The following is a 115343-nucleotide window of genomic DNA, read 5'->3' as shown; positions in this document are numbered from 1 at the left end:
TCCAGCGCACGCATATCGGCTTGATCGCCAGACAAGCCTTTCAGACCGGATTGGGTGTAGAGCACGGACTGGATCTCGTCGTGCTCCATGCCCTGCTCCAGCATCCACAAGACCACACCGGCATCCAGACGCCCTGGACGCGTGCCCATCGGCAAGCCATCCAGCGCCGTAAAGCCCATGGTGGTGTGAACGCTGCGGCCTTCTTTCAGGGCGCAAGCCGAGGCCCCGGAACCCAGGTGGGCAACGACAACACGCCCGTCGGCTAGCGCGGGGAATTGCCCACGCAGGTGCTGAGAAATATAGTGGTAGGACAAACCGTGGAAACCGTAGCGGCGCACGCCCTGCTCAAAGAAACGCTCCGGCAAGGCAAAATGCTGTAGATACGGGACATGCCCTTGGTGGAAGGCCGTGTCCAGACACGCTACCTGAAAAATTTCCGGGTAATGTTCAAAGATTACGCGAACAGGGGCCAGATTGTTCTGCTGATGCAGTGGCGCCAGAGGCGACAGGCTGTCCAGATATTCCAGCACCTGCGGCGTCAAAGGCACACTGCTGTCATAGCGAGCGCCCCCATGCACGATGCGATGGCCCACCGCAATAGGTCGACCATCCACATGCTCCAGCAACCAGCGTGCCACCAAAGCCTGAGCCGTATGCAAGTCCTTGGCCTGTTCACCATCCAGGTCCTGCTTGACCATGGATTGACCTTGCGCATCCTTGACCTTGAACGCAGGCTGGCTGCTGCCAATACCCGAAACCTGTCCCCCAAATTCAAAATCCAGTTGGTCACCCGCCTGAACCTTGTACATATGAAACTTCAGGCTGGAGCTACCTGCATTGATGACCAGAATCTGCTCGCTCATGAGTGCCTGGCCTCCACAGCCACTTTACGCTCCAAATAACCGGCGTAAATGCTGGCAACAGCGCAGGAGGCCATGCGGGTCTGGGCGCTATCGGCACGGCTGGTCAAAATAATCGGCACGCGTGCGCCCATCACAATACCAGCGGCCTGCGCACCGGACAGGAAGGTCAGGTTTTTAGCCAGCATATTGCCCGCCTCCAGATCAGGGGCCACCAGAATCTGCGCCTTGCCCGCCACCGGCGACACAATCCCTTTAATACGCGCCGCTTCGGGGCTAATGGCATTGTCCAGCGCCAGGGGGCCATCCAGCACACCGCCCGTAATCTGACCGCGATCAGCCATCTTGCACAAGGCAGCCGCTTCCAGCGTGGTCGGAATTTTTTCTGTGACTTGCTCGACCGCAGACAAAATAGCGACCAGCGGCTTACCCAAGCCCAGACCGTGGTGCAGATCAATGGCGTTTTGCACGATATCTGCCTTGGTGCTCAGGTCGGGGAAGATATTGATGGCACCATCCGTCACAAACAAAGGCTCGGAATAACTGGGTACATCCATGATGAAAACATGGCTCAGACGACGGCCCGTACGCAAGCCTTTGCCCTGTGTGCAGAGCACGGCCTGAATCAGCTCATCCGTATGCAGGCTGCCTTTCATCAACAACTGCGCGCGTCCAGCCAGCACTTCTTCTACGGCCCGCTCTGCCGAGGCATGACTATGAGGTGTATCGATCAAGGTCACCCCTTCCAGGCTGAAACCATGCTCTGCCGCCACGGCATGCAAACGGGCCTGCGGGCCAACAAGAACGATCTCGAACAGGCCTTGGGCTCGTGCCTGCAAGGCAGCTCCCAGAGACACATCGTCGCAGGGATGAGCTACCACACAAATTCGACTGGTCTCTTTGCGCGCCTGCTCGATCAATCGGGAATAATGGCTGGAAGGCCCAGTGCGATCTATAGCAGCCGTATCCAGGCCAGCAGGGTGATTCATGATAGAGAACTCCTTGGAGATGAACGAAGCTAAGCTAACACTAAACCATTTATCAGCCTGCCCGTCTTTGATGGCGAACAGAGAAACATCAACATTTTGCCCATCATTCTTTTAAGTACGTAATGAATGAGGGATAAAGCTTCAAGATTTAAAAAAATCCGGTTTTGCAAAGCGCAAACCGGACTTTTATTTTTATGGCTGTTTATTCATCACGATAGCCCAGATCCGCCAGTATCCGGGCCGGATGTTACAAGCCTAATTCACTCAGACTGGGATGCTCGTCGGGACGTCGGCCCAAGGGCCAATGAAATTTGCGCTCGGATGGGGTAATGTCCAGATCGTTAATGCTGGCATGGCGCACCGCCATATAGCCATGCTCGTCAAATTCCCAATTTTCATTTCCGTAACTGCGCCACCACTGACCGTATTCATCTTGCCATTCATAAGCAAAGCGCACGGCAATTCTATTTTCATGCCAGGCCCAGATTTCTTTAATCAAGCGGTATTCACGCTCTTTTTGCCATTTGCGTTCTAAAAAAGATTGAACCTGATCTCGCCCCTGCGGAAACTCGCTGCGATTGCGCCAGCGCGTATCCACGGTATATGCCTGCGAAACCTTGACCGGGTCACGACTATTCCAGGCATCCTCGGCGGCACGCACTTTCTGGCGGGCACTCTCCAGATCGAAAGGTGGCAAGGGAGGACGTGTATCCATAGTGATCTCCTAGAAAACAAGAGTGGACCAGACAGTCTAGCGGCAAAACGTAAGCAGTCTCTTACTGGCCGGTATCGGCCCAGGTTGCCTGTTCAAATCCCGCGACCAGAAAATCGATAAAGGCTTGCACACGCGTCGGACGAGATCGGCTCGGTGGGGTCAGCAAATGCAAGGTCAGACTGGGCAGGTGCCACTGTGGCAACACAACTTCCAACTGACCTTGCTCGACCATATCGCCCAGCAGAAACTGCGGCAAGACGCTAAGCCCCAAGCCCTGTAGCAAGGGCGGAATCAAAGCCTGGGCGTTGTTGACCTGCAAGGCGCATGGCACGGTTTGGGAGTAATACTCCTGTCCTTGCTGAAAGCGCCAGACACTGCCGCGTCGCTCGTAGGCGTAGCGCAGGCTCATATGCTGGGCCAGGTCGCTGGGGTGGGCGGGTCTGCCGTATTTGGCCAAATAACTGGGGGCGGCAACCAGACGCAAGCGCAGATTGCACAGACGGCGCACCAGGAGGCTGGAGTCATCCATGGCCGAGATGCGCAAGGCCATGTCAAAGCCCTGTTCAACGATGTTCACCTGGGCGTCGTTAAAGTGCAGGTCCAGCAGGACGGCCGGGTGCTTTTCCATGAAAGCCGGCAGCAAGGGAGCCAGATGCTCCAGTCCAAAGGACATGGGAGCAGCAATCTTGATACGGCCTTGCAAGCTTTCTTTTTGATCCCGTGCCAAGGCTTCGGCGCTTTGCCCGGCAGCCAGAACGGCTTGGGCCTGTTCCAGACTGGCTTGCCCGGTTTCTGTCAGCGACAAGCGTCGAGAGGTTCGGTGGAACAGGGACACCTGCAGTTGTTTTTCCAGCCGTGTGATTGCCTTGGAGATAGTGGGCTGGGACAGTCCCAGGGCTTCAGCGGCCTGGGCAAAGGAGCCGGTTTCCGCCACGGTGGCAAAAATGGCCCATGCTTGCAGATCAGGAAGTGTCTTCATGTCAATTATGGAATGAATTCTATGCTATTGATTCTATTTTATTCAATCAGCAAGACGCCTAGAATTCTTTTCAGTATCCAATACTAAGGAGCGCGTCATGATTGAACATCGGCCTTTTCATAAACTGGGCGGTGCCAACCACGGTTGGCTGGACGCCAAGCACCATTTTTCTTTCGCTAATTACTACGATCCCGCTCGCATGAGCTGGGGTGCCCTGCGTGTCTGGAATGACGACACGATTGCATCCAACACCGGGTTTCCGCCTCACGATCATGCCGATATGGAGATCATCACGTATGTGCGTGAAGGGGCGATCAGCCACCAGGACAGTTTGGGTAACAAGGGGCGTACGGAAGCGGGCGATGTGCAGGTAATGAGCGCCGGCACGGGTATTCGCCATGCGGAATACAACCTGGAAAGCGATACGACACGAATTTTCCAGATCTGGATTCAGCCAGAGCGTCGTGGTTTGCCACCTGCCTGGGGAGCCAAGCCTTTCCCCAAGGATGAGCGTTCGGGGCAGTTTGTGGCCCTGGCCAGCGGTTTCGAGGGTGACGCGGAGGCTTTGCCGATTCGTGCCCAGGCTCGTGTGCTGGGAGCGACCTTGAAAAAAGGTCAAAGCACAACGTTGTCTTTGTCTGCCGAGCATCTGGCTTATCTGGTGCCTGCCACGGGGCGGGTTGTGGTGAATGGTCTGGAACTGAATGCGCGTGATGGGGCGGCGGTTCGCCATGAAACCATGCTGGAAATCCTGGCACTGGAGGATGCTGAGCTGGTGCTGGTTGAGACAGCGCAGTAAATCTTTGGCGAGTGACTTGGGAAATAGGGGGGAGCTTGGGTGGCTCTCCCCTTTTTCTTTTTTTGTTCTGCTGTTCTGTTGTTCTGTTATTCAAGAACTAAACGCGGGTAAGAGAAGATGCTTGTTTTTTAAATGTCATATGTCGGCTCAATGATTGAGCAAACTAGCTAGGTCGCGTAGAGAGCCAGGCGGATGGCTTATTCGGTACTCGGCCTTGTCAGAAAGACGCCGCTTGGCGCCCTGTCAGGGTATCCGGGCTGAGCACTTGCCGGTGCTGCGCACCGGTGCCCTTGTCAGTTCTGAAATCCGGGCGCCCTGTGAACTCGCGGGGTGGTTCGTCCCCCGGACGAACCACAAGCGCCCCGCTCAAACAGCACAGGGCTTGCATCCCGGACTCCAGAACCGACCGCGGCAAGTACTCTGAATCGCCCCAAACACCCTGACAGGGCGCCAAACGGCTGGCATCGTAAGCCAAGTAAGGGCGAAACGTAACGGTGATGCCACTTTTCGGGCTAATTAGTGATGGCTTCAGGAGGGGGGGGTTATGGTCCGGTGTCTTGCCATGAAAAATGTCGCGGGGAGTGGGCTGGCCCGGCTGTCTGTTTTTGGTCTTGGTTTGGAAAGTATTTCTGATTTTTGTTTAGCCTAGATAAACAATCCTCCCTTTTGTCTCTCCTCCCCATTCTGCACAGCCTTCCCTTAACGGGAACCGGCTCATAAAACAGATCAAAACCGCTTTTTTTCTCTGGGTAAACTGTTTGTTCTCAATTGATAAGCGCCTGCCTTGCAGCAATATCGTTACAATTGTTGTAACGCCCATCTTCCATTTTTCTTAATGCACGCGAACACACCGTGTCCTCATCCAGCCAGTACTTTGTTCTAATCGTCCCGGCCTGTGCTGCATTGCTGGGCGTCGTGATGATCTACTGCTGGACCCGTCTACGTGATCATCGTTACTTGCTCTGGATTGCCTCGGGGTATATCTTCACGGCTATCCCTATGGGGATCCACAGCTTGATGCCCAATGGACAATTGGCACGCTGGACTGTGCCCTTGTCGGCAATGTATTTGTTGGGTGTCTGGGCGTTATCCAACGGTGTCGCGTTACGATTTGGCGGGCGCGCTCCTCCCAGAATAGCTTGGGCGATCATGTTCATCACGCTGGGACTACTTTTTTATTTCTCCCAGATAGATGATGACCTCTGGCTACGGTTACAGATACTGAACTGGAGCTTGGCCCTACTGGTCGCTTTACCCGCCAGGCCGATTCTATATAGCAGGCGCACCATTCCTTTGGCAACGCTGTTGCGAGCCTCTTATCTGACGGCTCTGCTCTATGCTTTTATGCGTGTATTTGCGCTGGCCACACTTATCCCGCGCGAAATGCAGCCAGAGCTGACCCAATCCGGTTTTTGGCTCTTGATGCTGGCTGCCAATATGTTCATCAGCATCTGGGTCGCGCTGGCTATTTTGACCAGTACGGCCATGTCGATTGTGCAGACCCTGGATCATGAGCGCAGCCGGGATCCTTTGACCCGTTTGCTGAATCGTCGTGCGTTTTTTGAGCAGGTCAAAAAACGCCTGGAGCTGTATGGACATAACGGCTGGGCAGTCATGATCTGCGATCTGGACCACTTCAAGATAGTCAATGACACCTGGGGCCATGCGGCGGGGGATCGGGCTTTGAGGGAGTTCGGGGCTTTGCTGGCCCGCATGGTACGACAAGATGATTTGGCGGCCCGCTTTGGGGGAGAGGAGTTTGTCTTGCTGATACGCAGCGCCAGCTTGCATACCGCCGTACTGATTGCCGAGCGTTTACGCAGCAGTGTAATGAATCTGCATATCCCCGCCACATCACACACACTGACAGCCAGCTTCGGTGTGGTTCAGCTAAACAGCCATGGCGACATCAATCAGGCCATTGAACAAGCCGACCGACTTTTGTATGAAGCCAAGCATGCTGGCCGCAACCAGGTCATTTGGAAGGCTTCCTGAGTTATTCCGCCTGCTTGCTGGTACCCTGACAGTCTCTTTTTCAAGACAGCCCTTAGAGGCTGAATGATCGAACTATCACAGACAGGGGCTGTTCACGCCCCCCCCCCCCGGAGACTCCATGTCACTTAGCGAACTTAGCGCCAGCGAACTACTGGCAGGTCTGGACAAAAACCAGTTCAGCGCCCGTGAAATTGCCGACGAACTGCTCAAGCAATCCCACAAAATGGCCCATTTAGGCGGTCTGGCACACTTGAATTCGGAACTGTTCTACCAGCAGGCCGATCAGTCCGACGCACGCCGCGCCCGTGGCCAAGCCTTGGCACTGGACGGGGTGCCTTTGGTGATGAAAGACAATCTGAACACCACGGACATGCCCACCACCTCCAGTACCGGCGCCCAGCAAGGCCGTCTGCCGCTGCAAGATGCGGGTGTGATCACACAATTGCGCAAGGCCGGTGCCGTGCTGCCCGCCAAGGCCGTAATGCACGAGCTGGCTTTTGGTATTACGACCAATAACGCCACCACAGGCCCCAGCCGCAACCCATATGACCCTACCCGCATTCCCGGTGGTTCTTCCGGTGGCACAGCAACAGTTGTGGCAGCTCGTCAATTTCCGGCTGGTTTGGGCACGGATACCGGCGCATCAGTGCGTCTGCCTGCGGCGCTTTGCGGTCTGTATGGGTTCCGCCCTACGGTGGGTCGTTACTCGGGCCAAGGCATTGTGCCTTTGTCCCCTACCCGTGATACAGCAGGCCCCATGACTCGCAGCCTGGCGGATATCAACTTGCTGGACAAGCTGCTCTGCCAGAAAGCCCCTTCTATCATTGCCACTCCTTCTTTGAAGGAACTGCGTCTGGGTGTACCCCGTGACAGCTTCTGGAAAGAGATGGATGCTGGTGTGGCAGACGTCACCCTGGCGTTTCTGGATGATTTGCAAAAAGCGGGGGTCACGCTGGTCGATGTAGACCTGTCTCCGGTTCTGAAAATCAATGCCCGCGTCGGCATGCCGATTGTGCTGTACGAAACCTTGCAGAATCTGCCTTTATACCTGGCCGAAAATAAGTACGGTATTGGCTTGGACGAGCTGATTGCCGGTATCCGCAGCCCAGACGTGAAAGAGATCTTCGATGCCATTACGGGCGACTACACCATCAGCCAGGAAGCCTACGAAGAGGCGCTGCATGTAGACCGCCCCCTGATGCAGCAAGCCTATGCAAACTTGCTGCGCCAGTCCAATGTGAGTGGCTTGATCTTCCCGACCAGCCCGCTGACTGCCTGCCCGATTGGCGATGATGAAACCACCATGATGAACGGCAAGGCGGTACCTACGTTCAACACCTACATTTCGCGCACCGACGTGGGATCAAACCTGGGCGCACCGGGCATTTCCCTGCCTATCGGCCTGTCGGGTGGTTTGCCCGTGGGGATGCTGATTGAAGCGGGCATCGGTGCGGATGATCAGTTGCTGGCTCTGTGCCGGGCGATTGATCCTTTGCTGCCAGCGACACCTGCGCCCGATTTGAGCCCGCGTCCTGCGACGGCTTAATTCATCGCCAACGCTGCAAGCTGAATGACGGTGCCCACAAAACAGCTTCAGTTTGAAAAAACAGGCCGGCTTCCTCAGAAAGTCTAGCCTGTTTTCTTTTCGACCAATCTCCATCGCAAGGCCTCCCCTGTTCTTGTCTACACCACGGCCAAGCGGATACAAGCCAAATCACGCCCCAGGACAAATATGTAACAACCCGAGCTTGGTGCTCTTGAAATTAGAAAAGTCGTCCCTATAATTAGCACTCGAAGGGGTTGAGTGCTAAAACGCCTCGCCCCCAAAATCGGACCAACAACTAAAGTCATCTTTAAACAGGAGTTTCTCCATGGCACTGCGTCCTTTGAACGATCGTGTGATCGTCAAGCGTCTGGACAACGAACGCACCACCGCTTCCGGTATCGTTATCCCCGAGAGCGCGACTGAAAAGCCCGATCAAGGCGAAATCCTGGCCGTTGGCCCCGGCAAGAAAGCCGAGGACGGCAAGGTTCTGCCCTTGGATCTGAAAGTCGGCGACAAAGTTCTGTTTGGCAAGTACTCCGGCCAAGCCGTCAAGATCGACGGTGAAGAGCTGCTGGTGATCCGCGAAGAAGAAATCTTCGCCGTGATCGAATAAGTACCGCCAACGAAAATTCAATAGGATTCACACCATGACCGCAAAACAAGTTTACTTCGGCGACGACGCACGTACCCGCATCGTGCGCGGCGTTAATGTTCTGGCCAACGCTGTTAAGACCACCATGGGCCCTAAAGGCCGTAACGTCGTTCTGGACCGCTCTTTCGGCGCTCCTACCGTGACTAAAGACGGTGTGTCCGTTGCCAAAGAAATCGAACTGAAAGACAAGTTCGAGAACATCGGTGCTCAACTGGTTAAAGAAGTTGCTTCCAAGACTTCCGACAACGCTGGTGACGGTACCACTACCGCTACTGTGCTGGCTCAAGCCATCGTTGAAGAAGGCCTGAAGTTCGTTGCCGCCGGCATCAACCCAATGGACCTGAAGCGCGGTATCGACAAGGCCGTTGGCGTTGTGGTGGACGAGCTGCGTGAACTGTCCCGTCCTTGCACCACCAGCAAAGAGATTGCTCAGGTCGGTTCCATCTCCGCCAACAGCGATCACTCCATTGGCGAGATCATCGCCAATGCCATGGATAAAGTGGGCAAAGAAGGCGTCATTACCGTTGAAGACGGCAAATCGCTGGACAACGAGCTGGACGTGGTTGAAGGTATGCAGTTTGACCGCGGCTACCTGTCCCCTTACTTCATCAACAACTCGGACAAGCAAGTTGCTGTTCTGGACGACCCGTTTGTGCTGATTTTCGACAAGAAAATCTCCAACATCCGTGATCTGCTGCCCGTACTGGAGCAAGTTGCCAAGACCAGCCGTCCTTTGCTGATCGTTGCTGAAGACGTGGAAGGCGAAGCCCTGGCGACTCTGGTTGTGAACAACATCCGTGGCATTCTGAAGACTACCGCTGTCAAGGCCCCTGGCTTTGGCGATCGTCGCAAGGCCATGCTGGAAGACATCGCTATCCTGACTGGCGGTACCGTGATCTCCGAAGAAACCGGTATGTCCCTGGAAAAAGCGACTCTGGACGACCTGGGTCAAGCCAAGCGCATTGAAGTAGCCAAAGAAAACACCACGATCATCGACGGCGCTGGCAACGGCACCGACATCGAAGCTCGCGTGAAACAAATCCGCGTTCAGATCGACGAGTCCACTTCCGACTACGACCGTGAAAAACTGCAAGAGCGCGTGGCCAAGCTGGCTGGCGGTGTTGCCGTGATTCGCGTTGGCGCTGCCACCGAAGTCGAAATGAAAGAGAAGAAAGCCCGCGTTGAAGACGCCCTGCACGCTACTCGCGCAGCCGTCGAAGAGGGTATCGTTCCTGGCGGTGGCGTTGCACTGATCCGTGCCCGCGCAGCGGTTGCCCAACTGAAAGGCGACAACACCGACCAAGACGCCGGTATCAAACTGATTCTGCGTGCTATCGAAGCTCCTTTGCGCACCATCGTTTCCAACGCCGGCGAAGAAGCCAGCGTGGTTGTCAACCAAGTGGCCAGCGGCACCGGCACCTACGGTTACAACGCGGCTACTGGCGAGTACGGTGACCTGGTCGAGCAAGGCGTTCTGGACCCAACCAAGGTAACGCGCACCGCTCTGCAAAATGCAGCTTCGATCGCCAGCCTGTTGCTGACCACCGAAGTGGCCGTGACCGAAATCGTGGAAGACAAACCTGCTCCAGCCATGCCCGACATGGGTGGCATGGGCGGCATGGGTGGTATGGGCGGCTTCTAAGCCATACATCAGCACCCCGATCCGGGCGGAAATTGATCACTTCTGCCCGGATCGCCACGCTTTTAGTACAAAAACCGGATGGATTTTTCCATCCGGTTTTTTTTCGTCCAAGCAAACCCCTATAATCAGGACACTTCAATCTGCAGCGTCCTTCATGTCAGACTCTCCATTCAAAAGCAAAGGCGGTTTTGGTCGCCTGTTCAATGCCCTGCGCTATTCCAGCCAGGGCCTGGCCGCTGCCCTGCGCCACGAGGCGGCCTTTCGCCAGGAACTGATGCTGGCTGCCATCCTGACCCCACTGGCCTTCTGGCTGGGGCAAAGCCCGCTGGAGATTCTGGTCTTGCTGGCCACGCTCGTTTTTGTACTGGTGGTGGAGCTACTGAACTCAGCCCTGGAAGCCCTGGCTGACACCATTACCCTGGAGCACCACCCCTTGATCGGGCGGGCCAAGGATCTGGCCAGTGCTGCCGTGCTGCTGTCCCTTATTTTTGCTGGTGCCGTCTGGCTCAGCTTTTTGTATAGCCGTTTACTTTCCTGATTCCCATGACATTCATAGAAAAACTGAACCGTGCCTGGACGGACAACCAATCCATGCTGATGGTAGGGCTGGACCCAGACCCCGCCCGCCTGCCTTTGGAGCTGGCCAGCAAACCCGGCGCGATTTATGAGTTCTGCAAAGCGATTGTGGACGTCACCGCCGACTACACCTGTGGCATCAAACCGCAAATTGCCTACTTTGCCGCTCAGGGTGCCGAGGATCAGTTGCAAGACCTGTGCGACTACATCCGCAGCCGCTACCCTCACCTGCCCATCGTGCTCGATGCCAAGCGTGGCGACGTAGGCTCAACCGCCGAGCAATATGCACGCGAAGCCTTTGAACGCTACCGCGCCGATGCCGTCACGGTCAGCCCCTACATGGGCTTTGACTCGGTAGAGCCGTATCTGGAGCACAAGGACAAGGGCGTGATCGTGCTGTGCCGCACCTCCAACCCTGGTGGCTCAGACCTGCAGTTCATGGAAATGGCGGATGGCACGCCGCTGTACCTGCACGTTGCCAGCCTGGTAGCAGAGAAATGGAATACCAACGGCCAATGTGCTTTGGTGGTGGGCGCCACCTTCCCTGATGAAATTGGCAAAGTACGCGCCCGTATTGGCGATATGCCTTTGCTGGTGCCCGGTATTGGAGCGCAAGGTGGTGATGTGGTCGCAACGGTTGCCGCCGGTATGGACTCCCAAGGCAATGGCATGATGATCAACTCTTCGCGCGCCATCCTGTACGCCAGCCGTGGCGATGACTGGCGTGATGCAGCGCAGGCTGCGGCAATTGCAACGCGCAATGCGATTAATGACGCACGCAACAAGCAGCGTTGATTGATGGCCCTCCCGGCTTGTTAAACAAGTCCGGGGGTCGCGACAGCGACAGCGACAGCGACAGCGACAGCGACAGCGACAGCGACAGCGACAGCGACAGCAATTAGTGTAGATACAAAAAAGCCCCACTCACTTGGATTCAATCCAAAGTGAGTGGGGCTTTTTATTGATTAAGCGATGACCGATAGGTCCCACTCAGGCTCAGTTGAACCTTCAGCGTAAGAAGCAACCTCCCCCTACTGAGTCACGAGCCCTAGGCCAGGGTCTGAGCGGTACTTCAGGCAGCAGGAGCAGTGTCAATCCGGCACTGGCCCCGCCGCAAGCCCAAACACTAAACCAGGCCTGTGCTTCGACGCCGGCGCTGGTTCAAATTCTGGTTTGAGTTTGGCTGTGGTTTTCAATCCTAGCTCTCAAGCCTGGCTCCGGTTACGCCACTGCTGCAGCTCCGGGCAATCGACCCCCAGCACACTCTCCAGAGCCTGCTCGGTATGCTCGCCCAACTGCGGCGGAGCCATGCGGTAGGACACCGGGCTATCTGAAAAACGCATGGGACTGGCTGTCATGCTGACCTTACCAGCCTGGCTGTGAGCCAGCTCGATACGCATATTCCGGGCCTGAACCTGCGGGTGCGAGAACACCCCATGCAGATCATTGATAGGCCCGGCTGGCACACCAATCTTGTCCAAAGTTTCCAGCCAATAGGCACTAGGCTGTTTTTGCATCGCCGCACTCAGAATCTGCTCCAACTCGTCCCGGTGCCTGACCCGCTGACTGTTAATGGTAAAACGCGGATCCTCAACAACCTCCGGATGACCAATCGCCTCACAGTAAGCCGCGAACTGACGATTATTGCCAATTGCCACAATGATGTGACCATCTTCCGTCGGAAACACCTGATACGGCACCAGATTCTGATGCGCATTGCCCGCCCGCTTGGGCGCCTGACCACTGACCAGATAGTTCATGTTCTGGTTCGCCAGCATGGCAACCTGACAATCCAGCAAGGCAATGTCGAGATGCTGCCCCAAGCCACTGCGTGAGCGTTCAAACAAGGCCGCCAGAATACTGCTGGTGGCATACATGCCCGTCATCAAATCCGCCACCGCCACCCCCGCTTTCTGGGGGCCACCGCCGGGCTTGTCGTCACGCTCGCCCGTCAGACTCATCATGCCGCCCATGGCCTGGATCATGAAGTCATAACCCGGACGCTCGGCATAAGGGCCTGTCTGGCCAAAGCCGGTAATCGAGCAATAAATCAGACGAGGGTTGATCTCTTTCAGGCTGGCGTAGTCCAGGCCGTACTTGGCCAGGCCACCCACCTTGAAGTTCTCGACCAGGATGTCGCATTCCCGTGCCATGGCACGCACCACATCCGCCCCTTCCGGGCTGGCAATGTCCAGGCTGATCGACTGCTTGTTACGATTGGCCGACAGATAATAGGCCGCTTCCGCCGTATCTTCTTTTTCAGGTGTCTGCAAGAAGGGCGGGCCCCAGGCGCGGGTATCGTCGCCGGTTTCTGGCCGCTCTATCTTGTAGACATTCGCCCCCAGATCGGCCAGGTTCTGTGTGCACCATGGGCCAGCCAGAATGCGTGTCAGATCCAGAACCCGGATGCCATCCAAAGGGGCAGGACGCGTCGCCTGCGAGACGTGCTGATCGCTCACGTTACAGTGCTCCATTCAAAGACGATTAGTCCAGCGTGATATTGGCCTGCTTGATCAGGCTGCCCAACTTCTCGTCTTCTTGACGCAGGAACTCGACATACTCGGCAGGGGTAGAGGAAATGATATCCACGCCCTGACGACGGAAGGTTTCAACAAACTCGGTGTTCTCGCTGACCGTTCTCATGGACTGGCTCAGGCGTTCGACGATTTCAGGAGGCGTGCCACTGCTGACATGGAAACCAAACCAGGCCGTCACGTTATAGCCCTGATTCAGACCCAGCTCGGCAAAGGTGGGCACCTCTGGCAACAAGGAAGAACGCTCCGGGCCGGACACGGCCAAGGGGCGCACCGTATTGGCCTTGATATGTGTCATCGCCGTGCCCATGCTATCGAACATGAAAGAGATATGACCACCCAGCAAATCGGTCATGGCAGGTGCGCTGCCGCGGTAAGGGGCATGGATAACATCGATATTGGCCATCGTGGTAAAGGCCGCTGCCGACAGGTGCGAGGAAGAGCCATTACCAAAGGAGGCGTAAGTCAGCTCTTCGGGCTTGGAACGAGCGTAGCTAATCAGCTCCTCACCTGTCTTAAAGGGGCTTTGCTGGGCATTGACCACCAGCACATTCTGTCCTTCGGCCACCAGGGATACTGCCGTCAGGTCCTGCGCCGGGTCGTAAGGCAGTTTCTCGTATAGGTGATTATTCACCACGGCCTGACCGACAGCGGCCAGCAAGACGGTGTAACCATCCGGGGCGGATTTTGCGACGAAGTCCGTCGCAATAATGCCACTGGCACCGGGCTTGTTCTCCACAACAATAGTCTGGCCCAGATCTTTGGACATTTCCTTGGCAACGCCTCGGGCAATCACATCCGTCACACCACCTGGCGTAAAGGGCACGACCAGACGAATCGGTTTGTCCGGGTATGCGGCCTGCACTCCCAGAGAACAAAACAACAAACCCATGCCGGTCAGCAAAGGAGCCACTTTACGGGCTAGGACTTTATTCATGAATCACTCCAAACTTATTTTGTTCGATAATCGAACTTGATTATTTAATTGCTAAGTCTTGTTTTTTTTACAATTTATCATCGATAATTCTTGCAAATCCCATTCAGTTCGCTAATCGAACAAAACTGAATCTTGCTCCCCTGCCAAGCAATGACCATCAACAAAGAAACAGCTCCCACCGCCGACCACTACAAAGGCGACCCGGACTATATGCAATCGCTTGCCCGTGGCCTGCAAGTGATTACGGCTTTTTCAGACAGAAGGCGGCCTTTGCGGGCGGCAGAAATTGCCCTGAAAACCGGCCTGGCGCGCGCAGTGGTGCAACGCTGCCTCTACACCCTGCAAGCCCTGGGTTATGCGGAGCAGGAAGGCGCATTCTGGAAACTGCGTCCGGCAATCTTGCAACTGGGCCATGCCTATTTTTCCTCGACCTCCATCGTCAGTCTGGCGCAACCCATACTGGACGATTTAAGTGACCGCGTCGGTGAAACCTGTGCACTGGCCTTGCTGGACGGAGACGAGATTCTGTATCTGGCACGCGCACAACGGCAACGCGTTCTGACCGTGTCCTTGGGCTTGGGAAGCCGTTTGCCTGCTCACTGCACCTCGATCGGACGGATGTTGCTGTCGCAGTTGCCGCAAAACAGGCTGGACGCGTATCTGGAACTGGCTCCCTTCAAAATCATGACGCAATACACCGCTCATACCCGCGAGGCCTTGCTGCGCGAATTGAAACAGGTGCAGGAAAAGGATTATTCCTTGATCAAGGAAGAGTTGGAGCTGGGCTTGACGGCAATTGGCGTCCCCGTGCGTAGTGCCAGCGGGCGCGTGGTCGCGGGGATGAGCATCAGCATCAAAGACTGGCAGGACACGGAAGAACAGTTGATCCGGCGCTGCCTGCCCGAACTGCGTTCGAGCGCACGGCAGTTGGGTTTGATGTTACCGGCCTAAAATCAGGCCGGATTGAGCATGGTCAGCGCACTGGTCAAGGCGTACTCCACGGCCTGCTGACGAATTTGAGCACGATCACCGTCAAAGATACGGGCAGAGGCGCGGGTCACAATACCATCACCACGGCGCTGCGCAAAACCAAAGCACACCAGACCGACCGGCTTGCCTGCGGTGGCTCCGTCCGGGCCGGCAATGCCGGTCGTGGAAATAGCCAGCTCCGCATCTGCGGTAGCTTCCAGCGCACCCGCCGCCATTTCCATCGCAGTTTCTTCGCTGACTGCGCCAAAACGATCCAGGGTGTCCTGGTTTACGCCCAACTCCTGAACCTTGGCCTTGTTGCTGTAGGTGACCAGACCGCGCTCGAACCAGGCGCTGGAACCGGGCAGGTCCGTCAAGGCAGCAGCCAGTAGGCCACCGGTACATGACTCGGCGCAGGCGACCATCCAGCCGCGATCTTTAAGGGCTCGCCCCAGGGCCAGGGCGGCATTGCCGTGCTCGTAATCGCTCATGAGAACACTCCAAAACGTACCAAGACAGCCATCAGCAACAAGGTATAGCCTGCCGCCAGGAGATCGTCCCACATAACACCGAAACCATTATGCAGACGACGATCAAAATAGCGGATCGGCGGTGGTTTGAGAATATCAAAGAAACGAAATAAAACGAATGCGATGCCTTGCGCCAGCCAGGTCTGAGGAATCAGCCACAGCACCAACCAGAAAGCGACCATCTCGTCCCAGTTCATGCCGCTGTGATCGGACACGCCAAGATCATAGCCTGTGCGGTGACAAGCCCAACAGCCTATAAAAAAGGTGATCGGCAAGAAAATGGCCATTTGCGTGTCGGTCAGCACATGCAAACCCAAGACCCACAAGACCCAGGCCAGCACCGTGCCCCAGGTGCCCGGCCCCGGACGCAATACGCCGGTACCGCCACCAAAGGCAATCAAGCGCCAAGGCTTTTTCACCACCCAATCCAGGGTAGGACGTTGAATGGGATTCAAGGAAGGATCAGGAAATGTGCTCATGACACAGACTCAGCCACCAAAATGATCGAAACCGCCCTGGGCAGGGGCAGGATGCAGTCCCTGTTGATCACGCACATGCACCCCGCTACCGGCATGCATGGAGCCGATACGGCTGAGCTGCACACCTTCGCGCTGAGCCAGCGTCAAGATAGACTCGCGATGCAGGGGATCTGCGGTGAAACACAGTTGAAAAACGTCGCCTCCCACCAGAGCCGCCTCACGTTGCAAGTCGGCAGGCAAGCCTTTCAGGGAAGAGTCCAGCGGCAAGGCATCCCAATCCAGATGGGCTGCACATTGGCTGGCTTTGGCGATATGGCCCAGATCCTGGACCAGACCATCAGATACATCAATGGCAGCATGCGCCAAACCGGCCAGAGCATGGCCCAGGCGGTAAGGCGGCCAGGGCTGTTCCAGGGCTGGGCGGCTGGCAGCCAGTCGATCCGGATCCGCAGCCAGACGACCTTGCAGAAGCCGCAAGGCAATGTCTGCCGCCCCCAGGGTACCCGTCAACCAGATATCGTCACCAGGCTGGGCTGCACTGCGTTGCAAAGCCTGCCCCGCCGGCACTTCACCCAGCACCGTAATGCTGATAACCACCCCTTGTTTGCTGCGCGTGGTATCACCGCCAATCAAGGGGCATTGCGCCTGATCGGCCAGTTGGAACAAACCGTTGGAGAATGCGGCCAGCCATTCGGGCCGGACTTCGGGCATGGATAAAGCCAGAAGGCAGGCTCGTGGTTTGGCCCCCATGGCGCCCAGGTCCGACAGATTCACGGCCAGCGCCTTATGCCCCAAAAGAAACGGGTCTACGTCGGGAAAGAAATGTTGCCCTTCGATCAAAAGATCCACGCTGCTGGCCAGTTGCCAGCCGGGTGCTGGGGTAAAAAGGGCACAATCGTCACCTACTCCCAAATAACCTTCGGGAGTAGGACGATTGAAATATTGCTGGATAAGACCGAACTCGTTCAGCACGGCACGCCCCGTTTTAGCGGCGGGCCTGCTTGGCAACTTCCGGTGCGCGTACGTCGGCGGCCAGTTTGTCCAGCACGCCGTTCACGAATTTGAAACCGTCCGTACCGCCAAAGGACTTGGCCAGTTCGACGGCTTCGTTAATGGCAACGCGGTAAGGCACTTCAACGTGATGCACCAGTTCGTAGCTGCCAATCAGCAAGATGCCGTGTTCGATGGGAGAGAGCTCTTCCAAAGGGCGGTCAACATAAGGCAAAAAGCGTTCGCGCAGCACGGGGGCTTCGCGCATGACGCCAAACAGCAAGGTTTTGAACCAAGCGGCATCGGCTTCACCAAACTCCTCGTCGCCCCGAATATGAGCGTCGATGGAGGTGGCCTCCTGCAAGCCATCAGAGCCTCGCAAAAGCCAGGAGTAAATGCCCTGCAGGGCAAATTCGCGCGAGCGGCGGCGCGCGGATCGTCCGTTGGCCTTGCTGGCCGGGACTTTATTTGTCGTCGTCAAGATCTTCGTCCTCGTAATCTTCGTCCTCATCGTCGTCCAGCTCGGGTTCGAGGACAGCGATAAGATTGCCCAGCTCGACCGCTGTACGGGCGCAATCGCGACCTTTTTCAGCAGCACGAACTTCGGCTTGTTCATCTGTGTTGGTGGTCAGTACACCGTTGGCAACAGGAATGCCGGTTGCCAGCGAGACTTGAGTAATGGCCGACGCACTCTCATTGCTGACCACTTCAAAGTGGTAGGTGTCGCCGCGGATAACAGCGCCCAGAGCGATCAGGGCATCAAACTCGCCGGTTTCGGCCATCTGACCCAGAGTAATACCCAATTCCAGTGCGCCAGGTACGGACAGAACGGTCACATCGCGCTCGTCCACGCCCAACGCTTCCAGCTCTTTGAGGCAGGCTTCCAACTCGGCCAGACCGATAGACTCGTTGAAACGTGCACGCACAATACCAATGTGCAGACCTTCCCCATTCAGGTCAGGGGTAACAATGTAAGGATTCATGTTGGAAGCTCCGCTTAGGATTGAGAATCTGGTTCGCTATGGTAACCCGTCACGGTCAATGCAAACCCGGCCATGCTTGGCATTTTACGTGGTCGTGACATCAAACGGGCCTTGCCGACATTGAGGTCACGCAAAATTTGTGCACCAATTCCGTAGGTGCGCAGATCGTTGCGGCTAGGACGACCGCGTGGCGCCTGGGCTGGACTGTCTGCCCCCCAAGCCTGGATCTGCTCAAAACTCTCTTCCTCGGAGTTCTGGCAATTCATCAACAACACCACACCGCTGTCGGATTTGGCCACGGTACGCAGCGCAGTGGGCAGGGTCCAGCTGTGGCCCACATCGCCCTCAATCAAGACATCGAGCACAGTAGTCGGTTCATGCACACGGACCAGAGTTTCCACTTCGGGGCTGATTTCACCGTGCACCAGCGCCAGATGCAAACCACCGGAAGACAGGTCCCGGTAGGCGTGGCACTCAAAATCGCCATAAGGAGTCTTGACGGGTTTCTTGTGCAAACGCTCGATCATGGACTCGTGCTCGCTACGGTACTGGATCAGATCCGCAATCGTGCCAACCTTGATGCCATGTTCACGAGCAAAGACCAGCAAATCCGGCAAGCGCGCCATGGTGCCGTCAGGATTGAGCACTTCGCAAATGACAGCAGCCGGCGTCAAACCCGCCATCGCCGTCAAGTCACAGCCCGCTTCGGTATGACCGGCACGCACCAGCACGCCACCTTTGGCTGCCTTCAACGGAAAAATGTGACCGGGCTGCACCAGATCAATTGGGCGGGCATCACGGGCCACAGCCGCTTGCACGGTGCGGGCACGGTCAGCAGCGGAAATACCGGTTTCCACACCTTCCGCCGCTTCAATCGATACCGTAAAGTTGGTGCCAAAACGCGTGCCGTTGCGGGTGGCCATCAAAGGCAGATCCAGTTGGCGGCAACGCTCTTCGGTCAGGGTCAGGCAAACCAAGCCACGACCATGCGTCACCATGAAGTTGATCGCTTCGGCATTCACGAACTCGGCGGCCATGACCAGGTCACCTTCGTTTTCACGGTCCTCTTCATCAACCAGAATAACCATGCGCCCTGCGCGCAGCTCTTCCACAATCTCTGGAACGGGAGCGATTGGACTGGCGCCCAGTTGACCAGCGTCGGACTGAATTTCTTGATTCATCGTGCTCTTTGCTCAGACAGATAATAATTAAGGCCATTTTACGACACCCAGGCCACGGCGGGCAGCTTCATTAGTCGGTACACTTGAAGACCATACCAAACCGCCCCCAACCTCTATGACCGACCCCATTTTGCCTGCGCTGGACGAAAAACGTCGTCGTATCCAATCCATTGAAACAGGTTTTGGCCTGTTGAAAGTACTGGTGGACAGCGGACAGCCCATGATGTTGCGTGACCTGGCCACTCAAGCGGGAATGAGTTCGGCCAAGGCCCACCCTTATCTGGTCAGCTTTACCAATGTAGGACTGGTTCAGCAGGCGCCCACGACCGGACTGTACGAGCTGGGACCTTTTGCCTTGCAGATGGGTCTGGTCAGCCTGCAAAGCCAGAACCCGGTCAAGATCGCCCTGCCTCTGGTTCAAGCCTGGGCCTCGCGCATTGGGCATACCCTGGGTTTGGCGGTGCTGGGCTCACACGGCCCCACCATGGTTCATATCAGCGAAGCCAGCTACCCGGTCCACGTGAACATGCGCTGCGGCACGGTGATGTCCATGTTGCATACGGCCACCGGCCACGTCTTTGCCGCCTGGCTGCCCCCGGAAGTGGCCCGCCACTATATTGAACGTGAAGCGGGCGACAGCGCTGTTGTCACCAGTATCAGCCCGTTGCGTCCCAGCCCCAAAGAGCTGGCGGCCATGCTGGAAAAAATCCGTGAGCAAGGCGTGGCACAGGCACTGGGCAACCCCTTGCCCGGTATTGATGCCCTGTCCGTCCCCGTGTTTGATCACTCCGGCCAGATTGTGCTGGCCCTGACCAGCCTGGGCCCCAGCACATTGTTTGATGCCAGTATCGACAGCCCCATCCTGGCCCAATTGCGACAATGCGCCAACAGTATTTCGCATCAATTGGGCTGGCGCGAACCACTGGGCACCCCACCTTTATCAAACTTGACATGACTGCACACACTTATAGGGGTGTCGCTACTTCAAGTTTGACGGGTTTACATGCAAAATAATCGTTTTATCCGCCCACCTGTTGCAGGTGATTTCTCGAGTGCGATGCTGTGCTAGAACAAGAACTGAAATTTTTTGTACCCGAGAATGCCCGCCCCGGTTTGCTGACCGCCTTTGGCGCGGTACGCACGGGGAGCATTACGTTAAATGCCATTTACTTTGACACGCCCGAACGCGATTTGGCGCGCTCGAGTATCGCCCTAAGACTGCGCAAAGAAGGCGAACAGTGGGTTCAAACCGTCAAACTGCCCGGTCCTGACACCCTGTCCCGCATAGAAATCAATCACCCCCGCCCTGGCCCGGAACTGGACCTGAATCTGTACCAGGGCACGCCTGCCCAGGCCCCGTTGGCTCGTTACGCGGATCAGATTCAAGCCCGCTATCAAACCCGAATCCAGCGCGAACTGGCCCTGATCAAACAAGGCCAGTCAACGCTGGAACTGGCTTACGACGTAGGCCACATCGAATCCGATGGTTTGACACTACCGGTGAACGAGCTGGAAATTGAGCTGATCAGCGGCGAGAGCCTGACCATGTTTGAAGTTGGCCAACGCTGGCTGTACAAGCATGGCCTGATTCTGGAGATGCGCAGTAAATCTGAACGCGGCGACGCGCTGGCCAGTCTGGTGGATCGTCGCCGCGCGAAATCCGAAAACCTGGATCTGTCGCCAGAAAAAGTGGCAGCCGCCTTGACGCGCAAAGCCTACGATTTACCCAAACCGCATTTTGTCGACACAGAGGACTTGGAACAGTTCTACAGCCTGAGCGCCACCATGAGTCTGGAGCAGGTCATTCGTAACGCGGCTTTGCTGGCAGGCGTGGATGGCATACGTCCAGACTCTTCCCGACAGGCCGACTATCTGGCCTTGATGCGTGTAGGTCTGCGCCGCCTGCGCTCTTGCCGCAAGTTGTTCAAAATGTGGCTATCGGCCAGCGAAGGCTATGCCAATACTCGTCTAACGCATTATTTCGGCCTGTTTGGTCAGGCACGCGACCATGATCTGGTTCAACTGGAGATTACCCCCCTTTTGCTGAAAGCGGGCATGCCCGGTCCGGCCCCCGAGCCAACGCCAGCCCACCTGGAGCACGACCCGGTGCAACTGGCCAGTGCCGCTGAATTCCAGTCCTTGCTATTGAGTAACCTGCAAAGCCTGATCTGCGGCCCCACGCTGGAACTACACGGTGTGCCTCAGCCCGAGTATTTGATCGAAGCGCGTATCAGCCGCTGGTTCCAGACAATTCAACTACGCAGCCAACGCTTTGCGCAGATCAGCCAGGACAAGCAGCACCGCCTGCGCAACCGAATCAAGAGCCTGCGTTACTGCCTGGAGTTTTTGCCCAGCGCAGCCGATAAACAGGGGTTGCACAAAGTGCTGCGCGAGTGCCAGGCCTTGATTGGTGCCGTCACTGATGTAGACGTGGCACTGGATTGGTATGCCCAACATGCGGCCAACCCCGAGCAGGCGCAGTTTGCACGGGACTGGCTGACCCACGCCCGCCAAGGTCGTGCGGCTCATGCACAGCATGCCCTGAACGCCCTGGACCAGCATCAGCCGCAAACAGAACTTCTGCGACGCTAAGCGCCAAACACACTAAAAGCCCACACACACTGTGCCTTTGCTTGCCACTACGTGACGCTTTTTTCTTCGACGATCCAGAAATAAAAAAGCGGCGATATGAACGGCTCCCCCATCAGTTGGACGGTCACAGATTAGGTAGTCAAGACCTGAATTCGGTATGGCACCGGACTCAGGCCTTGTAGTTTCATTCTGATGCGTTCATGCCCAGCAAGGCCGATGCAAATTCACGAGCCACAAAGGCCTGCAGGTCCTGCATGCCCTCGCCCACACCAATCCAGTACACCGGAATAGGACGCACGCCCTGAGCACAGGCAGCAACGGCGGCCAGCGTACCGCCTTTGGCCGTACCGTCCAGCTTGGTGACAACCAGGCCAGTCAGCCCCAAGGCCGCATCAAAGGCACGAATCTGGGAAATGGCGTTCTGGCCGGTGTTGCCGTCCACAACCAAAAGAATTTCATGGGGAGCCTGACCATCGGCCTTGCCGATGACACGCTTGATCTTCTTGAGTTCTTCCATCAAGTGCAGTTGAGTGGGCAAGCGGCCTGCGGTATCGACCATGACCACCCCCATATCGCGAGCACGACCTGCATGTACAGCATCAAAAGCCACCGCGGCAGGGTCGCCACCATCTTGAGCAATAACGCTGACATTATTGCGCGAACCCCACTCAATCAACTGTTCACGAGCGGCAGCGCGAAACGTATCACCGGCAGCCAACAAGACCTTTGCCCCCTGCTCCTGGAAAGTATGGGCTAACTTACCGATAGACGTGGTTTTACCTGCACCGTTCACCCCGGCAATCATGACCACCAGCGGTTTGCTCGATTCCAGAGGAAAGGATTTCTCCAAGGGCTTCAAGTGATCGGTCAGGATGTCGCACAGAATTTGTTTGACCTGGGCCGCATCGCTGACTTTTTCCTTGCGAACCCGGGCACGCAAGGCGGTAATCAGTTTCTCGGTCGCCTCCACACCGGCATCCGCCATGAGCAAGGCGTCTTCCAGTTCCTCGAACAGTGTTTCATCGACCTTGGCACCGACGAACAGACTGCTCAGGCTTTGGCCTGTGCGAGACAAGCCTTGCTTCAGGCGAGCCATCCAGGAGGTTTTCACCACAGGCGCGGCGGCTTCTGGCTCTGGAGCCGGAGCAGGTACTGGTTCAGGCGGTGGAGCAGGAACTGGAACAATCTCTGGTTCCGGTTCGGGAGTCGGCTGTACCTCAGGTTCTGGCTGCGGCACCGGCTCGGGAATCGGCTGCACCTCGGGTTCAGGCACAGGTTCGACCTCGGGCTCCGGAGCACGACTTGGCTGCGGCACAGGCTGTACTTCCGGTTCAGGAGTACGAACGGGTTCAGGTGCAGGCTGTACTTCCGGCTCGTAGACACGTGCAGGCTCTGGTGTAGGAATACTGGCCGGGGCCGGTTGTGGCACCTCTGACCGTGTGGGCGTAGACTCCGGAGCAGCGCGATGTTCAGCCTGGCTGGCTGGCTGGCGATCCAAAGCCACCGCCGGCGGAGTCACCGGCGTTTGAACCGGTGCACTGTGCTCTTGCGATACCGCAGGGGATGCGTCTGCCGCGTCAACCTCGGACGGGGCAGGAGAAAGCGGCTCGGTCAGCTCCGTTTGAGTGACTTGTGGCTCTGGCTTGGCCTTCTTTCTTTTAAAAAAACTGAACATACGATTTACACTAGAAAATTCTGTTGAATGACCACATTATCCGATCAAAGTGCCCATGAGAAAACATGCTGTCCGTATTGTAGGTGGTGATTACCGCCGCACGCCGATTTCAGTCGTCGATGCACCTGGTCTGCGACCCACACCGGACCGTGTACGCGAGACACTGTTTAACTGGCTTAACCACTTCTGGGGCGGTCAATTCAGTGATAAAAATGTGCTGGACCTGTTTGCCGGCAGCGGGGCCTTAGGCTTTGAAGCGGCCTCACGCGGTGTCGCCTTTGTACAAATGGTGGAACGCCACGGGCCCGCTGTTAGCAATTTGCGCAGCCTGCGCACCAGGCTCAAGGCAGAACACGTCCGTATCCACGCAGGCGACGCTCTCCATATTCTGGAGCGCAGCCAGATGCGCTACGACCTGGTCTTCATAGACCCGCCCTTTGCGCACGGCTGGATGGAACGTATCTGGCCTTTGCTGCCCAATGTGCTGGCACCGGACGCACTGGTTTACATTGAATCCGAAACCCCTATACAAGCCCCGGATCAATACGGGATACTACGACAGGATAAGGCAGGGCAGGTACATTATCATTTGTTGCGATTTGCTGCGATGCAAAAAACAGTCAATAATGCCGAATTTTCCGGGACGCCTGCACCGCTCTCCCCGGACTCTGACCTGCCAACTTGAACCCCTTACGCGGATGCACCATGATCACAGCTGTTTACCCCGGCACCTTCGACCCCCTGACCCGAGGCCATGAAGACTTGGTCCGGCGAGCCGCCAACCTTTTCGATCACGTCGTGGTTGGTGTGGCCTCCAGCCAGAACAAGCGCCCTTTCTTCACTGTTGAAGAGCGTGTTGAGATCGCCTCCGAAGTGCTCAGCCACTACCCGAACGTGGAAGTGAAAAGCTTTTCCGGCCTGCTCAAGGACTTTGTACGCGAACAAAATGGTCGCGTTATCGTACGTGGCCTGCGCGCCGTGTCCGACTTTGAATACGAATTTCAAATGGCGGGCATGAACCGTCACCTGCTGCCCGAAGTCGAGACCATGTTCATGACTCCTTCGGATCAGTACCAGTTCATCTCTGGCACCATCGTGCGCGAAATTGCCATTTTGGGCGGCGACGTGGGCAAATTTGTGTTCCCGTCTGTGGAACGCTGGCTACAAACCAAAGCTCAGGAACGCAAGCAACAAGCGGTTTCTGCCGGCTAAACTCGCCCTGTACAACGGTCCGTACTACACTGTAGGGTGACCGACTGGTCAAATCCAAGGACCACGCTTATCAGGACACTGCGCTATGGCACTGCACATTACAGAAGAATGCATTAACTGCGACGTTTGTGAGCCGCAGTGCCCCAATCTGGCTATTTACATGGGTGAAGAGATCTACGAGATCAATCCTAACCTGTGCACAGAATGCGTCGGTCACTTTGACGAGCCGCAATGCGTGGTGGTGTGCCCGGTCGAATGCATCGAGGTTCACCCCCAACACCAGGAAAGCCAGGAAACGCTGCTTGCCCGCTATCACCGACTGCAATCCGAACCTACGACATAAGCAGAATAAAAAAGCCCTGCTCTAAGCAGGGCTTGTGGTAGGTAGGGTCGCAGCGCAGGAGACTTAGTCAGCCTGCGGCAAACGCTTTAGCAACCGCAAGGGCTGGCCTGTGTAACGGCTGAACCATTGTGCCGGCAAATCCCCCTCGTCCACCAATTGCACAGTCTGACCATTTTCCTGCCACAGGGAAAAAGAATCAGGATCATCTTCGATGACATCCACCTCAATATCCAGACGCAGCATGCCGGGAGCGCGCAGCACCAACTGACCAAAACGCAACTCCATGCCTAACCCAGCCAAAGCAGGCAACGCGTCAGCAGTCAGAACCTGCCCCTGATCGTTCCCCAACACCCAACGTCCCTGGCAGGCCAGCGCCTTGTCACCACTGAGGGCTGGCCCCCCTTGCAACAGGTAAACCGTCTTTAGAGGCAAATTCACCGCGCCCCCCATGCTCATGGCTTGAACCATTGCTTCATGGCCTCACCGACGGTCTGCGGGACCTTATCTTGCAGCTCTTTCTTGATGATCTGTTCCACCTCGGATTTCACATCAGCCTTGGGTTCTGCTTGAGCTTCCGAGGCCTGCTGACTCAATAAATCCAGCAAGCCGCCTTGCAGTGCATTCTTGATGGAGTTGCTGGCAATATCCTTCCACTGAATCTGGTAGGACAGCCCGGTCCATGGGCCGGAGATATGGATAGGGATCAGCACATTGCGCAGATCCTGGAAAGACTTGCGCTCTTCGGCATCTAAATTGTTACGATTCAAGCGCACCTGCAAGGTCACATCCGCTTGCTGCGACACCAGATCCAGCTTGCCACCTTTGGCCGCGGTTACGGTCAAAATTGGCGTCGTCGCACGCAAATTGCGGAAAGTGGCTTGCCCTTGCTTGATATCCAAACTGCCTTGCAAGCGGTTCAACACCGTACGACGCAAGGGGTCGGACTCGGGCAGCAACAAAGGGATCTGGCCGCTAAAAGCATTGCGTACGGCCTCGTTAATATCACGCACACTTTGGTCCAGGTCTACGCTGCGCCAACTGCCATCATGCAGATCAACAGTCAGGCCACCCTGCAGTGCATTCAGACGTTCTTGTTGCGTGGCACCTTGTGCCTTCAGATCCAGGCTCACATTGCCCTTGCCTGCCAAATAATCATTGCCGAAAGCGTCTAACAAGAGTGATCCGACCTGCATTTGCTGCAGCTTCAAACCCAGCTCAAAGTGCTTGCCTGGCTCAACCTTGGCCTTGGCCTGGAGCTGGCCTTCATAGGCCTGTGCCGTGAACTGTGACAAATTAATCAACTGGCCCTGGTTCTTGACCTGGGCCTTGACCTGATCCATCACCACGCCCAGACTGCGCAGTTTTTCGATTTCAAAGCGCAGGTCAACACTGAGCTTGTCCAGCCATGCGTAGGACAAAGTCACTTCGGGCTCTTGTTCTGCTGGTGGCTGGGCATCTGCCGGTTCGGCCTTAGGCGGCTCGGCTTGCTCACCATCCTGTGCAACAGACTCCTGCCCGGCTGCGGCTGCTGGTGCCTGCTCCTGGGGCTCCGGCTCGGTTGCGGGCACCACCTCAGGGGCCGTCGCCCAGAAAATCGAACGCAGCTCGTCCAGGTCAAGTTTGTCAGCTTTCAGCACGGCATCAAGCAACGGCCCCTTGCCTTTGTCTTGCAAGGTCACGTCAAGACTGCCTTGAGCCTGATCGGTGCTACTGCTTAACTGCGCACTGTATTCCTGCTTGCCTTTGTTCAGGTCGGCTTGACCGGTAACTGGCATTTCAAAACGACTACCTGCATCCGCTTGGTCTTCAACGCGAATATTGGCTTGAATCTCCGGCAAGCGCAGCCATTCATTAGAAGGTTGCCACTGCAAGGGGGAACTTGCTTTCAACTGGGCGACACGGCTGCCTTGTTTAATCGCACCATCCAGCTTGGCCTGCTCAAAGATCAGTTCCTGGCTGTTGCCGGACAAACCTTGCAGCGTCAAACCCAGGCCCAACACTCGGGGACCGCTGACTTTCAGGCTGGCAACCACAGGCGAGCCCTCAGCCTGGGCAGGTGATACCTGAATGCGTGGCACATCCAGGGCCAGATCCAGATCCTGCTCTTCGTTCTTGCCACGGACTCGCACAGCCAGCTTCTCAAAAGACACGAGATCGCTGACGCTATCGATTTGCATCTTGGGGGTGATCAATGATGCACTCAGATCACTGACCGGGTAAGCGCCCCGCCACTGACCTTGCAATTGTGTATCCAGATTGGTGGCGCTGAACTGACGCTGGGCGGATTTGTAAGCCACATTACCCTTAAGCGTCAGGCTTTGAGCCTGCAGCTCGTCCAGATCACCCACAAAGCTCACATTCAGTTTTTGTGCGCCATAGGATTTGGAAGCAGGGTCCAGGCTTAACTGCCCCTGCCCTTCCAGCACACCATCTGCCACCGGATAGTCACCCGACAAGCGGCTCTTGAAAGCCACATCAAAAGGTTGCCCAAAGGTCATGCGGCCCGTATTGACTTCCAGCTGTAACAGGCGACCAATCACATTGCTGCGTTTGCTGAAGTAATGGATCTCGCCACCTTTCAGGCTCAGCCCCGCAATATCAATCTGGAAATCCGTTTCGCTGCCGGAACGCTTGGCAATCAATTCAGGGACGGGCAAGGATTCAGGTGCAGGCTCAACGGGTTTTTCCTGTGGAGCCTCGGCAGCTTGAGCTGCAGGCAACAAGGACACGCCGGAGCGGGCAACAGGTAATTGCGGACCCGCCGGTGGCGCTTGCAGCAGGTCGTCAAAATTCAACTTGCCTTCTTCATCGCGCACAATCCAGGCCTTGAAACCCGTAACAGCGACATGATCCACCACCAGACGGTTATTGATCAAAGGCCAAAGGGCCACTGCAAAGCGGGCGCTTTCCAAAGAGGCGAAGGGATCGTCCGAATTACGGTCAGACAGGGACAGCCCCTGCACGGACAGGCCGATGCGGGGAAATAAAGAAAGTTCGATATCACCGTCAATCTTGAGCGTACGTTGATACTTTTGCTGGACGATATCAGCCAGCTTCTGTTTGTACGAATTGGGATTGAATGTCAGCAGGAAAATCGCCCCGCCTACCACCGTGACAATAGCTAAAACGACGAGGCTGAATAAGCCCCGCTTAAACCATACTTTCATGTAAGCCTCTAGGACCTCGGGGCAGGATGCAACACGCCATCTGCCCGGATACGAAATGCTAACCCATGTCGGGCGATTGGTAAGTAACGAAAATAAGAAATATCCACCCGTATTCTAAAAACCAGAGTCAGTTGTCTGTAATACGCCATTATTACCAAATGAAATAAAGACATATTATTAATGTCGGCGGCCTTAGATACATTTCACGACATACAGGGGTTATGCTTGCTCTATCCTATATAAGCCACTTGACCATCAATTCCAGAACCAACTATGAAACTAGAGACGCTTGCCATTCATGCTGGCTATCAGCCAGACCCGACCACAAAAGCCGTTGCTGTCCCGATTTATCAGACCACTTCCTACGCTTTCGACAATACACAACACGGCGCGGATCTGTTTGACCTGAAAGTGCCTGGCAATATTTACACCCGCATCATGAACCCCACCAATGCCGTGCTCGAAGAGCGTGTTGCGGCACTGGAAGGCGGGATTGCAGGCCTGGCCGTTGCCTCTGGCATGGCGGCCATCACGTATGCTATCCAAACGATTGCAGAGGCTGGCGACAACATTGTGTCTGTCAGTAAGCTGTACGGCGGCACCTACAACCTGTTTGCGCACTCCTTCCCGCGCCAAGGTATTACCGTCAAATTTGCCCAGCCCAATGATATCGATGCGCTGGAAGCCCTGATTGACGACCGCACCCGCGCTGTATTTTGCGAAACCATCGGCAATCCAGCGGGCAACATCATTGATATCCGTGCGCTGGCCGATGCGGCTCACCGTCATGGCGTACCCCTGATTGTGGATAATACCGTTGCCTCCCCTGCCCTGTGCCGTCCTATCGAGCACGGTGCCGACATCGTGGTGCACTCGCTGACCAAATACATGGGCGGTCACGGCACGACCATCGCGGGCATGGTGGTGGACTCTGGCAAATTCCCTTGGGCCGAGCACAAAGATCGCTTTGCCATCCTGAACACACCTGACCCGTCCTACCACGGCGTGGTGTACACCGAAGCCTTCGGTCCAGCCGCCTTCATTGGCCGCTGCCGCGTCGCCCCACTGCGCAATACCGGCGCTGCCCTGGCCCCCTTGAGCGCCTTCCAGATTCTGCAAGGCATCGAAACCCTGCCTTTGCGCATGGAGCGTCACACCGAAAACGCCCTGAAAGTGGCCGAGTACCTGAACAAGCATCCTCAAGTGTCTTGGGTCAAATACGCCGGTCTGGCTGACCACCCTGACCACGAACTGGCCAAACGCTACATGGGTGGCAAACCTGCCGCAATTTTGTCCTTTGGGATCAAAGGCGGTATTGAAGCCGGTACCCGCTTTATCGACGCACTGAACCTGGTGCTGCGTCTGGTCAATATTGGTGATGCCAAATCCCTGGCCTGTCACCCAGCCAGCACCACACACCGCCAACTGAACGCCGAAGAACTGGCCGCCGTGGGCGTGAGCGAGGACATGGTGCGTCTGTCCATTGGTCTGGAGCACATCGACGACATTCTGGCTGATCTGGAGCAAGCTCTGGCAGCAGCGGCACACGGCTAAAGCCCAAAACCCTGTACAGGCAGTACAGTGCGGTACAGGGTTTTCTGCATCAAGCTAAAAAAGCCTGGAATCGGCATCGCACCGAATCCAGGCTTTTTTGCATTTTGCACAGCCCAGCCTTCAGGCTGGCCGTATTACTGGCGCACGCCCATCAGGACTTGCGAAACAACTGTGTCAAACCGCCCAGCAGGCTGCTGGCATCGGTAATGTGGGACGGATCAAACTGGCCATTCGGGCTGGCTTGATTGATCAAGGACGGCAACATGATCTTCAGGTTCTCCAGCACGCTTTGCTGGTTCAGACCCGACAAATCTTCCAATTGCTTGATGGCTGGTTGACCCATCACACTCAGCAAGTCCTGCTGGCCGATTTCCTGATTGCTGCCCTGCGAAATCCAGGACGAGACAACCTCACCAAAACCACCCGCACGAAATCGTTCGATCAGGCCACTCAAACCACCTGGATACGTGCTGACAACCTGAATCAACGCAGGCAACAAAGCGCCCTGCTCTTTAGATTTGGCATCCGTAGCCGACAAGGCAGACACAACAGAATTAAGCAAACTCATTATTTTTCTCCCCAATGCACGGCACCGCGCCTACGCGGGTGCTGATATCGGTTCTCATTATGCCGTGACAAACCGTTAGACGGGCGACTTAATTGTCAAGGTGGGTCAATAGGTCACGGGCGCCAAAGCCCTATTGCTCTGGGCTGGGCCTACGCTACACTGAATTGATTGATAGTTCGGCACGCCACACAGATCGACTCTCTGGAGATTCTGGAATGACACACGCTTGCTATACCGTCCTGTCCCCTGAAGAGACTGCCCGCGCTCTGCCTTATCCGGAGCTGGTCGCCCAGCTAGGCAAAGCCATGGCCCAATATGCCGCTGGCACGATCGTCGCCCCCACCCGGCAAGTTCTAAGCTACCCAACGGCAGGAAAAATGTTGTCCATGCCTGCGGTCTCTCACGATATCGGTGTGCACAAACTGGTCAATGTGATGCTGGACAATCAGCAACAAGGTCTTGGAAGCATCCAGGGCCTGGTCAGCGTGTACGACGCTCAACATGGCTTGCCCTTGTTGGTTCTGGATGCCCCCACCTTGTCCAAACGTCGTACCGCCGCCGTATCCATGTTGGGTATTCAGGCGCTGTGGCCCCATGGCCCCGAACACATCACCTTGCTGGGATACGGCCAGCAAGCCCTGGCGCACTGCGATGCCATCATGACGCTCTACCCTCAGGCCCGCGTCACCCTGACAGGACGCAATATTAGCCGTGCCCAAACGGTGGCCACCTCCTTGCAAAACCAGTTTGGAGATCGAGTTCAGGCTGCTGCGGCCATTCCCGAGAAAACAGACGTCCTGATTGCCCTGACCTCCAGCCTGACACCGGTCTATCACGAGCCCGCCCGCCTGGATCGCCTGCTGATTGGCGTAGGAGCATTCCAGGCTGATATGGCTGAATTCGAGCCCCATACCCTGCTAGCCAGCCACCTCTACGCGGATGATGTCTGCGCAGCCCGCCACGAGGCGGGGGATCTGATCCAGGCCAATGTCGACTGGGAGCACGTCCACAGCATTCACCAAGTGCTGCGCACCCCAGCGCCCAAAGACAAACCTCTATTCTTCAAATCCGTCGGCTCCGCCGCCTGGGATTTGGCGGCAGCACGCTGTGCTTTGCAACAGCTACACCCAGCCTAAATAACTTAGGGCGCTAATCAACTGGCGCCATACGCCAAACCAGCCCAGAGTGTTAATCTGACGCGTACAATCCCTTACAGTTATTGACCGATCTCTTTTCCTGCGCTCCCCATGACCTCTCCGTTGCCTCCTATTGAAGACGATCCGTATCAGATCCAGTCCAAGTTTGAAATTCTGCGTGTTTTACGGGCCATCGAAAAAGGGGGCCTGCTCTTGCACATGGAGGCCAATCGGGGCAATGACCGGATTGTGACCACCATTTTGGATATTGATCTGGACAATAATGTGGTGGTGATCGATACCGCCAACAAAGAAGAAAAAACCCGCAATCTGCTGCAGTCCGAGCACACCAGTTTCGAGACCTCGCTAGACAAGATCAAGGTGACATTTCAAGGGCCTACTCCGGAGGTCGTGTCCTACGAAGGGCAGCCGGCCCTGGCAATCCCAATTCCCGACTCCATCCGCCGCTTGCAGCGGCGCGAATTTTTCCGTGTCAACGTGCCTGTCAGCGAACCGGCGATGGTGATCTTGCGCCTGAATAACGAATCCAAAAGCTTTCTGCTGCACGATATCAGCGGTGGTGGCTTGTCCTTGGTGGATGAATCGCAAAGCCTGGCAGAGGTAATCGGTACGCATAAAACCGAGTCCCTACTGGAACTGCCGCAGGCCGGTTCTTTTGTGGTCGCACTACAAGTCGCCCGTACTGAAACACAGCAGTTGCCTAATGGCAAACAGATTCAGCGTTTGGGCTGTACCTTCATTGACCTGTCAGCCTCCACACAGATGGCCATTCAGCACTACATCAGCCGCCTGGAACGCCAGCAGATTGCCAAACAGCGCGGTCACGGCTAATTCGATGCCTGGGACATCCCCAAATCGCTGGGGGTGTCCACATCGCGCAAGATCCCTTCATCCACTAAAGGCACCCACAAGGTCTGATCCTTGTTGGTTTGCAACAAGGCCCGCGCGCCTTGCTCGTCTGGCAGCCCCAGAAGCGGCTGACGCCATTCAAGCCCAAAGCCAATAGGATTGCCGGGCTGTCCATTACATACAGGGCGCACAATCCCGGCCCCATCCTGCACCGCCTGAGCCACTGCCGCTACGGTGCTTGGCCGCAGCCAAGGCATGTCGGCCAGCAAAACCACATAACCATAACGGGGACTGCACGCCTGTATCCCGGCCTTCAAACTGACACCCATGCCGCGGATAGCATCAGGTGCCTGAACGAAGCTGATCGGCAAGTCACCCAGCTCCTGACGCAAAATCGGTTCATGAACATCACAAACAAGCAGCACTTCATCGAGCACAGACAAAGCCGTCTCACAGACGCGGCGCACCATTGCTCTGCCATCTTCAGTCTTGGCCAATAGCTTCAACTGCTGGCCTGATGGGTCAAAACGCCGACCCAGGCCCGCCGCCAGAACAATGCCCGTCACCCCAGATACATGCTGCTGCCCTGCCATCCTGGCTCCTTTTGAACTAGATAATGTCTCGTCGACAATGCGTATTGCTTCGCTCACTAGACTAATAGAAAGAAGCCTGAAGGGACAAGCATGGTCCAAGAGCAGTGATTAGTGGACCAAAGAAGTCGCTGTGAATACGCCATTCAGTCGGCCTGCTGGGGTGTCCGGGCTGAGCACTTGCCGGTGCTGCGCACCGGTACCCTTGTCAGGAGATAGCTACCGGGCGCATCCTGAACTCGCGGGGTGGTTCGTCCCCAGGACGAACCACAAACGCCCCGCTCAAACAGCAGGATGCTTGCACCCCTACGCTATCTCCTGACCGCGGCAAGTACTCTGATCCGCCCCAACACCCCAGCAGGCCGACTGAACGGCTCACAATGGCTTCTTATCTACCAATCTCTTCCAACAGACGGTCCCCTTGAATCAACAGGGCCTCTTGCCTTGCTCTTCTGCCCTTCCTAAGCGCCTATCGTTCTGCTCTTCTGCCCCCCTAAAACCCTATTGTCTTGCCCTTTTACACTCACTAAATCGACTTCGTCACATCAACAACGCAAAAACCGAAAGCAGAACTAACTCGCTGATTGACTGCGTGGCCTGCCCTGATAGCACACCAAGAACTCTACTCATTCACGGGATCTCTAAACACACACTCCACTGCCACTCTTCGTTTCACTTTCCCTCTAAACACAAAAGAACAATTAAAAAAACCACATCTAAACTGATACCCCAAAACCCCGAGAACATTCAGCCTCAGCCAAAGCAAACCCCATCCCCTTCCCTTCCTTTCTCAAACCCTCCAATCTGAGCCCCCGCCTTTCGTCCCACCTCTGCCAGTGCCGTTTGAGCTTTAACCCGTGTTGTTAGTTTTCTTGTGGGGCCCGGGTACGGCTTGGCGGGCGAGTCAGGGCTCTTGCCGCCGGCAGAGTGCTGGGGCGGGATGCAAGGGGCGTGCTGTTTGAGGAGCACGCTTGCGGTTTGCCCGGGGGACAAACCGCGCTCCGAGTTCACGACCCGCCCGCAACGGCACGCTGACAAGGGCACCCACGCGCAGCGTGGGCAAGAGACCCGCCAAGACAAGCCGTACCCGGGCCCCACAAGAAAACTATCCGCCACCCTCACGCAAAGCCCAAACGGCACGTCCAGAAGAACTCCCTTATTGCCCCAAAAGCGCCTCCAGAACCCTTCTTAAAAAAACTCCCAAGACAGCCCGCCTGAACAACCATCCCCTTAATCAAGACCAGACACCGCAATCATTGCAAACCCACGACGCTGCCAGAAATAAAAAAACCCCCGAGAGCCATACGGCTTCCAGGGGCACAGGTCCGATAGCCCGCCCCCAAGCGGCAGACCATCGATACTCAATCACAAGGCTATCAAAACAGACTTGTTAACGACGACTCATGTTCATCAAGCACCGACGCCCATCCAGGCCATGATGAAACACATCGTTCTTCTCAAAGACTCAAGAGCTTGAATCGCTTTAAAGTCCGATCAACTTCATCGCCTCTTCACGCGTTGCCACGGTGGCGTACTTCTGACGCATATCGAACAAGTTGGCCTCATGCGGGCCAATTGCACGGTCACCCACGCAGTCCGACACCACCAAGGGGCGAAAGCCCAATTGCATTGCATCGACCACGCTGGAACGTACGCAACCGCTGGTAACCGCACCGGCGACCAGCAGTGTTTGCACACCCCGCTGCGTCAGCCACGCAGCCAAGGGCGTACCAAAGAAAGCCGAAGGCACGTTCTTGCGAACCACAAACTCACCGGGCGCAGGAGCCAGTTCCGGCACGATATGGCTGTTGTGCGCGTCTTCCGTCAGACCCAGCATGCCAGGGACTTTGATGCTGAAAATGTTGTTATCAGCGCCATCGTCCGCATACACGATACGGGTATGAGCAACTGGCCAGCCTTGTTCACGCGCCGTTGCCAGCAATTTCTGCGTGTTCTCGATGGCCTCGGGAATATTGCCGCCGCCAAACACGGCAGGATCAGCAAAACCATTCACCAGATCAATAATCAACAGACCGTAGGGAGCCTTAGGCTCCAGCGTCGACCCAAAACCTTGTTGAGCGTACACCGCTCCTTCATTCGTACTCACCCACGCCTCCGTCCAGTACGTTGCCATCACGCACAACCGCACGGCCATCCAGGCTGACCGTGCAATGGCGCAAAGGAATATCAATGTGGCAGGCCGTTGTACGCTTGCCACCCGCTTCATTGTTCGGCCCCAGGGAGAACAGGAAGTTACCCTCGAAGGCCCGTGCATCCATGCCAATGGTGTTCTCACGCGAGTACAGACCCAAGGTGGACCAGTGAGCGCGTGGCTGCAAACCCCAGCCGATGTGGGAAATCGCATAACCTTCGGGATCATTGAAGGTCTTCATGTATTCGTCCAGCAGTTCGGCTTCGATACCACCTTCAATCTTGGTGGCGTAGCCGTTTTCCACGGTCAGAATGATCTGCTCGGTCGAGTATTTCTTCTGCGGCAACAGGATGTCGCCCTTGTCGATCACAATGGTGCCGTTCGTGCCCAGCTCGTTCGGCCAGGTCAGTACAAAACCGCTAGGCCAGTGGTCCCAACGACCGGGCTCATCCACAAAACCGTATTCGCGAATCGCGGGGAACTCTCCCAGCGGGCAACGCAGATTGGTACCGGCAGGCGAGGTAATGCTCATTTCCTTGGCGGCCTTGATCAAGGCGGCTGCTGCGGTCACGCGCGCACGATCCGCCTCCGTTGGCACAGTGCGAACCAGAATTTCGGGTGGCTCCACCGCCAAGAGGATCTTGGTACCCGACTTCAGAATGTCGATCTGCTCGGGCGAGAACAACAATGTCATCAAATCCAGCACCAGATCACTGGCCTTCAAAGCGGCAATCGCCGCTTCGTTACCCGTCAGCGGGGTCGTCCCCAAATACGCCAACGAGTCCCGGCTCAAGGCCTTCTCTGCATTCACGGGCAGCAGATCCAGACGATTCACAATCGCGCCCATGGACTGAGCCGCAATCTGCGCACACTGCATCGTTTGCGGGTGGGTGGTCGAGCTGGTCAGCAAGGTCACAGTTTGACCAGCCTGCAGCTTGGACAGGCGCAGCACCTCCTGCCATGCCTCGATAAGTTGATAATCACTCACTGCCATCTTGTCTCTCCTTGTGAGAGGCCCCGGCACTGACGCGGAACCTCTGCATCACGACGGGCCGCCCATGCGGCCCTTTAACATCACACCAGGCGCTGGCCCAGGAAATCACCGAAGGCTTCATAGAAACCAGCCTCGTTATCCCAAGGAATCATGTGACCGGCATTGGGCACGCGTACGTGCTGAACGCCAGCGGCCAACTGCTGAATCTCGGCCACGTCCTCATCACGAACCACATCACCACGCTCGGCGGTCATCAGCAAGGCAGGTACTTTCAGATGCGGGAAGTCGACGTGGATATCGTCGGTGTGGAACCCTTCAAAGCTAGCCAAAATCGCAGGCTCGTGGCAGGTGTGCAGCCACTGGGCACGCAATTGCAATTGCTCTTCGGTCCAGGTCGGGCAGAAAGCACGCATGTCTTCTGCGGTGCAGCCTTTGCGAGCCATGGCCATGGAATCCACATACCAGGGCAACTTGGAGGGATAGGCACGACGATCCGGGCCGGAGACCGGAGGATCAACCATTACCAGACGGTTCAAGCCATCGCTGTTCTTGTGAGCCGCACGCAAACCAATACGCGCACCCATGGAGTGGCCGACCACGATGTAGTCGTTAAGACCCAAGGCTTGAGCCAAGGCGATCAAGTCATCCGCCTGGGCATCCAGGCTGTAATCCATGCCTTCGGCGGCTTCGCTCAAACCGCGACCACGCACATCCTGAATGTAGGTATCAAAGTGCTTGCCGAACTGCTCGCCCACAAAGCCCCAGGTCACCGCCGGGCTGGTAATGCCGGGAACGATGATGACCGCGGGACGCTGGTCGCGACCCTGGCTGGAGCCACCGTAGCGCAAGTAATGCTGACGAATGCCATTGGCATGAACATGGCCGCCGTAAAGAAAGGTACTCATTAATCTGTCCTTGGATTGAAACCGTCAGGCCTGGGCCTGACCCATGAAAATTGCTGCTGCCTACGCCATTTGGGGCGTAGTAGCCAGCGCGGCCCGGACCACATCCGGTGTAAAAGGCACCTGCCGAAAACGTCGGCCAGTTGCATCAAACAAAGCATTGGCAATGGCCGAGGCACAGGGCACGGAGGCGGATTCGCCCGACCCCATCGGCGGCTCGGACTGCCTGTCCATCAAAATCACCTCAATGGGCGGGATGCGCGGGAAATCCACAATCGGATAGGCGCCCCACTCCGCACTGACTACGCCCTGTGCGTTAAAGCGCACCTGCTCATACAAGGTGCGGCTTAAGGACTGAATCACATTGCCGTGAATCTGGTGGCGCACTCCCGCCGGGTTCACCATCTGCCCAGTGTCCTGGCCCACATAAATCTGCTGAACCTCAATCACACCCGTCTCCGCATGAACCCGCAGATCCAGCAGCCAGGCTGACCAGGCCGCCCCGAAACCAGGAAACTTGCTGTGTATATAGCGGGCGTACGACAGACCACGGCCATAGAGATAGCCTTGCTCGTCCGGCTGCCCGCGAGAACCTCGATGCCCAATCTGCCATTGCCCCTTGTCCGCCACTGCCTGTAACAGTTCCTGAGCGCGTTCATCCTGATCCAGATAACGCAGGCGATAACTCAAGGGGTCCACACCGGCTTCCACCGCCAGCTCGTCCAGAAAGCAGTCATGCGCAAAAGAGTTAGGCATGGCCGACACACCACGCAACCAGGAGGCGCGCACAATCGCGGGCATGTCCTGACACACAATGCGCTGCTTGGGATAGCTGTAGGGTGGTACAGCCGTGCGGTCCCCCATTTCCAGTTGACGTGGGGTCGCCGACTCCCGCCCCGTCAGCAAGAGCGCCAGGTTCGGCGCATCGTTGGAGGGGTAATGGGTCACGAAATCGTAATGACGCAGTTGCCCTTGAGCATCAATGGAGCCTTCGACATCCATCAACTGAGCAGCGCCTTTAGGCTCCCAACCGTGTTCTTGTTCTCGCGTCAGTTGCACACGCACCGGCGCACCGACGGCTCGGGACAAGAGCAAGGCATCTGCACACACATCGTCAGCACAATTACGGCCATAACAACCGGCTGCTTCGTGACGGATGATCTCCAGACCGGCCTCATCTTCGTCCAGCAATTGGCTCAAATGAACACGCAACATATGCGGGTTCTGCGAGCCTGACCAGATCCGGCTATGACCGGGCTGGTAGTCCGCCACCGCGCAAGACGGGCCAATCGAAGCATGCAACTGAAAAGGCCAGATATAGCTACGCTTCAAGCGTCTACCCTCTGGCGGCAACTCGTCAAAATCCGGTCCTGTATCGGCCAACAAACGCGCCGTCATGGGCTGACGACGAATCAGTTGCTCCAGATTGCTCATATCCTCCAACGGAGGAATCGCTTTCCAGCGCACTTTCAATTCGCGGGCAGCACGCATAGCGTGTTCTTCACGGCGCGCGACCACACCGATAAAGTCGCCAATCACCACAACACGCACATCGTCAGCAATATGGCGGATGGACTCCTCATCCACGGAGTCCAGGCTGCGACCGATGAAGTCGCCGCTATCGCGCCCTATATAAGGAGGACGCACAACACGGCCGTGCAACATGCCAGGCACGCGCACGTCGTGTACATACACCCATTGCCCCGCGACCTTGCCTGGAATATCGACACGCGCCTGGGCTGTCCCTACAATGCGCAATTGCTCGGCCGGTTTGGTGGAGGTTTCTTTATCCAGATAGGCCCGCAGCTCCAGACCTTCCAGCAATTGCCAGTACGTCAGGCTGCGCCCGTCTGGGGCATTGACGATACCGTCTTCCACGCGTAATTGAGCGGCAGGCAATGCCCAACGTTCTGCGGCTTGTGCCAGCAGTAATTGACGTGCCTGAGCCGCTGCCTTGCGCAGCGGTACAGCATGAATCTGAATGGAAGCACTGGCGATGGTGGGCCCCTGATTGGGCACCGCATCGGTATGGCCCAGTACCATTTGCACACGCGCCATGGGCACATCCAGCTCGTCGGCCACGATCTGACTGAGCGCCGTTTGAATGCCGGTGCCCAGGTCCACGTGCCCATGAAAAGCGCGCACCCAGCCCTGTTCGGACACGGCGACAAAGACATCGTCGTGCGCCTGCAAGTAGTCGGACACCACGCCGGGCTGGCCGGGCGAAGGCTTGGGAGGCCGTGCCGGTGCCGCTAAAATCAGCAAGGTGCCAGACGCCCTGAGCAAGTCTTGCTGCTGGTGGCGCGGCGCATCGTAAGACATCACACTCTCCTGGCTGGGTTTTTATATAAGGGCCTGAAAGCCGGCCTCAGGGACTTGCTCCTGAAAGCGTGCCTGCAGCGCGCCTAGGCAAAACATCGATTACTAGCGTACACACCCTAATAAAATCAAATGCAGTGCGCTGAAACCCATTTATCGCAACTACTATAAAGAGAAAATCAAGGGCTTAATAATCAGTGTAAACCCTATATTAAATAAGATTAGATTGAATCTTTTCCATCTTCCCAAGCAGGCTTTGATTGATACCTCAAGGGAGTAGTAGAATCTATTTACTCGATAAATTAAAGTGTATACACTTAATTTAAGCATATCAATACCAAGCTGATAAAAGCACCGCACACGCTGTCCGACAACAAGGTGCGATCTACCCAAGGTGAACCCCATGCCCCCTTGTACTCGCCCGCATACCTTGCGGGTCAATCAAGAGACCCACATCATCGAGGTGGAGCCCGATACGCCACTGCTTTATGTATTGCGTAACGACCTGGAACTGAATGGCCCCAAGTTTGGCTGCGGCCTGGGTGAATGTGGTGCCTGTACGGTGCTGGTCGATGGTGTGGCCGCCCGCTCCTGTGTCGTGCCGGTCAGCCTGGTAGAAAACCGTCAGATCACGACCCTGGAAGGCTTGGCCCAAAACGGCCAACCCAATGATGTTCAGCAAGCCTTTATAGATTGTCAGGCTGCGCAATGCGGCTACTGCCTCAATGGCATGGTCATGACCGTGCAGGCCCTGCTGGAACGCAATCCGCAAGCCACCGAAGCGCAAATTCGGGACGAACTACGCTATAACCTGTGCCGTTGCGGCACGCACGTAGAAATCATGCAAGCCGCCGTACGCGTCGCAAAGGCCCGGCAATGAGTCATTCAGCACAAGACCTTTCCCGAACGCTGTGGCCGGAACTGCCTGCGGGCACCAGCTTGCTGCATGGCGCTGTGGTACGCCCCCCTTACTGGTCCTATGAAAACGGGCAGTATCTGGGCGCTGAATTACAAACAGTAGACCAACAAGCTGCCCTGCAAGTACCCGGCGTTGTAGCCTGTGTGCATATGGGCAATTTTCTGGGTGTGTTGGCGGTACAAGCCGAGCAGGCTCAACAAGGTGCTGCCTTGCTGGATGCGCGTTGGGCCACGCCCGTCGCAGCGAACCAGGCTACGCTGCCAGCGGATGAGGATGTCGCTGCTACGCTTAGCGCCCCCGATCAACGCTATGAGTGGCGATCTGCCGCCGAGCATCAGGAAACCGCTTGGGCCCGTGCTTGTTATCACGACAAGCAGCTTTATGTCTGGGCGCATACGCAGCGCCCCGCTGCCCTGCTGATTGAGCTGCAAGCCTTGAGCGGCCTGCCCAACGAACAGATCCATTTGCAGGATATTGCCGGCAATCAGGCCGATGCCTACGACTGCGCCATGGATGCAGCCGTCATGGCCTTTGGCCGCCCCCAGGCCGTGCAAGTTCGTGCCAGCCACAGCGAAGTCACCCTTCGCCTGAGCGTCTATAAAGGCACCGCAGAGCGAAACGACTTGAATGCCCATTTGCGGGCGACCCGCTGGCAACTGAACACTTTGTCCGGTGCGCGCCCTTCCCTGGCTGCCATTCTTTGTGGCCAGCCAGGTTTGCCCAGCCGTGGTCCGGACGTAAAGAGCGATTACTTTTCTGCACCCACGCCTAACTATGATGGCGCGGCCGCCAGCAGTGACCCCGACAGCCTGGCCCAGGCCACCATCTTTGCCCAAGAATCGCAATTCGATCAGGACTGCCACAGCCTGGGCCTGGATCCTTTGGAGGCACGACTGGAACAAGTCAGCAGCCCCCAAGGGCGCGAGCTGCTGCAACGAGTTGCCGAGCAATCGGACTGGTCCGAGCCCTTGCCCGCCCATCAAGGCCCTTTACGCAAGGGTCGCGGGCTGGCCTACAGCCATATTGTTGAAAACGTCCCCGGACAGGCTGCACGAGAACAGTGGTCCGCCTGGGCTGTGGATGTCAGCGTCGATACCCGTCAAGGCACGCTCAGCATAGACAAGCTAACCATTGGCCACGACAGCACAGAACTGAATAACTCCGATCACGCTCCGGAGTCTGCGCCCGCCCTGGCTGACCGACTGGGTCGTTGGGCGCAGCAACTGCTGAACAATGGCGTGGGCAAAGGCGGCGAAGGTAGCAGCGACAGCCCTGTCAAAGAAACCGCCGACAAGCCCGCCGTCCAACTGGTCAAACGAGAGTCTGCCGTAGGCCAGCCTTTGGCCTGGAACCAGGGCGTGGAACTGCCTGCCGCGGCCGCCATTGCCAATGCAATTTTCAATGCCAGTGGCATACGCCTGACCAGTGCGCCTTTTAGCGAACAGTCTCTGGCGCTGGGCTATCAGTCCGATAAAACAGGCAGCAGCAAAAAACGCAAAGCCTGGTGGGGAGCCTTGGCCGCAGTCGCCACCGGCACCGTCTTGAGCGCCCTGCCCTGGCGGCCCGCCATTGCACCAGTCGGCCAAGTGGATACCTCCATCTTTTCCGAGCTGGCCATTGAACGTGGCCGTCTGGTTGCCATTGCAGGCGATTGCATGGTCTGTCACACCGCTGAGGGCGGCACACCCAATGCAGGTGGCTTGGGTTTGGATACGCCGTTTGGCACGATCTACACCACCAACATCACCCCGGACAAAGAAACCGGCATCGGTAGCTGGAGCTACAAAGCCTTTGAGCGCGCCATGCGCGAGGGCATTCATCAGGACGGACGCCACCTGTACCCGGCCTTCCCTTACACGGCCTTTGCCAAGATCAGCGATGAGGACATGCAGTCCCTGTACGCCTACCTGATGACGCAAGAGCCAGTGAAGTCCGAAGTGCCTGAAACCAAGCTGCCTTTCCCCATGAATATGCGGCCCTTGGTGGCGGGCTGGAACCTGCTGTTTCACCGTGATCCAAATGCCTATGTGCCGGACCCGACGCAAACCGTGCAATGGAACCGGGGGGCCTATCTGGTCAATAGCAGCGGCCACTGTGCGGCCTGCCATAGCCCGCGCAATATGCTGGGCGCGGAAAAAGGCGGTAAAGCGAATTTCCTGGCTGGTGGTTTTGCGGATAACTGGGAAGCGCCTGCGCTCAATAGCCTGTCCAAAGCCCCCATCCCCTGGACAGAACAGGAGCTGTACCAATACCTGCGTACCGGCTACTCGCCCCGTCATGGCGTGGCGGCGGGACCGATGGGGCCGGTCGTCGCAGGCTTGGCAGAACTGCCTGAGTCCGACGTCCGTGCCATGGCGCACTACCTAAGCAGTTTGAACCCGGTCGAGAGCGAACAAGAACAAACACACGCCGCCCAGGCCGCGCTGCTGGAGCAAGATAGCCGCAGCAATAAGGACGTGATGGTGATGCCAGGCGAAAACCTGTTCAACGGCGCTTGTGCTGTTTGCCATGACCCACGTGGTGGGCCGGTGCTCTTTGGGGCTCGCCCGTCCCTGGCCTTGAACAGCAATCTGCACAGTGAACACCCGGACAATACGATTCAGGTGTTGATGCACGGCATTACCCGTCCGGCACAGCCCACCCTGGGCTCCATGCCCGGTTTCAAGAACAGCATGAATAACGAGCAGATGGAAGATTTGCTGAACTATATGCGGGCGCGTTTTGCACCGGACAAACCCGCCTGGACAGGCCTGAAAGACAAGATTGCGACCATACGGGAGCAGAAGGGGCATCTGTAGACGGGGCTTGTCCGCAGATTGTGTTTAGATACGCGGTCAACGAAGCAAAGGCGGCTTCAAGTTTTCACTTGGCCGCCTTTGTTTTTGATTCATCACATTCAGACCTGGCTAAGCCAGCCCCCCTCAAGCCAGGCTCTCGGCCAACACTCTGAAGGACTGATCTGAAACTTGAACTTACGTGTGGGTTTAGGTTTGGAGCCAAAGCCTAGGCCCAGTCCCAATCAAGATCAAGACTCAGCTTCTGCTGCAGATCCAGACTCAAAACCCATCAACCGGAAAAACCACCGCCCTCCAGAAACGTCTGTTCTTCCGCAGTGGTAGTACGCCCCAGAATCGAGTTGCGATGCGGGAAGCGGCCAAAGCGTTCGACCACATCCAGGTGCTCTTCGGCATGATCCAGCCAGGGACGGCCAATTTCCCGATTCAGGCGCACGGCCTCTTGCTGGTCCGCCAAGTTCTCCGCATGAGAATACGGCAAGTAGCAGAACACACGGCGCTCCACCGGAATTTGTTTATCCAGACCCTTGGCCACCATTTCCTTGGCAATCGCCAAACCCTTCTCATCGGTCGCATACATGCGCGTAGTATTGCGAAAAGAGTTGCGCGGAAACTGATCCAGCAGAATCAGCAAGGCATAGGCCCCTTCTGCCGTCTGTGCCCAATCATCCAGTTCGCCCCTGGCCGCACGTTCGTGCCAGTCCAAAAACCGCTCACGAAATTCCCGGTCGAAGTCATCAGACTTGCGAAACCATTTCTCTGGCCCTGATTCAACCCAGAAATCAATGACGGTCTGGGGATTGGGGCGTGCATCTGTCATGGTGTTCTCCTGGAGCCGATCCGGCCTCGCTAACTGGAGGCCCAACGTTAAACGGACAGGTAAGTGCGCCGCACGTGTTCGTTGGCGCTTAACTCCTGCATGACGCCACTGTACCGTATTTGCCCTTTTTCAAGCACATAGACCCGATCCGACACCAGTTCGGCAAAATGCAGATTCTGCTCGGACAGCAAGATACTGACACCGGCCTGCTTGAGCTCCAGAATCATCTGCACCATCTGCTCGACAATCACCGGAGCCACACCCTCGGACGGTTCATCCAGCAAGACCAGATAGGGATTGCCCATCAAGGTGCGCGCTACCGTCAGCATTTGCTGCTCGCCCCCGCTCATCTGTCCGCCGGGTCTGTCCTGCATCTGCCCCAGATTGGGAAACAGGCTGTACAAGCGTTCAGGCTGCCAGTGCGGGGCTGCGGCGCCATCTGGCCAACGCCGTGCTGGTTGACGGCCTACTTCCAGATTCTCCGAGACACTTAAATCACTAAAGATACGGCGCTCTTCGGGCACAAAGCCCAAACCGGCACGTGCAATCTCAAAAGGCTGCTTGTCGTGAATGGCCTGCCCCATGAATTCGATATGGCCGTTGGATCGCTCCATCAAACCCATAATGGACTTCAAGGTTGTGGACTTGCCCGCGCCGTTGCGCCCCATCAAGGCGACCACTTCGCCGCGCTGCACCGTCAGGGACAGATCAAACAGAATATGCGCGGCACCGTACCAGGCATTCAAGCCATCTACGCTCAGCAAAGGCTGCGCGTCCGCCCCGCCTGCGGCGATTCGCTCAGAACCGGCTAATAAGTCCTGCGTCATGCTGGCTCCTTGTTCTCGAATGTTTTGCCTGTTCCAAAGTAGACCTCCTGCACCTTGGGATGCTGGCGAATATAGTCCGCATCCCCTTCCGCCACTAGCCGACCACGGGCCAACACCAGCATGCGGTCCGAGTGCTCGAACACCACGTCCATGCTGTGCTCGGTAAACAGCACACCCATATTGCGTTCGATCACCAGTTTTTTGGTCAGGCGCATCAACTCATTGCGCTCTTTGGGGGCCATGCCTGCTGTGGGTTCATCCATCAGCAACAGACGGGGGTCGTTGGCCAGTGCAATCGCCAGCTCTACCCGCTTCACATCGCCATAGGCCAGCTCGCTGCAAGGCCGTTCAGCCTGAGCCAGCATGCCCACCTGATCCAGCAAGTCCAGCGCACGTGCCCGCTCGAACTGAGCCGCACGACGCCAGAAGGAAAACAGTTTTTTCTGATGCGCCAGCAAGGCCATCTGCACGTTTTCCACCACTGTCAAAGAGGCAAACGTCGCGGCAATCTGAAAGGTGCGACCCACGCCCAAAGCAGCAATCTTGCGTGGGGCCAATCCCACCAGCTCCTGATCACCCAAGCGCACCGAACCCGCGGTTGGCGTCAACTGCCCGCCCACCATATTGAAGGTGGTGGTTTTGCCTGCACCATTAGGGCCGATCAAGGCCAGAAACTCCCCGGCCTGCACATCAAACTCGATACCGTCTACGGCCAGATTGCCGCCAAACGCTTTTTTAAGACCTCGTACTTGCAGCAAACTCATGACGATGCCTCCGGTGCAACGCGACGGTGCGCCCAACGTTTGAAAAAGCCGGCAATACCCTGTGGGAAAGCCAGAACCAGCAACAGAATCACGCCACCAAACAAGGCGCGCCAATACTGAGTGATGCCCAGGAAAAAGTCCTGCAGCAAGGTGAATACGGCTGCGCCCACTACTGGACCGACCAGGGTTTGCAAGCCACCCAGCAAGACCATGACCAAGCCATCCACAGACTTATTCACCGCAATCACCTCAGGCGAGACACTGCCTTTTGAAAACACAAACAAGGCACCGGACAGACCAGCAAATGTGCCCGCCAACATAAAGGTCAGCCACTGTACGCGTTTAACGGGAATGCCGATGGCCTCAGCCCGCAAGGCCGAATCCCGACTGGCACGCATGGCGTAGCCAAAGGGCGAAAACAAGATGCGACGTAACAAGAAAGCGGCTGCCACAACCACACACAAGGCGAAATAATAATAGCGATCACCGGACAACCATTCGGCTGGCCAGACTCCGACCAAACCATTAGAGCCGCCCGTAAAGCTGTCCCACTGATACACGATGGACCAGATAATCTGCGCAAAGGCCAAGGTCAACATGGCCAGGTAGACGCCGGACAGACGAACGCAGAACCAGCCAAAGATCAGCGCCCCCAAACCTGCGACAGCGGGAGCCAAGACCAAAGACCATCCCATCGACCAGGCCGCCGCTTTGAACAGCAGAGCCGCGGCATAGGCGCCCAGACCAAAATAAGCAGCATGACCAAAGGAGTTCATCCCCCCTGGTCCCATCATGAAATGCAGGCTCAATGCAAACAAGGACAACACCAGAATATCCAGAGCCAGCACAGGCGCGTATGGGAACCATTCGTTCATCAGGGGCAAGGCGGCCATCCCCCCCAGAACCACCAGCACCATGACCTGGAAAGCTCCGCTTCCGGCTCGTAACGGTGCCTCAATCGGGGCCGAGTTACGGCTGACGGCTTGAGCACGCCCAAACAAGCCCCAGGGCCGGAACACCAGTACCACCGCCATGAAAATGAACTCCACCACCAGCGTCAACTTGGGAAAAGCAAAGTCCACGCCAAAGAAGGTGACCGTGCCCAGAGCAATACACAGGGCCTTCAACTCAGCGACGATCAAGGCAGCCACATAGGCACCGGGGATGGAGCCCATGCCACCGACCACCACAATCACAAAGGCGTCCCCGATCACGCTCAAATCCAGCAGCAGATTGGCGGGCTGACGCGGCAATTGCACGGCACCACCCAAACCAGCCAGGAAGGCCCCTAAGGCAAAGACCCCCGTAAACAACCAGGCCTGATTCACGCCCAGCGCACCGAGCATTTGCCTGTCGTGGGTCGCGGCGCGCACCAGTACGCCCCATCGGGTACGGGTCAACAAGAGCCACAGCAAGCCCAGCACCACCGGACCGATCACGATCAGCACCAGGTCATAAACCGGGAAGAAGCGTCCTGCAATGGAAACAGAACCGCTCAAACCCGGCGCCAGCGGCCCCAGCAGATCTTCCGGCCCCCACACCGCCAAGGCCCCGTCATTAATCACCAGCACCAGGGCAAAGGTGGCCAATAACTGGAACAGCTCGGGCGCTTTATAAATGCGCCGCAACAGCACGATTTCCAGCAAGGCCCCCAATGCGCCGACCAGCAAGGCCGCCACAATCAGGCCAGCCCAGAATCCCAGCGCCGAACCACCCATGAATTGCACCGTGGAATACGCCATGTAAATGCCCAGCATATACAGGGAACCGTGTGCAAAATTGACGATGCGTGTCACCCCAAAGATCAGGGACAAACCCGCCGCCACCAGAAACAAAGACGATGCCTCGGCCAGTCCGTTAAGGAACTGAACCCATAAACCCGATAAGGCCATTACTGCCTCGCGTCAGAAGTGGCGCGCCAGACGGCGCGCCGATCTACGAAATACTGCGTTCTTGGAATTATTGATTGGCCGCGGCAGGACGCCACTGGCTGACTTGCTCATCCGTAGGCTGTACATCCTTGCCATCGGCATAACGAATATTAGTCATGATGCCCTTGCCGTCTTGCTTGGCCAGCACACCCACATACGCCCCCTGTGTGGACTGCTGATCTTGCGTGCGGTAAGTAATAGGACCAAAAGGCGTGACCACATCCAGACCACGGAAGGCTTTGATCATGGCTTCGGTGTCGGTAGAACCGGCTTTTTCAATACCGGCGGCAATCGACACAATGGTGCTGTAGCCAATAATCGTGCCCAGGCGTGGGTGCTCCTTGTACTTGCCCTGATAGGCTTTCAAAAAGGCATTGTGCTCGGGTGTGTCGATGGCATACCAGGGGTAGCCCGTCACAATCCAGCCTTCCGGCGTTTCTTCACCCAAGGGGTCCAGGTATTCGGGCTCGCCGGTCAACATGCTGACCACCGGCAAGGCAGGGCTGAAGAACTGGCGCTGATTACCGGCACGAACCAGACGAGCCAGGTCGGACGCAAAAAGTACGTTAAAAACCGCATCAGGCTTGGCTTCGGACAAAGCCTGCACCACGGCACCGGCATCGACCTTGCCCAACGGCGTGGCCTGCTCAGCCACGAACTCGATATCGGGCTGGGCTTCTTTCATCAGAGTCTTGAACGTGGCAACGGCGGACTGACCGTACTCGTAGTTGGGGTACACAATCGCCCAACGCTTCTTGTTCAGCTTGACGGCTTCCGGCACCAGCATGGCGACCTGCATATAGGTGGAGTTGCGCAGGCGGAAGGTGTAGCGGTTGCCATCGGCCCAGACGATCTTGTCGGTCAACGGTTCGCTGGCCAGAAAGAATACTTTTTTGTGTTTGGCAAAGTCGGTAATGGCCAGACCAATATTGGACAGGAAGGTCCCGGTCAGCACATCGACCTTTTCCCGCGAGATCAATTCCTCGGCGGCGCGTACGGCATCGCCGGGGTTGGAATTGTCATCCTTGATAATCAACTCCAGTTGCTTGCCGTGAATCCCCCCAGCCTGATTGATCTGCTCAACCGCCAGCTCCATCCCGTTTCGATAAGGCCCCAAAAAAGCGGGCTGGGACTTATAGCTGTTCAACTCTCCAATCTTGATGACCCCTTCAGCGGCAGCGGTGGCCCCCAAAGTTTGCAACATCATCGTTCCTGCCAGTGCTACCCCTGCAAATGTCTTGTTCATTGTCTTCTCCGTGGGCTTGTAAGGCGAAACACGACTCAGCAACTTGTCTTGTTTTAGTAATTTAAAGTGTACACATGGTATTTTTGCGAGTAAATCGACCAAGACCTAGGGATATACCCTTGAACACTTTAAACATAAAACACAACTAGTCAGGCAGAAAGCCGTTAAAGCAAGGAGAGCGAGAAGAAATGAGCAGAAAAAGTAGATAGCCTGAAAAGAAGATAACTACCGATATACAGTGACTACACTTAATAAGCCCAAAGATTAAAACGCAACCACCCTACCTGGTTCCTGCACGCGCCGAATCATGGATTTCATAAACTGCTCCATCATATCCGGCAAGCCGCTTTTGTACTGGGGAAATCCTCTAGAAGCTTTCACCTGAAAATATCAATACCTAAAGAACTTTGACGTTATATTCTCAAGAGATAAAAAAACGGTAGCCCCATGGCTACGCTTGAGGAGACAAGATGTTGAACTTCCCCCGTCGCTTCCCATCCCGACTGACCCTTGGCGTACTGAGCACCAGCATCTTGCTGGCCGCCTGTGCCAGCACTTCCGTGAATGATCGCAGCGTTACCATCAAGCGCGACAGCTATGGCACGCCGCACATCTATGCGGACAGCACCTATGGCCTGTTCTATGGCTATGCCTATGCCGTCGCGACGGACCGTCTCTATCAGATGGAAATTGCCAAACGCTCTGGCTGGGGAACGGTGGCAGAAGTTCTGGGAGCGGATTTCCTGGAGCTGGATAAAGTCACCCACAGCAACATCGACCCGGACTCTATTCGCAAGCAATTGGCCGCTCTTTCCAAAGAAGACCGCGCCATGTTTGAGGGCTATGCGGCAGGCTTTACCCAGCGTGTGCGCGAGGTAAAAGCCCAACGCGACACCTTGATGCCCAAAGAGTTTCTGGACAAAGGCTTTGAACCTTCTGAATGGCAGCCCGAGGACATTGCCATGGTCTGGGTAGGTCTGATTCTGAACCGCTTCTTTGCCGGTACTGCGGAAGTGGCCAACCTGAATCTGCTGGAAACCTTGAAAGCAGACCAGGGCGCGGAACGCGGCGAACAGCTTTACAAACAACTACGCTGGCTGAACGACCCGACCGCCCCCACCATCATTGCGCAGCCGGAGGCCAAGACCGCTCTGGCCGACTTGCCTACGCATTTGCAGGCCCTGTCCACACACGCTGCGCAGGACTATCTGCGCAAGCAGGCTGTCGCCCTGGGCCCCACCGTGGCCGCCGGCACACCGACGGCCAGCAATGCCTGGCTGCTGGGTCCTGAAAAGACGACCCACGGCCATGCCGTGCTTTACAACGGCCCGCAACAAGGCTGGTACACCCCGTCCATTACCTATAGCGTCGGCCTGCACGGTGCGGGCTACGACCTGACCGGCACCACTGCCGTTGCCCTGCCCGCCATTCTGTTCGGCACCAATGGCCAGATTGCCTGGGGTTCCACTGTAGGTTCACTGGACACCAACGACGTTTACCAACTGCGCTTGAAAGACGGTGATCCGCATAGCTACTGGTACAACAATGCCTGGCGTCCCATGGAGCACAAGCAGGTGCGTATCAAAGTGCGTGGACAGGACGATGTCACGCTGGACGTCTACCGCGCGGCTCAAGGTTATGTCAGCAGTTGGGACAAAAAGAACAACACCGCCTACGCCAACCGCCGTACCTGGGAAGGTCGGGAAATTGAAACCCTGCTGGGCTGGGCCCATGCGGCCAAGGCCCAAAACTGGGATCAATTCATGGCCCAGGCAGCCCGCGTCAGCGCCTCCATTACCTGGTTCTATGCCGATACCAAGCGCAATATCGGTGCCGCTGCCTTGGGCCTCTTGCCACAACGCCCTGTCAGTCAAGCCATCCAGTTCCCGGCCACAGGAGACGGCAGCATGGAATGGCAAGGCTTTCTGAGCTTTGAGCACAACCCGAAAGTGCTGAACCCGCAGCAAGGCTATATCGCCAGTTGGAACAACAAGGCCTACGGCGCCTTGCTGGCTGACAATGCCAACTTCTCCTATGTAGACCGCGTGCAGGAACTACTGGCACCGCTGCAAGCCAAGCAGCGCCTGAGCGATGAAGAAATCTGGGGCATTGACTCCCTGGGCGCACGCTCGGACCTGAATGCGCGCTACTTCGCCCCCCTCATCCAGGCAGCCGCCAAGCTGCCACGTGCCAGTGCCCTGGCCCGTCAAGCTGCCGAGCAGTTGAGAGGCTGGGACTACAAGCTGCACGTCGCCAGCAACGGCAAGCATTACGAAGGCAGTGCTCCGGCTGTGATGCAGGCCTGGATGCACGCTGCGGTCCCTGTATTCCTGAAAGGTCGTTTGCCTGACAGCGTCTACCAGACCTACACGCAAGGCCTGTACCCGGCCATGGATGATCCACGCAGCGCCCAACCCGCTGCGGCAGCCAAGCTGATCTGGAACGCCATCCAGGGCCCGGCTGCTGGTGTGCCACAGACCATTGATTTCCTGCAAGGTCGTCCAGCCCAGGAGCTGGTACTGGATGCGCTGGAACAAGCGGCCACCTCGCTGGAGCAAGCGCAGGGCGCACAAGCTCAGCAATGGCGTGCTCCCTCTGTTTCCATGTTGTTTGCGGCACGTAATGCGATTGGGGTGCCTTGGTCTGACCCTGCGTTCGAGCGCCGCCTCATGCCTTATCTGAACACCGGCAGCGCCCGCTTCCAGTACGTGCTGGACCCTGCTGGCGTGCGCATGTGCTCGATCATGGCGCCGGGGCAAAGTGGTTTCATCAATCCCAAAGGCGAAGCCGACGCACATCACTCGGATCAGCTTGAAATGTTTGCGGCCTTCAAGTGCAAGAACGATGCTATCAGCGATCAGGACATAGACAAGGCCAGCCAGGAAAGCCAAACCCTGCACTACTAAGGAGTCGATCGCCAAGGGGGCCTGGAGTCTTTGCCACTCCAGGCCCCCTTGGTTGACGTAGCCCGACAGGTTTAATCTGTCGCCACCACCTGGTTGCGACCCGCACGCTTGGCGTCATACAGGCGTTGATCAGCCTGAACCAGCGCCTCTTCAATGACCTGACCGGGCAGACACACTGCCAGGCCCATACTGGCCGTAATCTGAAAAGACTCGCGGTCATGATTGTAGAAAGTTTGTTCCTGCACCCGACGCAAAAGCAAATCCGCAAAGCGCAAAGCCTGCTCATCACGACGCCCGGCCAGAATCAACACAAACTCCTCGCCACCATAACGTGCCGCCAAGTCATGGGGCCCCAAATGCGCCTTGAATAAAGACGCGGTACGCGTCAAGACATCATCCCCTACCGAATGGCCATGGGTATCGTTGATCTGTTTGAAATGATCCAGATCCACCATCAACACATGCAGTTTTTCCTGGACAGGTCCCTGCCCCAATTGACGACTGACCGCCCCCCGGTTCAGCAACCCAGTCAAGGTATCGTGCGTGGCTTGCCGATATAAACGCAACAAAAGTCCCAGATGAAAGTAATTGGCGGTCAGGGCCACAACCAGCAAAGCACTCAACAGCCACAGATCCTGCAAACCTTTCGCCGTCATCCAGGTTCCCGAACTGACACTGGCCAATACCTGCAAGGCAATTAACGCGCCCCCTACCAGCGCAGACTCCAGCAAGGTAAAGGGAAAAATGCTTAAGGTCGCCACCAACAGAAAAGGGATAAAGCCGTAACCCAGTACCACATAATGCCCGGCCCCCGAGAGCGTGAGCAGCATATAGGCGTAAAAAGAGGCTGGCAAAATAAAAACCAGGCCACTTAACACATAAATACGGGTGATACGCTGGTGGCCATTGAAAGCAAACCACACACACGCGATCAGCCCCCCCAGACTGAACACTCGCACCGCCATTAAATGTGTGGGCCAGCCGGGCAAAACCAACCAGTCCATCACAGTCCAAAGGGGCGTCAACAAGGCAAATAACAAGCCAACTAATACGACGCGGCTGCGTAAGTACTCCATTCGGGCATGAATGAAGTCACGAGAATGGTATTTCCCGCTCAGCGTGTCGCGCACCGAGCTGATACTGATCGCTTGCAAGTTTTTCCAACCTTCCAGAACAGTTCCCATCAATCAATTCGCCAAGAAGAAACAAAATAGCATGCTGGCAATTTTTAGTTACATGCATTTAAAAAACAAGCTGTCAGCTCTTTCAGGGTCAGCCCCTGCTGACCCTGATTGACATCACACTGTGTGAGGCTGCTTGCTCATCCAGCTAATGACCTCTTCCAGCATTGGCTCACCCGAGTCCTGCGGGCGCCACAACAGACCAAGCTGACCGTGCAAACGCGGGTCGCTCCAGCCCAGCTCCAGGATACAGAGCTCCGGATAGACCGGCACCATACTGCGCGTCATGGGAACCAGGAAATCACTGCCAACGGCCACCCGTGCATTGGTATGCGCGTAGGCAGACTCGATCGCACAAGTGGGATACGGCAGCCCCTTGGCATCCAGGCTCAACTCGAAACTGCGCCGCATAGGACTGTTTTTGGGCGGTAATACCCAGGGGTACTCCAGCGTCTGCTCCCAGGTCACTTCCTCTTGCCGAGCCAAAGGATGCTTGCGGCAAGCGGCCACCCCCAAAGGCACCATGCCCAACGGCAGATACGCCATCGCCGGGTTCCGGCCTGCTTCATCCACACGGCCAATAACCAGGTCCAGCTCACCCTGTTCCAGATTGCGGCTCAAAATATCCAGCGTGCCTTCCTGAATCCGGATATGGCATTGCGGATCGCGCTGATGCAAATACACCAGCAACTGCGGCAAATAAACCGCGGCCACCATCGGCGAAATACCCAAGGTAAACTGCTGGCGGAATCCCTGCCGGTATTGCTCCAAAGTCGCATTCATGCGGTCAAGGCGATTAAGCACCCCTTGAGCCTGGGAGACCAATGCCAAGGCCGCCGGTAAAGGCTCAATACCGCGCGCATGGCGCTCGAACAAAGGCATACCTATACTGTCTTCAAAGTCCTTGAGCCATTTTGACAAGGCAGGCTGGGTCATATTGGACTGCCGGGCCACATCGCTCATGCTTTTTTGTTCGCACAAACGAATTAAAACCTGCAGATGCTTCAAGCGAATGCGTTCACTCCAGCTCATGACTTACCTATATGAAAGAAGTATATATACCTGCAAGTTATTCAATTTAACATTATGGCTACTGCTTCCATAATGGGTATACCCGAAGCTACAAAATAGGCACTTCATGGCTCAGTCAGTACCCAATTTTTTATTAATCATTGCGGATCAACTCCGTGCAGACCATTTGGCTTGTTACGGCAATAAAGAAATAAAAACACCCAATCTGGACTCTTTGGCCGCTCGTGGTTGGCGTGCGGAGCGATTCTACGTCGCCACCCCGATCTGCATGCCCAACCGTGCTTCCCTGATGACTGGCCGCATGCCTTCGGTACACGGCGCTCGCCACAACGGCGTTCCCCTACCGCTGGACTCCACCACGTTTGTCGATGTACTGCGTCAGGCAGGCTGGGGCACTGCCTTGGTGGGCAAGGCACATTTGCAAAACATAACGGATACCCCCCCCCTCTACCCACGCCCGGATGATCCACCGACCAAGGGGGAAGCCCGCCCACCCCTGCCGACCAACGATTACGGCCAGGAGTGTGGCCAATGGTGGCGCGATCGCGCCGATCACGGCGTACAACTTCCTTTTTACGGTTACGAACACGTGGACCTGGCCATTGACCACGGCGATCAGGTCTGGGGTGACTATGGTCGCTGGCTGCAAAATGAACATCCTGACATCGCCGCCCTATCCGGCCCTGAGAATGCCATCCCGACTCCCGACTACGAATTGAGTCGTATCGGCCAAGCATGGCGTACCCGCGTGCCAGAAGAGTACAGCACCACAGCCTGGATTGGTGAGCGTACCCGCGCGGTGCTGGATAAATATGCCCAGGAACAACAGCCCTTCTTCATTCAATGCTCCTTCCCCGACCCCCATCACCCCTACACCCCGCACGGTCAATACTGGGATATGTACAAGCCTGAAGAGGTCAGCCTGCCCGACTCCTTCCACCTGGGCCCCCATCCCTTGCCAGCCCATCTGCAACTGCTCCATAAACGGCGCGATGAAGGCAAAGCGATCAAGCACACGCCCACGCTGTTCGCCTGCTCAGAGCGCGAAGCGCGCGAGGCAATTGCTCTGAATTACGGCTCCATCACGCATATCGATGCCGAGATCGGTCGCATTCTGGATCATCTGGAGCACACCGGCCAGGCGGAGAACACCATTGTCATGTTCATGAGTGATCATGGCGATTTCATGGGCGACCATCAGCTCATGCTCAAAGGCCCTGTACATTACCAAAGCATTATTCGCAGCCCCTTTATCTGGTTTGACCCAAAGGATGCGAAATCTCAAGGCACAAGCACGATGGTCTGTTCTACCATTGACGTCGCGCCTACGGTTCTGCAGCGCGCAGGCCAGTTGCCCTACAACGGCATTCAAGGCCGCTCCTTGCTGAAAGTGATACAGAACGAAGCCGTGGATTGGCGAACAGGCGTATTGATTGAGGAAGAAAACCAGCGCAAGCTGTTCAATACGCCTATTCGCACCAAGCTGCGCTCGCTGGTCACACAGCAGCATCGTCTCAGTCTGTACGAGGGCGGTCACATCGGAGAGCTGTACGATCTGCAAGCCGATCCACTGGAACAACATAATTTGTGGAATGAACCTGACGCGCAAACGTTAAAAACAACGCTTTTGTGTCAATTGATCGACACCATGATGGCTCACAGCGAAACCAGCCCCCTGCCTTTGGCGATAGCGTGAGATAGATACTGTTACCCACCCCTATCTGGAGACCTCTATGCCCATCCTTTCCTTGCTGCGCAACGTAAGCATTTGTGCGCTGATCCTACCTTTGGCTACACCAGTCCAAAGTGCCGAGGTGGCCACGCTTGTCGTCAGCTCCGCTGCAGGCGGCCCGCTGGATGTCCTGGGTCGCATGTTGGCCCGCGAGGCTACTGAAACCACTGGTCAAACTATTGTGGTGGAGAATCGCGCGGGTGCGGCAGGCTCGATTGCTGCCGACGCAGTGGGCCGAGCCAAACCGGATGGCAATACCTTGCTGCTGACTCTGGATACGGTTGCCACGGCCAATCCCCATATTTACGTCAACAGTAAATTCAAGATCGAGGACTCCCTGGAGCTGGTATCCTTGCTGGGTACCTTTGACCAGGTCCTGGTGGTTCCCAGCAAAACTGGTATCACAACACCAGCCGAGTTTCTGGAGCGTGCCCGCGCCAAGCCCATGAATTACGGCTCTGCCGGTATGGGCTCGCCAGGACATTTGATGATGTCGGCCTTGACGCAAGATAGCGGGATCAAGCTGGATCACATTCCATATCGCAGCAATAGCGCCGTGGTCAATGACATGTATGGCGAGCGTCTGGACAGTGGTTTCCTGACCATTGCCGGTGTTTTGGGTCCGATCAAGGAAGGCTTGCTGACGCCATTGGCGACTTCTGGCGGAAAACGCAATCCTTTATTGCCCGAAGTCCCTACATTGGCCGAAGCAAAGTTACCCGGCCTGGAGAACTTTGACGAGAGCTTCTCGTACCTGGTTTTCACCACCAAGGGTTCACCTCCAGAGAAGATCAAGGCATGGAACGACTTGCTGAGCGACATCGTGAAACGTCCTTCTACCGCCGAGACTTTGCGGATGCTGGATATTCAAGCCTACGATTCATCCAAGGTTTCGCCAGCGCAATGGGTACAGCAGCGTAATGCGCGCTGGGAGCAGATTGTGCGAGAGAACAATATTCGTTCTGATCAGTAATTGGTGAAGTTACGGACTCTGAAATGAACCACACCCCAAAAATTGGATACTTTTCCAACCTTTGGGGTGTTTTTTATGGACTCCATAAGTGCATAGATATGACAGAGCACGGAGTTTTTTCATGAAGTTGCCTCAGGAAGGCTCACTACTTGATAGCAATGCAGTTCCTCAAAAGAAGAAAGCAGAAATAGGTAGCCGGTCAGAACAGGTGTAGCGGTGTTCCCGGCCACCCACACAAGGCGCCGTATTCCTGCATCAGCTCCTCCAGCGTGGGAATACGCGTTCCTACCGGCCACTCGCCACGCTCCAGGCGCGCTCGCAAGGTATATTTCACTTTGAGCGACAGAGGCAATTTGGACTGTTTGCGCAGCGATGAACGTGTGGGATCAACCATACGAAGAGACAATCAAGCACAAAAAAAGTGATAAGCCCACATCATAGCCTGCGATGCAATAAGCTGCTGATAGGCCAAAACAATTTAATCTTGAACAAGCAAAGCGTTTATTTTCGCAAAAGTTGGCAAACACAAATTAAACGGATCGGATACATTATCCCAATCATTGCTTAACTCTTGATACGAGCCCGAGCCCATGGATGTTTTACCTTCCTCTGCCTCGCACTTGGCCCAAATTTACCTGCTCGGTCCTTACCGACTTCTGGTTCAAGGACAATGCCGTGCACAAATCATTAATTACGATAAAGCACGTATTTTGTTGTCCATGTTGGCTTTGGCGCAGGGTAAGCCCATCAGCCGCAGCCATCTGGCCGAAACGATCTGGCATGAAGATCCTATCAGTGTGGGTCGCGCTCGCTTGCGTCACGCGCTGCACGCCCTGCGCCGCGCCTTTGAAGGCTGTGACCAGGCCCTGCACATTACCAATGACACTCTGGCCCTGGATCCCAACCGCACACAAGTGGATGTGCTCAGCCTGCTGCAACACCCCAGCCAGCCTACACTTAGCGATCTAGAGCGCCTGAATCTGTATCAGGGCCCCTTGCTGGGGCAAGTGAAGCTGCATCATGGCGAGCAGTTGCAAGACTGGTTGCAGGATACGCAGCACACTATTCGGCAAGCCCTGTCTCAATGTCGTGACCGTTATATCCAGTCTGGTCTGAAATCTTTACCTACACCACAAGCGATCAGCCATCTTAAACGCTGGCTTGTGCTCTGGCCGGAAGAAGAAAAGCTGCATCAAGAGCTGATTCGACTGCTGAAACAGGAAGGTCAGCACGAAGCGGCCCTGCACGCTTATGAGCAGTGTTCGGTCTTGCTGGCCGACCGTTTGGGGTGCGAACCCAGTGCCCAGACACGCAACTTGGTAGATCTGCCGACACGCTCGTCGTCCAGCCCGGTCAAATCCTTGTCGACGACAGTCTGCCTGCAGTTGCGTCCCTTGGCGGCAGTGGGTTTGTGCCTGCGCTTTGAACCCGGCCACCGCCACGCCCGCGAAAAAGGGGGACAACTGCTGGAACAAAGCCGCCAGACGTTACGACATCTGATCGAACAGCATGGTGCCTGGCCCTGTGAAGCGGGCCCCAATCAGTTGATCGCCTATTTTGGGTATCCAGAACTGCTGGAGTCACCCGTCACTCAGGCGGCCATATTGGCACGCGTTGCCGCAACCTTGCGCATGGATGAGCACATTACGCTGAGCGTTGCCCTTCATGCCGATCTGGCCATGGACGATCAAAGCGCCTGTCCGGACCCCTGGGGTCAATTGGCACAAGTTGTCTTGCCCTTGAGCTGGGAAGCTACTCCCGGCGCACCACGTATCAGCGTGCAGGCCGCCCTGCGTCTGGACAGCAGAGATACTCACCCCCCCACTGGTCGCCAAAATGAGGCCCTGTGGTTGAATCTGAGCCCCTCCGAAACAGACCACGCGCGTTTGACCAGCCGCGTTTATGGCCGGTCACAAGAGTTCGATCATCTGGTGCAAGCCTGGTCGCAGATTGGCTCAAGTCGCACATTGCATCACATCGCCATTCACGGCCGCGCTCATGTTGGCAAAAGTCTGCTGGTGCAGTCTCTGGCGGACTATGTACAAAAAACCAACCACCCCTGCATTATGCTCACTTGTCGTGAAGACAAGCGTCGTGTGGCCTGGCACCCGATTCGTCTCTGGCTGCACGAGCAGATTGCCGATTACATTGCCTCGCAAAATGGCAAGCAGCACGACCCTTTCTCCGTTCAAATCTTGCAAGAAGCACTGGAAACCAGCCCCAAACAGGCCCAGTCCCTGCACCAATGGTTAGGCCATGGCTCTGAAGAGCAAGAACTGAACGAGCCTTCCACCGCGCATATGGACTTGCTGTTCAACCTGCTCAGCGGCACCGGCACTTCGCCCCGCCGTCGCTTGCTGATTATTGAGAACGTGCAATGGGCTGACCCGCCTACACAACGTCTGATCCGCTTGCTGGCACACTCAGCCCCCCGTCACCCGACGCTATTGCTCACGACCAGCCGCAAACCTGGCCATGGTCTGGAGCGTGCCGAACACCTGAGCTTGCCGACGCTGGATCGCTCCAGCATCAACAGCTTGCTGAGCAACCAACGCGGCCAGCGGCTATCGCGCGATAAACGCAGCAGCCTGGTCAAGTTAAGTGCGGGCAACCCAGGTCACGCTCATGAACTGCTGCGCTGCCACGAGCTCAATAACGAATGCCACGATGCCTTGCGCCTGACTGACCTGATCTGCACCCAATACCACAGCCTCTTGCCCGCAACACGCCACATTCTGACCAGCATTGCCTTGCAGGAGGAGCCCATCGCCATTGACGAGCTGGCCCTGATGTTGCGTCTGGAGAGCACGACCTTGAGCGGCGGCTTGGATACCTTGGCGACGCTGGATTTGATCGATATGCATGACAAGCAGGTAGCCTGTCTGCCCCTGGTCTCCCAGGCACTGAAACGCGTGGCCATGCACGAAGAGCTGCGCCAGGCCCACCACGCCGTTGCCCAGCACGGTATACGCCGCCGTCATGCACCCGAGCTGATTGCTCGGCACCTGTGCGAGGCTGATAGCGCAGAAGCCGCCTTTTGGTGGCAACGCGCTGCCCGCGAGGCCTTGGCACAAGACGACCTGCGTCTGGCCAGCCAATATCTGCAACGCTCCTTGAACCGCAGCGATATGATTGAAGACCTGCAGGTACGCCAAACCCTGCAGTTTGAATGCCGCATGTTGCAAGGTGCCATTGAATCGTCCCTGTATGGCCCGGCCTCGGCATCGACCGCCATGGCTTACGAATTGGGGCGTGGGCTGCATGATGAGCACGACTCAGATCAGGTCATGATCAGCTTATGGACGGCCTGGACGGCCCTTCAAGCCCAAGGCAATTTTGAACAGGCCCTGCAAAAAGCGCGCCAACTGCTGGCCCTGGCCAATGAAACCAGCCACGATCAAAACCGCAGTTGGGCTTTGTATGCCATTGGTCAGCACGAGCTGTGGAAAGGCAATGTCGCCAATGCCATCCAGACACTGAACCTGAGCCTGGCCGTCTTTGATGACCTGAAGGAGCAGAGCAGCCGTCAAGCCATTGCCGAGCACTTTCCGCAATCCATGACCTTTGGCACCCTGAGCGTGGCTCTGGCCTTGAAAGGCGATAGGGAGGCGGCACAGCAGCACGCTCATCTCGCCTTGCAAAGCCTGCGCTCAGACACCACTTTCTCCCTGCGCGCCATCACCCATTTGTTCGTGATGCAGGCCCACTATCTGATGGAACAGCTTGAGCACTGTCAGCAAGTGGCCGAGCTGTCCCTGCAAGAGCTACAAAGATCGCATCACCCCGAGCCCTGGTCTGCGCTTAGTCGCTCTTACCTGCACTATTGCCAGGTGATGCTGCATGGTCGGGAAACCAGCCTGCAATCGCTGCTCGATTGCGTACAGACTGCTCAGTACGGGCTGCCCATCAGCGCCGATGGCCTGATGTGCCGGATTGCCCGCGCCATGATCCGCCTGGGACGCAGCAATGAGGCCATGCCCTGGCTTGACAAGGCCGCTGCTCAAGGCCTGCGCTATGACACGAACAGTTTGCGCGCAGAACTGCACTGTGTACGTGGTGATGCCTGGATGGCGCTGGGTGAAAATGCACAAGCCTTGCAGGAGTGGAATCTGGCTGAACAATGCATGGAAAAATATGGCCTGCACCGCTACGCAGACTGGATTCAGACACGCCGACAGGCCGTGCAACGGCTCAAAGTCTAGTCAGCAAACCACACGGTCTGATGACAAGGCCCCCGAGGACTTCGCCTTGTCCTTGGGGGCCTTTCACATCAATCGCAGATAATCGAATCTGGCTTAAAGCAGCCACTCGATCGGCAAGACAGACAAGATACCGACCCCGGCCCGCCGCCAAAGACTGGCATTGGGCTCAGAGGTAAAAAAACGCTCGGTGCCATCTTCGTTCAACTGAATCCATACCAAATCGCCCTGCTCATCCAGTTCGACACGATAGCTGCGATAAGGCAAGACTTCCTCGAAACTCTTGGACAAGGCTTGCGCCATTTCAGGGCTTTCAATAATAAAGCCCAATTCCGTATTCAAGTTGACCGAGCGCGGATCAAAATTAAAGGACCCCACAAACAGGCGTTTGCCATCCACTGCAAAGGTCTTGGCATGCAGGGCCGAGCCGGAGCTGCCAAAAGGCCCCGAACCATGACGGGTAGGTGTGTCCGTGGTGGGCCGCAGCTCAAGCAACTGCACACCCGCTTCCAGCAAGGCTTTGCGTCGCTTCGCATAACCGGCATGCACCGCTGCCACGTCCGTGGCTGCCAGAGAATTGGTCAAAACACGCACCTTCATGCCTGGCCGTTTCATCATCTCCTCAAAAGCGCGCACGCCCGCGGCTGTCGGCACAAAATAAGAGGACACCAGATCAACCTGACTGGTGGGTTTGCCCAGCACATGGTCCATTTGCCAGACCATCAACTGCTCCGGATTGACCGGGCCCAAAGCCTTGGCCGGATCATCACTGATCATGGTGGTACGCGCCCACTGGAAATCCAGTTCACCGCGCACCAAATGGCTGACCAGATCCGACTCACGCAGCACCTGCTGATACTCCTTGGCGCGCGGCTGCCCCTGGGCCTCTTGCAACTGCGCCTGAAACGTCACCAGTGCTTGCGAATCACCTGTTTTAATCAAAGTATCGACCGGATAGGCCGACTGGCTGGCCCAGTAGCGATCGAAATCCGTGGAGACATCCTGGACCACAGCACCGATGGCCATCACATCCAGATCTGCAAACAACACGTCCTGGGTCGCACCGAAGTATTCATCACCCACGTTGCGCCCACCAATAATGGTGACCTGGTTGTCCACGGTAAAGGACTTGTTGTGCATGCGCCGGTTCAGACGGGAAAAATCCATCAGAAAACCCAAGGATTTAGGCCAGCGCAACACAAAAGGGTTGAACAGGCGCACTTCAATATTGGGGTGGGCGTTCAAGGCCGATAAGGAGTCATCCAGCCCCGTAATACCATTATCATCAATCAGCAAACGCACTCGCACGCCGCGCTCAGCCGCTTGCAACAAGGTATCCAGCATCAAGGTGCCGGTGGTGTCGCCCCGCCAGATGTAATACTGCACATCCAGCGTTTTCTGAGCGGCGAAGGCCAGCAAGGCACGGGCCGCATACGCGTCATGTGGATCAAACAAAGGGTAAATACCCGACAAGCCAGGATGCTGCTGCACCAGGGGGGTCACCGCCTGGCCAATCATGGTCTCCTGGGCCTGATCCAGCGGCAAAGCCGTGCTGTGGCTACGGCCCTCCAACGACGGCAATGCACAGCCTGTCAGGCCGGCCAGCAAGGCTCCACCCGCAATCAGGCTGCGCCAAAAAATGGACGGGGCCTGGTCCGCAGAACGGGGTATCGTCGGCTTATCGGCGGGGTCGATTTTCATGGGAGCATCTCTGTGGTCATGGACATCGCTCCACATAGTAGCACCGCCTACCCACGGCATATTGACCACGGTGTGCAAGCAACACTTGCAGCAAGTGGCTGGGCGGACAACAATAAAGCAAGCCCTCGTCCTTTAAACTTGAAATAAGCAGCATGCCCCCCGCCACATCTCCTGCCTTACTGCCCCGCCACCTTGCCATTATTTTGCTGTTAATGCTGGGCAGCTCCTTTGCCGCCAACCATATTGCAGCCAAAGTCGCACTGGACCATGGTACCGGGCTGATCATCTCGGTTATTTTTCGTTCGGCCGTGGCTACCCTGGCCTTGAGCATGCTGCTCATCTGGCGCAAACAAGCCTTGCATGTGCCGCGTCAGTATCTAGGCTGGCAACTGCTGCTGGGCGCGCTGATCACCATGCAGTGCATGCTGATCTATTCCTCCATCGCCCGCATCCCTGTCGCCCTGGCCTTGCTGGTGGCCAATATGTACCCAATCTTGTTGGCCCTGCTGACCTGGATCCTGGGCGGGCACAAGCCGACTCGCAAGGCCTCCATCATCATGGTGGCCATTCTGATTGGCCTCTTGCTGGCGCTGGACACTCCCAGCCTGATTCAGGGCGCAACGCTGGATGGGCAATGGGTGCTGGGTGTGGTGTGTAGCCTGCTGACGGCCCTGACGTTTGCCATGGGTCTGTGGGTTACAGAAAATAAACTGGCCCCTCTGCCTGGTCTGGTGCGCAGTTTCTGTACCATCAGCCAAACGCTGGTCTGCCTGATTGCACTCAGCCCCCTGGGACTGCTGCCCGGTGGTTCTGCCTTGCCCCACGATGCCACAGGCTGGATTGCCCTGTCGCTGGTCTGTGTGCTGTACACCACCGGCTTTGTCACCCTGTTTGTGCTGGCACCCCGACTGGACATGACACGCAATGCGCCCTTCATGAACATGGAGCCGGTGGCCTCCCTGATTCTGGGCTGGCTGATTCTGAAGCAAACCTTGAACTCCACCCAATTGCTGGGTGGAGCGGTAGTCCTGAGCGGGATCGTGGCACTGGCCTATCAGCGCGCCCCACGCAAATAAGTGTCAGGCCCTGGACAAAAGGCGCTGCCAAACGCGTGGCAGCACGGCTAACAAATCTTCCGGGATCAGGCCAGGGCCAAACTCCAGGGCAGCTTGTGAGTGTAGCCAGACAGCCGCCCCTGCCGCTTCAAAGGCCGGCATCCCCTGAGTCAACAAGCCGCAGACCAGACCGGCCAGCACATCCCCGCTTCCCCCTGTCGCCAACCAGGGCGGCGCGCAGGCATTGATCAAGGCCCGCCCATCCGGCGCGGCAATAACCGTATCCGCCCCCTTCAAAACCAGCACGGCACCACATTGCGTAGCAGCCAGTCGTGCTGCCTCCAGACGATCCGGCGCCTCCTCAAAGACGCGAGCGAACTCGCCAGCATGAGGGGTCAATACACATTGCTCATGCAGGGCATCCCATAGCTCCTGAGGCTGTGACGCAAAGCTGCTGATGGCGTCCGCATCCAGCACACAAGGCCGCCCCGTTGCCAGCAAGGCTAAAGTCAAGCGGCGGGTTTCTTCACCCAGGCCCGCACCCGGCCCCACCAGCCAAGCACGAATGCGCTCGTCCGTGGTCAGGGTGTCATCCAAGGGGGCCACCATGATGCTGTCCAATGCACTGGCATACACCGGCCAGACCGAAGGCGGCACGACCATGCTGACCAAGCCCGCCCCCGCACGTTGCGCAGCACGAGCCGCCAGACGGCTGGCTCCGGTCATCTGTTCGCCCCCGACGACCACGGCATGCCCCCGCGTGTATTTGTGGCTCTGGGCCCCCAACTGCGGCAGATGAGCCTGCCACAAGGCTGGCTCATTCAACCAGGTATTGGCGTTTTGCAAAGCCGGGGCTGGCATGCCGATGTCGGCCAGCTCCAGCTTGCCGCATAGGGCTCGCCCCGGATACAGAACATGGCCCGGCTTATAACGGACAAAGCTGACCGTCACCGTGGCAGGGGCAAGCACACCGCGTACCTGCCCGCTGGCACCATCCAGCCCCGAAGGCACGTCAATGGCACACACGGGCACCCTGGAAGCGGCCAGAGACTGAATCAAGGCGGCAGTGTCACCTTCTACGTCACGATCCAGGCCTGCACCCAGCAGGCCATCAACCACCACGGAAAAACGTCGAAAGTCCGGACATTGGCTTTCCCAACGGCCCTGCCATTGAGCTTGCGCCCAGGCTGCTGTCCCCTGTCGCGCGGACGGGGCCACCAGACTGAACACGGAAACCATGCGTCCTTGTTCACGCAGAATTTGCGCGGCCACCAAGGCATCCCCGCCGTTATTGCCTGGTCCGCACAGGAACAGTACCGCCCCTTGCGGCCAGTGTCGCTGTACGGTACGCGCCACTGCACTGGCGGCGGCCTGCATCAATTGCTCGACAGATACTCCGAAACCCGGTGCTGCCGCATCCATGCTGGCACACTGTGCCGGGCTGTACAGGGCCTGCTTTCCTGGGGGGGCACTCAAGGGCAAAAAACCATATTGGGACACGAAGGACATGAAAGGCTCACCAAGGCAGAAATCAAAACGTCCCTACGCTGCACGGGCTTGTCACCCGCTGGCGGCCTGCTGAATACAGCAGGCGTCAGGTCTTGGGCGGCCCGGAGACAAAAAAGAACGGGTCGCCGCCCGTTCTCTTATCTTAGTGCGAAATGTCTGAATACAGAACTGTCGCGGCAGTCACCCTCTAGGCCGACTGCTGTTCTTGCCTATCCTTGACAGAGGCTACCGACAGTTCGCGCGGCACATCCACCCCATTTTTAATCGCGATGATCTCGGCCATGATGCTGACCGCAATTTCTGCCGGGGTTTTGCTACCTATATATAAGCCGATCGGGCCTTTGAGCCTGTCGATTTCCTCTGCCGTCAGATCAAAGTACTCGGCCAAGCGTTCGCGACGGCTTTGGTTATTACGCCGCGAGCCAATCGCCCCCACATAAAAAGCACTGCTTTTGAGCGCCTCCAGCAAAGCCATATCGTCCAGCTTGGGATCGTGCGTCAGGGCCACAATGGCGGTGCGTCGATCCGGCACGCAGGCAATGACCTCATCATCCGGCATACCGCTGACCACGCGTACCCCGGCTACGCCCCAGCCTTGAATATGCTCGCTACGCGGATCACAGACCGTCACATCAAAACCATTGAACAAGGCAATGGTTGCCACATATTCAGACAGTTGCCCGCCTCCGATCAGCAAGAGCCGATAGGACGGCCCAAAGGTCACCGACAAGCAATCCTGGCTTAAGTGCAAAGCCGCCGGAACACGGGTGGCACTGCCCCAGGCACGGCCAGTGTGCAGATCTACATGGCGTTGCACCAAATGGCGCTGCTCCAGCAAACCCAGTAATTCCGACAAGGCATCCGGGCAGGGATTGAACTCCACCAGCAGCCGTATCGTCCCGCCGCAAGGCAAACCAAAACGATGCGCCTCATCCGCGCTGATGCCGTACGTCAACAACTGGGGACGGCCATCGCCATGCAGGCGCTTATCCGCCCCTTTGGGGTCGTGATAGGCGCGGATCAAATCGTCCTCGATACAACCGCCGGAGACCGATCCGACCACCGCCCCACCTTTTTCCAGAGCCATGATGGAGCCCTCTGGACGCGGGGACGAACCCCAGGTCTGCACAACCGTGACCAAAATAGCGTCACATCCTTGTGCGCGCCACGCATGTAACTGGCGCAATACCCTGACATCCAGGCTCTCCATCGGTGTCTCCTGTCTTTCCTGTGTTTACTTGAATACCGGCATACCGCCGCCGTCACCCGAATCACCAAACGGATTCAAGTCCGCACCGTATTCAGCCTGCATCTCGATCTTGACCGTACTCGGATCCACCGCCACACCCGTGCCCTTGTAATGCGTCACCATGCCTGGGAACAGCAGCACCACGGCAATCATGACAATCTGGATGCAGATAAACGGTACGGAGCCCCAGTAAATATCGCCAGTGGCCACCCCTGGGATCTTCTTCTTGGTCACTTTGTCGATGTAATCATCCTTGGGCGCCACCGAGCGCAAATAAAATAGTGAGAAGCCAAATGGTGGATGCATAAAGGATGTTTGCATATTAACGGCTAGAAGCACACCAAACCAGATTAAATCGATACCCATCTTGTCGGCCACCGGCCCCAGCAAAGGCACGATGATAAAAGCCAGCTCGAAGAAGTCCAGGAAAAAAGCCAGTACAAACACCAGCACACTGACCAGAATCAGAAAGCCATATTCACCACCAGGCAGGTCAAGCAGCAGGTGCTCCACCCACAGGTCACCATCGACACCCCGGAAGGTCAGCGAGAAAATGGTGGAACCGATCAGAATGAACATCACAAAGCAGGACAGCTTGGCGGTGGTATCCATGGCTTGCTTGAGCAGATCAATACTCAAACGACGACGGCTGACAGCCATCAAAATCGCACCTACCGCGCCCATGGCCCCCCCTTCGGTGGGTGTTGCAATACCCAGAAAGATGGTCCCCAGCACCAGAAAAATCAGGCCCAGGGGCGGAATCATGACAAACACCACGCGTTCGGCCAACACCGACAGCAAGCCCAGCTTCAACCATTTGTTGATCAGGGCCAAGACAAAGGCCACACCGCCTACCAACAAGATGCAGATAACCACCTTCTCGTCTATTGGGCCATCAGGATCCACCCAGAGCTCATCGAGCAGATAACCGGCCACCAAGGAGATCAATAGCAGCACGCACAAGGAACGTGTACCCGAGCGCCCATTCGCCTGCGAGTAAGTACGATGCTCGGCTGGAATCGGAGGCACGTCCTTGGGGCGCAAGACAGCCATAATCACGATGTAAAGCAGGTAAGAGCTGGTCAACACCAAGCCCGGCACCATCGCGCCACGATACATATCGCCAACCGAACGCCCCAACTGATCAGCCAGCACAATCAGCACCAGAGAAGGCGGAATAATCTGCGACAAGGTACCTGACGCCGCAATCACCCCGGTTGCCAGCCGCCGGCTGTAGCCATAACGCAGCATGATAGGCAAGGAGATCAAGCCCATGGAAATGACCGACGCCGACACCACGCCCGTGGTTGCCGCCAGCATGGCTCCCACAAACACCACGGCAATGGCCAAGCCACCCGGCATGGAGCCAAATAGCTGACCAATCGTATCGAGCAGGTCTTCCGCCATACCCGAACGCTCCAGAATCAGCCCCATAAAGGTAAAGAAGGGGATCGCCAGCAAGGTGTCATTGGCCATGATGCCAAATACGCGCAACGGCAGCGCCTGGAACAAGGACCAGTTGAACAGGCCCATTTCTACGCCAATCAGACCGAACACCATTCCATTGGCAGCCAGCGCAAAGGCCACCGGGAAACCCAGCAGCAAGAAAACAATCAGTGATGCAAACATCACCGGCGCCATATTAGCGATAAATAAATCCATCATGATCAGGTTCAGCCTTTGTGTTGATTCGCTAACGTGGCCTGGGCTTGCCGTGCAATTTCTTCAGCCAGCAATTCTTCAGGCGTTTTGCTTTGCAGCTTCTTGTTGGGGTTGGGACAAGCGCCGCGCAAAAAGCCAATGCACTTGATCAGATGCGAGACCCCCTGCAGTGAAATCAGGGCAAAACCAATGGGAATAATCAGTTTGGCAGGCCAGCGAATCAAACCACCGGAGTTGGAGGACACTTCCTGAGTCAGGTAGGAGTCCATGAACACCGGCCAGGACAGGATCATGATGGCAAGACAGGCGGGCAACATGAACAGCACCACACACACGGCTTCGATCACAATTTGTTTGCGCTCAGACAGACGTGAGGCCAGCACATCCACGCGGACATGCTCATTGCGCAAGAAGGTGTAGCCGCCCGTCAGCAAAAAAAGGGCACCGAACAGATACCACTGCACTTCCAGCCAGGCATTGGAACTGACATCGAAAAATTTACGCGCAAAGGCGTTATAGGAGCTGATCACAACAACCAACAGAACCACCCACATGACCACTCGGCCACAGAGCTGATTCAGGCTGTCGATCGCCCTTGATAGTTTGAGTAGTAATTGCATCAATCCCCCAGATTTTCTGCGTTGAAATTAGTTGGACGCTACGGAGACCGAAACGGGTGGCACTCTTTTGTAGGGCTTGGCCAGCCATATCCCAGGCGTCTGACAAGCAGGCGGCCCCGTTTGACAGGCGTATGCGCCTGCCCACAGCGATACGCCCCGTCATCTTCCTTGTCCCCGTTTTATTTATCGTCTTGTATCGTCTATGCGCTTATGAGCGCCGGAAAAATCCCTTGAAGCGGTCCCACAAAATGCTGAAGAACATCTTGACCGGATTGAACTCGGCCACCACGGGCTCCTCGCCTTCGGCCAGCGGTTTTTCCAGGCGCAGGTTCACGTTCTTGCCGAACTCTGCAATCATGCGGCGCACGAAATCCTGAACCAGTCCAGAGCGCGAAAACTGCGCCAGTGGCCCTTGCAGCGAATACACCAGTTCCACTTCCACGCGGCTGCGCGTTTCGCCATCCGGATTGACCTGAAAGCTGACATCGCCACGCGCACGCGATTGGCTCAAGGAGTCCACGCCCTCACCGCGCAGCACGGCGGCACGGCGCTCGTTATCTTCTTCCAGCGTGGCATTACCCTTGAAGGCGGCCGACATGGGGCCAAACTTGATGGCAATCTTGCCCTGTACCGTGGCCCCTTCCTGAGACTCGATCATCGCGCCGGGCAGACAGCCCGCCACCTTGGGCAAATCCTTCATGAAAGCCCAGACCTGATCAGCCGGGAAGCGGGCATCAAAACCACCTTGAATAGCTTGGCCCTTGCCCTTGTCAGCACTACCGGGCGCGGTGGGCGCAGCAGCCGCCACCGGAGCGGGAGCCTGAACGTCTTCCTGGACAGCGTCAAACGTCGTAAAGCCGTTCTGGTTCCAGTCCTGCTGCACGTTCTGCACCACAGCGGCACGCAAAGCGTCTACCTGAGCATCGGGCTGATCGCGCAAGGCGTGCAGCACGGACAGGATGGCAGCCGTAATACCTTGATAGCCGGTGCAGCGGCAAATATTGCCGGACAGTTCTATGCGCACACGGGCTTCATCCGCATCGGGCAAGCGCAGCACAATATCACGGCTGGTGGCCAACATGCCGGGCGTACAGAAGCCGCATTGCAAGGCGTGTTTTTCCGAGAAAGCGGTACGCAAACGGCTCATGATCGGGTCGTCGTCGTAGCCTTCTACGGTGGTCACTTCGTGGCCATCGCAGGCACCGGCAAAGGTAATGCAGGAGCGCACCGGACGGCCATCCACCAGTACCGTACATGCGCCGCACACACCGTGCTCACAGCTCAGATTGGTGCCAGTCAAACGGCTTTTCTCGCGGATGAAATCACCCAGATGGGTGCGCGGCTCGGCCTCGTGCGTTTGCTGGCGGCCATTAACTTGAATCGAGATTTCTGCCATGTCTTACCCTTTCACGCCCAGCGCCTGCTTCAGGCTGCGCTCTACGACCGTACGGAACAGCACCTGATGGGCCTGATCCCGTTGTGCCAGATACGGCTGCAAAGCCGCTGCAATCGTGTCCCCTTCCAGGACGGCTGCTCCTTGCACGGCCACTTTTACGGCCAGCTCGGGCAAGGAGCGCGGGGCGCCTTCCATGGCACCAATCACAACTCGCGCCGTGCGTGTGGCCGGATCGAAATAGCAGGCACAACTGGCATCGGCAAACTCGCCCACTTTGCGGGTGAATTTGTAGTAACCCCAACGGGCCGAACCGGACACTTCAGGCACGTCTACGGACTCGATAAACTCACCGGCTTCCAGCACCGTGGTGTAAGCAGCCAGCATGAATTCGCTCATGGGAACAGTACGGTTGCCTTGGGTCCCACGCACATTGATGTATGCGCCCAAAGCGACACAGGTCAGCACCCAATCGGCCGCCGGATCTGCATGAGCCAGACTGCCCCCCAAGGTGCCACGATTGCGTACACCCCGGTAAGCAATGCGACCGGCCACTTTCTGCATCATGTGACCGCGTAGCGGCTCGTAAATGCCATCTTCAATCTGGGCGTGGGTCACGGCTGCGCCGATACGCACCTGTCCTTTAATGGCCGTGACCTGACGCAGCTCGGGCACGGCCGATACATCCAGCACACGACCAGGACGTACCAGACGCAGATTCAACATAGGTCCCAGGGACTGGCTGCCGCCCATCAAGCGCAGCGCAGAAGGGTCGCTGCCATAGGCATCCTGGATCTGTTGCAGGCTCTGGGCCTGTTCGTATTCAAACTTGGCGGCCTTCATGCCTGAACCTCCGACACGGGCTGTTGATCTTGCTGATTGGCGGGCTGCACGGCGGCGCGAATCGCGCTCAGCAGTCGATGCGGTGTTACGGGCGTATGCGAGACCTGGGCTCCCGTAGAGCGCAAGGCATTGTTAATGGCCGACATGATGGCGGCGGGAGGGGCAATTGCGCCGCCCTCGCCCATGCCCTTGGCACCAAACTCCGTATTGGGCGACGGACTTTCCATGTGTTCGATATGAATATTGGGCACTTCGCAAGCACCGGGCATCACATAGTCGGCCAAGGTCGATGCCAGCGGCTGGCCAAACTCGTCATAAGGCATTTCTTCGTACAAGGCGGTGCCAATCCCTTGGGCAATCCCGCCAATCGTCTGGCCTTCCACAATCATGGGGTTGATCATGACGCCGCAGTCTTCCACCACCACGTACTTGAGCACTTCCACGCCACCCGTGTTTGGATCGACGGCCACCACCACAGCATTGCTGGCGTAAGTGAAGCTGCCAGTATCGACTTTGGGTTTGTAGCCTACGGACAGTTCCAGACCTTGCGGGTCCACATCCTCGGGCAAATGCTGCGGGTTGATGTACCAGGCATCAGCCACTTGAGCGATGCTGACCTGACGGTCATCAGCACTAAAGATGTCGCCTTGATGCTGCATGCTGTCCACATCGGTTTTCAGCATATGCGCGGCAATCTTGCGCACGCGTGGCAGCAGCGTTTTACAGGCCTTCGATACCGCACCACCGGACATCACCAAGGAGCGCGAGGCATACGTGCCGGTAGAGAATGGCGTGCGGCCGGTATCACCGTGCACCACTTTGATCTTGGCTACGGGGATGCCCAGAATTTCGCTGGCGATCTGGGCAAAAGACGTTTCCATACCCTGACCATGCGAGTGCACACCCACGCGCACTTCCAGACCACCGTCCGGAGTCATGCGGACAAACGCCTGATCGAAACCAGGAATCACCGCTGTGCCCCAACTGGCGAACACGGAGGTGCCGTGTGCGGACTGCTCGGTGTAGGACGCCACCCCCAAACCAATCAAACGACCATCAGGCTCACCTTTGGCCTGACGGGCCAGCACAGCATCCACATCCACTGCGGCCAAAGCGCGGCGCAGGCTTTCTGGATAATCGCCCGAGTCGTAATGCTTGTTGGCCACGTTGACGTAAGGCATTTGCTCGCCTTGCACCAGGTTCATCAAGCGAATTTCCCAGGAGGGTTTACCGACCGCCAAGGCGATCTGATCCATCATCTGCTCAATGGCCAGACAGACACCCGTACGGGCAACACCGCGATACGGCATGAAGCCTGGCTTGTTGGTGCCCACACCGCGCGTGCGGCAACGGTAACCACGGAAATCGTAAGGACCGGGCAAGTTGCCCAAGGCCTGGCCTACTTCCAGACCCACGGTAAAGGGCCAGACGGAATACGCGCCGCCATCAATATCAATTTCAGCATCCAGCGCCAGCAGGCGGCCTTCATGGCTGATGTGAGCTTTCAGGCGGTACTGGTGTTCACGGGTATTGGCGCCAGCAATCAAATGCTCACGACGGTCTTCCATAAAGCGGAACGGCTTGCGGAAAGTCTTGGCCAACCAGGCCACGCACAGCTCTTCCTGATGCAGCACACATTTATAACCAAAGGCGCCGCCCACATCGGGAGAAATCACACGAACTTGAGCCTGATCCATACCCAGGAACTGGGCAATGCCGGTACGGTGCATGTGCGGGATTTGACTGCCGCAATACACCACCAGTTGATCAGCCTGGAAATCCCAATAGGCCAACACCGCCTTGCCTTCCATGGGCAACATGCACTGCCGCGACAGGCTGACAGAGTGCTCGATCACGCGGTCGGCACGGGCGGCATGCTCTTCAAACGCAATGTCTGAGCGCAAGGTCACAAACACGTTATCCTGCCAACCTTCATGCAGCAGATCGCCCTGCGCGGCCAGCGAGGCCGGCACGCTGCCGTACACTGGCAACTCGTCATACAGGGCTTCGATCTCCTCCAGAACGTCCTCGGCCACGGCGCGGCTTTCACCAAAGGCCAAGGCAACCGGCTCGCCCACATAACGCACACTGCCCGAGGCCAGCGGCGGCATGCTGGAGGCCTGGTAACTAGGCAAAGTGGAAGCGGCGTAAATATCCAGACAGTCCGGCATATCGGCGCGGGTAATAACCTGCGCGCGTGCGCTGTCTTCAATATTGATCTGACGGATTCGGGCATGCGCCATGGGGCTGCGCAGGAAGGCGACTTCCTGCAGCCCTGGCATGCTCATGTTGCCGATGAAGTTGCCCTGGCCATTGAGATGGCGCGCATCCTCCTTGCGGAGAATACGCGCACCTACTCCTTGGCCACCCAGGCTTGACGGGTGACTGTGCTGACTCATTTCACTACCTTAAGAATGTGCTGCTTAACTGCGCTTGCCCAACTCGCTGAAGGTGAAGTTGTCCAGGGCGCTTTCAGCAACCCGGAACCAACTGGCTTCCTGCTCCTGGAAGGCCTTCCAGCCTGGATAAATCTTGGCAAAATCGGCGTTGCTTTCCGACAATTCCTTCCACAGTTCCTGGGACTTGTCGTAAGCCGCCTTCATGACATCCTTAGGGAAGTAACGCAGCTTGGCACCGTCAGCCACCAATTTGCGCAAGGCGCCGGGGTTCAAGGCATCGTATTTGGCCAGGCTCAGCATGGTCTGCTCGTTACAGGCCGTCTCGAAGGCAGCCTTGAAATTGGCAGGCAGGGCCTCCCAGGCCTCTTTGTTCACCATGGAAGTCAAGGATGCACTGCCTTCAAACCAGCCAGGGGAATAGTAAAAAGGAGCGACTTTGTTCAAGCCCAGCCTTTCATCGTCGTAAGGACCAATCCATTCGGCTGCATCAATCGTGCCTTTTTCCAGCGAGGAGTAAATATCGCTGGGGGGAATCTGCTGGGGTACGGCCCCCAGTTTGGACAGCACCATGCCACCAATACCGCCAATACGCATTTTCAGGCCTTGCAGACTTTCCAGGTCTTTGATTTCCTTGCGGAACCAGCCCCCCATTTGCACGCCCACATTACCGGCCACAAAGTTCACGATGTTGTATTGGCTGTACATGTCACGCAGCAACTCCAGACCGCCACCGAAATGAATCCAGGAATTGTGCTGACGGGCGTTCATGCCAAAAGACAGGCCGGTGTCAAAGGTCACGGCGGTGTTCTTGCCCACAAACGCAGTACTGAGCACGTGGTTGCACTCGACGGTGCCATTGCTGATGGCATCCATATTCTGCGCGTAAGGAACCAACTCACCGCCCGGAAATGGCCGGATCTCAAATTTGCCTTCGGTCAGTTCACTGACACGGTTGCACAGTGCTTCGGCCGAACCGTAAATGGTGTCCAGACTTTTGGGCCAGCCGGTGGACATGCGCCAGCGCACGGTGGGGCTGCTTTGTGCGATTGCAGGGGCGGCTACCGCTGCCAGGCCGGCACCCGCGGCCGTTGCCGATTTCAGCAAAAAACTACGACGCTCCATCACTCACCTCTTTGTATTTTTTAATGTATTGACACCCCTTGCTCGATAGGGGCCTGGGTAGTTTGCCCGCCAGTCTGGCTGGTGGCCCGGACAGCAACTGCCTGAACCTTGCCAAGCCGTCCCCCCAAGGGGCCAAACGGACATTCAAAGCGGTGTTACTGCGCTGTAAAACTCACATTCACCGCCTCAATAATAGTAAGTGTGCTGATTAATTAATTTTTGGTCAAGCAGGGAAACTACTGACGCATGTCCTTGATGGGATAAAGGAAAGCACCATCAATAGCTTAAACCTAAACTAGCGCAATCCCCTATAAAAACGATATTTTATTTTATAATTTATACAGTATACTGATTAATTGAAAGTACAAACTGGAGACGACTTTGAACTGGATAAAAATTGCCGAAACCGATGCCATCGATAACGAAGAGTCCCTGGCAATCGACTGGCAGGGCAAGAAACTGGCCCTGCATAAACTGGACGACGAGTTCCATCTGACCGACAACGTCTGTACCCATCAATACGCCTTGCTGTCCGACGGCTATCTGGAAGACGGTTGTGTGGAATGCCCCCTGCATCAGGCCAAGTTCTGTTTGCGAACCGGCAAGGCCATGAGCGCCCCGGCCACGGTGGATATCAAGGTCTATCCGCTGCGTATTGAAGGCAGCGATATTCTGGCTGACTTTAGCCAGGCCTGAGCTTTTTTCTGCTGACGAGACGCAACATCATGGCACACCACACTTCCGTATTGATCATCGGCGCTGGCCAAGCGGCTTCGGTGCTGGCGCGTGAACTGCGCAGCCTGGGCTATAACGGCAGCATTACCTTGGTAGGCGAAGAAACTCATCTTCCCTACGAACGACCGCCACTGTCCAAAGACGTGCTCAAGTCCAGTGCAACCACTGACAGCGTGTTTTTACAAAAAGCCGAGTTCTATCAAGAACAACATATTGAGCTCTTGCTGGGCACGAGCGTGCAGTCCCTGGATTGCGCCACGCGTCAGGCCAGCCTGAGCAATGGCCAAGTCTGGAGCTTTGACCACGCCGTGCTGGCCACTGGCGGCACGGCCCGCGAACTGGCCGTGCTACCCACCAGCCAGACCAACGCCCTGTATCTGCGCACGCTGGACGATGCCCTGAGCCTGCAAGCCCGTCTGCAACCTGGTTTGCGCACCTTGGTGGTTGGTGGTGGTTTCATGGGTCTGGAACTGGCCTCTACCGCCCATGAAACTGGCGCCCAGGTCACGGTCATTGAAGCGAATGAACGCCTGCTGGCGCGCAACGCCCCTGCCCTGCTGTCGCAATGGTTGCTGGCGCGTTTCGAGTCGCAAGGCATCACCGTGCGTCTGGGTCAGGGTGTGCGACAGGCCCACTTTGCGGCAGGCAACGCGCACCCCGTTCAACTGGAACTGAATGATGGCCAGACCTTGAATGGCGATCTGGCGATTGTGGCAGCCGGCCTGAGCGCGAACTCCGCCTTGGCGCGGGCCAGTGGTATTGCGGTCGATGATATGACGGCCGGAATTATAGTGGATCACCAAGGTCGCACCAGTGTGGCGGGCATTTATGCCGCTGGTGATTGTGCCACGCAGATTTGCCCCGACACCTCCGTGCGCACGCGCACCGAATCCTGGCAGAACGCTAATGAACAAGCTCGTCAGGTAGCCCACGCCATTGCCGGGCAGGATGCCCCTGCTGCACCCGTTAGCTGGTTCTGGACGGATGTGCTCGGTTGCAATATTCAGATGCTGGGCCAAGGCAGCCCGGATCTGAACTATCAGGTACGCGGCGTCATGGACAGCCAGGGCGATGCCATCAGCTTCATGTTGCTGGCTTTCGAGGGCCAGCATCTGCGACACGCGATTGGCGTCAATGCCGGTGCGGATCTACGCGCCTTGCGCAGCGTCATGGAACAGGACCTGCCTGTGGATCCGGCCATCGTACTGGACCCAGCCACCAAGTTGCGCCAGTACGTGAAAGAAGCGGCCCGTACGGCCCAAGTCTAAGAAAGAGAAGCGGCCTGTGCCGCCTCGTCATCACGAATCATTAAAGAGTTATCAGAGGAGAACCCCATGTATCAGACGCAAACGGTGATAGGCCAGACGGTCGGGTCCAAAGACCGCCCTGTCGAGCAATGCACCTGGCCCGAGGATGTGCTCAACACCATTCCGGATTGGGTCTACACCAGTAACGACATCTACAACCGCGAGATGGAACGCATTTTCCACGGCGACACCTGGAACTTTGTGGCCCTGGAAGCGGAAATTCCCGATTCGGGCGACTACAAGCGTTCGTATGTCGGTTCCACGCCGGTGGTCGTGGCGCGTGCGGAGGATGGCAGCATCAACGTATTTGAGAACCGCTGTGCCCACCGAGGTGCCGAGTTCTGCCGCCACAACCAGGGCAACACCAATGAGTTTGTGTGCCCGTATCACCAGTGGTCTTACAGCCTGAAGGGTGATCTGCAAGGGATTCCTTTCAAGCGCGGTGCGAATAAAGAAGGCGGCATGCCGCGCAGCTTCAAGAACTCCGAGCATGGTCTGAAAAAGCTGCATGTCACCACGCACAATGGCGTCATTTTTGCGTCCTACAGCGACAAGGTCGAGCCAATTACGGAATACCTGACGCCAGAAATCCTGAAGGATTTCGAGGCGATATTCCCCGGCAAGAAATTGAAGATTCTGGGTTACTACCGTAACGAATTGCCTTGCAACTGGAAGATGTACCACGAGAATCTGAAAGATCCGTACCACGCAACCTTGCTGCACTCTTTCCTGGTGGTGTTTGGTCTGCTGGTAGCGGGCAACAAATCGCAGATGTATGTGGACCCAGTACATGGTCGTCACGGTTACATGGCGTCCGCCAAGTCCGAGGACAAATACGCCGAGGTCAGCGAGGACAACAAGAAGGAAATGCGTTCCTTTGTGGACGATATGCGTTTGCGCGATGAGCGTTTCCTGGACTACATCAAGGAGTTTGATTCGCCTTGGTCGGTCACCATGCAAACAATCTGGCCCAACCTGATTGTTCAGCGCGAGATGAATACCTTGGGTGTGCGTCAGATTGTGCCCAATGGCCCCAACAGCCTGATCATGCAATGGACCATGTTTGGCTATGAGGACGATACCGAGGAGATGACTCGTCACCGTCTGCGTCAGGGCAACCTGATGGGTCCTGCCGGTTTCCTGGGTCTGGAAGACAACGAGGCCATGAAGTTTGTGCAGGAAGGGGTACGTCGTTCCAGCAGCGAGGTGAACATCATCAAGCTCGATGAAAGCAAGCTGGGTACGTCCAATACGCTGATCTCGGAAGCGGCTATTCGCTCCATGTACCAGTACTACCGCCAAGTGATGGATCTGTAAGACGAGCTGACTTATGAAAATGGATTTTTCTTTCAAACCCGCCCAGATTGCTGTTGAGCGTGCTTTGGTGTTGAAGGCGGAAATTGAGCTTTTCAATGCCGAGTACTGTGCCACTTTGGATCGTGGCAATGTTGAGGACTGGCCCCTGTTTTTTGTGGAGGACGCGGTTTACCGGGTTACTTCACGCGAAAACGCGGATCTGAATTTGCCGGTGGGCCTGGTCTATGCCGAAGGGCGCGACATGATGCACGATCGTGCGGTGGCCATTGCCCGCACGCAGATGTATGCCCCGCGCTACATGCTGCATCTGGTCACGGATGTTCGTGTGATCAGCGAGGCCGACAATGGCGACATCGAGGCCGAGGGTAATTTCATGCTGATGCAGACTTTGGTAGAAGGGCCTTCCACGGTGCATCTGGTGGGTAATTATTTTGATACGTTCACGCGTGTGGAGGGTCGTTTGATGCTCAAGGAGCGTCAGGTGATTTTTGATACGTCCATCCTGGCGAATGATCTGGTGTTTCCGGTCTAAGTCCGGAGTTTGCATCTGGTTTTAAAGCTGTTTTTTGTGTGCTGTTTCCGAGCCACTTGAGTCAGAAGGTCTTCTGATTCCTTTCGAGCACCCTTCTTTGTTGAGGGGTGCTTTTTTTTGCTTATTTATTGGGCAGAGAACTTGTGTCTGGCGCAATGTCAGATTTAGGGCTGATAGCGTCGGCTTGGGGGTCTATCGGGCCTGGAGGAATTCAGCTTAGTCAGGGTCGGGGATAAAAGAAGTCGCTGTGAATACGCCATTCAGTCGGCCTGCTGGGGTGTCCGGGCTGAGCACTTGCCGGTGCTGCGCACCGGTGCCCTTGTCAGGAGATAGCTACCGGGCGCATCCTGAACTCGCGGGGTGGTTCGTCCCCAGGACGAACCACAAACGCCCCGCTCAAACAGCAGGATGCTTGCACCCCTACGCTATCTCCTGACCGCGGCAAGTACTCTGATCCGCCCCAACACCCCAGCAGGCCGACTGAACGGCTCACAATGGCTTCTTATCTACCAATCTCTTCCAACAGACGGTCCCCTTGAATCAACAGGGCCTCTTGCCTTGCTCTTCTGCCCTTCCTAAGCGCCTATCGTTCTGCTCTTCTGCCCCCCTAAAACCCTATTGTCTTGCCCTTTTACACTCACTAAATCGACTTCGTCACATCAACAACGCAAAAACCGAAAGCAGAACTAACTCGCTGATTGACTGCGTGGCCTGCCCTGATAGCACACCAAGAACTCTACTCATTCACGGGATCTCTAAACACACACTCCACTGCCACTCTTCGTTTCACTTTCCCTCTAAACACAAAAGAACAATTAAAAAAACCACATCTAAACTGATACCCCAAAACCCCGAGAACATTCAGCCTCAGCCAAAGCAAACCCCATCCCCTTCCCTTCCTTTCTCAAACCCTCCAATCTGAGCCCCCGCCTTTCGTCCCACCTCTGCCAGTGCCGTTTGAGCTTTAACCCGTGTTGTTAGTTTTCTTGTGGGGCCCGGGTACGGCTTGGCGGGCGAGTCAGGGCTCTTGCCGCCGGCAGAGTGCTGGGGCGGGATGCAAGGGGCGTGCTGTTTGAGGAGCACGCTTGCGGTTTGCCCGGGGGACAAACCGCGCTCCGAGTTCACGACCCGCCCGCAACGGCACGCTGACAAGGGCACCCACGCGCAGCGTGGGCAAGAGACCCGCCAAGACAAGCCGTACCCGGGCCCCACAAGAAAACTATCCGCCACCCTCACGCAAAGCCCAAACGGCACGTCCAGAAGAACTCCCTTATTGCCCCAAAAGCGCCTCCAGAACCCTTCTTAAAAAAACTCCCAAGACAGCCCGCCTGAACAACCATCCCCTTAATCAAGACCAGACACCGCAATCATTGCAAACCCACGACGCTGCCAGAAATAAAAAAACCCCCGAGAGCCATACGGCTTCCAGGGGCACAGGTCCGATAGCCCGCCCCCAAGCGGCAGACCATCGATACTCAATCACAAGGCTATCAAAACAGACTTGTTAACGACGACTCATGTTCATCAAGCACCGACGCCCATCCAGGCCATGATGAAACACATCGTTCTTCTCAAAGACTCAAGAGCTTGAATCGCTTTAAAGTCCGATCAACTTCATCGCCTCTTCACGCGTTGCCACGGTGGCGTACTTCTGACGCATATCGAACAAGTTGGCCTCATGCGGGCCAATTGCACGGTCACCCACGCAGTCCGACACCACCAAGGGGCGAAAGCCCAATTGCATTGCATCGACCACGCTGGAACGTACGCAACCGCTGGTAACCGCACCGGCGACCAGCAGTGTTTGCACACCCCGCTGCGTCAGCCACGCAGCCAAGGGCGTACCAAAGAAAGCCGAAGGCACGTTCTTGCGAACCACAAACTCACCGGGCGCAGGAGCCAGTTCCGGCACGATATGGCTGTTGTGCGCGTCTTCCGTCAGACCCAGCATGCCAGGGACTTTGATGCTGAAAATGTTGTTATCAGCGCCATCGTCCGCATACACGATACGGGTATGAGCAACTGGCCAGCCTTGTTCACGCGCCGTTGCCAGCAATTTCTGCGTGTTCTCGATGGCCTCGGGAATATTGCCGCCGCCAAACACGGCAGGATCAGCAAAACCATTCACCAGATCAATAATCAACAGACCGTAGGGAGCCTTAGGCTCCAGCGTCGACCCAAAACCTTGTTGAGCGTACACCGCTCCTTCATTCGTACTCACCCACGCCTCCGTCCAGTACGTTGCCATCACGCACAACCGCACGGCCATCCAGGCTGACCGTGCAATGGCGCAAAGGAATATCAATGTGGCAGGCCGTTGTACGCTTGCCACCCGCTTCATTGTTCGGCCCCAGGGAGAACAGGAAGTTACCCTCGAAGGCCCGTGCATCCATGCCAATGGTGTTCTCACGCGAGTACAGACCCAAGGTGGACCAGTGAGCGCGTGGCTGCAAACCCCAGCCGATGTGGGAAATCGCATAACCTTCGGGATCGTTGAAGGTCTTCATGTATTCGTCCAGCAGTTCGGCTTCGATACCACCTTCAATCTTGGTGGCGTAGCCGTTTTCCACGGTCAGAATGATCTGCTCGGTCGAGTATTTCTTCTGCGGCAACAGGATGTCGCCCTTGTCGATCACAATGGTGCCGTTCGTGCCCAGCTCGTTCGGCCAGGTCAGTACAAAACCGCTAGGCCAGTGGTCCCAACGACCGGGCTCATCCACAAACCCGTATTCACGAATCGCGGGGAACTCTCCCAGCGGGCACCGCAGATTGGTACCGGCAGGCGAGGTAATGCTCATTTCCTTGGCGGCCTTGATCAAGGCTGCCGCCGCTGTCACGCGTGCGCGATCTGCTTCGGTTGGCACCGTGCGAACCAGAATTTCCGGTGGCTCCACCGCCAAAAGGATCTTGGTACCCGACTTCAGAATGTCGATCTGCTCGGGCGAGAACAACAATGTCATCAAATCCAGCACCAGATCACTGGCCTTCAAAGCGGCAATCGCCGCTTCGTTACCCGTCAGCGGGGTCGTCCCCAAATACGCCAACGAGTCCCGGCTCAAGGCCTTCTCTGCATTCACGGGCAGCAGATCCAGACGATTCACAATCGCGCCCATGGACTGAGCCGCAATCTGCGCACACTGCATCGTTTGCGGGTGGGTGGTCGAGCTGGTCAGCAAGGTCACAGTTTGACCAGCCTGCAGCTTGGACAGGCGCAGCACCTCCTGCCATGCCTCGATAAGTTGATAATCACTCACTGCCATCTTGTCTCTCCTTGTGAGAGGCCCCGGCACTGACGCGGAACCTCTGCATCACGACGGGCCGCCCATGCGGCCCTTTAACATCACACCAGGCGCTGGCCCAGGAAATCACCGAAGGCTTCATAGAAACCAGCCTCGTTATCCCAAGGAATCATGTGACCGGCATTGGGCACACGTACGTGCTGAACGCCAGCGGCCAACTGCTGAATCTCGGCCACGTCCTCATCACGCACCACATCACCACGCTCGGCGGTCATCAGCAAGGCAGGTACTTTCAGATGCGGGAAGTCGACGTGAATATCGTCGGTGTGGAACCCTTCAAAGCTAGCCAAAATCGCAGGCTCGTGGCAGGTGTGCAGCCACTGGGCACGCAATTGCAATTGCTCTTGGGTCCAGGTGGGGCAGAAAGCACGCATGTCTTCTGCGGTGCAGCCTTTGCGAGCCATGGCCATGGAATCCACGTACCAGGGCAACTTGGAAGGATAGGCACGACGATCCGGGCCGGAGACCGGAGGATCAACCATTACCAGACGGTTCAAGCCATCGCTGTTCTTGTGAGCCGCACGCAAACCAATACGCGCACCCATGGAGTGGCCGACCACGATGTAGTCTTTCAGACCCAAGGCTTGAGCCAAGGCGATCAAATCATCCGCCTGGGCGTCCAGGCTGTAATCCATGCCTTCGGCGGCTTCGCTCAAACCGCGACCACGCACATCCTGAATGTAGGTATCAAAGTGCTTGCCGAACTGCTCGCCCACAAAGCCCCAGGTCACCGCCGGGCTGGTAATGCCGGGAACGATGATGACCGCGGGACGCTGGTCGCGACCCTGGCTGGAGCCACCGTAGCGCAAGTAATGCTGACGAATGCCATTGGCATGAACATGGCCGCCGTAAAGAAAGGTACTCATTAATCTGTCCTTGGATTGAAACCGTCAGGCCTGGGCCTGACCCATGAAAATTGCTGCTGCCTACGCCATTTGGGGCGTAGTAGCCAGCGCGGCCCGGACCACATCCGGTGTAAAAGGCACCTGCCGAAAACGTCGGCCAGTTGCATCAAACAAAGCATTGGCAATGGCCGAGGCACAGGGCACGGAGGCGGATTCGCCCGACCCCATCGGCGGCTCGGACTGCCTGTCCATCAAAATCACCTCAATGGGCGGGATGCGCGGGAAATCCACAATCGGATAGGCGCCCCACTCCGCACTGACTACGCCCTGTGCGTTAAAGCGCACCTGCTCATACAAGGTGCGGCTTAAGGACTGAATCACATTGCCGTGAATCTGGTGGCGCACTCCCGCCGGGTTCACCATCTGCCCAGTGTCCTGGCCCACATAAATCTGCTGAACCTCAATCACACCCGTCTCCGCATGAACCCGCAGATCCAGCAGCCAGGCTGACCAGGCCGCCCCGAAACCAGGAAACTTGCTGTGTATATAGCGGGCGTACGACAGACCACGGCCATAGAGATAGCCTTGCTCGTCCGGCTGCCCGCGAGAACCTCGATGCCCAATCTGCCATTGCCCCTTGTCCGCCACTGCCTGTAACAGTTCCTGAGCGCGTTCATCCTGATCCAGATAACGCAGGCGATAACTCAAGGGGTCCACACCGGCTTCCACCGCCAGCTCGTCCAGAAAGCAGTCATGCGCAAAAGAGTTAGGCATGGCCGACACACCACGCAACCAGGAGGCGCGCACAATCGCGGGCATGTCCTGACACACAATGCGCTGCTTGGGATAGCTGTAGGGTGGTACAGCCGTGCGGTCCCCCATTTCCAGTTGACGTGGGGTCGCCGACTCCCGCCCCGTCAGCAAGAGCGCCAGGTTCGGCGCATCGTTGGAGGGGTAATGGGTCACGAAATCGTAATGACGCAGTTGCCCTTGAGCATCAATGGAGCCTTCGACATCCATCAACTGAGCAGCGCCTTTAGGCTCCCAACCGTGTTCTTGTTCTCGCGTCAGTTGCACACGCACCGGCGCACCGACGGCTCGGGACAAGAGCAAGGCATCTGCACACACATCGTCAGCACAATTACGGCCATAACAACCGGCTGCTTCGTGACGGATGATCTCCAGACCGGCCTCATCTTCGTCCAGCAATTGGCTCAAATGAACACGCAACATATGCGGGTTCTGCGAGCCTGACCAGATCCGGCTATGACCGGGCTGGTAGTCCGCCACCGCGCAAGACGGGCCAATCGAAGCATGCAACTGAAAAGGCCAGATATAGCTACGCTTCAAGCGTCTACCCTCTGGCGGCAACTCGTCAAAATCCGGTCCTGTATCGGCCAACAAACGCGCCGTCATGGGCTGACGACGAATCAGTTGCTCCAGATTGCTCATATCCTCCAACGGAGGAATCGCTTTCCAGCGCACTTTCAATTCGCGGGCAGCACGCATAGCGTGTTCTTCACGGCGCGCGACCACACCGATAAAGTCGCCAATCACCACAACACGCACATCGTCAGCAATATGGCGGATGGACTCCTCATCCACGGAGTCCAGGCTGCGACCGATGAAGTCGCCGCTATCGCGCCCTATATAAGGAGGACGCACAACACGGCCGTGCAACATGCCAGGCACGCGCACGTCGTGTACATACACCCATTGCCCCGCGACCTTGCCTGGAATATCGACACGCGCCTGGGCTGTCCCTACAATGCGCAATTGCTCGGCCGGTTTGGTGGAGGTTTCTTTATCCAGATAGGCCCGCAGCTCCAGACCTTCCAGCAATTGCCAGTACGTCAGGCTGCGCCCGTCTGGGGCATTGACGATACCGTCTTCCACGCGTAATTGAGCGGCAGGCAATGCCCAACGTTCTGCGGCTTGTGCCAGCAGTAATTGACGTGCCTGAGCCGCTGCCTTGCGCAGCGGTACAGCATGAATCTGAATGGAAGCACTGGCGATGGTGGGCCCCTGATTGGGCACCGCATCGGTATGGCCCAGTACCATTTGCACACGCGCCATGGGCACATCCAGCTCGTCGGCCACGATCTGACTGAGCGCCGTTTGAATGCCGGTGCCCAGGTCCACGTGCCCATGAAAAGCGCGCACCCAGCCCTGTTCGGACACGGCGACAAAGACATCGTCGTGCGCCTGCAAGTAGTCGGACACCACGCCGGGCTGGCCGGGCGAAGGCTTGGGAGGCCGTGCCGGTGCCGCTAAAATCAGCAAGGTGCCAGACGCCCTGAGCAAGTCTTGCTGCTGGTGGCGCGGCGCATCGTAAGACATCACACTCTCCTGGCTGGGTTTTTATATAAGGGCCTGAAAGCCGGCCTCAGGGACTTGCTCCTGAAAGCGTGCCTGCAGCGCGCCTAGGCAAAACATCGATTACTAGCGTACACACCCTAATAAAATCAAATGCAGTGCGCTGAAACCCATTTATCGCAACTACTATAAAGAGAAAATCAAGGGCTTAATAATCAGTGTAAACCCTATATTAAATAAGATTAGATTGAATCTTTTCCATCTTCCCAAGCAGGCTTTGATTGATACCTCAAGGGAGTAGTAGAATCTATTTACTCGATAAATTAAAGTGTATACACTTAATTTAAGCATATCAATACCAAGCTGATAAAAGCACCGCACACGCTGTCCGACAACAAGGTGCGATCTACCCAAGGTGAACCCCATGCCCCCTTGTACTCGCCCGCATACCTTGCGGGTCAATCAAGAGACCCACATCATCGAGGTGGAGCCCGATACGCCACTGCTTTATGTATTGCGTAACGACCTGGAACTGAATGGCCCCAAGTTTGGCTGCGGCCTGGGTGAATGTGGTGCCTGTACGGTGCTGGTCGATGGTGTGGCCGCCCGCTCCTGTGTCGTGCCGGTCAGCCTGGTAGAAAACCGTCAGATCACGACCCTGGAAGGCTTGGCCCAAAACGGCCAACCCAATGATGTTCAGCAAGCCTTTATAGATTGTCAGGCTGCGCAATGCGGCTACTGCCTCAATGGCATGGTCATGACCGTGCAGGCCCTGCTGGAACGCAATCCGCAAGCCACCGAAGCGCAAATTCGGGACGAACTACGCTATAACCTGTGCCGTTGCGGCACGCACGTAGAAATCATGCAAGCCGCCGTACGCGTCGCAAAGGCCCGGCAATGAGTCATTCAGCACAAGACCTTTCCCGAACGCTGTGGCCGGAACTGCCTGCGGGCACCAGCTTGCTGCATGGCGCTGTGGTACGCCCCCCTTACTGGTCCTATGAAAACGGGCAGTATCTGGGCGCTGAATTACAAACAGTAGACCAACAAGCTGCCCTGCAAGTACCCGGCGTTGTAGCCTGTGTGCATATGGGCAATTTTCTGGGTGTGTTGGCGGTACAAGCCGAGCAGGCTCAACAAGGTGCTGCCTTGCTGGATGCGCGTTGGGCCACGCCCGTCGCAGCGAACCAGGCTACGCTGCCAGCGGATGAGGATGTCGCTGCTACGCTTAGCGCCCCCGATCAACGCTATGAGTGGCGATCTGCCGCCGAGCATCAGGAAACCGCTTGGGCCCGTGCTTGTTATCACGACAAGCAGCTTTATGTCTGGGCGCATACGCAGCGCCCCGCTGCCCTGCTGATTGAGCTGCAAGCCTTGAGCGGCCTGCCCAACGAACAGATCCATTTGCAGGATATTGCCGGCAATCAGGCCGATGCCTACGACTGCGCCATGGATGCAGCCGTCATGGCCTTTGGCCGCCCCCAGGCCGTGCAAGTTCGTGCCAGCCACAGCGAAGTCACCCTTCGCCTGAGCGTCTATAAAGGCACCGCAGAGCGAAACGACTTGAATGCCCATTTGCGGGCGACCCGCTGGCAACTGAACACTTTGTCCGGTGCGCGCCCTTCCCTGGCTGCCATTCTTTGTGGCCAGCCAGGTTTGCCCAGCCGTGGTCCGGACGTAAAGAGCGATTACTTTTCTGCACCCACGCCTAACTATGATGGCGCGGCCGCCAGCAGTGACCCCGACAGCCTGGCCCAGGCCACCATCTTTGCCCAAGAATCGCAATTCGATCAGGACTGCCACAGCCTGGGCCTGGATCCTTTGGAGGCACGACTGGAACAAGTCAGCAGCCCCCAAGGGCGCGAGCTGCTGCAACGAGTTGCCGAGCAATCGGACTGGTCCGAGCCCTTGCCCGCCCATCAAGGCCCTTTACGCAAGGGTCGCGGGCTGGCCTACAGCCATATTGTTGAAAACGTCCCCGGACAGGCTGCACGAGAACAGTGGTCCGCCTGGGCTGTGGATGTCAGCGTCGATACCCGTCAAGGCACGCTCAGCATAGACAAGCTAACCATTGGCCACGACAGCACAGAACTGAATAACTCCGATCACGCTCCGGAGTCTGCGCCCGCCCTGGCTGACCGACTGGGTCGTTGGGCGCAGCAACTGCTGAACAATGGCGTGGGCAAAGGCGGCGAAGGTAGCAGCGACAGCCCTGTCAAAGAAACCGCCGACAAGCCCGCCGTCCAACTGGTCAAACGAGAGTCTGCCGTAGGCCAGCCTTTGGCCTGGAACCAGGGCGTGGAACTGCCTGCCGCGGCCGCCATTGCCAATGCAATTTTCAATGCCAGTGGCATACGCCTGACCAGTGCGCCTTTTAGCGAACAGTCTCTGGCGCTGGGCTATCAGTCCGATAAAACAGGCAGCAGCAAAAAACGCAAAGCCTGGTGGGGAGCCTTGGCCGCAGTCGCCACCGGCACCGTCTTGAGCGCCCTGCCCTGGCGGCCCGCCATTGCACCAGTCGGCCAAGTGGATACCTCCATCTTTTCCGAGCTGGCCATTGAACGTGGCCGTCTGGTTGCCATTGCAGGCGATTGCATGGTCTGTCACACCGCTGAGGGCGGCACACCCAATGCAGGTGGCTTGGGTTTGGATACGCCGTTTGGCACGATCTACACCACCAACATCACCCCGGACAAAGAAACCGGCATCGGTAGCTGGAGCTACAAAGCCTTTGAGCGCGCCATGCGCGAGGGCATTCATCAGGACGGACGCCACCTGTACCCGGCCTTCCCTTACACGGCCTTTGCCAAGATCAGCGATGAGGACATGCAGTCCCTGTACGCCTACCTGATGACGCAAGAGCCAGTGAAGTCCGAAGTGCCTGAAACCAAGCTGCCTTTCCCCATGAATATGCGGCCCTTGGTGGCGGGCTGGAACCTGCTGTTTCACCGTGATCCAAATGCCTATGTGCCGGACCCGACGCAAACCGTGCAATGGAACCGGGGGGCCTATCTGGTCAATAGCAGCGGCCACTGTGCGGCCTGCCATAGCCCGCGCAATATGCTGGGCGCGGAAAAAGGCGGTAAAGCGAATTTCCTGGCTGGTGGTTTTGCGGATAACTGGGAAGCGCCTGCGCTCAATAGCCTGTCCAAAGCCCCCATCCCCTGGACAGAACAGGAGCTGTACCAATACCTGCGTACCGGCTACTCGCCCCGTCATGGCGTGGCGGCGGGACCGATGGGGCCGGTCGTCGCAGGCTTGGCAGAACTGCCTGAGTCCGACGTCCGTGCCATGGCGCACTACCTAAGCAGTTTGAACCCGGTCGAGAGCGAACAAGAACAAACACACGCCGCCCAGGCCGCGCTGCTGGAGCAAGATAGCCGCAGCAATAAGGACGTGATGGTGATGCCAGGCGAAAACCTGTTCAACGGCGCTTGTGCTGTTTGCCATGACCCACGTGGTGGGCCGGTGCTCTTTGGGGCTCGCCCGTCCCTGGCCTTGAACAGCAATCTGCACAGTGAACACCCGGACAATACGATTCAGGTGTTGATGCACGGCATTACCCGTCCGGCACAGCCCACCCTGGGCTCCATGCCCGGTTTCAAGAACAGCATGAATAACGAGCAGATGGAAGATTTGCTGAACTATATGCGGGCGCGTTTTGCACCGGACAAACCCGCCTGGACAGGCCTGAAAGACAAGATTGCGACCATACGGGAGCAGAAGGGGCATCTGTAGACGGGGCTTGTCCGCAGATTGTGTTTAGATACGCGGTCAACGAAGCAAAGGCGGCTTCAAGTTTTCACTTGGCCGCCTTTGTTTTTGATTCATCACATTCAGACCTGGCTAAGCCAGCCCCCCTCAAGCCAGGCTCTCGGCCAACACTCTGAAGGACTGATCTGAAACTTGAACTTACGTGTGGGTTTAGGTTTGGAGCCAAAGCCTAGGCCCAGTCCCAATCAAGATCAAGACTCAGCTTCTGCTGCAGATCCAGACTCAAAACCCATCAACCGGAAAAACCACCGCCCTCCAGAAACGTCTGTTCTTCCGCAGTGGTAGTACGCCCCAGAATCGAGTTGCGATGCGGGAAGCGGCCAAAGCGTTCGACCACATCCAGGTGCTCTTCGGCATGATCCAGCCAGGGACGGCCAATTTCCCGATTCAGGCGCACGGCCTCTTGCTGGTCCGCCAAGTTCTCCGCATGAGAATACGGCAAGTAGCAGAACACACGGCGCTCCACCGGAATTTGTTTATCCAGACCCTTGGCCACCATTTCCTTGGCAATCGCCAAACCCTTCTCATCGGTCGCATACATGCGCGTAGTATTGCGAAAAGAGTTGCGCGGAAACTGATCCAGCAGAATCAGCAAGGCATAGGCCCCTTCTGCCGTCTGTGCCCAATCATCCAGTTCGCCCCTGGCCGCACGTTCGTGCCAGTCCAAAAACCGCTCACGAAATTCCCGGTCGAAGTCATCAGACTTGCGAAACCATTTCTCTGGCCCTGATTCAACCCAGAAATCAATGACGGTCTGGGGATTGGGGCGTGCATCTGTCATGGTGTTCTCCTGGAGCCGATCCGGCCTCGCTAACTGGAGGCCCAACGTTAAACGGACAGGTAAGTGCGCCGCACGTGTTCGTTGGCGCTTAACTCCTGCATGACGCCACTGTACCGTATTTGCCCTTTTTCAAGCACATAGACCCGATCCGACACCAGTTCGGCAAAATGCAGATTCTGCTCGGACAGCAAGATACTGACACCGGCCTGCTTGAGCTCCAGAATCATCTGCACCATCTGCTCGACAATCACCGGAGCCACACCCTCGGACGGTTCATCCAGCAAGACCAGATAGGGATTGCCCATCAAGGTGCGCGCTACCGTCAGCATTTGCTGCTCGCCCCCGCTCATCTGTCCGCCGGGTCTGTCCTGCATCTGCCCCAGATTGGGAAACAGGCTGTACAAGCGTTCAGGCTGCCAGTGCGGGGCTGCGGCGCCATCTGGCCAACGCCGTGCTGGTTGACGGCCTACTTCCAGATTCTCCGAGACACTTAAATCACTAAAGATACGGCGCTCTTCGGGCACAAAGCCCAAACCGGCACGTGCAATCTCAAAAGGCTGCTTGTCGTGAATGGCCTGCCCCATGAATTCGATATGGCCGTTGGATCGCTCCATCAAACCCATAATGGACTTCAAGGTTGTGGACTTGCCCGCGCCGTTGCGCCCCATCAAGGCGACCACTTCGCCGCGCTGCACCGTCAGGGACAGATCAAACAGAATATGCGCGGCACCGTACCAGGCATTCAAGCCATCTACGCTCAGCAAAGGCTGCGCGTCCGCCCCGCCTGCGGCGATTCGCTCAGAACCGGCTAATAAGTCCTGCGTCATGCTGGCTCCTTGTTCTCGAATGTTTTGCCTGTTCCAAAGTAGACCTCCTGCACCTTGGGATGCTGGCGAATATAGTCCGCATCCCCTTCCGCCACTAGCCGACCACGGGCCAACACCAGCATGCGGTCCGAGTGCTCGAACACCACGTCCATGCTGTGCTCGGTAAACAGCACACCCATATTGCGTTCGATCACCAGTTTTTTGGTCAGGCGCATCAACTCATTGCGCTCTTTGGGGGCCATGCCTGCTGTGGGTTCATCCATCAGCAACAGACGGGGGTCGTTGGCCAGTGCAATCGCCAGCTCTACCCGCTTCACATCGCCATAGGCCAGCTCGCTGCAAGGCCGTTCAGCCTGAGCCAGCATGCCCACCTGATCCAGCAAGTCCAGCGCACGTGCCCGCTCGAACTGAGCCGCACGACGCCAGAAGGAAAACAGTTTTTTCTGATGCGCCAGCAAGGCCATCTGCACGTTTTCCACCACTGTCAAAGAGGCAAACGTCGCGGCAATCTGAAAGGTGCGACCCACGCCCAAAGCAGCAATCTTGCGTGGGGCCAATCCCACCAGCTCCTGATCACCCAAGCGCACCGAACCCGCGGTTGGCGTCAACTGCCCGCCCACCATATTGAAGGTGGTGGTTTTGCCTGCACCATTAGGGCCGATCAAGGCCAGAAACTCCCCGGCCTGCACATCAAACTCGATACCGTCTACGGCCAGATTGCCGCCAAACGCTTTTTTAAGACCTCGTACTTGCAGCAAACTCATGACGATGCCTCCGGTGCAACGCGACGGTGCGCCCAACGTTTGAAAAAGCCGGCAATACCCTGTGGGAAAGCCAGAACCAGCAACAGAATCACGCCACCAAACAAGGCGCGCCAATACTGAGTGATGCCCAGGAAAAAGTCCTGCAGCAAGGTGAATACGGCTGCGCCCACTACTGGACCGACCAGGGTTTGCAAGCCACCCAGCAAGACCATGACCAAGCCATCCACAGACTTATTCACCGCAATCACCTCAGGCGAGACACTGCCTTTTGAAAACACAAACAAGGCACCGGACAGACCAGCAAATGTGCCCGCCAACATAAAGGTCAGCCACTGTACGCGTTTAACGGGAATGCCGATGGCCTCAGCCCGCAAGGCCGAATCCCGACTGGCACGCATGGCGTAGCCAAAGGGCGAAAACAAGATGCGACGTAACAAGAAAGCGGCTGCCACAACCACACACAAGGCGAAATAATAATAGCGATCACCGGACAACCATTCGGCTGGCCAGACTCCGACCAAACCATTAGAGCCGCCCGTAAAGCTGTCCCACTGATACACGATGGACCAGATAATCTGCGCAAAGGCCAAGGTCAACATGGCCAGGTAGACGCCGGACAGACGAACGCAGAACCAGCCAAAGATCAGCGCCCCCAAACCTGCGACAGCGGGAGCCAAGACCAAAGACCATCCCATCGACCAGGCCGCCGCTTTGAACAGCAGAGCCGCGGCATAGGCGCCCAGACCAAAATAAGCAGCATGACCAAAGGAGTTCATCCCCCCTGGTCCCATCATGAAATGCAGGCTCAATGCAAACAAGGACAACACCAGAATATCCAGAGCCAGCACAGGCGCGTATGGGAACCATTCGTTCATCAGGGGCAAGGCGGCCATCCCCCCCAGAACCACCAGCACCATGACCTGGAAAGCTCCGCTTCCGGCTCGTAACGGTGCCTCAATCGGGGCCGAGTTACGGCTGACGGCTTGAGCACGCCCAAACAAGCCCCAGGGCCGGAACACCAGTACCACCGCCATGAAAATGAACTCCACCACCAGCGTCAACTTGGGAAAAGCAAAGTCCACGCCAAAGAAGGTGACCGTGCCCAGAGCAATACACAGGGCCTTCAACTCAGCGACGATCAAGGCAGCCACATAGGCACCGGGGATGGAGCCCATGCCACCGACCACCACAATCACAAAGGCGTCCCCGATCACGCTCAAATCCAGCAGCAGATTGGCGGGCTGACGCGGCAATTGCACGGCACCACCCAAACCAGCCAGGAAGGCCCCTAAGGCAAAGACCCCCGTAAACAACCAGGCCTGATTCACGCCCAGCGCACCGAGCATTTGCCTGTCGTGGGTCGCGGCGCGCACCAGTACGCCCCATCGGGTACGGGTCAACAAGAGCCACAGCAAGCCCAGCACCACCGGACCGATCACGATCAGCACCAGGTCATAAACCGGGAAGAAGCGTCCTGCAATGGAAACAGAACCGCTCAAACCCGGCGCCAGCGGCCCCAGCAGATCTTCCGGCCCCCACACCGCCAAGGCCCCGTCATTAATCACCAGCACCAGGGCAAAGGTGGCCAATAACTGGAACAGCTCGGGCGCTTTATAAATGCGCCGCAACAGCACGATTTCCAGCAAGGCCCCCAATGCGCCGACCAGCAAGGCCGCCACAATCAGGCCAGCCCAGAATCCCAGCGCCGAACCACCCATGAATTGCACCGTGGAATACGCCATGTAAATGCCCAGCATATACAGGGAACCGTGTGCAAAATTGACGATGCGTGTCACCCCAAAGATCAGGGACAAACCCGCCGCCACCAGAAACAAAGACGATGCCTCGGCCAGTCCGTTAAGGAACTGAACCCATAAACCCGATAAGGCCATTACTGCCTCGCGTCAGAAGTGGCGCGCCAGACGGCGCGCCGATCTACGAAATACTGCGTTCTTGGAATTATTGATTGGCCGCGGCAGGACGCCACTGGCTGACTTGCTCATCCGTAGGCTGTACATCCTTGCCATCGGCATAACGAATATTAGTCATGATGCCCTTGCCGTCTTGCTTGGCCAGCACACCCACATACGCCCCCTGTGTGGACTGCTGATCTTGCGTGCGGTAAGTAATAGGACCAAAAGGCGTGACCACATCCAGACCACGGAAGGCTTTGATCATGGCTTCGGTGTCGGTAGAACCGGCTTTTTCAATACCGGCGGCAATCGACACAATGGTGCTGTAGCCAATAATCGTGCCCAGGCGTGGGTGCTCCTTGTACTTGCCCTGATAGGCTTTCAAAAAGGCATTGTGCTCGGGTGTGTCGATGGCATACCAGGGGTAGCCCGTCACAATCCAGCCTTCCGGCGTTTCTTCACCCAAGGGGTCCAGGTATTCGGGCTCGCCGGTCAACATGCTGACCACCGGCAAGGCAGGGCTGAAGAACTGGCGCTGATTACCGGCACGAACCAGACGAGCCAGGTCGGACGCAAAAAGTACGTTAAAAACCGCATCAGGCTTGGCTTCGGACAAAGCCTGCACCACGGCACCGGCATCGACCTTGCCCAACGGCGTGGCCTGCTCAGCCACGAACTCGATATCGGGCTGGGCTTCTTTCATCAGAGTCTTGAACGTGGCAACGGCGGACTGACCGTACTCGTAGTTGGGGTACACAATCGCCCAACGCTTCTTGTTCAGCTTGACGGCTTCCGGCACCAGCATGGCGACCTGCATATAGGTGGAGTTGCGCAGGCGGAAGGTGTAGCGGTTGCCATCGGCCCAGACGATCTTGTCGGTCAACGGTTCGCTGGCCAGAAAGAATACTTTTTTGTGTTTGGCAAAGTCGGTAATGGCCAGACCAATATTGGACAGGAAGGTCCCGGTCAGCACATCGACCTTTTCCCGCGAGATCAATTCCTCGGCGGCGCGTACGGCATCGCCGGGGTTGGAATTGTCATCCTTGATAATCAACTCCAGTTGCTTGCCGTGAATCCCCCCAGCCTGATTGATCTGCTCAACCGCCAGCTCCATCCCGTTTCGATAAGGCCCCAAAAAAGCGGGCTGGGACTTATAGCTGTTCAACTCTCCAATCTTGATGACCCCTTCAGCGGCAGCGGTGGCCCCCAAAGTTTGCAACATCATCGTTCCTGCCAGTGCTACCCCTGCAAATGTCTTGTTCATTGTCTTCTCCGTGGGCTTGTAAGGCGAAACACGACTCAGCAACTTGTCTTGTTTTAGTAATTTAAAGTGTACACATGGTATTTTTGCGAGTAAATCGACCAAGACCTAGGGATATACCCTTGAACACTTTAAACATAAAACACAACTAGTCAGGCAGAAAGCCGTTAAAGCAAGGAGAGCGAGAAGAAATGAGCAGAAAAAGTAGATAGCCTGAAAAGAAGATAACTACCGATATACAGTGACTACACTTAATAAGCCCAAAGATTAAAACGCAACCACCCTACCTGGTTCCTGCACGCGCCGAATCATGGATTTCATAAACTGCTCCATCATATCCGGCAAGCCGCTTTTGTACTGGGGAAATCCTCTAGAAGCTTTCACCTGAAAATATCAATACCTAAAGAACTTTGACGTTATATTCTCAAGAGATAAAAAAACGGTAGCCCCATGGCTACGCTTGAGGAGACAAGATGTTGAACTTCCCCCGTCGCTTCCCATCCCGACTGACCCTTGGCGTACTGAGCACCAGCATCTTGCTGGCCGCCTGTGCCAGCACTTCCGTGAATGATCGCAGCGTTACCATCAAGCGCGACAGCTATGGCACGCCGCACATCTATGCGGACAGCACCTATGGCCTGTTCTATGGCTATGCCTATGCCGTCGCGACGGACCGTCTCTATCAGATGGAAATTGCCAAACGCTCTGGCTGGGGAACGGTGGCAGAAGTTCTGGGAGCGGATTTCCTGGAGCTGGATAAAGTCACCCACAGCAACATCGACCCGGACTCTATTCGCAAGCAATTGGCCGCTCTTTCCAAAGAAGACCGCGCCATGTTTGAGGGCTATGCGGCAGGCTTTACCCAGCGTGTGCGCGAGGTAAAAGCCCAACGCGACACCTTGATGCCCAAAGAGTTTCTGGACAAAGGCTTTGAACCTTCTGAATGGCAGCCCGAGGACATTGCCATGGTCTGGGTAGGTCTGATTCTGAACCGCTTCTTTGCCGGTACTGCGGAAGTGGCCAACCTGAATCTGCTGGAAACCTTGAAAGCAGACCAGGGCGCGGAACGCGGCGAACAGCTTTACAAACAACTACGCTGGCTGAACGACCCGACCGCCCCCACCATCATTGCGCAGCCGGAGGCCAAGACCGCTCTGGCCGACTTGCCTACGCATTTGCAGGCCCTGTCCACACACGCTGCGCAGGACTATCTGCGCAAGCAGGCTGTCGCCCTGGGCCCCACCGTGGCCGCCGGCACACCGACGGCCAGCAATGCCTGGCTGCTGGGTCCTGAAAAGACGACCCACGGCCATGCCGTGCTTTACAACGGCCCGCAACAAGGCTGGTACACCCCGTCCATTACCTATAGCGTCGGCCTGCACGGTGCGGGCTACGACCTGACCGGCACCACTGCCGTTGCCCTGCCCGCCATTCTGTTCGGCACCAATGGCCAGATTGCCTGGGGTTCCACTGTAGGTTCACTGGACACCAACGACGTTTACCAACTGCGCTTGAAAGACGGTGATCCGCATAGCTACTGGTACAACAATGCCTGGCGTCCCATGGAGCACAAGCAGGTGCGTATCAAAGTGCGTGGACAGGACGATGTCACGCTGGACGTCTACCGCGCGGCTCAAGGTTATGTCAGCAGTTGGGACAAAAAGAACAACACCGCCTACGCCAACCGCCGTACCTGGGAAGGTCGGGAAATTGAAACCCTGCTGGGCTGGGCCCATGCGGCCAAGGCCCAAAACTGGGATCAATTCATGGCCCAGGCAGCCCGCGTCAGCGCCTCCATTACCTGGTTCTATGCCGATACCAAGCGCAATATCGGTGCCGCTGCCTTGGGCCTCTTGCCACAACGCCCTGTCAGTCAAGCCATCCAGTTCCCGGCCACAGGAGACGGCAGCATGGAATGGCAAGGCTTTCTGAGCTTTGAGCACAACCCGAAAGTGCTGAACCCGCAGCAAGGCTATATCGCCAGTTGGAACAACAAGGCCTACGGCGCCTTGCTGGCTGACAATGCCAACTTCTCCTATGTAGACCGCGTGCAGGAACTACTGGCACCGCTGCAAGCCAAGCAGCGCCTGAGCGATGAAGAAATCTGGGGCATTGACTCCCTGGGCGCACGCTCGGACCTGAATGCGCGCTACTTCGCCCCCCTCATCCAGGCAGCCGCCAAGCTGCCACGTGCCAGTGCCCTGGCCCGTCAAGCTGCCGAGCAGTTGAGAGGCTGGGACTACAAGCTGCACGTCGCCAGCAACGGCAAGCATTACGAAGGCAGTGCTCCGGCTGTGATGCAGGCCTGGATGCACGCTGCGGTCCCTGTATTCCTGAAAGGTCGTTTGCCTGACAGCGTCTACCAGACCTACACGCAAGGCCTGTACCCGGCCATGGATGATCCACGCAGCGCCCAACCCGCTGCGGCAGCCAAGCTGATCTGGAACGCCATCCAGGGCCCGGCTGCTGGTGTGCCACAGACCATTGATTTCCTGCAAGGTCGTCCAGCCCAGGAGCTGGTACTGGATGCGCTGGAACAAGCGGCCACCTCGCTGGAGCAAGCGCAGGGCGCACAAGCTCAGCAATGGCGTGCTCCCTCTGTTTCCATGTTGTTTGCGGCACGTAATGCGATTGGGGTGCCTTGGTCTGACCCTGCGTTCGAGCGCCGCCTCATGCCTTATCTGAACACCGGCAGCGCCCGCTTCCAGTACGTGCTGGACCCTGCTGGCGTGCGCATGTGCTCGATCATGGCGCCGGGGCAAAGTGGTTTCATCAATCCCAAAGGCGAAGCCGACGCACATCACTCGGATCAGCTTGAAATGTTTGCGGCCTTCAAGTGCAAGAACGATGCTATCAGCGATCAGGACATAGACAAGGCCAGCCAGGAAAGCCAAACCCTGCACTACTAAGGAGTCGATCGCCAAGGGGGCCTGGAGTCTTTGCCACTCCAGGCCCCCTTGGTTGACGTAGCCCGACAGGTTTAATCTGTCGCCACCACCTGGTTGCGACCCGCACGCTTGGCGTCATACAGGCGTTGATCAGCCTGAACCAGCGCCTCTTCAATGACCTGACCGGGCAGACACACTGCCAGGCCCATACTGGCCGTAATCTGAAAAGACTCGCGGTCATGATTGTAGAAAGTTTGTTCCTGCACCCGACGCAAAAGCAAATCCGCAAAGCGCAAAGCCTGCTCATCACGACGCCCGGCCAGAATCAACACAAACTCCTCGCCACCATAACGTGCCGCCAAGTCATGGGGCCCCAAATGCGCCTTGAATAAAGACGCGGTACGCGTCAAGACATCATCCCCTACCGAATGGCCATGGGTATCGTTGATCTGTTTGAAATGATCCAGATCCACCATCAACACATGCAGTTTTTCCTGGACAGGTCCCTGCCCCAATTGACGACTGACCGCCCCCCGGTTCAGCAACCCAGTCAAGGTATCGTGCGTGGCTTGCCGATATAAACGCAACAAAAGTCCCAGATGAAAGTAATTGGCGGTCAGGGCCACAACCAGCAAAGCACTCAACAGCCACAGATCCTGCAAACCTTTCGCCGTCATCCAGGTTCCCGAACTGACACTGGCCAATACCTGCAAGGCAATTAACGCGCCCCCTACCAGCGCAGACTCCAGCAAGGTAAAGGGAAAAATGCTTAAGGTCGCCACCAACAGAAAAGGGATAAAGCCGTAACCCAGTACCACATAATGCCCGGCCCCCGAGAGCGTGAGCAGCATATAGGCGTAAAAAGAGGCTGGCAAAATAAAAACCAGGCCACTTAACACATAAATACGGGTGATACGCTGGTGGCCATTGAAAGCAAACCACACACACGCGATCAGCCCCCCCAGACTGAACACTCGCACCGCCATTAAATGTGTGGGCCAGCCGGGCAAAACCAACCAGTCCATCACAGTCCAAAGGGGCGTCAACAAGGCAAATAACAAGCCAACTAATACGACGCGGCTGCGTAAGTACTCCATTCGGGCATGAATGAAGTCACGAGAATGGTATTTCCCGCTCAGCGTGTCGCGCACCGAGCTGATACTGATCGCTTGCAAGTTTTTCCAACCTTCCAGAACAGTTCCCATCAATCAATTCGCCAAGAAGAAACAAAATAGCATGCTGGCAATTTTTAGTTACATGCATTTAAAAAACAAGCTGTCAGCTCTTTCAGGGTCAGCCCCTGCTGACCCTGATTGACATCACACTGTGTGAGGCTGCTTGCTCATCCAGCTAATGACCTCTTCCAGCATTGGCTCACCCGAGTCCTGCGGGCGCCACAACAGACCAAGCTGACCGTGCAAACGCGGGTCGCTCCAGCCCAGCTCCAGGATACAGAGCTCCGGATAGACCGGCACCATACTGCGCGTCATGGGAACCAGGAAATCACTGCCAACGGCCACCCGTGCATTGGTATGCGCGTAGGCAGACTCGATCGCACAAGTGGGATACGGCAGCCCCTTGGCATCCAGGCTCAACTCGAAACTGCGCCGCATAGGACTGTTTTTGGGCGGTAATACCCAGGGGTACTCCAGCGTCTGCTCCCAGGTCACTTCCTCTTGCCGAGCCAAAGGATGCTTGCGGCAAGCGGCCACCCCCAAAGGCACCATGCCCAACGGCAGATACGCCATCGCCGGGTTCCGGCCTGCTTCATCCACACGGCCAATAACCAGGTCCAGCTCACCCTGTTCCAGATTGCGGCTCAAAATATCCAGCGTGCCTTCCTGAATCCGGATATGGCATTGCGGATCGCGCTGATGCAAATACACCAGCAACTGCGGCAAATAAACCGCGGCCACCATCGGCGAAATACCCAAGGTAAACTGCTGGCGGAATCCCTGCCGGTATTGCTCCAAAGTCGCATTCATGCGGTCAAGGCGATTAAGCACCCCTTGAGCCTGGGAGACCAATGCCAAGGCCGCCGGTAAAGGCTCAATACCGCGCGCATGGCGCTCGAACAAAGGCATACCTATACTGTCTTCAAAGTCCTTGAGCCATTTTGACAAGGCAGGCTGGGTCATATTGGACTGCCGGGCCACATCGCTCATGCTTTTTTGTTCGCACAAACGAATTAAAACCTGCAGATGCTTCAAGCGAATGCGTTCACTCCAGCTCATGACTTACCTATATGAAAGAAGTATATATACCTGCAAGTTATTCAATTTAACATTATGGCTACTGCTTCCATAATGGGTATACCCGAAGCTACAAAATAGGCACTTCATGGCTCAGTCAGTACCCAATTTTTTATTAATCATTGCGGATCAACTCCGTGCAGACCATTTGGCTTGTTACGGCAATAAAGAAATAAAAACACCCAATCTGGACTCTTTGGCCGCTCGTGGTTGGCGTGCGGAGCGATTCTACGTCGCCACCCCGATCTGCATGCCCAACCGTGCTTCCCTGATGACTGGCCGCATGCCTTCGGTACACGGCGCTCGCCACAACGGCGTTCCCCTACCGCTGGACTCCACCACGTTTGTCGATGTACTGCGTCAGGCAGGCTGGGGCACTGCCTTGGTGGGCAAGGCACATTTGCAAAACATAACGGATACCCCCCCCCTCTACCCACGCCCGGATGATCCACCGACCAAGGGGGAAGCCCGCCCACCCCTGCCGACCAACGATTACGGCCAGGAGTGTGGCCAATGGTGGCGCGATCGCGCCGATCACGGCGTACAACTTCCTTTTTACGGTTACGAACACGTGGACCTGGCCATTGACCACGGCGATCAGGTCTGGGGTGACTATGGTCGCTGGCTGCAAAATGAACATCCTGACATCGCCGCCCTATCCGGCCCTGAGAATGCCATCCCGACTCCCGACTACGAATTGAGTCGTATCGGCCAAGCATGGCGTACCCGCGTGCCAGAAGAGTACAGCACCACAGCCTGGATTGGTGAGCGTACCCGCGCGGTGCTGGATAAATATGCCCAGGAACAACAGCCCTTCTTCATTCAATGCTCCTTCCCCGACCCCCATCACCCCTACACCCCGCACGGTCAATACTGGGATATGTACAAGCCTGAAGAGGTCAGCCTGCCCGACTCCTTCCACCTGGGCCCCCATCCCTTGCCAGCCCATCTGCAACTGCTCCATAAACGGCGCGATGAAGGCAAAGCGATCAAGCACACGCCCACGCTGTTCGCCTGCTCAGAGCGCGAAGCGCGCGAGGCAATTGCTCTGAATTACGGCTCCATCACGCATATCGATGCCGAGATCGGTCGCATTCTGGATCATCTGGAGCACACCGGCCAGGCGGAGAACACCATTGTCATGTTCATGAGTGATCATGGCGATTTCATGGGCGACCATCAGCTCATGCTCAAAGGCCCTGTACATTACCAAAGCATTATTCGCAGCCCCTTTATCTGGTTTGACCCAAAGGATGCGAAATCTCAAGGCACAAGCACGATGGTCTGTTCTACCATTGACGTCGCGCCTACGGTTCTGCAGCGCGCAGGCCAGTTGCCCTACAACGGCATTCAAGGCCGCTCCTTGCTGAAAGTGATACAGAACGAAGCCGTGGATTGGCGAACAGGCGTATTGATTGAGGAAGAAAACCAGCGCAAGCTGTTCAATACGCCTATTCGCACCAAGCTGCGCTCGCTGGTCACACAGCAGCATCGTCTCAGTCTGTACGAGGGCGGTCACATCGGAGAGCTGTACGATCTGCAAGCCGATCCACTGGAACAACATAATTTGTGGAATGAACCTGACGCGCAAACGTTAAAAACAACGCTTTTGTGTCAATTGATCGACACCATGATGGCTCACAGCGAAACCAGCCCCCTGCCTTTGGCGATAGCGTGAGATAGATACTGTTACCCACCCCTATCTGGAGACCTCTATGCCCATCCTTTCCTTGCTGCGCAACGTAAGCATTTGTGCGCTGATCCTACCTTTGGCTACACCAGTCCAAAGTGCCGAGGTGGCCACGCTTGTCGTCAGCTCCGCTGCAGGCGGCCCGCTGGATGTCCTGGGTCGCATGTTGGCCCGCGAGGCTACTGAAACCACTGGTCAAACTATTGTGGTGGAGAATCGCGCGGGTGCGGCAGGCTCGATTGCTGCCGACGCAGTGGGCCGAGCCAAACCGGATGGCAATACCTTGCTGCTGACTCTGGATACGGTTGCCACGGCCAATCCCCATATTTACGTCAACAGTAAATTCAAGATCGAGGACTCCCTGGAGCTGGTATCCTTGCTGGGTACCTTTGACCAGGTCCTGGTGGTTCCCAGCAAAACTGGTATCACAACACCAGCCGAGTTTCTGGAGCGTGCCCGCGCCAAGCCCATGAATTACGGCTCTGCCGGTATGGGCTCGCCAGGACATTTGATGATGTCGGCCTTGACGCAAGATAGCGGGATCAAGCTGGATCACATTCCATATCGCAGCAATAGCGCCGTGGTCAATGACATGTATGGCGAGCGTCTGGACAGTGGTTTCCTGACCATTGCCGGTGTTTTGGGTCCGATCAAGGAAGGCTTGCTGACGCCATTGGCGACTTCTGGCGGAAAACGCAATCCTTTATTGCCCGAAGTCCCTACATTGGCCGAAGCAAAGTTACCCGGCCTGGAGAACTTTGACGAGAGCTTCTCGTACCTGGTTTTCACCACCAAGGGTTCACCTCCAGAGAAGATCAAGGCATGGAACGACTTGCTGAGCGACATCGTGAAACGTCCTTCTACCGCCGAGACTTTGCGGATGCTGGATATTCAAGCCTACGATTCATCCAAGGTTTCGCCAGCGCAATGGGTACAGCAGCGTAATGCGCGCTGGGAGCAGATTGTGCGAGAGAACAATATTCGTTCTGATCAGTAATTGGTGAAGTTACGGACTCTGAAATGAACCACACCCCAAAAATTGGATACTTTTCCAACCTTTGGGGTGTTTTTTATGGACTCCATAAGTGCATAGATATGACAGAGCACGGAGTTTTTTCATGAAGTTGCCTCAGGAAGGCTCACTACTTGATAGCAATGCAGTTCCTCAAAAGAAGAAAGCAGAAATAGGTAGCCGGTCAGAACAGGTGTAGCGGTGTTCCCGGCCACCCACACAAGGCGCCGTATTCCTGCATCAGCTCCTCCAGCGTGGGAATACGCGTTCCTACCGGCCACTCGCCACGCTCCAGGCGCGCTCGCAAGGTATATTTCACTTTGAGCGACAGAGGCAATTTGGACTGTTTGCGCAGCGATGAACGTGTGGGATCAACCATACGAAGAGACAATCAAGCACAAAAAAAGTGATAAGCCCACATCATAGCCTGCGATGCAATAAGCTGCTGATAGGCCAAAACAATTTAATCTTGAACAAGCAAAGCGTTTATTTTCGCAAAAGTTGGCAAACACAAATTAAACGGATCGGATACATTATCCCAATCATTGCTTAACTCTTGATACGAGCCCGAGCCCATGGATGTTTTACCTTCCTCTGCCTCGCACTTGGCCCAAATTTACCTGCTCGGTCCTTACCGACTTCTGGTTCAAGGACAATGCCGTGCACAAATCATTAATTACGATAAAGCACGTATTTTGTTGTCCATGTTGGCTTTGGCGCAGGGTAAGCCCATCAGCCGCAGCCATCTGGCCGAAACGATCTGGCATGAAGATCCTATCAGTGTGGGTCGCGCTCGCTTGCGTCACGCGCTGCACGCCCTGCGCCGCGCCTTTGAAGGCTGTGACCAGGCCCTGCACATTACCAATGACACTCTGGCCCTGGATCCCAACCGCACACAAGTGGATGTGCTCAGCCTGCTGCAACACCCCAGCCAGCCTACACTTAGCGATCTAGAGCGCCTGAATCTGTATCAGGGCCCCTTGCTGGGGCAAGTGAAGCTGCATCATGGCGAGCAGTTGCAAGACTGGTTGCAGGATACGCAGCACACTATTCGGCAAGCCCTGTCTCAATGTCGTGACCGTTATATCCAGTCTGGTCTGAAATCTTTACCTACACCACAAGCGATCAGCCATCTTAAACGCTGGCTTGTGCTCTGGCCGGAAGAAGAAAAGCTGCATCAAGAGCTGATTCGACTGCTGAAACAGGAAGGTCAGCACGAAGCGGCCCTGCACGCTTATGAGCAGTGTTCGGTCTTGCTGGCCGACCGTTTGGGGTGCGAACCCAGTGCCCAGACACGCAACTTGGTAGATCTGCCGACACGCTCGTCGTCCAGCCCGGTCAAATCCTTGTCGACGACAGTCTGCCTGCAGTTGCGTCCCTTGGCGGCAGTGGGTTTGTGCCTGCGCTTTGAACCCGGCCACCGCCACGCCCGCGAAAAAGGGGGACAACTGCTGGAACAAAGCCGCCAGACGTTACGACATCTGATCGAACAGCATGGTGCCTGGCCCTGTGAAGCGGGCCCCAATCAGTTGATCGCCTATTTTGGGTATCCAGAACTGCTGGAGTCACCCGTCACTCAGGCGGCCATATTGGCACGCGTTGCCGCAACCTTGCGCATGGATGAGCACATTACGCTGAGCGTTGCCCTTCATGCCGATCTGGCCATGGACGATCAAAGCGCCTGTCCGGACCCCTGGGGTCAATTGGCACAAGTTGTCTTGCCCTTGAGCTGGGAAGCTACTCCCGGCGCACCACGTATCAGCGTGCAGGCCGCCCTGCGTCTGGACAGCAGAGATACTCACCCCCCCACTGGTCGCCAAAATGAGGCCCTGTGGTTGAATCTGAGCCCCTCCGAAACAGACCACGCGCGTTTGACCAGCCGCGTTTATGGCCGGTCACAAGAGTTCGATCATCTGGTGCAAGCCTGGTCGCAGATTGGCTCAAGTCGCACATTGCATCACATCGCCATTCACGGCCGCGCTCATGTTGGCAAAAGTCTGCTGGTGCAGTCTCTGGCGGACTATGTACAAAAAACCAACCACCCCTGCATTATGCTCACTTGTCGTGAAGACAAGCGTCGTGTGGCCTGGCACCCGATTCGTCTCTGGCTGCACGAGCAGATTGCCGATTACATTGCCTCGCAAAATGGCAAGCAGCACGACCCTTTCTCCGTTCAAATCTTGCAAGAAGCACTGGAAACCAGCCCCAAACAGGCCCAGTCCCTGCACCAATGGTTAGGCCATGGCTCTGAAGAGCAAGAACTGAACGAGCCTTCCACCGCGCATATGGACTTGCTGTTCAACCTGCTCAGCGGCACCGGCACTTCGCCCCGCCGTCGCTTGCTGATTATTGAGAACGTGCAATGGGCTGACCCGCCTACACAACGTCTGATCCGCTTGCTGGCACACTCAGCCCCCCGTCACCCGACGCTATTGCTCACGACCAGCCGCAAACCTGGCCATGGTCTGGAGCGTGCCGAACACCTGAGCTTGCCGACGCTGGATCGCTCCAGCATCAACAGCTTGCTGAGCAACCAACGCGGCCAGCGGCTATCGCGCGATAAACGCAGCAGCCTGGTCAAGTTAAGTGCGGGCAACCCAGGTCACGCTCATGAACTGCTGCGCTGCCACGAGCTCAATAACGAATGCCACGATGCCTTGCGCCTGACTGACCTGATCTGCACCCAATACCACAGCCTCTTGCCCGCAACACGCCACATTCTGACCAGCATTGCCTTGCAGGAGGAGCCCATCGCCATTGACGAGCTGGCCCTGATGTTGCGTCTGGAGAGCACGACCTTGAGCGGCGGCTTGGATACCTTGGCGACGCTGGATTTGATCGATATGCATGACAAGCAGGTAGCCTGTCTGCCCCTGGTCTCCCAGGCACTGAAACGCGTGGCCATGCACGAAGAGCTGCGCCAGGCCCACCACGCCGTTGCCCAGCACGGTATACGCCGCCGTCATGCACCCGAGCTGATTGCTCGGCACCTGTGCGAGGCTGATAGCGCAGAAGCCGCCTTTTGGTGGCAACGCGCTGCCCGCGAGGCCTTGGCACAAGACGACCTGCGTCTGGCCAGCCAATATCTGCAACGCTCCTTGAACCGCAGCGATATGATTGAAGACCTGCAGGTACGCCAAACCCTGCAGTTTGAATGCCGCATGTTGCAAGGTGCCATTGAATCGTCCCTGTATGGCCCGGCCTCGGCATCGACCGCCATGGCTTACGAATTGGGGCGTGGGCTGCATGATGAGCACGACTCAGATCAGGTCATGATCAGCTTATGGACGGCCTGGACGGCCCTTCAAGCCCAAGGCAATTTTGAACAGGCCCTGCAAAAAGCGCGCCAACTGCTGGCCCTGGCCAATGAAACCAGCCACGATCAAAACCGCAGTTGGGCTTTGTATGCCATTGGTCAGCACGAGCTGTGGAAAGGCAATGTCGCCAATGCCATCCAGACACTGAACCTGAGCCTGGCCGTCTTTGATGACCTGAAGGAGCAGAGCAGCCGTCAAGCCATTGCCGAGCACTTTCCGCAATCCATGACCTTTGGCACCCTGAGCGTGGCTCTGGCCTTGAAAGGCGATAGGGAGGCGGCACAGCAGCACGCTCATCTCGCCTTGCAAAGCCTGCGCTCAGACACCACTTTCTCCCTGCGCGCCATCACCCATTTGTTCGTGATGCAGGCCCACTATCTGATGGAACAGCTTGAGCACTGTCAGCAAGTGGCCGAGCTGTCCCTGCAAGAGCTACAAAGATCGCATCACCCCGAGCCCTGGTCTGCGCTTAGTCGCTCTTACCTGCACTATTGCCAGGTGATGCTGCATGGTCGGGAAACCAGCCTGCAATCGCTGCTCGATTGCGTACAGACTGCTCAGTACGGGCTGCCCATCAGCGCCGATGGCCTGATGTGCCGGATTGCCCGCGCCATGATCCGCCTGGGACGCAGCAATGAGGCCATGCCCTGGCTTGACAAGGCCGCTGCTCAAGGCCTGCGCTATGACACGAACAGTTTGCGCGCAGAACTGCACTGTGTACGTGGTGATGCCTGGATGGCGCTGGGTGAAAATGCACAAGCCTTGCAGGAGTGGAATCTGGCTGAACAATGCATGGAAAAATATGGCCTGCACCGCTACGCAGACTGGATTCAGACACGCCGACAGGCCGTGCAACGGCTCAAAGTCTAGTCAGCAAACCACACGGTCTGATGACAAGGCCCCCGAGGACTTCGCCTTGTCCTTGGGGGCCTTTCACATCAATCGCAGATAATCGAATCTGGCTTAAAGCAGCCACTCGATCGGCAAGACAGACAAGATACCGACCCCGGCCCGCCGCCAAAGACTGGCATTGGGCTCAGAGGTAAAAAAACGCTCGGTGCCATCTTCGTTCAACTGAATCCATACCAAATCGCCCTGCTCATCCAGTTCGACACGATAGCTGCGATAAGGCAAGACTTCCTCGAAACTCTTGGACAAGGCTTGCGCCATTTCAGGGCTTTCAATAATAAAGCCCAATTCCGTATTCAAGTTGACCGAGCGCGGATCAAAATTAAAGGACCCCACAAACAGGCGTTTGCCATCCACTGCAAAGGTCTTGGCATGCAGGGCCGAGCCGGAGCTGCCAAAAGGCCCCGAACCATGACGGGTAGGTGTGTCCGTGGTGGGCCGCAGCTCAAGCAACTGCACACCCGCTTCCAGCAAGGCTTTGCGTCGCTTCGCATAACCGGCATGCACCGCTGCCACGTCCGTGGCTGCCAGAGAATTGGTCAAAACACGCACCTTCATGCCTGGCCGTTTCATCATCTCCTCAAAAGCGCGCACGCCCGCGGCTGTCGGCACAAAATAAGAGGACACCAGATCAACCTGACTGGTGGGTTTGCCCAGCACATGGTCCATTTGCCAGACCATCAACTGCTCCGGATTGACCGGGCCCAAAGCCTTGGCCGGATCATCACTGATCATGGTGGTACGCGCCCACTGGAAATCCAGTTCACCGCGCACCAAATGGCTGACCAGATCCGACTCACGCAGCACCTGCTGATACTCCTTGGCGCGCGGCTGCCCCTGGGCCTCTTGCAACTGCGCCTGAAACGTCACCAGTGCTTGCGAATCACCTGTTTTAATCAAAGTATCGACCGGATAGGCCGACTGGCTGGCCCAGTAGCGATCGAAATCCGTGGAGACATCCTGGACCACAGCACCGATGGCCATCACATCCAGATCTGCAAACAACACGTCCTGGGTCGCACCGAAGTATTCATCACCCACGTTGCGCCCACCAATAATGGTGACCTGGTTGTCCACGGTAAAGGACTTGTTGTGCATGCGCCGGTTCAGACGGGAAAAATCCATCAGAAAACCCAAGGATTTAGGCCAGCGCAACACAAAAGGGTTGAACAGGCGCACTTCAATATTGGGGTGGGCGTTCAAGGCCGATAAGGAGTCATCCAGCCCCGTAATACCATTATCATCAATCAGCAAACGCACTCGCACGCCGCGCTCAGCCGCTTGCAACAAGGTATCCAGCATCAAGGTGCCGGTGGTGTCGCCCCGCCAGATGTAATACTGCACATCCAGCGTTTTCTGAGCGGCGAAGGCCAGCAAGGCACGGGCCGCATACGCGTCATGTGGATCAAACAAAGGGTAAATACCCGACAAGCCAGGATGCTGCTGCACCAGGGGGGTCACCGCCTGGCCAATCATGGTCTCCTGGGCCTGATCCAGCGGCAAAGCCGTGCTGTGGCTACGGCCCTCCAACGACGGCAATGCACAGCCTGTCAGGCCGGCCAGCAAGGCTCCACCCGCAATCAGGCTGCGCCAAAAAATGGACGGGGCCTGGTCCGCAGAACGGGGTATCGTCGGCTTATCGGCGGGGTCGATTTTCATGGGAGCATCTCTGTGGTCATGGACATCGCTCCACATAGTAGCACCGCCTACCCACGGCATATTGACCACGGTGTGCAAGCAACACTTGCAGCAAGTGGCTGGGCGGACAACAATAAAGCAAGCCCTCGTCCTTTAAACTTGAAATAAGCAGCATGCCCCCCGCCACATCTCCTGCCTTACTGCCCCGCCACCTTGCCATTATTTTGCTGTTAATGCTGGGCAGCTCCTTTGCCGCCAACCATATTGCAGCCAAAGTCGCACTGGACCATGGTACCGGGCTGATCATCTCGGTTATTTTTCGTTCGGCCGTGGCTACCCTGGCCTTGAGCATGCTGCTCATCTGGCGCAAACAAGCCTTGCATGTGCCGCGTCAGTATCTAGGCTGGCAACTGCTGCTGGGCGCGCTGATCACCATGCAGTGCATGCTGATCTATTCCTCCATCGCCCGCATCCCTGTCGCCCTGGCCTTGCTGGTGGCCAATATGTACCCAATCTTGTTGGCCCTGCTGACCTGGATCCTGGGCGGGCACAAGCCGACTCGCAAGGCCTCCATCATCATGGTGGCCATTCTGATTGGCCTCTTGCTGGCGCTGGACACTCCCAGCCTGATTCAGGGCGCAACGCTGGATGGGCAATGGGTGCTGGGTGTGGTGTGTAGCCTGCTGACGGCCCTGACGTTTGCCATGGGTCTGTGGGTTACAGAAAATAAACTGGCCCCTCTGCCTGGTCTGGTGCGCAGTTTCTGTACCATCAGCCAAACGCTGGTCTGCCTGATTGCACTCAGCCCCCTGGGACTGCTGCCCGGTGGTTCTGCCTTGCCCCACGATGCCACAGGCTGGATTGCCCTGTCGCTGGTCTGTGTGCTGTACACCACCGGCTTTGTCACCCTGTTTGTGCTGGCACCCCGACTGGACATGACACGCAATGCGCCCTTCATGAACATGGAGCCGGTGGCCTCCCTGATTCTGGGCTGGCTGATTCTGAAGCAAACCTTGAACTCCACCCAATTGCTGGGTGGAGCGGTAGTCCTGAGCGGGATCGTGGCACTGGCCTATCAGCGCGCCCCACGCAAATAAGTGTCAGGCCCTGGACAAAAGGCGCTGCCAAACGCGTGGCAGCACGGCTAACAAATCTTCCGGGATCAGGCCAGGGCCAAACTCCAGGGCAGCTTGTGAGTGTAGCCAGACAGCCGCCCCTGCCGCTTCAAAGGCCGGCATCCCCTGAGTCAACAAGCCGCAGACCAGACCGGCCAGCACATCCCCGCTTCCCCCTGTCGCCAACCAGGGCGGCGCGCAGGCATTGATCAAGGCCCGCCCATCCGGCGCGGCAATAACCGTATCCGCCCCCTTCAAAACCAGCACGGCACCACATTGCGTAGCAGCCAGTCGTGCTGCCTCCAGACGATCCGGCGCCTCCTCAAAGACGCGAGCGAACTCGCCAGCATGAGGGGTCAATACACATTGCTCATGCAGGGCATCCCATAGCTCCTGAGGCTGTGACGCAAAGCTGCTGATGGCGTCCGCATCCAGCACACAAGGCCGCCCCGTTGCCAGCAAGGCTAAAGTCAAGCGGCGGGTTTCTTCACCCAGGCCCGCACCCGGCCCCACCAGCCAAGCACGAATGCGCTCGTCCGTGGTCAGGGTGTCATCCAAGGGGGCCACCATGATGCTGTCCAATGCACTGGCATACACCGGCCAGACCGAAGGCGGCACGACCATGCTGACCAAGCCCGCCCCCGCACGTTGCGCAGCACGAGCCGCCAGACGGCTGGCTCCGGTCATCTGTTCGCCCCCGACGACCACGGCATGCCCCCGCGTGTATTTGTGGCTCTGGGCCCCCAACTGCGGCAGATGAGCCTGCCACAAGGCTGGCTCATTCAACCAGGTATTGGCGTTTTGCAAAGCCGGGGCTGGCATGCCGATGTCGGCCAGCTCCAGCTTGCCGCATAGGGCTCGCCCCGGATACAGAACATGGCCCGGCTTATAACGGACAAAGCTGACCGTCACCGTGGCAGGGGCAAGCACACCGCGTACCTGCCCGCTGGCACCATCCAGCCCCGAAGGCACGTCAATGGCACACACGGGCACCCTGGAAGCGGCCAGAGACTGAATCAAGGCGGCAGTGTCACCTTCTACGTCACGATCCAGGCCTGCACCCAGCAGGCCATCAACCACCACGGAAAAACGTCGAAAGTCCGGACATTGGCTTTCCCAACGGCCCTGCCATTGAGCTTGCGCCCAGGCTGCTGTCCCCTGTCGCGCGGACGGGGCCACCAGACTGAACACGGAAACCATGCGTCCTTGTTCACGCAGAATTTGCGCGGCCACCAAGGCATCCCCGCCGTTATTGCCTGGTCCGCACAGGAACAGTACCGCCCCTTGCGGCCAGTGTCGCTGTACGGTACGCGCCACTGCACTGGCGGCGGCCTGCATCAATTGCTCGACAGATACTCCGAAACCCGGTGCTGCCGCATCCATGCTGGCACACTGTGCCGGGCTGTACAGGGCCTGCTTTCCTGGGGGGGCACTCAAGGGCAAAAAACCATATTGGGACACGAAGGACATGAAAGGCTCACCAAGGCAGAAATCAAAACGTCCCTACGCTGCACGGGCTTGTCACCCGCTGGCGGCCTGCTGAATACAGCAGGCGTCAGGTCTTGGGCGGCCCGGAGACAAAAAAGAACGGGTCGCCGCCCGTTCTCTTATCTTAGTGCGAAATGTCTGAATACAGAACTGTCGCGGCAGTCACCCTCTAGGCCGACTGCTGTTCTTGCCTATCCTTGACAGAGGCTACCGACAGTTCGCGCGGCACATCCACCCCATTTTTAATCGCGATGATCTCGGCCATGATGCTGACCGCAATTTCTGCCGGGGTTTTGCTACCTATATATAAGCCGATCGGGCCTTTGAGCCTGTCGATTTCCTCTGCCGTCAGATCAAAGTACTCGGCCAAGCGTTCGCGACGGCTTTGGTTATTACGCCGCGAGCCAATCGCCCCCACATAAAAAGCACTGCTTTTGAGCGCCTCCAGCAAAGCCATATCGTCCAGCTTGGGATCGTGCGTCAGGGCCACAATGGCGGTGCGTCGATCCGGCACGCAGGCAATGACCTCATCATCCGGCATACCGCTGACCACGCGTACCCCGGCTACGCCCCAGCCTTGAATATGCTCGCTACGCGGATCACAGACCGTCACATCAAAACCATTGAACAAGGCAATGGTTGCCACATATTCAGACAGTTGCCCGCCTCCGATCAGCAAGAGCCGATAGGACGGCCCAAAGGTCACCGACAAGCAATCCTGGCTTAAGTGCAAAGCCGCCGGAACACGGGTGGCACTGCCCCAGGCACGGCCAGTGTGCAGATCTACATGGCGTTGCACCAAATGGCGCTGCTCCAGCAAACCCAGTAATTCCGACAAGGCATCCGGGCAGGGATTGAACTCCACCAGCAGCCGTATCGTCCCGCCGCAAGGCAAACCAAAACGATGCGCCTCATCCGCGCTGATGCCGTACGTCAACAACTGGGGACGGCCATCGCCATGCAGGCGCTTATCCGCCCCTTTGGGGTCGTGATAGGCGCGGATCAAATCGTCCTCGATACAACCGCCGGAGACCGATCCGACCACCGCCCCACCTTTTTCCAGAGCCATGATGGAGCCCTCTGGACGCGGGGACGAACCCCAGGTCTGCACAACCGTGACCAAAATAGCGTCACATCCTTGTGCGCGCCACGCATGTAACTGGCGCAATACCCTGACATCCAGGCTCTCCATCGGTGTCTCCTGTCTTTCCTGTGTTTACTTGAATACCGGCATACCGCCGCCGTCACCCGAATCACCAAACGGATTCAAGTCCGCACCGTATTCAGCCTGCATCTCGATCTTGACCGTACTCGGATCCACCGCCACACCCGTGCCCTTGTAATGCGTCACCATGCCTGGGAACAGCAGCACCACGGCAATCATGACAATCTGGATGCAGATAAACGGTACGGAGCCCCAGTAAATATCGCCAGTGGCCACCCCTGGGATCTTCTTCTTGGTCACTTTGTCGATGTAATCATCCTTGGGCGCCACCGAGCGCAAATAAAATAGTGAGAAGCCAAATGGTGGATGCATAAAGGATGTTTGCATATTAACGGCTAGAAGCACACCAAACCAGATTAAATCGATACCCATCTTGTCGGCCACCGGCCCCAGCAAAGGCACGATGATAAAAGCCAGCTCGAAGAAGTCCAGGAAAAAAGCCAGTACAAACACCAGCACACTGACCAGAATCAGAAAGCCATATTCACCACCAGGCAGGTCAAGCAGCAGGTGCTCCACCCACAGGTCACCATCGACACCCCGGAAGGTCAGCGAGAAAATGGTGGAACCGATCAGAATGAACATCACAAAGCAGGACAGCTTGGCGGTGGTATCCATGGCTTGCTTGAGCAGATCAATACTCAAACGACGACGGCTGACAGCCATCAAAATCGCACCTACCGCGCCCATGGCCCCCCCTTCGGTGGGTGTTGCAATACCCAGAAAGATGGTCCCCAGCACCAGAAAAATCAGGCCCAGGGGCGGAATCATGACAAACACCACGCGTTCGGCCAACACCGACAGCAAGCCCAGCTTCAACCATTTGTTGATCAGGGCCAAGACAAAGGCCACACCGCCTACCAACAAGATGCAGATAACCACCTTCTCGTCTATTGGGCCATCAGGATCCACCCAGAGCTCATCGAGCAGATAACCGGCCACCAAGGAGATCAATAGCAGCACGCACAAGGAACGTGTACCCGAGCGCCCATTCGCCTGCGAGTAAGTACGATGCTCGGCTGGAATCGGAGGCACGTCCTTGGGGCGCAAGACAGCCATAATCACGATGTAAAGCAGGTAAGAGCTGGTCAACACCAAGCCCGGCACCATCGCGCCACGATACATATCGCCAACCGAACGCCCCAACTGATCAGCCAGCACAATCAGCACCAGAGAAGGCGGAATAATCTGCGACAAGGTACCTGACGCCGCAATCACCCCGGTTGCCAGCCGCCGGCTGTAGCCATAACGCAGCATGATAGGCAAGGAGATCAAGCCCATGGAAATGACCGACGCCGACACCACGCCCGTGGTTGCCGCCAGCATGGCTCCCACAAACACCACGGCAATGGCCAAGCCACCCGGCATGGAGCCAAATAGCTGACCAATCGTATCGAGCAGGTCTTCCGCCATACCCGAACGCTCCAGAATCAGCCCCATAAAGGTAAAGAAGGGGATCGCCAGCAAGGTGTCATTGGCCATGATGCCAAATACGCGCAACGGCAGCGCCTGGAACAAGGACCAGTTGAACAGGCCCATTTCTACGCCAATCAGACCGAACACCATTCCATTGGCAGCCAGCGCAAAGGCCACCGGGAAACCCAGCAGCAAGAAAACAATCAGTGATGCAAACATCACCGGCGCCATATTAGCGATAAATAAATCCATCATGATCAGGTTCAGCCTTTGTGTTGATTCGCTAACGTGGCCTGGGCTTGCCGTGCAATTTCTTCAGCCAGCAATTCTTCAGGCGTTTTGCTTTGCAGCTTCTTGTTGGGGTTGGGACAAGCGCCGCGCAAAAAGCCAATGCACTTGATCAGATGCGAGACCCCCTGCAGTGAAATCAGGGCAAAACCAATGGGAATAATCAGTTTGGCAGGCCAGCGAATCAAACCACCGGAGTTGGAGGACACTTCCTGAGTCAGGTAGGAGTCCATGAACACCGGCCAGGACAGGATCATGATGGCAAGACAGGCGGGCAACATGAACAGCACCACACACACGGCTTCGATCACAATTTGTTTGCGCTCAGACAGACGTGAGGCCAGCACATCCACGCGGACATGCTCATTGCGCAAGAAGGTGTAGCCGCCCGTCAGCAAAAAAAGGGCACCGAACAGATACCACTGCACTTCCAGCCAGGCATTGGAACTGACATCGAAAAATTTACGCGCAAAGGCGTTATAGGAGCTGATCACAACAACCAACAGAACCACCCACATGACCACTCGGCCACAGAGCTGATTCAGGCTGTCGATCGCCCTTGATAGTTTGAGTAGTAATTGCATCAATCCCCCAGATTTTCTGCGTTGAAATTAGTTGGACGCTACGGAGACCGAAACGGGTGGCACTCTTTTGTAGGGCTTGGCCAGCCATATCCCAGGCGTCTGACAAGCAGGCGGCCCCGTTTGACAGGCGTATGCGCCTGCCCACAGCGATACGCCCCGTCATCTTCCTTGTCCCCGTTTTATTTATCGTCTTGTATCGTCTATGCGCTTATGAGCGCCGGAAAAATCCCTTGAAGCGGTCCCACAAAATGCTGAAGAACATCTTGACCGGATTGAACTCGGCCACCACGGGCTCCTCGCCTTCGGCCAGCGGTTTTTCCAGGCGCAGGTTCACGTTCTTGCCGAACTCTGCAATCATGCGGCGCACGAAATCCTGAACCAGTCCAGAGCGCGAAAACTGCGCCAGTGGCCCTTGCAGCGAATACACCAGTTCCACTTCCACGCGGCTGCGCGTTTCGCCATCCGGATTGACCTGAAAGCTGACATCGCCACGCGCACGCGATTGGCTCAAGGAGTCCACGCCCTCACCGCGCAGCACGGCGGCACGGCGCTCGTTATCTTCTTCCAGCGTGGCATTACCCTTGAAGGCGGCCGACATGGGGCCAAACTTGATGGCAATCTTGCCCTGTACCGTGGCCCCTTCCTGAGACTCGATCATCGCGCCGGGCAGACAGCCCGCCACCTTGGGCAAATCCTTCATGAAAGCCCAGACCTGATCAGCCGGGAAGCGGGCATCAAAACCACCTTGAATAGCTTGGCCCTTGCCCTTGTCAGCACTACCGGGCGCGGTGGGCGCAGCAGCCGCCACCGGAGCGGGAGCCTGAACGTCTTCCTGGACAGCGTCAAACGTCGTAAAGCCGTTCTGGTTCCAGTCCTGCTGCACGTTCTGCACCACAGCGGCACGCAAAGCGTCTACCTGAGCATCGGGCTGATCGCGCAAGGCGTGCAGCACGGACAGGATGGCAGCCGTAATACCTTGATAGCCGGTGCAGCGGCAAATATTGCCGGACAGTTCTATGCGCACACGGGCTTCATCCGCATCGGGCAAGCGCAGCACAATATCACGGCTGGTGGCCAACATGCCGGGCGTACAGAAGCCGCATTGCAAGGCGTGTTTTTCCGAGAAAGCGGTACGCAAACGGCTCATGATCGGGTCGTCGTCGTAGCCTTCTACGGTGGTCACTTCGTGGCCATCGCAGGCACCGGCAAAGGTAATGCAGGAGCGCACCGGACGGCCATCCACCAGTACCGTACATGCGCCGCACACACCGTGCTCACAGCTCAGATTGGTGCCAGTCAAACGGCTTTTCTCGCGGATGAAATCACCCAGATGGGTGCGCGGCTCGGCCTCGTGCGTTTGCTGGCGGCCATTAACTTGAATCGAGATTTCTGCCATGTCTTACCCTTTCACGCCCAGCGCCTGCTTCAGGCTGCGCTCTACGACCGTACGGAACAGCACCTGATGGGCCTGATCCCGTTGTGCCAGATACGGCTGCAAAGCCGCTGCAATCGTGTCCCCTTCCAGGACGGCTGCTCCTTGCA

91 protein-coding genes (2 of these 91 cut by a window edge) are annotated in these 115343 nt (G+C 56.8%); 34 read left to right on the top strand and 57 right to left on the bottom strand.

Annotated elements, in window-relative coordinates; genetic code table 11:
• From ACDI13_RS14085 to ACDI13_RS14070, 4 genes are all read right to left on the bottom strand, one after another.
• On the bottom strand, positions 1 to 863 hold the 5' portion of the coding sequence (locus ACDI13_RS14085; protein ID WP_316989323.1) for an acetate/propionate family kinase. It extends 325 nt beyond the left edge of the window; the window shows 863 of its 1188 coding nt (coding positions 1-863); its start codon is at positions 861 to 863; its stop codon lies beyond the left edge, outside the window.
• On the bottom strand, positions 860 to 1849 hold the full coding sequence (locus tag ACDI13_RS14080; protein ID WP_316989324.1) for a phosphate acetyltransferase: 990 nt from the start codon (positions 1847 to 1849) through the stop codon (positions 860 to 862). Before ACDI13_RS14080 ends, ACDI13_RS14085 begins: the two co-directional genes overlap by 4 nt.
• Before the next feature lie 247 nt (positions 1850 to 2096).
• The gene (locus tag ACDI13_RS14075) at positions 2097 to 2564 is read right to left on the bottom strand and encodes a nuclear transport factor 2 family protein (protein ID WP_316989326.1); all 468 of its coding nucleotides are present in this window, start codon (positions 2562 to 2564) and stop codon (positions 2097 to 2099) included.
• Positions 2565 to 2625: 61 nt separating this feature from the next.
• Complete coding sequence (locus ACDI13_RS14070) at positions 2626 to 3543, bottom strand: LysR substrate-binding domain-containing protein (RefSeq protein WP_316990634.1); 918 nt, start codon at positions 3541 to 3543, stop codon at positions 2626 to 2628.
• 97 nt (positions 3544 to 3640) lie between these two features.
• On the opposite strand from ACDI13_RS14070, the gene ACDI13_RS14065 reads away from it, so the two are divergent.
• From ACDI13_RS14065 to pyrF, 7 genes are all read left to right on the top strand, one after another.
• Positions 3641 to 4342 (top strand): pirin family protein, encoded by a 702-nt coding sequence (locus ACDI13_RS14065; RefSeq protein WP_316990635.1) that lies wholly within the window; start codon positions 3641 to 3643, stop codon positions 4340 to 4342.
• 852 nt (positions 4343 to 5194) lie between these two features.
• Positions 5195 to 6337, top strand: a complete 1143-nt coding sequence (locus tag ACDI13_RS14060) for a GGDEF domain-containing protein (RefSeq protein ID WP_316990636.1) — start codon at positions 5195 to 5197, stop codon at positions 6335 to 6337.
• Positions 6338 to 6455: 118 nt separating this feature from the next.
• On the top strand, positions 6456 to 7883 hold the full coding sequence (iaaH, locus tag ACDI13_RS14055) for an indoleacetamide hydrolase (RefSeq protein WP_316990637.1): 1428 nt from the start codon (positions 6456 to 6458) through the stop codon (positions 7881 to 7883).
• Positions 7884 to 8208: 325 nt separating this feature from the next.
• The gene (locus ACDI13_RS14050) at positions 8209 to 8496 is read left to right on the top strand and encodes a co-chaperone GroES (protein ID WP_316990973.1); all 288 of its coding nucleotides are present in this window, start codon (positions 8209 to 8211) and stop codon (positions 8494 to 8496) included.
• Between the two features lie 34 nt (positions 8497 to 8530).
• On the top strand, positions 8531 to 10177 hold the full coding sequence (gene groL / locus ACDI13_RS14045) for a chaperonin GroEL (RefSeq protein ID WP_316990974.1): 1647 nt from the start codon (positions 8531 to 8533) through the stop codon (positions 10175 to 10177).
• Between the two features lie 154 nt (positions 10178 to 10331).
• Positions 10332 to 10715 (top strand): diacylglycerol kinase, encoded by a 384-nt coding sequence (locus ACDI13_RS14040; protein ID WP_316990975.1) that lies wholly within the window; start codon positions 10332 to 10334, stop codon positions 10713 to 10715.
• Between the two features lie 5 nt (positions 10716 to 10720).
• A complete protein-coding gene (pyrF, locus tag ACDI13_RS14035; RefSeq protein WP_316991133.1) occupies positions 10721 to 11548 on the top strand; it encodes an orotidine-5'-phosphate decarboxylase in 828 nt (275 codons plus the stop codon).
• Between the two features lie 410 nt (positions 11549 to 11958).
• Here pyrF and ACDI13_RS14030 read toward each other — a convergent pair whose 3' ends face one another.
• Positions 11959 to 13227, bottom strand: coding sequence for a CaiB/BaiF CoA transferase family protein (locus ACDI13_RS14030; protein ID WP_372372488.1), 1269 nt, complete (start codon positions 13225 to 13227; stop codon positions 11959 to 11961).
• 10 nt (positions 13228 to 13237) lie between these two features.
• Entirely contained in the window at positions 13238 to 14224 is a 987-nt protein-coding gene (locus tag ACDI13_RS14025; protein WP_316991135.1) for a tripartite tricarboxylate transporter substrate binding protein, read from the bottom strand.
• A gap of 150 nt (positions 14225 to 14374) precedes the next feature.
• On the opposite strand from ACDI13_RS14025, the gene ACDI13_RS14020 reads away from it, so the two are divergent.
• Positions 14375 to 15175 (top strand): IclR family transcriptional regulator C-terminal domain-containing protein, encoded by an 801-nt coding sequence (locus ACDI13_RS14020; RefSeq protein WP_316991136.1) that lies wholly within the window; start codon positions 14375 to 14377, stop codon positions 15173 to 15175.
• A 2-nt stretch (positions 15176 to 15177) separates the two neighbouring features.
• Here the strand turns inward: ACDI13_RS14020 and ACDI13_RS14015 are convergent, their stop codons facing one another.
• The 6 genes from ACDI13_RS14015 to ribBA are packed head-to-tail and all read right to left on the bottom strand — an operon-like array spanning position 15178 to position 19356.
• Positions 15178 to 15684 carry a CinA family protein gene (locus ACDI13_RS14015; RefSeq protein ID WP_045931245.1) on the bottom strand — a complete coding sequence of 169 codons (507 nt, stop codon included), beginning with the start codon at positions 15682 to 15684 and terminating at the stop codon, positions 15178 to 15180.
• Positions 15681 to 16202, bottom strand: coding sequence for a phosphatidylglycerophosphatase A (locus ACDI13_RS14010; protein ID WP_316991137.1), 522 nt, complete (start codon positions 16200 to 16202; stop codon positions 15681 to 15683). The genes ACDI13_RS14015 and ACDI13_RS14010 overlap by 4 nt, the downstream gene beginning before the upstream one ends.
• A 9-nt stretch (positions 16203 to 16211) precedes the next feature.
• The gene (gene thiL, locus ACDI13_RS14005; protein ID WP_316991138.1) at positions 16212 to 17174 is read right to left on the bottom strand and encodes a thiamine-phosphate kinase; all 963 of its coding nucleotides are present in this window, start codon (positions 17172 to 17174) and stop codon (positions 16212 to 16214) included.
• Between the two features lie 13 nt (positions 17175 to 17187).
• A complete protein-coding gene (gene nusB / locus ACDI13_RS14000; protein ID WP_045931247.1) occupies positions 17188 to 17703 on the bottom strand; it encodes a transcription antitermination factor NusB in 516 nt (171 codons plus the stop codon).
• Positions 17657 to 18175, bottom strand: coding sequence for a 6,7-dimethyl-8-ribityllumazine synthase (ribH, locus tag ACDI13_RS13995; protein WP_094197594.1), 519 nt, complete (start codon positions 18173 to 18175; stop codon positions 17657 to 17659). Before ribH ends, nusB begins: the two co-directional genes overlap by 47 nt.
• Before the next feature lie 14 nt (positions 18176 to 18189).
• The gene (gene ribBA / locus ACDI13_RS13990; RefSeq protein ID WP_316991184.1) at positions 18190 to 19356 is read right to left on the bottom strand and encodes a bifunctional 3,4-dihydroxy-2-butanone-4-phosphate synthase/GTP cyclohydrolase II; all 1167 of its coding nucleotides are present in this window, start codon (positions 19354 to 19356) and stop codon (positions 18190 to 18192) included.
• 115 nt (positions 19357 to 19471) lie between these two features.
• Between ribBA and ACDI13_RS13985 the strand changes: the two genes are divergently transcribed.
• Together ACDI13_RS13985 and ACDI13_RS13980 are read left to right on the top strand one after the other, a co-directional pair.
• On the top strand, positions 19472 to 20311 hold the full coding sequence (locus ACDI13_RS13985) for an IclR family transcriptional regulator (protein ID WP_316991183.1): 840 nt from the start codon (positions 19472 to 19474) through the stop codon (positions 20309 to 20311).
• 107 nt (positions 20312 to 20418) lie between these two features.
• A complete protein-coding gene (locus tag ACDI13_RS13980; protein WP_316991182.1) occupies positions 20419 to 21948 on the top strand; it encodes a CYTH and CHAD domain-containing protein in 1530 nt (509 codons plus the stop codon).
• A 184-nt stretch (positions 21949 to 22132) separates the two neighbouring features.
• On the opposite strand, the gene ftsY is transcribed toward ACDI13_RS13980, so the two are convergent.
• Positions 22133 to 23221: a signal recognition particle-docking protein FtsY gene (gene ftsY, locus ACDI13_RS13975; protein WP_372373131.1), complete on the bottom strand. Its 1089-nt coding sequence runs from the start codon at positions 23219 to 23221 to the stop codon at positions 22133 to 22135.
• Between the two features lie 457 nt (positions 23222 to 23678).
• On the opposite strand from ftsY, the gene rsmD reads away from it, so the two are divergent.
• From rsmD to ACDI13_RS13960, 3 genes are all read left to right on the top strand, one after another.
• On the top strand, positions 23679 to 24308 hold the full coding sequence (rsmD, locus tag ACDI13_RS13970; RefSeq protein ID WP_316991181.1) for a 16S rRNA (guanine(966)-N(2))-methyltransferase RsmD: 630 nt from the start codon (positions 23679 to 23681) through the stop codon (positions 24306 to 24308).
• A 20-nt stretch (positions 24309 to 24328) separates the two neighbouring features.
• Entirely contained in the window at positions 24329 to 24835 is a 507-nt protein-coding gene (gene coaD, locus ACDI13_RS13965) for a pantetheine-phosphate adenylyltransferase (protein WP_045931252.1), read from the top strand.
• Between the two features lie 85 nt (positions 24836 to 24920).
• Positions 24921 to 25178, top strand: coding sequence for a YfhL family 4Fe-4S dicluster ferredoxin (locus tag ACDI13_RS13960; protein WP_009454772.1), 258 nt, complete (start codon positions 24921 to 24923; stop codon positions 25176 to 25178).
• A 63-nt stretch (positions 25179 to 25241) separates the two neighbouring features.
• On the opposite strand, the gene ACDI13_RS13955 is transcribed toward ACDI13_RS13960, so the two are convergent.
• Both ACDI13_RS13955 and ACDI13_RS13950 read right to left on the bottom strand, forming a co-directional pair.
• Positions 25242 to 25616 (bottom strand): MOSC N-terminal beta barrel domain-containing protein, encoded by a 375-nt coding sequence (locus ACDI13_RS13955; protein ID WP_372372487.1) that lies wholly within the window; start codon positions 25614 to 25616, stop codon positions 25242 to 25244.
• 14 nt (positions 25617 to 25630) lie between these two features.
• The gene (locus tag ACDI13_RS13950) at positions 25631 to 28345 is read right to left on the bottom strand and encodes an AsmA family protein (protein ID WP_316991179.1); all 2715 of its coding nucleotides are present in this window, start codon (positions 28343 to 28345) and stop codon (positions 25631 to 25633) included.
• A 273-nt stretch (positions 28346 to 28618) separates the two neighbouring features.
• Between ACDI13_RS13950 and ACDI13_RS13945 the strand changes: the two genes are divergently transcribed.
• The gene (locus tag ACDI13_RS13945; protein ID WP_372372486.1) at positions 28619 to 29899 is read left to right on the top strand and encodes a bifunctional O-acetylhomoserine aminocarboxypropyltransferase/cysteine synthase; all 1281 of its coding nucleotides are present in this window, start codon (positions 28619 to 28621) and stop codon (positions 29897 to 29899) included.
• Positions 29900 to 30050: 151 nt separating this feature from the next.
• On the opposite strand, the gene ACDI13_RS13940 is transcribed toward ACDI13_RS13945, so the two are convergent.
• Entirely contained in the window at positions 30051 to 30467 is a 417-nt protein-coding gene (locus ACDI13_RS13940; protein WP_372372485.1) for a YidB family protein, read from the bottom strand.
• A gap of 215 nt (positions 30468 to 30682) precedes the next feature.
• On the opposite strand from ACDI13_RS13940, the gene ACDI13_RS13935 reads away from it, so the two are divergent.
• Both ACDI13_RS13935 and ACDI13_RS13930 read left to right on the top strand, forming a co-directional pair.
• Positions 30683 to 31603 (top strand): delta(1)-pyrroline-2-carboxylate reductase family protein, encoded by a 921-nt coding sequence (locus ACDI13_RS13935; RefSeq protein ID WP_372372484.1) that lies wholly within the window; start codon positions 30683 to 30685, stop codon positions 31601 to 31603.
• Between the two features lie 111 nt (positions 31604 to 31714).
• Positions 31715 to 32455: a flagellar brake protein gene (locus tag ACDI13_RS13930; RefSeq protein ID WP_372372483.1), complete on the top strand. Its 741-nt coding sequence runs from the start codon at positions 31715 to 31717 to the stop codon at positions 32453 to 32455.
• On the opposite strand, the gene ACDI13_RS13925 is transcribed toward ACDI13_RS13930, so the two are convergent.
• The 5 genes from ACDI13_RS13925 to ACDI13_RS13905 form a co-directional block, all read right to left on the bottom strand.
• Complete coding sequence (locus ACDI13_RS13925; RefSeq protein WP_372372482.1) at positions 32452 to 33066, bottom strand: NTP transferase domain-containing protein; 615 nt, start codon at positions 33064 to 33066, stop codon at positions 32452 to 32454. The two genes, ACDI13_RS13930 and ACDI13_RS13925, sit on opposite strands and share 4 nt — an antisense overlap.
• Positions 33067 to 34546: 1480 nt before the next feature.
• The gene (locus ACDI13_RS13920; RefSeq protein WP_372373129.1) at positions 34547 to 35149 is read right to left on the bottom strand and encodes an N-carbamoylsarcosine amidohydrolase; all 603 of its coding nucleotides are present in this window, start codon (positions 35147 to 35149) and stop codon (positions 34547 to 34549) included.
• Between the two features lie 7 nt (positions 35150 to 35156).
• Positions 35157 to 36209 carry a 2,5-dihydroxypyridine 5,6-dioxygenase gene (locus tag ACDI13_RS13915; RefSeq protein WP_372372480.1) on the bottom strand — a complete coding sequence of 351 codons (1053 nt, stop codon included), beginning with the start codon at positions 36207 to 36209 and terminating at the stop codon, positions 35157 to 35159.
• 80 nt (positions 36210 to 36289) lie between these two features.
• The gene (locus ACDI13_RS13910; RefSeq protein WP_372372481.1) at positions 36290 to 37114 is read right to left on the bottom strand and encodes an alpha/beta fold hydrolase; all 825 of its coding nucleotides are present in this window, start codon (positions 37112 to 37114) and stop codon (positions 36290 to 36292) included.
• A 60-nt stretch (positions 37115 to 37174) separates the two neighbouring features.
• A complete protein-coding gene (locus ACDI13_RS13905; protein WP_316988241.1) occupies positions 37175 to 39433 on the bottom strand; it encodes a molybdopterin cofactor-binding domain-containing protein in 2259 nt (752 codons plus the stop codon).
• A 400-nt stretch (positions 39434 to 39833) separates the two neighbouring features.
• On the opposite strand from ACDI13_RS13905, the gene ACDI13_RS13900 reads away from it, so the two are divergent.
• Positions 39834 to 40310 carry a 2Fe-2S iron-sulfur cluster-binding protein gene (locus ACDI13_RS13900; RefSeq protein WP_316988242.1) on the top strand — a complete coding sequence of 159 codons (477 nt, stop codon included), beginning with the start codon at positions 39834 to 39836 and terminating at the stop codon, positions 40308 to 40310.
• A complete protein-coding gene (locus tag ACDI13_RS13895) occupies positions 40307 to 43147 on the top strand; it encodes a c-type cytochrome (protein ID WP_316988243.1) in 2841 nt (946 codons plus the stop codon). The genes ACDI13_RS13900 and ACDI13_RS13895 overlap by 4 nt, the downstream gene beginning before the upstream one ends.
• A 268-nt stretch (positions 43148 to 43415) precedes the next feature.
• Here the strand turns inward: ACDI13_RS13895 and ACDI13_RS13890 are convergent, their stop codons facing one another.
• The 5 genes from ACDI13_RS13890 to ACDI13_RS13870 all read right to left on the bottom strand — a co-directional run bounded on the left by ACDI13_RS13890 (position 43416) and on the right by ACDI13_RS13870 (position 48732).
• On the bottom strand, positions 43416 to 43964 hold the full coding sequence (locus ACDI13_RS13890; protein WP_316988244.1) for a DUF924 family protein: 549 nt from the start codon (positions 43962 to 43964) through the stop codon (positions 43416 to 43418).
• 47 nt (positions 43965 to 44011) lie between these two features.
• Positions 44012 to 44791 (bottom strand): ABC transporter ATP-binding protein, encoded by a 780-nt coding sequence (locus tag ACDI13_RS13885; RefSeq protein WP_316988245.1) that lies wholly within the window; start codon positions 44789 to 44791, stop codon positions 44012 to 44014.
• Positions 44788 to 45555, bottom strand: coding sequence for an ABC transporter ATP-binding protein (locus tag ACDI13_RS13880; protein WP_035273692.1), 768 nt, complete (start codon positions 45553 to 45555; stop codon positions 44788 to 44790). Before ACDI13_RS13880 ends, ACDI13_RS13885 begins: the two co-directional genes overlap by 4 nt.
• Positions 45552 to 47447, bottom strand: coding sequence for an ABC transporter permease (locus ACDI13_RS13875; RefSeq protein ID WP_316988246.1), 1896 nt, complete (start codon positions 47445 to 47447; stop codon positions 45552 to 45554). Before ACDI13_RS13875 ends, ACDI13_RS13880 begins: the two co-directional genes overlap by 4 nt.
• 67 nt (positions 47448 to 47514) lie before the next feature.
• Positions 47515 to 48732 carry an ABC transporter substrate-binding protein gene (locus ACDI13_RS13870; RefSeq protein ID WP_316988247.1) on the bottom strand — a complete coding sequence of 406 codons (1218 nt, stop codon included), beginning with the start codon at positions 48730 to 48732 and terminating at the stop codon, positions 47515 to 47517.
• 470 nt (positions 48733 to 49202) lie between these two features.
• Between ACDI13_RS13870 and ACDI13_RS13865 the strand changes: the two genes are divergently transcribed.
• Complete coding sequence (locus tag ACDI13_RS13865) at positions 49203 to 51638, top strand: penicillin acylase family protein (RefSeq protein WP_316988248.1); 2436 nt, start codon at positions 49203 to 49205, stop codon at positions 51636 to 51638.
• A 71-nt stretch (positions 51639 to 51709) separates the two neighbouring features.
• Here ACDI13_RS13865 and ACDI13_RS13860 read toward each other — a convergent pair whose 3' ends face one another.
• Complete coding sequence (locus tag ACDI13_RS13860) at positions 51710 to 52822, bottom strand: GGDEF domain-containing protein (protein ID WP_316988249.1); 1113 nt, start codon at positions 52820 to 52822, stop codon at positions 51710 to 51712.
• A 114-nt stretch (positions 52823 to 52936) separates the two neighbouring features.
• Positions 52937 to 53851 (bottom strand): LysR family transcriptional regulator, encoded by a 915-nt coding sequence (locus ACDI13_RS13855; protein WP_316988250.1) that lies wholly within the window; start codon positions 53849 to 53851, stop codon positions 52937 to 52939.
• A gap of 106 nt (positions 53852 to 53957) precedes the next feature.
• Here ACDI13_RS13855 and ACDI13_RS13850 point away from each other — a divergent pair, with 106 nt between their 5' ends.
• Both ACDI13_RS13850 and ACDI13_RS13845 read left to right on the top strand, forming a co-directional pair.
• A complete protein-coding gene (locus ACDI13_RS13850) occupies positions 53958 to 55547 on the top strand; it encodes a sulfatase-like hydrolase/transferase (RefSeq protein ID WP_316988251.1) in 1590 nt (529 codons plus the stop codon).
• Between the two features lie 37 nt (positions 55548 to 55584).
• Complete coding sequence (locus ACDI13_RS13845; protein WP_316988252.1) at positions 55585 to 56556, top strand: tripartite tricarboxylate transporter substrate binding protein; 972 nt, start codon at positions 55585 to 55587, stop codon at positions 56554 to 56556.
• Between the two features lie 199 nt (positions 56557 to 56755).
• Here the strand turns inward: ACDI13_RS13845 and ACDI13_RS13840 are convergent, their stop codons facing one another.
• Positions 56756 to 56950, bottom strand: coding sequence for a hypothetical protein (locus tag ACDI13_RS13840; RefSeq protein WP_316988253.1), 195 nt, complete (start codon positions 56948 to 56950; stop codon positions 56756 to 56758).
• 196 nt (positions 56951 to 57146) lie between these two features.
• On the opposite strand from ACDI13_RS13840, the gene ACDI13_RS13835 reads away from it, so the two are divergent.
• Positions 57147 to 60758, top strand: a complete 3612-nt coding sequence (locus ACDI13_RS13835; RefSeq protein ID WP_316988254.1) for an AAA family ATPase — start codon at positions 57147 to 57149, stop codon at positions 60756 to 60758.
• Positions 60759 to 60851: 93 nt separating this feature from the next.
• Here the strand turns inward: ACDI13_RS13835 and ACDI13_RS13830 are convergent, their stop codons facing one another.
• Complete coding sequence (locus ACDI13_RS13830) at positions 60852 to 62456, bottom strand: phospholipase D family protein (RefSeq protein WP_316988255.1); 1605 nt, start codon at positions 62454 to 62456, stop codon at positions 60852 to 60854.
• Positions 62457 to 62608: 152 nt separating this feature from the next.
• Between ACDI13_RS13830 and ACDI13_RS13825 the strand changes: the two genes are divergently transcribed.
• Positions 62609 to 63532, top strand: a complete 924-nt coding sequence (locus tag ACDI13_RS13825) for a DMT family transporter (protein ID WP_316988256.1) — start codon at positions 62609 to 62611, stop codon at positions 63530 to 63532.
• Between the two features lie 3 nt (positions 63533 to 63535).
• Here ACDI13_RS13825 and ACDI13_RS13820 read toward each other — a convergent pair whose 3' ends face one another.
• The 8 genes from ACDI13_RS13820 to ACDI13_RS13785 form a co-directional block, all read right to left on the bottom strand.
• Positions 63536 to 65020 carry an NAD(P)H-hydrate dehydratase gene (locus ACDI13_RS13820; protein ID WP_316988257.1) on the bottom strand — a complete coding sequence of 495 codons (1485 nt, stop codon included), beginning with the start codon at positions 65018 to 65020 and terminating at the stop codon, positions 63536 to 63538.
• A gap of 187 nt (positions 65021 to 65207) precedes the next feature.
• Complete coding sequence (locus ACDI13_RS13815; RefSeq protein WP_316988258.1) at positions 65208 to 66230, bottom strand: XdhC family protein; 1023 nt, start codon at positions 66228 to 66230, stop codon at positions 65208 to 65210.
• Positions 66231 to 66254: 24 nt separating this feature from the next.
• Positions 66255 to 67931 carry a TRAP transporter large permease subunit gene (locus tag ACDI13_RS13810; RefSeq protein WP_316988268.1) on the bottom strand — a complete coding sequence of 559 codons (1677 nt, stop codon included), beginning with the start codon at positions 67929 to 67931 and terminating at the stop codon, positions 66255 to 66257.
• Positions 67932 to 67942: 11 nt separating this feature from the next.
• On the bottom strand, positions 67943 to 68551 hold the full coding sequence (locus ACDI13_RS13805; RefSeq protein WP_316988259.1) for a TRAP transporter small permease subunit: 609 nt from the start codon (positions 68549 to 68551) through the stop codon (positions 67943 to 67945).
• Between the two features lie 208 nt (positions 68552 to 68759).
• Complete coding sequence (locus ACDI13_RS13800; RefSeq protein WP_316988260.1) at positions 68760 to 69947, bottom strand: 2Fe-2S iron-sulfur cluster-binding protein; 1188 nt, start codon at positions 69945 to 69947, stop codon at positions 68760 to 68762.
• Positions 69948 to 69950: 3 nt separating this feature from the next.
• Positions 69951 to 70787, bottom strand: coding sequence for an FAD binding domain-containing protein (locus tag ACDI13_RS13795; protein ID WP_316988261.1), 837 nt, complete (start codon positions 70785 to 70787; stop codon positions 69951 to 69953).
• Positions 70784 to 73186 (bottom strand): xanthine dehydrogenase family protein molybdopterin-binding subunit, encoded by a 2403-nt coding sequence (locus ACDI13_RS13790; RefSeq protein WP_316988262.1) that lies wholly within the window; start codon positions 73184 to 73186, stop codon positions 70784 to 70786. Before ACDI13_RS13790 ends, ACDI13_RS13795 begins: the two co-directional genes overlap by 4 nt.
• Positions 73187 to 73210: 24 nt before the next feature.
• A complete protein-coding gene (locus ACDI13_RS13785) occupies positions 73211 to 74308 on the bottom strand; it encodes a TRAP transporter substrate-binding protein (protein ID WP_316988263.1) in 1098 nt (365 codons plus the stop codon).
• A 381-nt stretch (positions 74309 to 74689) separates the two neighbouring features.
• Here ACDI13_RS13785 and ACDI13_RS13780 point away from each other — a divergent pair, with 381 nt between their 5' ends.
• The 4 genes from ACDI13_RS13780 to ACDI13_RS13765 all read left to right on the top strand — a co-directional run bounded on the left by ACDI13_RS13780 (position 74690) and on the right by ACDI13_RS13765 (position 78199).
• On the top strand, positions 74690 to 75004 hold the full coding sequence (locus ACDI13_RS13780; protein WP_316988264.1) for a non-heme iron oxygenase ferredoxin subunit: 315 nt from the start codon (positions 74690 to 74692) through the stop codon (positions 75002 to 75004).
• A gap of 29 nt (positions 75005 to 75033) precedes the next feature.
• Positions 75034 to 76311 carry an FAD-dependent oxidoreductase gene (locus tag ACDI13_RS13775; protein WP_316988265.1) on the top strand — a complete coding sequence of 426 codons (1278 nt, stop codon included), beginning with the start codon at positions 75034 to 75036 and terminating at the stop codon, positions 76309 to 76311.
• 66 nt (positions 76312 to 76377) lie between these two features.
• A complete protein-coding gene (locus tag ACDI13_RS13770; RefSeq protein WP_316988266.1) occupies positions 76378 to 77667 on the top strand; it encodes an aromatic ring-hydroxylating dioxygenase subunit alpha in 1290 nt (429 codons plus the stop codon).
• Between the two features lie 13 nt (positions 77668 to 77680).
• The gene (locus ACDI13_RS13765; protein WP_316988267.1) at positions 77681 to 78199 is read left to right on the top strand and encodes an aromatic-ring-hydroxylating dioxygenase subunit beta; all 519 of its coding nucleotides are present in this window, start codon (positions 77681 to 77683) and stop codon (positions 78197 to 78199) included.
• Between the two features lie 1597 nt (positions 78200 to 79796).
• On the opposite strand, the gene ACDI13_RS13760 is transcribed toward ACDI13_RS13765, so the two are convergent.
• The 4 genes from ACDI13_RS13760 to ACDI13_RS13745 form a co-directional block, all read right to left on the bottom strand.
• Positions 79797 to 80399, bottom strand: a complete 603-nt coding sequence (locus tag ACDI13_RS13760; protein ID WP_372373129.1) for an N-carbamoylsarcosine amidohydrolase — start codon at positions 80397 to 80399, stop codon at positions 79797 to 79799.
• Positions 80400 to 80406: 7 nt separating this feature from the next.
• Positions 80407 to 81459: a 2,5-dihydroxypyridine 5,6-dioxygenase gene (locus tag ACDI13_RS13755; RefSeq protein WP_372372480.1), complete on the bottom strand. Its 1053-nt coding sequence runs from the start codon at positions 81457 to 81459 to the stop codon at positions 80407 to 80409.
• Positions 81460 to 81539: 80 nt separating this feature from the next.
• Entirely contained in the window at positions 81540 to 82364 is an 825-nt protein-coding gene (locus ACDI13_RS13750; protein ID WP_372372479.1) for an alpha/beta fold hydrolase, read from the bottom strand.
• 60 nt (positions 82365 to 82424) lie between these two features.
• Positions 82425 to 84683 (bottom strand): molybdopterin cofactor-binding domain-containing protein, encoded by a 2259-nt coding sequence (locus ACDI13_RS13745; protein ID WP_316988241.1) that lies wholly within the window; start codon positions 84681 to 84683, stop codon positions 82425 to 82427.
• Between the two features lie 400 nt (positions 84684 to 85083).
• Here ACDI13_RS13745 and ACDI13_RS13740 point away from each other — a divergent pair, with 400 nt between their 5' ends.
• Both ACDI13_RS13740 and ACDI13_RS13735 read left to right on the top strand, forming a co-directional pair.
• Positions 85084 to 85560 (top strand): 2Fe-2S iron-sulfur cluster-binding protein, encoded by a 477-nt coding sequence (locus tag ACDI13_RS13740; protein ID WP_316988242.1) that lies wholly within the window; start codon positions 85084 to 85086, stop codon positions 85558 to 85560.
• Positions 85557 to 88397 carry a c-type cytochrome gene (locus ACDI13_RS13735; RefSeq protein WP_316988243.1) on the top strand — a complete coding sequence of 947 codons (2841 nt, stop codon included), beginning with the start codon at positions 85557 to 85559 and terminating at the stop codon, positions 88395 to 88397. The genes ACDI13_RS13740 and ACDI13_RS13735 overlap by 4 nt, the downstream gene beginning before the upstream one ends.
• A gap of 268 nt (positions 88398 to 88665) precedes the next feature.
• Here ACDI13_RS13735 and ACDI13_RS13730 read toward each other — a convergent pair whose 3' ends face one another.
• The 5 genes from ACDI13_RS13730 to ACDI13_RS13710 all read right to left on the bottom strand — a co-directional run bounded on the left by ACDI13_RS13730 (position 88666) and on the right by ACDI13_RS13710 (position 93982).
• Complete coding sequence (locus ACDI13_RS13730) at positions 88666 to 89214, bottom strand: DUF924 family protein (protein WP_316988244.1); 549 nt, start codon at positions 89212 to 89214, stop codon at positions 88666 to 88668.
• A gap of 47 nt (positions 89215 to 89261) precedes the next feature.
• A complete protein-coding gene (locus ACDI13_RS13725) occupies positions 89262 to 90041 on the bottom strand; it encodes an ABC transporter ATP-binding protein (protein ID WP_316988245.1) in 780 nt (259 codons plus the stop codon).
• A complete protein-coding gene (locus tag ACDI13_RS13720; protein WP_035273692.1) occupies positions 90038 to 90805 on the bottom strand; it encodes an ABC transporter ATP-binding protein in 768 nt (255 codons plus the stop codon). Before ACDI13_RS13720 ends, ACDI13_RS13725 begins: the two co-directional genes overlap by 4 nt.
• Entirely contained in the window at positions 90802 to 92697 is a 1896-nt protein-coding gene (locus tag ACDI13_RS13715; RefSeq protein WP_316988246.1) for an ABC transporter permease, read from the bottom strand. The genes ACDI13_RS13720 and ACDI13_RS13715 overlap by 4 nt, the downstream gene beginning before the upstream one ends.
• 67 nt (positions 92698 to 92764) lie before the next feature.
• Complete coding sequence (locus ACDI13_RS13710; protein ID WP_316988247.1) at positions 92765 to 93982, bottom strand: ABC transporter substrate-binding protein; 1218 nt, start codon at positions 93980 to 93982, stop codon at positions 92765 to 92767.
• Between the two features lie 470 nt (positions 93983 to 94452).
• On the opposite strand from ACDI13_RS13710, the gene ACDI13_RS13705 reads away from it, so the two are divergent.
• On the top strand, positions 94453 to 96888 hold the full coding sequence (locus ACDI13_RS13705; protein ID WP_316988248.1) for a penicillin acylase family protein: 2436 nt from the start codon (positions 94453 to 94455) through the stop codon (positions 96886 to 96888).
• A 71-nt stretch (positions 96889 to 96959) separates the two neighbouring features.
• Here the strand turns inward: ACDI13_RS13705 and ACDI13_RS13700 are convergent, their stop codons facing one another.
• Positions 96960 to 98072, bottom strand: a complete 1113-nt coding sequence (locus ACDI13_RS13700; RefSeq protein ID WP_316988249.1) for a GGDEF domain-containing protein — start codon at positions 98070 to 98072, stop codon at positions 96960 to 96962.
• A 114-nt stretch (positions 98073 to 98186) separates the two neighbouring features.
• Complete coding sequence (locus ACDI13_RS13695; protein ID WP_316988250.1) at positions 98187 to 99101, bottom strand: LysR family transcriptional regulator; 915 nt, start codon at positions 99099 to 99101, stop codon at positions 98187 to 98189.
• Between the two features lie 106 nt (positions 99102 to 99207).
• On the opposite strand from ACDI13_RS13695, the gene ACDI13_RS13690 reads away from it, so the two are divergent.
• Together ACDI13_RS13690 and ACDI13_RS13685 are read left to right on the top strand one after the other, a co-directional pair.
• Positions 99208 to 100797, top strand: coding sequence for a sulfatase-like hydrolase/transferase (locus tag ACDI13_RS13690; RefSeq protein ID WP_316988251.1), 1590 nt, complete (start codon positions 99208 to 99210; stop codon positions 100795 to 100797).
• Between the two features lie 37 nt (positions 100798 to 100834).
• The gene (locus ACDI13_RS13685) at positions 100835 to 101806 is read left to right on the top strand and encodes a tripartite tricarboxylate transporter substrate binding protein (RefSeq protein ID WP_316988252.1); all 972 of its coding nucleotides are present in this window, start codon (positions 100835 to 100837) and stop codon (positions 101804 to 101806) included.
• 199 nt (positions 101807 to 102005) lie between these two features.
• Here ACDI13_RS13685 and ACDI13_RS13680 read toward each other — a convergent pair whose 3' ends face one another.
• Complete coding sequence (locus tag ACDI13_RS13680; protein ID WP_316988253.1) at positions 102006 to 102200, bottom strand: hypothetical protein; 195 nt, start codon at positions 102198 to 102200, stop codon at positions 102006 to 102008.
• Positions 102201 to 102396: 196 nt separating this feature from the next.
• On the opposite strand from ACDI13_RS13680, the gene ACDI13_RS13675 reads away from it, so the two are divergent.
• Positions 102397 to 106008, top strand: coding sequence for an AAA family ATPase (locus ACDI13_RS13675; protein ID WP_316988254.1), 3612 nt, complete (start codon positions 102397 to 102399; stop codon positions 106006 to 106008).
• 93 nt (positions 106009 to 106101) lie between these two features.
• Here ACDI13_RS13675 and ACDI13_RS13670 read toward each other — a convergent pair whose 3' ends face one another.
• Positions 106102 to 107706: a phospholipase D family protein gene (locus tag ACDI13_RS13670; RefSeq protein WP_316988255.1), complete on the bottom strand. Its 1605-nt coding sequence runs from the start codon at positions 107704 to 107706 to the stop codon at positions 106102 to 106104.
• A 152-nt stretch (positions 107707 to 107858) separates the two neighbouring features.
• Here ACDI13_RS13670 and ACDI13_RS13665 point away from each other — a divergent pair, with 152 nt between their 5' ends.
• Entirely contained in the window at positions 107859 to 108782 is a 924-nt protein-coding gene (locus tag ACDI13_RS13665) for a DMT family transporter (protein WP_316988256.1), read from the top strand.
• A 3-nt stretch (positions 108783 to 108785) separates the two neighbouring features.
• On the opposite strand, the gene ACDI13_RS13660 is transcribed toward ACDI13_RS13665, so the two are convergent.
• The 6 genes from ACDI13_RS13660 to ACDI13_RS13635 all read right to left on the bottom strand — a co-directional run.
• Complete coding sequence (locus tag ACDI13_RS13660) at positions 108786 to 110270, bottom strand: NAD(P)H-hydrate dehydratase (protein WP_316988257.1); 1485 nt, start codon at positions 110268 to 110270, stop codon at positions 108786 to 108788.
• A 187-nt stretch (positions 110271 to 110457) separates the two neighbouring features.
• Positions 110458 to 111480, bottom strand: coding sequence for an XdhC family protein (locus ACDI13_RS13655; protein ID WP_316988258.1), 1023 nt, complete (start codon positions 111478 to 111480; stop codon positions 110458 to 110460).
• Between the two features lie 24 nt (positions 111481 to 111504).
• Positions 111505 to 113181: a TRAP transporter large permease subunit gene (locus ACDI13_RS13650; RefSeq protein WP_316988268.1), complete on the bottom strand. Its 1677-nt coding sequence runs from the start codon at positions 113179 to 113181 to the stop codon at positions 111505 to 111507.
• Between the two features lie 11 nt (positions 113182 to 113192).
• Positions 113193 to 113801 (bottom strand): TRAP transporter small permease subunit, encoded by a 609-nt coding sequence (locus tag ACDI13_RS13645; protein ID WP_316988259.1) that lies wholly within the window; start codon positions 113799 to 113801, stop codon positions 113193 to 113195.
• Between the two features lie 208 nt (positions 113802 to 114009).
• Positions 114010 to 115197, bottom strand: coding sequence for a 2Fe-2S iron-sulfur cluster-binding protein (locus ACDI13_RS13640; RefSeq protein ID WP_316988260.1), 1188 nt, complete (start codon positions 115195 to 115197; stop codon positions 114010 to 114012).
• 3 nt (positions 115198 to 115200) lie between these two features.
• Positions 115201 to 115343: the end of an FAD binding domain-containing protein gene (locus ACDI13_RS13635; protein ID WP_316988261.1), read on the bottom strand. 694 nt of this gene lie beyond the right edge of the window; only the last 143 of its 837 coding nucleotides appear in the window; its start codon lies beyond the right edge, outside the window — the gene reads right to left on this strand; the stop codon is at positions 115201 to 115203.

This window comes from Alcaligenes faecalis, from assembly GCF_041521385.1.
GTDB classification, from domain to species: Bacteria; Pseudomonadota; Gammaproteobacteria; order Burkholderiales; family Burkholderiaceae_B; genus Alcaligenes; species Alcaligenes faecalis_E.
The sequence above is the reverse complement of the archived record's forward strand: the minus strand, read 5'-3'. Positions and strand labels throughout refer to the sequence as shown.

Coding starts and splice junctions, on each gene's coding strand:
- ACDI13_RS14080 (WP_316989324.1), bottom strand. CDS start 1,849: ATGAATCACCCTGCTGGCCTGGATACGGCTGCTATAGATCGCACTGGG.
- ACDI13_RS14075 (WP_316989326.1), bottom strand. CDS start 2,564: ATGGATACACGTCCTCCCTTGCCACCTTTCGATCTGGAGAGTGCCCGC.
- ACDI13_RS14070 (WP_316990634.1), bottom strand. CDS start 3,543: ATGAAGACACTTCCTGATCTGCAAGCATGGGCCATTTTTGCCACCGTG.
- ACDI13_RS14065 (WP_316990635.1), top strand. CDS start 3,641: ATGATTGAACATCGGCCTTTTCATAAACTGGGCGGTGCCAACCACGGT.
- iaaH (WP_316990637.1), top strand. CDS start 6,456: ATGTCACTTAGCGAACTTAGCGCCAGCGAACTACTGGCAGGTCTGGAC.
- ACDI13_RS14050 (WP_316990973.1), top strand. CDS start 8,209: ATGGCACTGCGTCCTTTGAACGATCGTGTGATCGTCAAGCGTCTGGAC.
- groL (WP_316990974.1), top strand. CDS start 8,531: ATGACCGCAAAACAAGTTTACTTCGGCGACGACGCACGTACCCGCATC.
- ACDI13_RS14040 (WP_316990975.1), top strand. CDS start 10,332: ATGTCAGACTCTCCATTCAAAAGCAAAGGCGGTTTTGGTCGCCTGTTC.
- pyrF (WP_316991133.1), top strand. CDS start 10,721: ATGACATTCATAGAAAAACTGAACCGTGCCTGGACGGACAACCAATCC.
- ACDI13_RS14030 (WP_372372488.1), bottom strand. CDS start 13,227: ATGGAGCACTGTAACGTGAGCGATCAGCACGTCTCGCAGGCGACGCGT.
- ACDI13_RS14025 (WP_316991135.1), bottom strand. CDS start 14,224: ATGAATAAAGTCCTAGCCCGTAAAGTGGCTCCTTTGCTGACCGGCATG.
- ACDI13_RS14020 (WP_316991136.1), top strand. CDS start 14,375: ATGACCATCAACAAAGAAACAGCTCCCACCGCCGACCACTACAAAGGC.
- ACDI13_RS14015 (WP_045931245.1), bottom strand. CDS start 15,684: ATGAGCGATTACGAGCACGGCAATGCCGCCCTGGCCCTGGGGCGAGCC.
- ACDI13_RS14010 (WP_316991137.1), bottom strand. CDS start 16,202: ATGAGCACATTTCCTGATCCTTCCTTGAATCCCATTCAACGTCCTACC.
- nusB (WP_045931247.1), bottom strand. CDS start 17,703: ATGAGGACGAAGATTACGAGGACGAAGATCTTGACGACGACAAATAAA.
- ribH (WP_094197594.1), bottom strand. CDS start 18,175: ATGAATCCTTACATTGTTACCCCTGACCTGAATGGGGAAGGTCTGCAC.
- ribBA (WP_316991184.1), bottom strand. CDS start 19,356: ATGAATCAAGAAATTCAGTCCGACGCTGGTCAACTGGGCGCCAGTCCA.
- ACDI13_RS13985 (WP_316991183.1), top strand. CDS start 19,472: ATGACCGACCCCATTTTGCCTGCGCTGGACGAAAAACGTCGTCGTATC.
- rsmD (WP_316991181.1), top strand. CDS start 23,679: ATGAGAAAACATGCTGTCCGTATTGTAGGTGGTGATTACCGCCGCACG.
- coaD (WP_045931252.1), top strand. CDS start 24,329: ATGATCACAGCTGTTTACCCCGGCACCTTCGACCCCCTGACCCGAGGC.
- ACDI13_RS13960 (WP_009454772.1), top strand. CDS start 24,921: ATGGCACTGCACATTACAGAAGAATGCATTAACTGCGACGTTTGTGAG.
- ACDI13_RS13950 (WP_316991179.1), bottom strand. CDS start 28,345: ATGAAAGTATGGTTTAAGCGGGGCTTATTCAGCCTCGTCGTTTTAGCT.
- ACDI13_RS13945 (WP_372372486.1), top strand. CDS start 28,619: ATGAAACTAGAGACGCTTGCCATTCATGCTGGCTATCAGCCAGACCCG.
- ACDI13_RS13940 (WP_372372485.1), bottom strand. CDS start 30,467: ATGAGTTTGCTTAATTCTGTTGTGTCTGCCTTGTCGGCTACGGATGCC.
- ACDI13_RS13935 (WP_372372484.1), top strand. CDS start 30,683: ATGACACACGCTTGCTATACCGTCCTGTCCCCTGAAGAGACTGCCCGC.
- ACDI13_RS13930 (WP_372372483.1), top strand. CDS start 31,715: ATGACCTCTCCGTTGCCTCCTATTGAAGACGATCCGTATCAGATCCAG.
- ACDI13_RS13925 (WP_372372482.1), bottom strand. CDS start 33,066: ATGGCAGGGCAGCAGCATGTATCTGGGGTGACGGGCATTGTTCTGGCG.
- ACDI13_RS13915 (WP_372372480.1), bottom strand. CDS start 36,209: ATGGCAGTGAGTGATTATCAACTTATCGAGGCATGGCAGGAGGTGCTG.
- ACDI13_RS13910 (WP_372372481.1), bottom strand. CDS start 37,114: ATGAGTACCTTTCTTTACGGCGGCCATGTTCATGCCAATGGCATTCGT.
- ACDI13_RS13905 (WP_316988241.1), bottom strand. CDS start 39,433: ATGTCTTACGATGCGCCGCGCCACCAGCAGCAAGACTTGCTCAGGGCG.
- ACDI13_RS13900 (WP_316988242.1), top strand. CDS start 39,834: ATGCCCCCTTGTACTCGCCCGCATACCTTGCGGGTCAATCAAGAGACC.
- ACDI13_RS13895 (WP_316988243.1), top strand. CDS start 40,307: ATGAGTCATTCAGCACAAGACCTTTCCCGAACGCTGTGGCCGGAACTG.
- ACDI13_RS13890 (WP_316988244.1), bottom strand. CDS start 43,964: ATGACAGATGCACGCCCCAATCCCCAGACCGTCATTGATTTCTGGGTT.
- ACDI13_RS13885 (WP_316988245.1), bottom strand. CDS start 44,791: ATGACGCAGGACTTATTAGCCGGTTCTGAGCGAATCGCCGCAGGCGGG.
- ACDI13_RS13880 (WP_035273692.1), bottom strand. CDS start 45,555: ATGAGTTTGCTGCAAGTACGAGGTCTTAAAAAAGCGTTTGGCGGCAAT.
- ACDI13_RS13875 (WP_316988246.1), bottom strand. CDS start 47,447: ATGGCCTTATCGGGTTTATGGGTTCAGTTCCTTAACGGACTGGCCGAG.
- ACDI13_RS13870 (WP_316988247.1), bottom strand. CDS start 48,732: ATGAACAAGACATTTGCAGGGGTAGCACTGGCAGGAACGATGATGTTG.
- ACDI13_RS13865 (WP_316988248.1), top strand. CDS start 49,203: ATGTTGAACTTCCCCCGTCGCTTCCCATCCCGACTGACCCTTGGCGTA.
- ACDI13_RS13860 (WP_316988249.1), bottom strand. CDS start 52,822: ATGGGAACTGTTCTGGAAGGTTGGAAAAACTTGCAAGCGATCAGTATC.
- ACDI13_RS13855 (WP_316988250.1), bottom strand. CDS start 53,851: ATGAGCTGGAGTGAACGCATTCGCTTGAAGCATCTGCAGGTTTTAATT.
- ACDI13_RS13850 (WP_316988251.1), top strand. CDS start 53,958: ATGGCTCAGTCAGTACCCAATTTTTTATTAATCATTGCGGATCAACTC.
- ACDI13_RS13845 (WP_316988252.1), top strand. CDS start 55,585: ATGCCCATCCTTTCCTTGCTGCGCAACGTAAGCATTTGTGCGCTGATC.
- ACDI13_RS13840 (WP_316988253.1), bottom strand. CDS start 56,950: ATGGTTGATCCCACACGTTCATCGCTGCGCAAACAGTCCAAATTGCCT.
- ACDI13_RS13835 (WP_316988254.1), top strand. CDS start 57,147: ATGGATGTTTTACCTTCCTCTGCCTCGCACTTGGCCCAAATTTACCTG.
- ACDI13_RS13830 (WP_316988255.1), bottom strand. CDS start 62,456: ATGAAAATCGACCCCGCCGATAAGCCGACGATACCCCGTTCTGCGGAC.
- ACDI13_RS13825 (WP_316988256.1), top strand. CDS start 62,609: ATGCCCCCCGCCACATCTCCTGCCTTACTGCCCCGCCACCTTGCCATT.
- ACDI13_RS13820 (WP_316988257.1), bottom strand. CDS start 65,020: ATGTCCTTCGTGTCCCAATATGGTTTTTTGCCCTTGAGTGCCCCCCCA.
- ACDI13_RS13815 (WP_316988258.1), bottom strand. CDS start 66,230: ATGGAGAGCCTGGATGTCAGGGTATTGCGCCAGTTACATGCGTGGCGC.
- ACDI13_RS13810 (WP_316988268.1), bottom strand. CDS start 67,931: ATGGATTTATTTATCGCTAATATGGCGCCGGTGATGTTTGCATCACTG.
- ACDI13_RS13805 (WP_316988259.1), bottom strand. CDS start 68,551: ATGCAATTACTACTCAAACTATCAAGGGCGATCGACAGCCTGAATCAG.
- ACDI13_RS13800 (WP_316988260.1), bottom strand. CDS start 69,947: ATGGCAGAAATCTCGATTCAAGTTAATGGCCGCCAGCAAACGCACGAG.
- ACDI13_RS13795 (WP_316988261.1), bottom strand. CDS start 70,787: ATGAAGGCCGCCAAGTTTGAATACGAACAGGCCCAGAGCCTGCAACAG.
- ACDI13_RS13790 (WP_316988262.1), bottom strand. CDS start 73,186: ATGAGTCAGCACAGTCACCCGTCAAGCCTGGGTGGCCAAGGAGTAGGT.
- ACDI13_RS13785 (WP_316988263.1), bottom strand. CDS start 74,308: ATGGAGCGTCGTAGTTTTTTGCTGAAATCGGCAACGGCCGCGGGTGCC.
- ACDI13_RS13775 (WP_316988265.1), top strand. CDS start 75,034: ATGGCACACCACACTTCCGTATTGATCATCGGCGCTGGCCAAGCGGCT.
- ACDI13_RS13770 (WP_316988266.1), top strand. CDS start 76,378: ATGTATCAGACGCAAACGGTGATAGGCCAGACGGTCGGGTCCAAAGAC.
- ACDI13_RS13765 (WP_316988267.1), top strand. CDS start 77,681: ATGAAAATGGATTTTTCTTTCAAACCCGCCCAGATTGCTGTTGAGCGT.
- ACDI13_RS13755 (WP_372372480.1), bottom strand. CDS start 81,459: ATGGCAGTGAGTGATTATCAACTTATCGAGGCATGGCAGGAGGTGCTG.
- ACDI13_RS13750 (WP_372372479.1), bottom strand. CDS start 82,364: ATGAGTACCTTTCTTTACGGCGGCCATGTTCATGCCAATGGCATTCGT.
- ACDI13_RS13745 (WP_316988241.1), bottom strand. CDS start 84,683: ATGTCTTACGATGCGCCGCGCCACCAGCAGCAAGACTTGCTCAGGGCG.
- ACDI13_RS13740 (WP_316988242.1), top strand. CDS start 85,084: ATGCCCCCTTGTACTCGCCCGCATACCTTGCGGGTCAATCAAGAGACC.
- ACDI13_RS13735 (WP_316988243.1), top strand. CDS start 85,557: ATGAGTCATTCAGCACAAGACCTTTCCCGAACGCTGTGGCCGGAACTG.
- ACDI13_RS13730 (WP_316988244.1), bottom strand. CDS start 89,214: ATGACAGATGCACGCCCCAATCCCCAGACCGTCATTGATTTCTGGGTT.
- ACDI13_RS13725 (WP_316988245.1), bottom strand. CDS start 90,041: ATGACGCAGGACTTATTAGCCGGTTCTGAGCGAATCGCCGCAGGCGGG.
- ACDI13_RS13720 (WP_035273692.1), bottom strand. CDS start 90,805: ATGAGTTTGCTGCAAGTACGAGGTCTTAAAAAAGCGTTTGGCGGCAAT.
- ACDI13_RS13715 (WP_316988246.1), bottom strand. CDS start 92,697: ATGGCCTTATCGGGTTTATGGGTTCAGTTCCTTAACGGACTGGCCGAG.
- ACDI13_RS13710 (WP_316988247.1), bottom strand. CDS start 93,982: ATGAACAAGACATTTGCAGGGGTAGCACTGGCAGGAACGATGATGTTG.
- ACDI13_RS13705 (WP_316988248.1), top strand. CDS start 94,453: ATGTTGAACTTCCCCCGTCGCTTCCCATCCCGACTGACCCTTGGCGTA.
- ACDI13_RS13700 (WP_316988249.1), bottom strand. CDS start 98,072: ATGGGAACTGTTCTGGAAGGTTGGAAAAACTTGCAAGCGATCAGTATC.
- ACDI13_RS13695 (WP_316988250.1), bottom strand. CDS start 99,101: ATGAGCTGGAGTGAACGCATTCGCTTGAAGCATCTGCAGGTTTTAATT.
- ACDI13_RS13690 (WP_316988251.1), top strand. CDS start 99,208: ATGGCTCAGTCAGTACCCAATTTTTTATTAATCATTGCGGATCAACTC.
- ACDI13_RS13685 (WP_316988252.1), top strand. CDS start 100,835: ATGCCCATCCTTTCCTTGCTGCGCAACGTAAGCATTTGTGCGCTGATC.
- ACDI13_RS13680 (WP_316988253.1), bottom strand. CDS start 102,200: ATGGTTGATCCCACACGTTCATCGCTGCGCAAACAGTCCAAATTGCCT.
- ACDI13_RS13675 (WP_316988254.1), top strand. CDS start 102,397: ATGGATGTTTTACCTTCCTCTGCCTCGCACTTGGCCCAAATTTACCTG.
- ACDI13_RS13670 (WP_316988255.1), bottom strand. CDS start 107,706: ATGAAAATCGACCCCGCCGATAAGCCGACGATACCCCGTTCTGCGGAC.
- ACDI13_RS13665 (WP_316988256.1), top strand. CDS start 107,859: ATGCCCCCCGCCACATCTCCTGCCTTACTGCCCCGCCACCTTGCCATT.
- ACDI13_RS13660 (WP_316988257.1), bottom strand. CDS start 110,270: ATGTCCTTCGTGTCCCAATATGGTTTTTTGCCCTTGAGTGCCCCCCCA.
- ACDI13_RS13655 (WP_316988258.1), bottom strand. CDS start 111,480: ATGGAGAGCCTGGATGTCAGGGTATTGCGCCAGTTACATGCGTGGCGC.
- ACDI13_RS13650 (WP_316988268.1), bottom strand. CDS start 113,181: ATGGATTTATTTATCGCTAATATGGCGCCGGTGATGTTTGCATCACTG.
- ACDI13_RS13645 (WP_316988259.1), bottom strand. CDS start 113,801: ATGCAATTACTACTCAAACTATCAAGGGCGATCGACAGCCTGAATCAG.
- ACDI13_RS13640 (WP_316988260.1), bottom strand. CDS start 115,197: ATGGCAGAAATCTCGATTCAAGTTAATGGCCGCCAGCAAACGCACGAG.